The organism is Aquirufa beregesia, assembly GCF_011090385.1.
Taxonomy (GTDB): Bacteria; Bacteroidota; Bacteroidia; order Cytophagales; family Spirosomataceae; genus Aquirufa; species Aquirufa beregesia.
The window spans coordinates 115344-230686 of record NZ_SEWW01000002.1; the positions used below are offsets into that span (position 1 = coordinate 115344).

Here is a 115343-nt window from a genome sequence, read left to right on the forward strand (position 1 = left end):
TGGGAATTCATTCCTAAAAAATTGGAATTTAGAAGCGGTTATTTTTAGCTTATCCATTGGTTTAATGATCAGTAATTTTTCAAACATTCCTGATTGGTTAAGAGAGTCTCTATCAACGGAATTATTTGTTAAAATTGGATTGGTCTTATTAGGAACTAGTATCATTTTTGGAGATATTTTAAAGGCCGGATCATTGGGATTAATTCAAGCTCTTTTGGTGGTAGTTTCTGTGTGGTATTTTGCATTTTGGGTTTCTAAAAAAATGGGAATTGACGAGGAAATGGCCATTATTATCTCAAGTGCTGTTTCTATTTGTGGTGTTTCAGCCGCCATTGCTACAGCTGGTGCTATCAAAGGAGACTCCAAGAAACTTTCTTATGTTATTTCCATCGTTCTTATTACAGCCATTCCCATGATTATTTTTATGCCCATCATCGCGAAAGCTTTGGGATTGTCAGAAGCGGTAACGGGTGCTTGGTTAGGAGGAACCATCGATACCACAGGGGCGGTTATTGCTTCAGGTTCATTGATTGGAGAAGAGGCTTTGAAAATTAGTACCATTGTTAAATTTTCACAGAATGTTCTTTTAGGTTTAGCGGCATTCGGAATTTCGATCTATTGGACTTATACCAATAATCAGTCGGAAGTAGTTAAAGAATCTAAGCCAAGCTTAGGCATCATTTGGGAGCGTTTCCCTAAATTTGTGATTGGTTTTGTGGCAGCTTCTTTGTTATTTTCCTTTGTCATTTCTGGAGATATTATTTCAGAAGTAAAAGGTGGTTTGAAATCCCTTCAGGGACTGTGGTTTGCTTTAGCATTTACGAGCATTGGTTTAGAAACAAAGTTTGCAGATTTGTTTAGTAGCGAAGGCAAAAAACCTTTATATGCCTTCTTAATCGCCCAAGGATTTAATGTTGTTGTAACCTTGGGAATTGCTTATTTCCTGTTTAAATAAAATTGTTGGAACTGTTCAGGAAAGAGTTGAATTTCTTTGAATTTAATCGTTATTGACAAACTATGAAAATTTTACTTGGCATATGCTTTTTTTGGATTATTTGTTGGAGTTCTAGGGCACAGCAAAGCAAACCTGTTGAATTACATCAACAAATTGCCCGTTTGGATAGTGCGATGTTTCATGCGTATAATCAGCGAGATATGCCCACTTTTAAACAATTCTTTACATCCGATTTAGAGTGGTTTCAGGATAATGGTGGCCTGCTTCAATATGAAACGGTTATTTCTAATTTTCAAAATATATTTAACCGAGACTATGTATTAACTCGAAAATTAGTTCCAGGGACTTTAGAGGTTCATCCAATTAAAGATTATGGGGCTATTCATATTGGTCGACATACTTTTTCGCATGTTGAAAATGGGAAATTAGAAGTAGGAGAATTTAAGTTTTTAATGATTTGGAAAAATGATCAAGGGCATTGGAAAATATCGAGAGTGGTAAGCTATGATCATTAGGTAAAATTTTGCCAAAGCTTCTCATTGAGATATAAATGGGTATTTTTCAAAAAAATGCCCAGTAATTGATGCAAGCCTTGGCTTCCTGATTAATGGAAAATCCTAAACAAATAAGTTACCACATGAAAAGATCAGAATTTATTCAATCAACGGCATTATGGACAGCAGGCTCTGTAAGCTCTATTCATGCCATGGCATTTAATCAAAATCTGGTCAGCAATGACATGGATAAATTAGTGGATGCACAAGGGAATTATATCCTTCAAAACCTTCCTTATCAAGAAAGTTTTTTAGAGCCCTATATGGATGCTGAAACGGTTCATTTGCATTATACGTTTCATCATGGAGGCGCGGTTAAAGGTGCCAACAAAGACCTTCAAATGATTAAAAAGGCCCTGGATGAAAATAATTTAGAGACCGTTGATTTCTGGACTAAAAAGCTAACCCTGCATTTTTCTTCTCATATTTTGCATTCTATTTTTTGGACTAATCTGACCAATAAAAAGCTAAGTCCTACGGGAGATTTATTGAACAGAATCGAGAAATCATTTGGTAGTTTAGATCGTATGTTAGCTCTTTTAGCAGAAACTTCAAAAAATTTGGATGGAAATGGCTGGGGAATATTGGCCTACCAACCTTATTCAAACTCTCTAGTTGTTTTGCAATGCGAAAATCACGAAAAGTTGACACAGTGGGGTTGCATTCCTTTATTGGTGATTGATGTTTGGGAGCATGCCTATTATTTGAAATATAAAAACAAGCGAGCAGATTTTGTGGATACCATGTTCCAAATCATTAATTGGGATAATGTAGCCCAGCGTTTAAGTAATGCTTTGAAGTTAACTCAATAAGGATTCGAATGAATGTCAAAAGAGAGAATTTTGATTTAGTATTCTTTGTTTCCTTAAATTTTAATAAATAGCGTTTGAAATAATCCCATTATTTTTATAAATCTTAAAATCAATGATGAAATTCTCCAAGCCTTTCTTTTTAATTTTTGCTCTTTTTCTCATTTTCATTTCAAGAATAGAGTCCACTTATGCCCTCTCTAAACCTGTAGCTAAATCCAAAGTGATTCGTACGCTGATTGTTGATGGACAAAATAACCATGATCAATGGCCGAAAATCACGTTTATGATGAAGGATTTTTTAGAGCAATCTGGCAAATTTAAAGTGGATGTACAAAGGTCTCATTTCACTTGGAATGCGGCAGATTTGATTCCCAAATATATGTTGCCAGGTCTCGAAAATACCGTTTCATTGCCCAAACCCAAGGCCGATTCTAGTTTTCATCCCAAATTCTCAGACTATGATTTAGTGATATGTAATTTTGGTTGGAATGCCGCTCCTTGGCCAGCAGAAACTCAAGTTGATTTTGAGAAATTCATGAAAAAAGGGGGAGGTCTAGTAGTTATTCATGCCGCTGATAATTCCTTTCCTCAATGGCCCGCATACAATGAAATGATTGGTTTAGGAGGATGGGGCGATCGGACAGAGAAGGATGGACCTTATGTCTATTATGATTTGGAAGGGAAATTGGTCAAAGATACACAGGCAGGAAGAGCGGGTTCGCATGGACCGCAAAAGGAATATCAAATTACCCTTCGTAACGCCAATCACCCGATCACGAAAGACATGCCTTTAACTTGGATGCACAGCCAAGATGAAATGTATGATCGCTTACGTGGCCCAGCAGTCAATATGGAAATTTTAGGTACTGCTTTTTCTGCGAAAGAAAATAGAGGGACGGGTCGACATGAACCTATGTTGATTGTGACCCAATTTGGTAAAGGAAGGGTATTTCATACACCCATGGGCCATGCTGATTATTCGGTTTCTTGCGTAGGTTTTATCACTACTTTATTAAGAGGAGCGCAATGGGCTGCTACAGGGAAAGTTGATATCCCAATTCCAGCCGATTTTCCCAAAGCGGATGTTTCTTCTAAACGTGAATACACGAAATAAGCATTCAATGAAGCGAGTTCATTTCCTTTGCTTTTTGCTTTCTCTGAATATCAGTTTTGCCTATTCACAAGAAAGGTTTTCTCTTTATTCAGACAAAGCTCCAGGCTCAGAGTCTTGGGATTGGAAAGAGGCAGAAAGTAGCTCCAATGGTTTTAATACTCGATTGGTGTATAATGTGGTGGAGCCCAGTATTACAGCGTATTTCCCAGAGAAATCCAAAGCTAATGGGACATCCGTCATTGTAGCTCCAGGTGGAGCTTTTCATATATTATCCATCGATAGCGAAGGTATTGAGGTAGCTAAATGGTTGAATCAACGGGGAATTACAGCTTTTGTGTTAAAATACCGGGTTGTTCATATGTTAAGCAATGATCCAGTAAAAGAACTAAGTGCTAAGATGCAAGATTTTAACAAATTGGATGCAATCAATGCTCCTGTAGTGGAATTAGCCACCAAAGACGGATTAATGGCTATGGAATATGTTCGGCAACATGCCCCAACTTGGGGCTTGAATCCTCAAAAGATCGGATTTATGGGCTTTTCTGCGGGAGGCACGTTAACCATGTCGGTGTTACAAACAGCCACAGAAGCGAATCGTCCTAATTTTGTTGCCCCCATTTATTTATATAAAAAGGCCGTGTTAGGCACTCAAATTCCCAGTACTCGAATCCCCATTTTTATTGCAGCAGCCAGTGACGATAATCTAGGATTAGCGCCACATTCTGTCGAATTGTATTTGGAATGGCTGAAGGCTAAACAGCCTGCTGAATTGCACATGTATACAAAAGGGGGGCATGGTTTTGGTATGCGAAAAATGAATACACCTTCTGATCATTGGACGGTGGATTTCGAGCATTGGTTGCGTTTCCACCAATATATTCCTTAAGCCTTTTTCAAAGAAGATTTGCGAATGATGAGTTGCCCTTGGACCAACACATCTTCTTGTTGACTCACATGTTTCTTTGAAATAACATCAAAAAGTAAAGAAGCGGCTACTTCACCTACTTTTTGAGGGAATAAGTGAAAAACAGTCAAAGCGGGATCTACAATCTCAGCTAAATATTCATCGCCAAAACCAACAATCCCTATTTGTTTAGGTATTTCAATGCCAAGCTCTTTGGAATATTGAATGATTTCAACGGCATTTAAATAATGAATGGCAAAAATGGCGTCAGGTGGCTCGGGTAATTGTTGCCATGCATCCACACTCGCCAAAGCAAACTCTTTACTGAAATCTCCATGAACCATGTACTCTGATTTTACAGGCAATCCATGCTTTTCCAAAGCACTAATATATCCTTCTTTTCTTTTTTGACTGATCAATAATTCAGGCGGCCCGGCTAAAATAGCAATGCGTTGATATCCTTGTTGGATCAAATGCTCCACTAATTGATAAGCTCCTTCAAAATCCTCTTGTCTGATTTTAGGGGTTTCTACCTCGGTACAAATTCGATCAAAATGGACCATAGGTAAACCTTTTTCAAATAGATTTTTTATTTGGTTGAAACAGGTTGTTTCTTTGGAATGAGAAATTAAAAGACCATCGACATGGCTCGCTAAAAGCCCTTGAATATTGGTAACTTCTGTCTCATAAGATTCGTTGGATTGGCAAATCATGACACGATAACCATGCTCATTCGCAACTTCCTGAATTCCCGATAAGACACCCGCAAAAAAGGGTCTTTTAATATTAGGGATGACCACCCCAATCGTTTTGGTTTCTCCTCGCTGAAAACCTTTGGCAAATAAATTGGGATTATAGTCGAGTTCCAAGGCCAACTTTTGAATGGCGTCTCGGGTCTTTGGACTGATATCCGATTTATTGTTTAAAGCTCTTGAAACAGTAGCGATGGAAACACCCATGATATTCGCGATGTCCTTGATAGTGGTATGAACCTGTTTTTGTGGACTGGCTTTTTCAGGATGTTCTTGGGTAAAATGATAATCACATGTTTTGCAATGAAAACGAACTTTTCCTCGAATCATTCCTGCCTGAATGACGAAAGTTTGAGTGGAGCATTTAGGACAGGTTTCCAATTTTTTGGTAATAGGTTTAAATGGAACGTATAATATTTCAAAGAATTTCGACACCTATCGGTAACGTTTACGAAGACTTTATTTGAGATAAAACCCCTATATTAAGCTCAAATTAGGACATTTTCCTGATAAAAGCATATTTTATGTTTGAAAAATATATTAACAGGCTATCAGTATAATGATGCTATTATTGACTTTTTACGAGAAATAACCTCATAGAATCATGCTACATACCATGCGTTGGTTTGGGCCACATGACCCAGTTTCTTTAATGGATATTCGTCAGGCGGGATGCACAGGTGTAGTTACTGCTTTGCATCAAATAGCCGTGGGGGAAATTTGGTCAAAAGAAGCTATTCAAGAACGGATTGATATTATTGAGCAAGGAAATCATCAGTATACACCATTGCACTGGTCTGTAGTGGAGAGTTTACCTGTACATGAAGCTATCAAAAAAGCTTTACCCGAAAGAGAGCAATACATTGAGAACTATCGAAAATCCTTGAGGAATTTGGCAGCTAAAGGAATAAAAACAGTTTGTTATAATTTCATGCCCGTATTGGATTGGTCCAGAACTAAGCTCGATTTCGAGATGCCTGATGGGGCTAAGGCACTTCGTTTTGTATGGACAGATTTTGCTATTTTTGATTTGTTCATATTGAAAAGGCCAAAGGCCGCATCGGATTATTCAAAAGCAGTTCAAGAGCTTGCTCAATTGAAATTTGAAGTTATGTCTAATGCCGAAAAAGAAGAATTGCAAAATACCGTTTTATTGGGTTTACCAGGCTCTGAAGAGGCTTTTCATCTAGAAAATTTTCAAAGCTTATTAGACCAATACCAAGAGATTGGCCCTGATGCTTTACGCGAAAACTTGCATTATTTTATTCAGCAAGTGGCACCTGTAGCTCAGGAATTGGGAATTAATTTGTGCATTCATCCCGACGACCCTCCATTCCCATTATTGGGATTGCCGAGAGTGGTGAGTACAGAGAGCGACCTAGCCTCTTTGATGGAGGCTTCTCCAGTTCGAGCAAATGGCATTACCTTTTGTACAGGTTCATTGGGAGTTAGACCCGACAATAATTTGCCTTCTATGATCCGAAGATTTGCCGATCGGATTCATTTTGTTCATTTAAGAACGACCAAAAGAGAACAAGAAGATCCTCTGATTTTTCATGAAGCACCGCATTTGGCAGGAGATGTACCCATGTTTGAAGTCATTCTGGCCATTCAGGAAGAGGAAATAAGAAGAGGAGGGGAACAAATCCCCATGCGCCCAGATCATGGTCATCAAATGCTAGATGATTTACATAAAAAAACCTATCCTGGTTATTCGGCTATTGGTCGTTTGAGAGGCTTAGCAGAAATACGAGGCATGGAATTGGCCATTGCTCGAATGATATAACGAATTAATAGAAGATGGAGAACAAATTTTCATTGGCCGGTAAGGTGGCTTTAATTACAGGAGGAGGAACGGGTATCGGATATGATATGGCAAAATGTATGTTGGCCAGTGGAGCTAATGTCATCATAACGGGCAGAAGAGAAAGTGTCCTTCAAGAGGCAGTCCATAACCTTGGGGTAGGGGCATTTTATTTTGTTCATGATATGGCTGATGTCAATGCTACTCCTAGTTTAGTGGCTGATATCATCCAATCACATGGGAAAATTGATATCCTGGTGAATAATGCCGGAATCAACATGAAACGTCCAGCGGTAGATGTGTCAAACGATGATTTTGCTCAAATTATTCAAGTCAATTTAAATGCCGTGTTTGTGTTGAGTCGAGAAGTAGGCAAACATATGTTGGAAAGAAAATCGGGGTCCATCATCATGATTTCATCCATGGCGGCATATTATGGGATAGATCGAGTGGCAGCTTATGCTTCTTCAAAATCAGGCTTGTATGGTTTGGTTCGGGTATTGGCTTCAGAATGGTCAGCACATGGAGTACGTGTTAATGCCATTGCCCCAGGGTTTATTGAAACAGCGATGAGTAAAACGGCTATGAATTCAGACCCTGACCGTAAACATAAGGCCATGGATAGAACTCCCATGGGCTATTTTGGTAAGCCAGAAGACGTAGCATGGACGGCCGTATTTTTAGCCTCAGATGCTGCTGGATATATTACAGGTGTTTCAATTCCCGTAGATGGGGGCAATTCAATCGGATTCTAATGAAAGAAAAAGTAGGAAATTTTCGCTGGGTAGTGGTCGCCTTATTGTTTTTTGCTACAACCATCAATTACTTGGATAGACAAGTGATTGGATTACTAAAGCCAACCTTAGAAAAGGAGCTAAATTGGTCAGAAACGGATTACAGTTTTATTGTGATGTGCTTTACGGCCTCTTATGCCGTTGGCTTGCTATTTTTTGGAAAGATCATTGATCAAATCGGCTCTAAATTGGGCTATACGATTTCTATCATTATTTGGTCTATTGCTGCCATGTTTCATGCTTTGGCCAAAACGTCATTTGGCTTTGGAGCTGCAAGGGCAGTTTTAGGATTAGGAGAGGCAGGGAATTTTCCAGCGGCCATTAAATCCATAGCAGAATGGTTTCCCAAAAAAGAACGAGCCTTTGCTACAGGGATATTTAACTCTGGGGCTAATATTGGAGCGATGGTCGCACCGATTATGGTTCCTTGGTTATTGGGAGCCTATGGCTGGCAAGAAGCATTTATAATTACAGGAGCCATTGGCTTTATTTGGCTTATTTTTTGGTGGATTTTCTATGAAATACCTAGTAAAAAGAAAGGGGTTAGTCAGGCCGACTTAGACTATATCTTGGAAGATGACCATGTAGATAATACGCCTATTGCTTGGAAAAAATTGTTTACCATTCCACAAACCTGGGTGTTCATCGTTGGGAAGTTTTTTACGGATCCCATTTGGTGGTTTTTTCTTTTTTGGTTGCCGTCTTATTTCTCCTCTACATTCTCTTTAGATCTAAAAAAACCCAGTATACATTTAGCCGTTTTGTTCACTTGTACGTCGATTGGTAGTATTGGTGGAGGATATATTCCTGGTTGGTTAATGCGGAAAGGGTGGCCGGTTTACAAAGCCAGAAAAACAGCCATGTTATTCTTTGCCTTATTAGCCTTACCTATCATTTCGGCTCGTTGGGCCACGGACATCTGGCAAGCGGTTATATTAATAAGTATTGCTGCATCGGCACATCAGGCATGGTCGGCCAATATATTTACCTCGGTTTCGGATATGTTTCCTAAAAATGCGATTAGTTCAGTGGTAGGTATTGGGGGATTAGCGGGATCCTTGGGCGGGGTTATTTTTCCTTATTTTATTGGTATCATTTTAGACACGTATAAAGCCAATGATAATTTGTCTGGAGGATATAATTTGATCTTCCTGATTTGTGGATCAGCTTATTTATTGGCATGGTTACTCATTCATTTTATTTCGCCGAGAATGTCGCCAGTAGGGAAACCTAGTAAGGAATAATTAAAGTTTGCTGGCATTTTCGAGGGCATTAATGTCAATTTTCTCCATGTTCATGAACACGTTCATGAATGTGGAATTATTAGAATTACGCATCAATCGCCCCATATTTTCAGGAATGATTTGCCAAGAAACACCAAAGGGATCTTTGAGCCAGCCACACTTACTTGGGCTTCCTCCATCTCGGATAAAGCTATCCCAGTAGAAATCAATTTCTGCTTGATTTTGGCAAGTTATAACAAATGAAATGGCATCATTGAAGATGAATTGATGCATATATGAGCTTTCAAAAGCAATAAAGGTCTGACCCGCTAACAAAAATTGAGCATGTTGAATATTGCCCTCTTCATCGCCACTTCCTTTGACGTATCTATCCAATAAATTGATCTGAGAATGTGGGATTAAAGAGGTGTAATATTGAATGGCTTTTTCAGCCTTACCATTATTGTGTTGGGTAAATAATAGTGCTGGGATGATTTTATCGGGAAGTGTATCATGAATCATCAATTGCCAACTAATACCATTTGTATCTTCGCACCATCCGTATTGGCTACTCCAAGGATAGCTGTTCAATTCCATTAAAGTTTTACCCTCATTTGATAAGGCGTGCCATTTTTTCTCTAGCTCTTCTTTGGAATGAAAAATGAGAAAAAAGGAAATAGAAGGATTAAATGAAACATGTTTGGCTCCTCCTAAAAAGGTGAAATTTCGTCCATGTATTCGAACAGAACTGACCATGGGATTTTCAGATTGTACAACAAAATCCTCAAAAATCGATTGGTAAAATTCCCTTGCTTCTTGAGCAGTTTGTTTAAACCACAAACAAGTTTGAATAGAGCTTGTCATAAATCCCATGTTAATTGTTAGACACAGGAATTTTACGAAAATAATTTTAGAAACGCATCATTTTTAGAAGGCTATTCCTAATTGAACAGTCAAATTCGCGGAAACAGGTCGATCATTTCCGAATCGAATCGGAATGGGAACGGCTAGGTAATAATTGCTGAATTTATTTTTTTTAAGGACCTTATTAAAAACAGGGGTAAAGCCATAGCGTCCACTTGTCTCAAATGCCGCACGTCCTGCAAAAGTGTAGCCTTTCCCCAATCGATACAGGATACCAGGGTGAAAAGTAACATTATTCATTTTGTGACTCCCATTTTCACTTCGAATGGCAGGGATTACTTCAAATGAAAATCCCACCTTTTCTGTTTTCCAGATATTGAGGGCTATGGGAAATCCGACGGAATAAGAATTGCCAAAATTGCCTGAAGTGCTACCATCTGAAACCGTGATGATGGAATGAGCGATGCCCACATGACCTGCTAGCTTAGGGAATTGTTCTTGGGCCAATGTAGGGATTGAGAATAGTAGCATAGTGAAGTATAATACGTTCTTCATAACACAAAATATAAAGTCTATGGTTTATATAGATATATGTAAATATAGCAAATGAATTGGAATCAACCATGTTAAAAGCTTGATAATTGGTAATAATTAATATCCATGGGGATTTATTTTAAAGATGATGGATGCTAAAAATTATATGGGAGGATTGGTCTATACTTCTTAGATTATATTTGTATCTGTATTTATTGGAGTTAACTTGAAGACCTTTATATAAGAAAAATGCCTAATAAATTCGCCATTCTATTTTTACTACTTTGTAGTATCGTTTTTTCCGTAAAATCACAGGTTTCCCAAGTTACATTGTCAGGAGTTTTGAAAGATCAAGGAAATGGAAGTTCGATAGTTTATAGCAATGTCTTATTAAAGAAATCAAAGGATAGCAGCTTTGTTCAAGGAACCATCAGTGATGCAACTGGTAGATTTCGTATTAGTAATATAAAGCCTGGCAATTATTATTTACAGATAAGTATGGTGGGTTATCTGTTAAAAAAGCAAAATATATTTGTTGGGAGTTTAACTGAGTTTCTCGATGTCTCAACGATTGAACTAATTCCAAATCAACAGCAATTGCAGGAGGTAATCGTTACAGCAAAGCGCGACGAAATTGAAAACAAGCTAGATAAAAAGAGTTATACGCTGGAAAATAGTAGTTCGCAGGCTGGAGGATCTGTTTTGCAAGTGATGCAAAGTTTACCAGGAATTACAGTTCAAGATGGTAAACTGAATTTACGTGGAAGTTCACAGGTGGCAGTTTTAGTAGATGGTAAGCAAACTGCTCTTACGGGTTTTGGTGCTCAATCTGGGCTAGACAATATTCCTTCTTCGGCCATTGAAAAAATTGAAATTATCAATAATCCTTCTGCTAAGTATGATGCGAATGGAAATGCAGGTATCATCAATATTATATTTAAGAAAAGTAAGCAAGAAGGATTTAATGGGAAGATAGGATTGAGTGCAGGATTAGGAGCTTTAGGAATAAAAAAAGAGAATTTACCCAGTATTCGACCGCAGTTTCAAGCCACACCCAAACTAAATCCATCGCTTTCTCTTAATTATAGCAAGAAAAATGTGAACCTGTTTATGCAAGGAGACTTTAATTATACACCCACATTAAATAAAAATGAATTTGTAACAAGGACCTATGATTCAGGTGAAATAATTCAACAGCAAACGAAACGAAATAGGAGAACGACTATAGGAACTTTTATGGGAGGTCTTGACTGGAAAATGAATGAGCAAAATTCATTTAATTCATCCATTTTGTTTAGTAGTGAAAAAATATTGGATGATGGGGACGAACCATTTTTTAATCAAAATTTGACAGAGAGAAGGAGGTTATGGCAGTTTTTGGAGGATGAATTGAAAACAACAGTAACTGCCATGAATAATTTTCAGCATCGATTTGAGCAGCCTGGTCACGTCATCAATTTCAGCTTGAATTACACCTGGCATCAGGAAGATGAAAAGTATTTTTTTACCAATATTTATCCAAGTTATACAGGGTTGGATGCATTTAAATTAATGTCGGATGAACATGTTACGGATTTGAATGTTGATTATGTTAGGCCTTTGAAGTGGGGAAGAGTGGAGGCGGGTTTAAAGTATCGCTATCGTTTTATTCCTACGAGTATGCTATTTATTCCAGGATTAAATTCTCCACTCGATGTAACTGCGGGAGGTTGGGCTGATTATAAAGAAATTATTCCAGCCATTTATAGTAATTATATCCTTGAAAATGAGAAATATGAAGTGGAGGCAGGTTTGAGGATGGAGTACGTTACGGTCAAGTATGATATTGATCCTAAGCATAATACCTATAAAAGTGATGGCTATCAGTATGTACAACCTTTCCCCAATGTTCGTCTAGGATATAAACTTAATGAGAATAATAAATTATCTTTTTTCTTTAGTCGACGTGTGGATCGACCTGCGGAATTGGATATTCGTGTATTTCCGAAATACGATGATGCAGAAATTGTTAAGGTGGGAAATCCTGCCTTGAAACCGCAGTTTACTAATACGATGGAAATAGCGTATAAATCAAGTATTAATAGGGGATATTTGTATACGGCTATTTATCAACGATTAGCCGATGCAACTATAACCCGAATAGCAACGACCATTCCAGGCAATACCTTGATTTATCATATCATGCAGAATGCTGGAAAGAGTTCCAATTTGGGGCTTGAAATCGTTCTTTCTCAAGAACTATCGAAAGCTTTTTCCTTTAACCTTAATTTGAATGCGTATCAAAATCAGATAAATTCTTTTTCTGTATATAATCAATATCCTATTCCTACAACCTATACTTCTGGGCAAGATGAAATTTTTTCAGGAAGCGCTAAGTGGAACGGATTTTTTCATTTACCGAATCAATGGAATGTGCAATTTTCTGCTATTTATTTAGCACCTGACCTTATTCCACAAGGCAGAATTGGTCAGCGGTTTAGCTTTGATGTTGGAATTAAGAAAGCGCAAAAAAATGGAAAGGGAGAATATTTTATTAATGCTAGCGATCTATTCAATACCATGGTCATACATAAAGATATATTAGCCAAAGGTTTCCGTATGTTGTCTTCAGATTATTATGAAACGCAAGTTATTAGAGCTGGATATCAATGGAAATTTTAAGCTCATAATGAAACAAAAATAGCCGACTGATACATGTCAGTCGACTATTAAAAATTACCCCTTAATTATATTTTTATAGGCAGATTGAATAAAGATTCATAGTTAAAGTGCGCCATCTTGGCTAGCTCTTTTAACAGCATATTGTCCAATGGTTTTACCATGTTTTAAGCCCATGGTACAATCTAATCTCCAATGGATTAATCCATAAACTCGTGAATCAGAAGCTTGCTGGGCATAGGAATTAAATGTGCTGGCTTTTTGTGGAAAGAAGGCGGATAAAACCTCCGCGCCCGCTGCTGAAAAGGTAGAGTGCCCAGAGGTATAACTGGGAAAGTTGGGCAATCCTACAGAAGTTTTAAGGCCATATTGCTGTGGGCGGGGACTGTAATAATAATATTTGGTATCCCAGCATCCGATGCCCGCATCCATTTCGGCAGTTCCTAAATAGGCGAGCATTCTAGCCATGCGGACTTCACTGTACTTAGCTTCAAAACCTGCATTGGCTCCATAGCGATGCCAATGTCCTGGAGGAGTGTAAGTTCCAGGGCCATCTGCCCAGAAATTGGCAATGGCAGCTTGTTCTCGAGTTTGATTTTTATCAACCTCTACCAACTCTTCATAGTCTTTTTTGAACTCAGCAGAACCTTCAATATAAGGAATGGCAGGGCGAATAGCCTCCAAAGTAGCACGATCGAAGTTCCAGGTTTTTACATTTCCAAAAGTAGGAAGCATCGGTGGTCTTGCAGGGCTTTCTTGGCTTGTCCATACTTTCGTAAATCCTAAAGATTTGGAACGAGTAATCATATCTGATGTAGCTGCTTGATTGTTGGCTGCTCCCATACCATCAGCCTTGGCTTTTACCATTACCTTAGCTGCCACTCCGGCACCTAAACTTACACCGGCATTGATATCAGAACTTACGTTCATGCCAGCCCATAGTCGAGCGTTTTTACATTCTTCCAATTTAGATTTTAAAAACGGCCCTTCGCCAGGAAACATGGCCAATAAAATGACATAGCTAGCTTGTCCCACCACTGCATCTTCCGAAGGATAAGAAGGCAAATTGCTCATAGGTAATAAGGGTTTAATAGCTTTATCCACGTTACCTGGCGCCTGGCGGTTGTATTGGTATTTATATTTCCATGCACTGACTAATGCATCAAACTGCGCCACACTTAAATAGGCTAAGGCTCTTGATACATATGGAGGGTTGGCAAATGGGAATTTGGGGTCAGCTAAAGGATTCGTGGCATCTGGAACAGGGTATTTCCCTTCTGCATTAGCAGCCGGAGCAGAGTTATAGCGAGCGGATAATTCTCTGGCAATTTCATTCCATCTAAATACAGCGCCTGCTCCCCAATAAGCAACGATTTGCCTTTGTTCATTGGTTAAATTAGGTGCGACGATATTTTTAAGCGAATCGATTTCTTTTAGGTAAGTTGGGTCATTTGTCCCTACTGGAGCGGCAATGCTTACTTCAGTGGGTGAACTTAAAACAAAGGTCTTCCAAGAGCCTGCATTTTCATCGATATTGGCAGGTACATAAGGGGAAAGTAAAGCTTCAGATGCTGTGTTTTCACAGGATAGTAGAAAACTAAAGCACAGGAATGTAATAAAATAGTATATGTATTTTTTCATGATGTTCTAATGATTATTTAACCTTAAATAGGTACAATAAACCTACGGTTACGTTAGTACTTTGTCCAGCATTTTGTCCATCAAGGACGTAGGAAACTTTGGCACTTACTCCAAGCGATTTTGGCTGATATTTGGCATAGGCACCTACTGCCGTCATCGTCATGTCATTGGTAAGAAATGGCATAGAATTGCGACGAATATTGTCTCCGCCGACACAAGAAAAATGCTCTGCGAATACTTCCAACTGGTTTTCTTTTTTGATGTAACCCATTCGAAACATAGCGTCGAAGGCATTGGGGACTGCCACAGAACCTGAGTTTACCAGCTTTTCTCCATTCAAATAAGAGTCGCGATCTACGGTTACCTGACTTCTAACAATATAGGAACCTGTAGCACTGATGAATAAGTTGGAGGGTAAGTTATAGTGTAAGATGGCTCTGGCACTGAATGTTTTAGCTCCAATACCAATGGCCATGGGCATGAATTCAGTCACATAATTACTCATGGGAGTACTTATTCCGAGAGTCGCATGTCCATGCAATTGTTTGTAGTTAAATACTTGAGCTTTTAACCAAAGGCTGACATCTTGAAAGCCTTGTTGGCCCATCAAATTTCCTTGGCTAGCCTGGGTTTTTACATACGGAACCATCACTAGAGCATTTACTTTTTTGGTAATTCCATAGGCAATCATGGCTGATAAGGATTCTGTACTTAGCTTTCCTATATTAGGATTATCTCTTTTTAAGGAGTTTTCCCAATAATTCGTCCACGAAGAATTCCCATACATCAGGGCTCCACAGGCAATATTTTTATTCATGTAAATTTGATCATGTGGCATTTGTGCCATGATCGTATTCATGCTCAAAATAGAGATGAATACACACAGTAAAGTATGTTTCATTATGCTTAATTAATTTGAAATACAACAAACAGGAAAGAAGGGAATCTTTCAAGCTATTTTTCCAGAAATAATTAAGCTTGCCGGGGAGGAGAAAATAAGGCATCCTGGAAAGAGGATGTCTTTAACTTGGAATGTTGAAAGGGAGTGCTCTCATTAGGCCATTCTAAAATATAGAATATCCAAGCACTATTGGATTGACAATACTCTTTAACGAGTGTTTGAATTAATTTACTTTTAACAGGGGCTTTGTCAGGCTGATCACTTAAATGTTCATTGACTAAGTCAGCCAAATCCAAAAATTGATCACGGGCATTTTTATCATTAACTACGCGCGTATATAAGGTGTCATTTTCTATCTTTTGATCTACCATTTGATAGAAATCATCCCCTTGCTGTAATGCCCCTGAAGCTTCTTGAGGGATTTCCCGATTGCTGGGATAAGGTAAAGAAATAGGAATTTTTACCACATAAGAATCACTTTCTGAGTCGCTGTTTGCAAATTCAGTGCTTGAATCAGCCACATAACGTAATGCAAATCCACCTGCCTGATAGAGGAGAATAAACAATAGCAATATGGAGGCCAGTCTTTTCATTAATTCGCAAAAATAGCACAAATTAGCATAATTCCAATTATTTATATGGATTTTGTGTTATGTAACACCTTGCAGATCAAGTTTTTTCAAAAAATGGAAAGAAATCTGAAGCATATTTTTTTTATCACATTTATTTATCGTAATATTACGATTGATATGGGAGCAAGTAAGATTATTAATTATACCGAAGAGCAGATTTTAGTAGCAAAATATGCTAAGGCCTTATCGCATCCGGCTCGAATGGCTATTATGCAACTATTGTTGACGAAACAATCTTGCATTTGTGGTGATATTGTGGATGAGCTACCCATTTCTCAGTCGACCGTTTCTCAACATTTAAAAGAATTGAAAGAAGCGGGTTTGGTTAGAGGTCAAATAGATGGAGTATCGATTTGCTATTGTATCAATGAACCTGAGTGGGCTAAATTAACCGAATTGTTAGGTCATTTTTTTGAAAAACGGCACGTAAAAACAAGTAGTTGTTGTTAAATTTTTTTGTTTAAATCCATCGTAAAATTACGATTAATTAAAATCAACATACCATGAAAACAGAACAGGAATTAAAGGAAATTGTCAAGCAAAAATATGGCGAAATTGCCATGCAGGGAAAAGAAGAAAACATGGCTTCATGCTGTGGAGCTGGAGGATGCTCTACGGAGGTTTATAATATCATGTCGGAAGACTACACCACATTAGAAGGATATAATGCCGATGCGGATTTAGGTTTAGGATGTGGATTGCCTACACAATTTGCTAAAATGAAAAAGGGAGATGTGGTGGTAGATTTAGGTAGTGGAGCAGGAAATGATTGTTTCATTGCCCGCCATGAAGTAGGTGAAGCAGGCAAGGTGATTGGAGTAGACTTTACCCCACAAATGATAGAAAGAGCACGTATCAACGCGGAGATTAGAGGATTTAATAATGTTGAATTTCGACAAGGGGATATAGAAAACATGCCCATTTCAGCCAATGTAGCCGATGTCATTGTGAGTAATTGTGTATTGAATTTGGTGCCTAATAAAGCAGGGGTATTTCAAGATATATTTCGGGTATTAAAGCCAGGAGGCCATTTCAGCATTTCAGATGTAGTGCTTATTGGCGAGTTACCTTCAGGATTGCAGAAAGATGCGGAAATGTACGCAGGTTGTGTAGCAGGGGCCATTCAAAAAGAGGATTATATGCAATTAATTCAGATTAGTGGATTTGTGAATGTGCAAATTCAGAAAGAAAAGCCCATTGTTATTCCCAATGATATTTTGAGTCATTATTTGAGTGCTCAAGAGATCGAGGAATTTAAGTCTGGTAAAACAGGGATATTTTCGATTTCAGTGTATGCACAAAAGCCTAGTGAAGAAAATGCCTGTAAACCAGGTTCAGGTTGTTGCTAAATACGTATTATATGCAATCAAAGACACATATTTTAGTAGATTTGTGGGTCGAGTCTAGGACTCGATTCACCAAATTGTTGGATGGCATTACTGAGGCAGATTTACGAAAAAAGCTAGGGGAATCGCCGAATTCAGCTGGTTTTTTGATACGCCATATCGGGGATGTAGAATTGCTATTTGCTAAGAATGTGTTTGGAGATTCGTCGGTTAAAGTCGTGGCTAAAACGGTCATAGATCAAAAAGATTCTGGAGAATGGACTAATTTGGTTGAGCTAACTACCTATGTACAGGATTCCTTTGAAAAATTGTATTCCATCGTTTCTAAGCAAGGGGAAGAAGATTGGGAACAAATCATTACGACCAAAGAATTTGGAACGAAAACAAAATCTGAGGCATTTGGGAGAATTGTTTCGCATACGGCTTATCATGCAGGGCAGTTAGCCGTAGTTTTAAAATATGGTCAATTATAAATAATAGAATGATGGAGCAGGTTAAACTAGGTTTGCGAGAAAATTGGAAGCAGTTTGGTTTATTAGTGGTGATTAATGGGTTTGTTGGAGGAATGGTGGGCTTAGAGCGCTCCATTTTACCTCAAATTGCAGAGAAAGAATTTGCATTAGCAGCAAAAACGGCCATACTCTCATTCATCATTGTTTTCGGCATTGTCAAAGCCTTTTCTAACTATTTTGCCGGGAGTTTAGCTAATCGTTTTGGTCGGAAAAACCTGTTGGTTTTTGGTTGGATCATGGCCATACCGATACCATTTTTACTCATGTTTGCACCTAATTGGAATTGGGTAATTTTAGCCAATGTTTTTTTAGGGATTAATCAGGGCTTAGCGTGGAGCTCAACGGTAGTGATGAAGATCGATTTAGTGGGAGAGAAGCAGCGAGGACTAGCTATGGGAATTAATGAATCAGCGGGGTATTTGTCGGTGGCACTTTTTGCTTTTTTATCTGGATATATTGCTAATCAGTATGGGCTGCGACCTTATCCTTTTTATCTAGGAATAGTTTTGGTCATCTTGGGTTTATTGGGAAGTTATTTCTTCATAAAAGATACACGACAGCATGTGACACAAGAGGAGCAAACGAGTCGAATTCCACGATTGAAACAAATTTTCCAAGATACTACCTGGAAAAATCGAAATTTAGGGTCGGTTACTCAGGCAGGATTGATTAATAATTTAAACGATGGTATGATGTGGGGAATTTTTCCTATTCTGTTGGCGAGTAAGGATTTCGAATTAAAAGAAATAGGCATAATCACTGCTATATATCCAGCTGTTTGGGGTTTGGGGCAATTATTAACAGGTAAAATGTCGGACAAGTTTTGTAAAAAAGACATGTTATTTGTGGGAATGCTTTTGCAAGGAATCGCATTAATTCTTTTGATTTGGGCAGAAACGATAGGTCAATTTATGGGAATTTCCGCCTTATTGGGCTGGGGGACAGCGATGGTCTATCCTACATTTTTGGCTACTTTGGCGGAGAATACCCATCCTTTAGATCGGGCTAAAAGTATGGGAATCTTTAGGCTATGGAGAGATTTAGGGTATGCTATTGGAGCTTTGATGACAGGCATATTGGCCGACTACTTTGGGATACTTTCCGCGATTATTTTTATAGGAATTTTGACGTGTATGTCAGCACTACTTATTAAAATCCGAATGCGCTGTGGAGAAGGGGATTCAGTAAAAATTTGGGATTGGCTGATTGGGAAGAAAGCTACATCTACTTGCACAAACTCACATTCCATGGTTCAGTCGACGGAATGGATGATATCCTAAATTTTATCCTTTTAAAAAATGTTGCTTGATGTATTTACTGGTATAACCAACACGCTGGCTAATTTTTTCTATAGGAACTTGTTTGTATTTAAGATCTAATACAATTTCTTTTTTAATCTGTTTGATTAATTCCAAGGTGTTTTTGTCGTGTTTTTTTAATATCCGGTTTAGATGAACGCGTGAAATTCGGTAATGCTCAGCAATGCTTTCCACACTGATTAGGTGTTCATTTTTTAACATATCTTCCCGAATTCTTTCGGGAGTAATCTCCACTTTGGGTGTTTTGTAATTTTCGGGTATTCCTTGGTTTCGGTAGCGAATAAATACCATACTTCCTACGATGACCAGCAAGGTAAATCCCAGGGCAATTAGTAAGGATGTATCGACTTTGCCATCATCTATTATTTCTGGCTCCAAACTGGGTAAAATTTCATTGATGAGTTGGGGAAGATTAATGACATACAGGCCTTCTGTAGAGCCCGCAAATATTCTTTCGTTCCAGCTACTTAAAGCCCTTTTATTGAATTCTACATTTTCGATAATTTGAAAGACTTCTTTATTCTGCGTATAAAGAAATAGCCCTTCAAAGCTTGTGAACAGGATGTTGTTCCCAATAAATATGGATTGAATGATGTGTTTATGACGGAAAAGAAGGTGGCTTTTTTTCGTTTTTAAATCGAATTCATATAGGCCATCATTACAAGATAGAATGATTTGCTCTCCTTTGATGGTGATATCATAAATGGAAGATCCAATGTGGACAGATTCAATTTTTCGTTGAATCAAGTCATATACATATAATTTTCCATTGGCGTTTCCTAGTAAGAGCAGATTACCCAAATTTTCGATGTCATGAAACTGAGAACTATGCGTAATGATTTTGTTTACAGTATTTTTTTTAAGATTGATGGTTCCTATTGCCTCTGTTGATTGAAAATAAGTCAGTGCCCCAATTTTTATCAATTTTTTAAAATGTAAGATGTCTGTTTTCAAAGGTAGACGAATCCACTGATTGTTTATTAATTGATAAATGGGGTCAGAATTTAAATAATATTGATCGTCAATTTTATTGGTTTCTCCACTAGCGAAATGGGTTCCGGATATGGGTTTATTTGAAAACACTTCATTGGTAGAGTCTAGGAATATCCCAGCATAGGTGGCGATGATTCTGACATGATTGTCATTGTATATATGGCGTATCGACTTACCTCGATGTTGAATGGAATAGAATTTATGTATCCGATATTCTAGTAGAATTCCATTATAGCCTAGAAAATACGAATCACCAATAGTGGCTTCTGTCATATTATATTGGTCATAGCCTGGTAATAAATTGGCAATAGAACGATGGTTGATTTGATGACTTTCTGGGAACTGTAATGTACTAAATGTGCCGAATATATCTTGATTGTCGGTTTTGCTAATCCAAGTAAAGCGATCATTATCTTTTGGCGTGAATTTTAATTCATCAAAGCGGCCAGAATTGAATTTATATAAGTGATTATCTGTCCGGACGATAAGATTTCTTCCATCTCCGTCAATATTGACTATTTTCTCAGGTAGGGAGTACGTTTTAACAAAAACCGTGTCTTGTGCAAATGTGCACAGGCTCATCAATAGCCCACAAATGGTGAATAGTAGTCCTTCGCAAATTGGTTTAATGACGGCTTGCGTTTTTTGGATCATTTCTGGAAAAGATTCAGAATATTCTCTAAAAGTAACATTATTTTACTTTTTAGTAACAAATGTTCTTGATTTAGTACGCTAATTTAAAGAAAAATTTACGGCAATTATTTAATTTTGTAATTCAATTTGATTGCATGAAAATTCAATTTGGTTGAAAAATAGATTGCATAAAAAGTAGATTGATTGTTTGAAGGGATTTAATATCCGGTCTTTCATGAAAATTTGATTAATTATTAGAGAAATAAGTAGAACACGGGTTTTTAAAGTCTAGACTTAATTCAAGTCTAGACTTTTTTGTTTTTAATAGATCTTATCCCTCTATTCGGATTGATACACATGCACCTTGGAGTGCATCGTATATAAGCGAAATCCTTGACCCTTTGGCACAAGGATATTACTTGATTCATTATTCCCTATGATGGGATTTTGAGGGTATTTTGTCCAGTGGATAAGATCTTTAGAAACAGCTACATTACTTGACCATTCTCTCCAGTCTTTATAAGCTGTGGCATGATAATAACCATAATAGTAGCCTTGATGATAGATGACCTGATTCATGGCTACCCCATATAAGTCATAAGCCTCTGGGCCCATTTCTAATACGGGATGATCTTGCACATTGACCCAGTCGATGAGGTTAATGGATTTAGCTAGCCAAATGCCCAGGTCATCCCTTTCATAAAACAAATAATAGATGCCTTTCGCTACAATGACACAGGGTGTCCCAAAGGCTCCTTTATCGATTGGCTGGCCATTGGTTTTAGTAATCTTTAGATTTCCCAATTCTTTCCAGTCGGTTTTATTGGTTGAAATAAGTAGATGAGTCGTGTCTCCTTTACCTTCGGCAAACATGTAATAGCTTTTACCTTTTTTGAGAACGAATACATCTTCAATCCATTGCTTCGGATTGATGGGATTGGCAGGATGTTTTTTCCAGTGTAAGCCATCTGGTGAAGTGGCATATCCAAGATGCTTGATAGGGTCTCTTTTGGAATATCCTGTATACCACAGATGATAGCCATCTTTTTCTTTTAGTATGTAACCCCTTTCCCGAATTTGCTCATCCCAAGTTTGGGTGCCTGTGCCAGAAAAAATAGCTTCTTTGACCAAAGGTTTAAACTTGACTAAGGCATCAGGAAAGAGTGCTTGGCTTTGAGCAGAGAACGTGTAAAGGAGGACTATTAAATAGAATACTTTTTGAATGCCATGTTTCATAGTATGGACAGATTTAAAGATTGAATTGAGAATTCATTAGAGAAAGATGATAAATCAAAAAAAGTCACATGAATATCAGGTGACTTTTTTGCATTACACTTCATCAACAAACTAAATTCTTAAAATTAATACTCTCAAATTAGATAGATTCTTCTTAATTCACAATAGCTAATAGGAGAACATTGATTTCCTAACGATTATTTTTTATAAAAATTGTTAAATATGCTCTCAGATTAGTGCAAATGGCAAATTCTCATAAAAACCATTTACAGGTATGACCATTAATTCATAAAGAAGGCCTACTTTTTAAGTAGGCCTTCTTTTTACCATCCTGGATTTTGTACTAGTTTGGGGTTGGTAATTAAATCACCAGCAGGAATAGGATATAAATAGTGTTTGTTTTCCCATTTCCTTGGAATATTATTGAACCAAGTCAATTCTCCTGAGGAACCATTAGAAAGTAATTGAGGATTGGCTTTTCCACTGATTAATGGAGAGACTTCTACATAAGTTACACCCGATACTTTGGTAGGTAGTTTTTGGTAGAAAGCCACATCCAATTTGCCATCTTCATTTAAGTCCATAGGAGTATCCAAGCTGGGAACATACATGCCATTCCATTCCATTTGCATCAGTTCCCCTCTTCTCCATCTAACAATATCATCAAAACGGAAACCTTCTAAGCATAATTCGATACCTCTTTCTCTTCGAACTTCTAGAATAACGGGGTCAGTAATAGCTGGGAAATAAGTAGTTTGAAGGTAGGTGTCAATTACCTTAGGCAAGGTACTTGTTCCCCCCGTAATGCCGGCTCTTTTTCTTAGAAGCCCTATGCTTGCAGCCCAATCAGCATCTGTCAATGAACCTAATTCTGCTTTTGCTTCGGCATAATTCAGTAATACTTCAGCATATCGGATGATGGATACGGAGTTTATATTCAAATCGCGGGTATCATAATACATGTCATCCAATGCCCACTTAATCGGTTGATATCCTGTGAAAGTATAAGAGAATAATGGAGGAGCTGCTTCCACAACCCCATTGTTTAAGCGTTTGTAATCACCTGAGCGAATGGTTTGTTGTAAACGCTTATCTCTACCTTTCACTTCATCTTTAAATAACATGGTTTTATACGCTGGATTATTCGTAAAAGGAGTTCCATCAATATTCAAATAGGTATTGATGAATGATCGAATGAAGTTGGCCTTATCTCCGTAGGTTCCAGATGTCCAATACCAGTTACCATCATTTAAGTTGTTCAAAGCTAGGTCACATACAGCAGAAAGTATCACCTCAGTGGCCAATGGTGCAGGATTGATGAAAACTTGACGATATGATTTATCAACACCAGCCCCATCATATAATTTATAACCGGCTTCATCCATCACCACTTTGGCTGCCGCAGCGGCTTGCGTTAATAAGTTGGCAGAGCTAGAGCCCAAATTAAGGGTGGTTTGGTATTTTCTTAATGTACCTTCATATAGACAAACGCGTGATTTGAAAGCAAATGCTGCGTATTTTGTTACCAAACTACGGGTTCCTTCTGTTTTAGCTGTGATATTGGCACAAGCAAAATTTAAATCGGCAATGACAGAGTCCATGACCATCACGCGAGAGTCCCTACCTTTGTTTAGTAGCTCTGTATCTGACACATCCAATGGTTTATTGATCCATGGGACGTCTCCAAACCGTTTTACTTTTTCATAATAAAACCAAGCTCGAAAGAATCGAGCGATACCAATGTAGTTATTTCTAACGGCTAAAGGGACCTTAGGGTCGTTACAGTTTTTGATGAAATAATTGATATTTCTCAAATCAGACCAAGACCAGCCTGAACTCACCTCCGCACTAAAGTTACCTGGAGTGATGAAGGGTGGAGTGTCTTTTCTGGCGATGTAGTCCGACATGGCATCGGCACGATGTAAGTTTTTACCATTCATCATATTATAGAATGAATTGGTATATAGTATAAGGCCACTTTCACTACTGAAAATAGGGCCTTTGGTGGTCGTTGCCTCTGGAATTTCTTCCAAACTACATCCAAAAAATAAACTGGATGTGAAAAGTAGGCAGAAGATATAGTTAAGTTTCATGATCTTTTGTTAAAATTTTAAGGTTGTTTTACCTGCTGAGAATGTCATTTGTAAGTTGATTCTCGGCTCATTAAAATGTAATAGATAAACCTAGTGTTACACTTTTCATCAATGGATAGTTATAACCATCGCCTGAGTTTCCTCCTGGAGAGAACACTTGATCAGATGCTACGGCATTTTCAACATCTATATCACGAGTAATTTTAAATAGCGGGGAAGCTGTCCAAATGTTTTCGGCTGAAACATATACTCGAGCAGCAGAAGAACCAATTTTGGAAGCGATCTGACTCGGTAAATTATAACCAATTTGGATGTTTTTCAATCGGATATAACGCACATCCTGCATGTATTTAGTTTGAGGTGCGGATAAAGTTCCATTCGCATTACTAGCGATACGAGAAACATATCTTGGGAAGTAGGCATTAACATTATCTTCTTTCCAAATATTGCCTAGTTGACTTTTTGGTATATCTCCATAAGGTCTATTGTATTGTCCCCAGAATAAATTAGCCTCTCTACTAGGATACCAATTTTGCTGTCCTATACCTTGGAAAAATGCAGAGAAAAAGAAGTCTTTCCAATCAGCACCTAACATAATACCATAGGTATAACGTGGCGTAGAATTTCCAATGATGGACCTGTCTCCTGGATTACTTACACGGCTAGTACCCGGAGTAATTCTACCATCCCCATTGGAATCAACAAATTTAATGTCTCCAGGGAACCAAAGGCCACTGTTGGCGCTACGGAACAAATCTTGTTTAGCACTTTTGGCAACATCATCTGCTGAAGTAAAATATCCAGCTGTGGTATAGCCCCAAATTTCTCCCATCACCTGTCCTTCATAGTAGTCACTCAATAATTTTTGAGGATTATTGTATTTTTTTATGACTGCAGTATAATCAGATAGGGTCAAGCGAACATTGAATTTTAATGGACTAGAGGCCACATTGACTTGGTCATTATAGGATAGTAACATTTCCCAGCCTTTGGTTTCTAAGTCGGCATAGTTTCCTTTCGGGGCCGTTGCTCCAAATACAGCAGGTAAAGTTAAACCTACGGTAAACATATCTGTTGTCGTTCTAATATATGCGTCTGCATTAAAATGCAAGCGGTTATTTAACATAGATAAGTCAATTCCAATGTTTTTTGTGGTTGCTGTTTCCCAAGTTAAACCTTCTGGAATCACCGTAGGATTCGTAGTAAACTGTGGTCTTTGTCCGTTCAAAACTAAACCAGATTGAGCAATATTAAACTGTTCCAAATAAGCGTAGGAATTGATATTTCCATTACCCAAGGATCCATAAGATGCGCGAAGCTTTAAGTCGGTAATTAGTTTTTCTGGGACATTCCAAAATGCTTCTTTAGAGAGTCTCCATCCTAACGAATAAGAAGGGAAGAAAGCAAAGCGTTGATTACTTGGAAATTTAGATGAGCCATCATATCGAGCATTAACTTCCAATAAATATCGGTCTTTGAACGAGTAGTTTAAGCGAGAGAAACCTCCCATGATTTTCCAAACTTCCCATCCTCCACTAGTTACGATGGATTGACCTAATGCCAGGTTAATGTCATTGGCTCCCTCAAAAATTAATCCATTTCTTTGGGCGGATAATCTTTTGAATCTAGATTCTTCGTAGTTGTATCCGGCCATCACTTTTAAGTAGTGATCTTCATGAAAGGTATTTTCATATTCCGTATACAGGTTGGTTGTCATGTAGTTCGTTTCCCTATATACGTCATTGATAAAATTAGTGGTCGTTCCCACATACGAAATAACCCCTGGTTTTACGCTATATGGCACAGGTACAGCCTTGGTTCTATCATTATTGTCTGTGGTTTGAATGGTGACATCACCTTTAACGCGTAATTTGTTTTTGAAGAAATCAGCGGCAAAGCCAGTTGTATTTCTAAATACTCGCTTATCATTATCAATTCCATTTTTACCATAATAAAAATCACCAATACTATAAGCAGCAGAAAATGATATGGTGCCATCTGGATTCAACATTGGGGACATTGGGTGCCCTTCATCCGCAATATTTCTCCAAATACCACCACCTTCACCTACATTTAGTGGGTTGTGGTATTTCATGTTGGAGAATTGAGTGAAGTTGGTCACTTTTAACCACGGATACAGTTGAACACTTCCTTTTCCCGAGAAATTTAGCATTTGATAGTCGTCAGAATTGTATCTGAATAAACCATCCTGATCGAAATAGCGCCCAGTTAATAAGTAACTCGCTTTATCACTACTTCCTGAGATACTCAGATTATGTTCTTTAGATGTAGTTACCTTTTTATATAAATGACCATAGTAATCCGTGCTGCCATAATAGACATATTCCCCGGTTACTGGATCAATCTCGTAATCTGGTAGACCTCCTACTTCTTTTCTTCGTTTGAATTCATTCAGATAAGCCTGAGAGAATTTCATGGTTTTGTTGACATTCTGAGGAAAACTTCCCTGAAAGTTGACAAATGACTCGGCAAACATCGAGGCAAAAGTGTAGCCATCCGTAACTAGCTCAGGAACTGCAATTGGGTTTTTTATAGAATAATTGGAGGAATAGGTCACGGAGGTTTTTCCTTTGGTTGGATTTTTTGTCGTGATTAACACCACACCAAATACCCCCCTTGCTCCATAAATGGATGCCGAAGCGGCATCTTTCAATAAGGTTATTGTGGCGATATCATTGGGATTTAATAAGCTAGGATCTCCTTCCACGTTATCAATTAAGACCAAGGCATTTCCTCCTTGACCAATGGATGTAGTACCCCGAATATTAAAACTAGGTGCTTGATTAGGTTTACCATCACCCATCTTGATATTTAAATTGGGCATAACGCCTTGTAGACCTTGATTTAAATTGGTTAAAGGCCTGTTATCAAATACCTCACTACTGACTTGGTCCACCGCTCCGGTTAAGTTGGCCTTTTTCTGACTACCATAACCTACCACGACCACCTCCGTCAATAATTTGGTATCTACTTTTAATTTAACTGTAAGACTGGATTGATTCCCCACTTCTATTTCTTGGGGAATGTAGCCCACAAAGGAGAATGCTAAAATGGATTTTTCATTGTCAACATTGATTTTGAAATTACCATTGATGTCTGTGGTAGTTCCACGAGTACTACCTTTTTGAGTAACAGAAACTCCTGGTATAGGAGCCCCATTTTCTTCCGTAACTTTCCCTATGACTGATTTGTCAATTTGGGATGCGGCGCTCGCCCAAGTGGAGTGAACAGCTCCACAAAGCAGGGTAAAATAGAGAATGCACATTCTCAGGTATGAGACATGTTGTCTCATGGTCTGATTTTTTTTCATAGAGTATAATTGTTAGGTTGATTGGATACTTCCAGATTCTCCAGATAGGAGGATGGGAAGGGAGGTGTTCGTTTTTATAGTTGGTGTAATTATAGAAACCAAATTACAGAAAAATAGTAAAATACAAAGATTAACTTGGATAAATTTATTTTTAAGCATATAAATAAGGGAATTTTCCACAAAAGTGCCTCCCAGCTTTAAACTAAAGAGAAGGAACATATTAAGTATTGATGAAATCTCTATGTCTCGAGATTCTATTGTTTGCTGGATTTTTATTCATGTAGATTAAGTATTATTCCATACCAAACCCCGTAAATTCGTTTCAATAAATCACACAATCCATGTCAAATATTCAATTGATTATCGAAGAGCGGGCGGCCAATATTGGAAATTTTATGGTAGGCAGGTTGCTACCTTTTCGCCAAAAAAGGATGGTTGGACCTTTTTCATTTATTGATCACATGGGGCCCACCAAATTAAGCGAAAGGGAGAATTTAGATGTACTGGCTCATCCACATATTGGATTATCTACCTTAACATATTTGTTTGAAGGTAGTATCATGCATCGTGATACACTTGGTTCTGCCTTAGAAATTAAACCAGGGGAAGTAAATTGGATGACTGCCGGGAAAGGGATTGTCCATTCAGAAAAGACCCCTGAATATTTACGTCATTCCGATAAGGTATTGCATGGTTTGCAGATTTGGGTAGCATTGCCCAAAGAACTGGAACAAATGGAGCCCTCGTTTGTACATATTGGCCAAGAGGAATTACCCACCTGGAATGAGGGGGGCACTCAATTTACCTTGATTGCCGGAAAAGCATTTGGTAGAGAATCTGCCGTACCAGTGTATAGTCCTTTGTACATGATTGAAGTCAGGAGTCAGGAAAGAACGGAGCTTTCTATGGGGGATCAGCTCTTTGGAGAATCTGGAATATATATTTTGCAAGGAGCCATTGAAGAAGAAGGGAATTACTTTGGCCCCAAACAATTGTTGATTGCCCATGACCATAGCTTATGTACTTTTACGATGGAAGCCAATAGCATCATATATATTTTTGGAGGAGAACCATTTCCTGAGGAGCGCTTTATCAATTGGAATTTTGTTTCGAGTGATAAGGCCTTGATTGAAAAAGCGAAAGACGATTGGATAAATCAGCGTTTCGATAAAATAGCTGGAGAGGAAAATGAATTTGTTCCTTATCCAAGTTTTAAAAAATAAGTCACTATGGGAAAAATTACATCGCATGTAGGTCATGCACTTTATCAAGTAGACATTCAAAGTGATTCTGGGAATCAATTAGTAGCGGATGAACCTCAAGAGCTAGGAGGAGGCAATACGGGATTTTCCCCTGATGAGCTTTTGAGAGCGGCTTTAGCAGCTTGTACCACTGCCACTTTACGTATGTATGCCAATCGTAAGGGTTGGGACCTGCAAGGAGTACATTTGGAATTGGATTTTGTTTGGGATAAGGAACTCAGTAAAACCACGATTCGTCGGGAAATACACTTGATAGGAAATTTGGATGAGGCCCAAAGAGAAAGACTTTTGGGCATAGCCAACCTCTGTCCTATTCACAAAGTACTTAGTAACCCCATTGAAATCATTACAAGCTTAACATGAAATTATAGAACTTGGCCAAAAATCTGACCTTGGTTTTCCCAAACGATGTAGGCTTGTTGAGCATTGATGGCTTTCATGATCGGAAATTTACCATTACCCAAGGATTTTGGATCATCTGTTTTATTTGATTTCAGGAAAATTTGACCCATATGACTCCATGTAATCCACTGGCCTGAAGACAACATGACGGTGGAGGCGTTTTTCCCTGGCCCTACCAGCTTTTCTTCTCCCTGTATTCCGGAGGTATAGAGGTTCTCAGCCCTGCGCCAAACGCTAACAATTTCTCCATTGGGTGCTATATCTAGACTTCCACCATCCATAGGACAAGCATTTAAAACCCAAGTGCCCATTCCTAATTTCTGAGCTTGACCAAATGATTTTCCGCCATCTTGGGATTGAATCACATACATATCTCTAGCTCCTTGAAGCCAATTTCGAAACATGATAGCGATATGACCATCTTTCATCATGATATTAGGTTGGCAGCATTCACAGATACTAGATTCTGGTGATGCATACACCAATTGATTTTTTTGCCAAGTTTTGCCTCCATCGACCGAGGTGCTCGACATTAATTTATTTTTTTGATTGTTTCTTAAATCCAACCAAATGACCGTGAATTGATGTTTTTCGTTGGCCGCAATGGCGTTAAATCCTTCTTTGGCAATTTCTGGAATATCATTTACTCGATTTTTTACCCATACATTATTTCCCGATTTTCTAAATGCATAGATATTTCCAGATTTATCAACAGCGGTAATGATGGTTAGTTTATTGGAGCTAGCAATTCTGGGTCCTCGAGATGCTCCCAAATGTAATCCAACCAAGGAGTCAACAAGGCTAGGTTCAGAGAAATGCTTTCCCTGATCCAAGGAAAAGGAATAAAAGAGCTTATTTTTTTGGCCAAATACCAGCTCTATTTTACCTGATTTATCTAGGCAAATATCAGGTTGTTGGCCTTTGGTATTAAATAAGGATACTTGAGCCCAAGCCAATGGACTAATCAATAAGCAAAATAAGAATTTGAGCATCTTTTGTAGAGAGTAGAGTTTGACAAAGAAAACTCATTTACTGCAAAATTGCTAGTCATGAAAGAATCATTGATATTAATTTAATACTTTTAAACCTAGATAAATTATCAAGCTTAGCATAAATCATCAATCAACATGAGAAAAATTCATTTAGTGTTTGTCGGCCTACTATGTTCTATTTCAGCCATAGGTCAGTCGATTGATAAAATCATCAACATCAAAGAAGTGGAGCGTATCGAACGATATTTAGCTTCAGACGAATTGGCTGGTAGGAAACCTTTTACTCCGGGAATAGAGAAGGCTGCGCAATTTATTTCGGATGAATTTGCTAATGCCAAATTAAAAAAGTGGGGGAATTCAACGAGTTATTTACAGACTTTTCAGGTATATAAGCCTACGCTTAAGTCCATTCAGGCAAGTTTAAACGGGGAGGTTATTGATAGCAAAAAAGTCGTGCTCATTGGCAAGGAAACGAAAACCATCATCCAAGAAAATTCAGCTTATTCTCAAGCGACGATAGCGAAAGGGGAAAATTTCTTTCAATCGGCCTATCGTTTTATATCGGGTAAAACACCTACGGTGGTTTGGGTGGATGAGGATTTTGCGGCTTTGTTTGCTCGTTTGAGTAACCGCAATTTGTTACGAGAGAATCAAGTGAATGTGGCTTTTATTTTATCCAATAAGGCCGCTACACGTTTTAAAATTGAAGTGGAGAATGACATCACGCCCATGCCACTGAGTAATGTGGTGGGTATAATTCCAGGTAGGTCATTGGCGAATGAGTATGTCATTTTCTCTGGTCATTATGATCACTTGGGGGTGATGCCCAACCGAGCGGTGAAAGGAGATTCTATTTACAATGGGGCAAATGACGACGCTGCTGGAACCACGGGTATGATGATGTTGGCCAAGTATTTTAAGAAATGGAATAAAAATGAGCGGACATTGATCTTTGCTGCTTTCACGGCAGAGGAAAGCGGAGGCTTTGGGGCCACGTATTTTTCAGAACAGTTTGACCCAGCTGCGGTGAAAGCGATGGTCAATTTAGAGATGATAGGTACAGAAAGTAAGTGGGGCAAGAATAGCGCATATATTACTGGATTTGAAAAAACTGATATGGGAGCTATTTTGCAGAAAAATCTAGAAGGAACGGGTTTTACCTTCCATCCAGATCCATATACAGATCAAAACTTGTTCTATCGTTCAGATAATGCCACGTTGGCTAGATTAGGTGTGCCAGCACATACCATTTCTACTTCCAAAATGGACAATGAGCCTAATTACCACAAGCCCAGTGACCAAGTCGAGACCTTGGATTTGGAAAATATGACGGCCATTATTAAGTCCATTGCTTTAAGTGCACAAAGCATCATTTCTGGTAAAGATACCCCAAGCCGAGTAGATACTTCCCAATTGAAATAAACCAGAAGACTATATTCAGAATGAAAATTAATTATGTGAAGAATTATGCTGATTTGAGTGAAAAAGCGAGTGCGAGTATCATTCAATCAGTCAAAGAAAAATCCGATTTACTATTTTGTGCAGCCACTGGAGGATCCCCTACAGGCATGTATGCTCACATGCACCAGGCCCATGTCGCTCATCCATCCTTGTTTTCAGCCATGCGCACCATTAAAATGGATGAATGGGGAATCATTCCATCTGAGCATCCTGATTCCTGTGAAAGTTATTTGAAGAAACACTTATTGGGACCATTGGATATATCAGAAGATCGCTATTTCAGTTTTGATCCCAATTTGAAAGATTATCAGTCGGAATGTAATCGAGTGCAACAATATATTGAGCAAGAGGGCCCCATGGATATCTGTATTTTGGGATTGGGTAAAAATGGGCATATTGCTTTCAATGAACCAGGCGACTATTTGCAGGCTCCTTTTCACAAGGCTATTTTGGCAGAATCGACCATACAACATGATCCAACTTTATCCCAAGGAGCCGAGCCAGCTTTTGGCTTATGTGTAGGTATGGAAGGAATTTTACAGGCTAAAAAAATCATATTTCTGATTACAGGAAAAGGGAAACAGGAGGCGTATAAAACCATCATGGAGAAGAAAATCACGACGAACTGTCCAGCTACTTTTTTGTGGATGCACCCCAACGTAGAGTGTTATGTAGATCAAGAAGCCATTTAATACAGAATTAAGCCATCAATTCACCCAATGGGGTGAATCAACCTATTTAATAATTAAGAACAATGGAATTTTTACAAGCCATAGGAGATTGGATCGTTGGATTTTTTGGATTTGATGATCTGATGGAGTTTCTTCAGAACAAAGCTTTTGCCGATTTTTTAACTTATGATGGGATCAGAGTTTTGGTTAGACCTTTATTCCCCATCACCTTGGTGCTAGAACTAACCCGAGGTCTACTTTTCAAAAGCTTTGGTCTGAGTCACTATAAAATCCCCTTTTTTAGTTATGTGCTGAATGCCTTTATTGGTAAGTATTTATCGCTAGGAATGACAGTGATATGCATTGGATTTTTTGAACCCAAGGCACCCTTTCATGTTTCGTTTACGTGGTACTGGTTTATTTATGGTTACATCGTCTGGGAGTTTGCCCATTTTATTTACCATTATTTAGCTCATAAAGTTCGATTGTTTTGGTGTTTACATTCCACACACCATGCTCCTGAAAACATGAATTTAGCAGTTTCCTATGCCCACTTTTTCTTGGAGGGCCCTTATGCAGATATCATTCGTGCTAGCATTTGTATTTTGGCAGGACTTCCTCCAGCCATGCTTTTTGCTATCATGTTTATTGATGGCACTTGGGGTGCATTTATACATATAGGTGATCATTTAGTCAAAGATGCCCGCATGGGAAAATTGGGGAATTTTATGCTGAGTCCAGCACACCATCGGGTACATCATGCGCGAAATGTGCAGTATATGGATACCAATTTTTGTAATTTATTGAATATCTGGGATCGCGTGTTTAACACGTATCAACCAGAATTAGATGATGTGAAGGTGGAGTATGGAATTACTCGTGAGATGAAGCCGAATCATTTTTTAGATGCTTATTTTGGGGAGATTATAGCTTTAGCCAAGGATGTTTACCACGCTCCAGGCTTTAGCAACAAGCTATTGTATATTTTTATGCCTCCGGGCTGGAGCCATACAGGCCAGCATAAAACGGCCGCTGCCATGAAAAAAGAGGCGGGAATAGCGGAAGTCTAGTCTATATTAATGCTGTTTGGTTCGGAAAAATAAGGCAGGAATAGACATTAAAATATAGATGAGGTTGAAGCCAATGATGGCAAATTTTAGGCCTGCTAACCAACTTGTCAGGATATAAATGATGGAGGAATGCATGCCTGCCAGAGAAATGATCATTCCGGTATTTTCTGCCATGTCACAAAAGAAAGCCAATAGGGTAGCATTTTTCAGTAATAGGCCTATTTGCTGAACCAGTTTACTACGGTGTCTATGAGCGAAAATGGAAAGGGTGAGTTGGAAGAAATAGGTGTAAATGGGGATATATAAAAAGTCGATAGCTATATTCCAGCGAAGCGTTTGGATATCCCAGCTAGCCACGATTTTTTGAAATAAGTCATCTGTTTGGGCAAATTCCAGATGTACGATTCCCAAGGGAGTAAAGCTGTTTTTTAGCACGGATCCCTGCCATTGCATGAGGTAACTAAAGCCAAGCAATAGGGCAAAACTGACAATCCATTTTTGATTTAGTTTCATGGTAATATGGTGTTGAAAGAGCCCATGTAATTCATACATGGGCTCTTATCAGGTAGGTCTTATTTCAATGTTTCCCGAATCTGGATATTGGCTTGTCGGATTTTATCTTCCAACAGCTTAATCACCTTTCGGTCATAGGTCATCAACCCATTTACTTCAATTTCTACATCGGTGGTTTGGGTATATACTGCCGCCGAATAACCAAATGGGATAAGCTTTTTCAATTTTTCAGCTAAGTCCACATAAGCCTTAGTCGCTTCTTCACTTGTCTTATATTGTACATATCCCCAATTTCGATTCGCTTCCCACAGGTGTTGGTCTAAGGCTAAACCGATGCCTCCATATTCACCCAATACATTCACCCGTTTAGAATCAAATAGTCCCATCTTAGGATCTGGATAATTGTGCATATCCAACATGTCGCCTACATCATAGTGATTACCTCCACTGGCAGGATTGACCAAGCGGGAGGGATCATAGTTTTTTGTCCATTCCACCACTTCTGGGGTTTTAAATTGGCCCCAAGCTTCATTGAAAGGCACCCATACCACCACGCTTGGATTAGAGAAGGTTAAATCCATGATTTCTTTCCATTCTTTCATGAAGTTTTCTTCCGAAACTTTTGAGCGGATCAATTCTTTATCGTTGAAATAGTTTCTAGTCACCCATTTGGGGTCTTTATCACCACTAGGCATATCTTGCCAAACCAAAATACCCTCTCGATCACAGTGGGTATACCATCTGGCAGGCTCTACTTTTACGTGTTTGCGGATCATGTTATAGCCAAAATCCTTCGTTTTTTTAATGTCGAACAGCAGTGCTTCGTCGGTAGGTGCCGTATATAAGCCATCTGGCCACCATCCCTGATCCAAAGGCCCCAATTGAAACACATTTTTATTGTTTAATTGAAGTCGATGTATGCCATTGGCATCTATTTTGGTGGAAATTTTACGCATTCCGACATAGCTTTTCAATTTATCTTTGGGAAGGCCATTGCGAAGAATGGAAATTTCTAAGTCATATAAGAAAGGGGATTCGGGACTCCATAATTTGGCATTAGGGATGGCTACTAAAACATCCTGACCTATGGCAGCTTTGCCAGAAGAAATCACGTTTCCATTATCCAAAACTTTCACTTCAATGATATCGGAAGGAATAGTGCCTTCAGTCTTGGATTGAACGCTGATATTTCCTCCATCGATGTTAGGGACGGTTTTTAGTTGGCTAATGAAGGTAGATTCTACGGGTTCTAGCCAAACTGTTTGCCAAATTCCGGTTACAGGAGTATACCAAATGCTTCTTGGGTTATTCACTTGCTTACCACGTGGTTGAAAGCCTAGATCGCTTGGGTCCCAGACTTTAACCACCACTTTTTGTGCTTTATCTTTTTGTAAAAAGGCCGTTATATCAAAACTAAAAGGAGTATATCCTCCTTGGTGGCTACCTACTTTAATATCATTGACCCAAACATCGGCTTTCCAGTCTACGGCGCCAAAATGTAGGATGACATTTTTACTTTTCCAGGTAGAAGGAACCGTAAAAGTGCGGTGGTACCACAATTCTTTTTGATCACCAACTGTTTTTTGAACTCCAGATAAGCTGGATTCTACCGCAAAAGGCACAAGAATTTTGCCGTCAAATTGACTCGGTATATTACTGCCCTTATCTATAATGGCATAATCCCATAGTCCATTTAAGTTTTGCCATTGATCCCGGACCATTTGTGGTCTTGGGTATTCAGGTAGGGTATTGTTGGGGTCTACTTTTTCTGCCCAAGGACTTTTGATTTTGTTTCCTGCGGGTTTCCAGTTTTGAGCATCCACGGAGAAAAGCTGCATAGCCAAGACGGCTACAAAAAAAAGGTTTTTCATGTTAAGGTATCGATTTGAAAAACCTAAGTTATTAAAAAGCGTGAGTTCTTGGCTTTTTAGAGGAAAGATATTGATGGAATTAGGCCACTTTTTGTTGCTCTGACCACACCTTTGGAGTACAACCTTCGATTTCTTTAAATGCTTGAAAAAAGCTGTTTTTGGAGGTAAACCCCGCCTCTTTCATTAATCCTTCTAAGGAATAGCGTTTTTCTTTATCTTTTACGATAAGTTCTTTCACGTACTCAATGCGGTATTTATTCTTGATAGTTGGGAACGGGGTATTAAGAACCTTATTGAAACAAAAGGAAACATGATGCTGAGGAATATTCAATGTCACTACGATATCGCGAATGGAAAATCGAGGGTTCAAGTAAGGTTTGTCTATTTCAATATAATTTAAAATGATTTGAGATAGTTCATAGAAAGAATCATCTACTTCCAATTCTGTTTTCTCAAAGTTAGATTTTTTCTTTTTGGATTGAATGAGTTCAAGTTCTTCTACCGTTAACTGAGGAATACCATACAAGACCCTTGGGAAGAGTAAGATCAGCAAAGGCATGACAAACGCAAACATGATTAATATCCGGTAATAGGGCAAATATTCATTCAAATTACTGAAGTCGTGATCAGGGCTAAATAAAACAACAAAATTTGATGAAAGCAGAATGCTGGCTATAAACGCATTGAAGGCAACAAAAATGATGAGCCATTGGAACGTAATACGCCTTTGCATCTCATAAGAATCAGAAGAATCAGTTTCGTGCGTGCCATTTGATTTGATTAACAACAAGATCATCATCCAGGCATAATACACGTATAAAAAATTTCGGACAAAATCATGGACTAGGCTGGGTGTAAATACATGGATTTGGTTGGTGTAGAGCTCACCAGGCTGGTTAAGTATTTTGGTAACTAAGGCCAGTTTTTCATGGTATGGTTTTAGAAAATAAGGAATCAAACCCACCAACATGTATAAGCTTGGAATGAGGTGCCAAATATCTTTTCGGGTAAGCCCTTCTTGATCCGTTACGGTGTTACGGACATATATATATGCTGCTGGTCCAATCAGGAAAAACAAGGGTGAAAAATGCCCGTAAAGAATGGCTAATAGCCAAGGTAATTGACTATCATAAGTGAATAAATAGTACTTTAAGCTAATTACTCCGATTAAAAAGTAAAAAATGGACAAGAAAATGATGCCTCTATTCTTCTTTATATTGAAATATGCAATGATAATGGAAAATAGAAGGGATAAAAAGGGTAAGGTTAGGAACATTGATGCGGGTACTTTACTAAACTAGAAATTTTGTTTGCTTTTTTTGGATTCCTTCATAAAGACCTATTTCAATGAACCGATTAAGCGATAAATTGTTAATCGAAATGATGAATATCATGCAAAAAAAATGCTAGCTGTAAACGTGGTTATAAATTTAGAACGGTATTGTTTTTTTAATGCATTTAAGTTAGATAAGCTTCGTTAGAGCTTGATTTGTTTATCTTAATCCTTTGTCCTAAAATTCAAAATCTGTACCTAATTTATTAGCGGTTTTTAAAAAAGAAAAAATCATTTTTTTAAAAAATAGGTGTTATTTTTCTAAAGTAACCACCCTTAAGGGGCAAAATTTTAAAAAAATAGAAAGAGACCTAACCATTAATTCCATTGTTTCTTCAGATTAATTCAAGAGACGGGTGGAATTAATTTGTATAGAATTATTAAATTATACTAATAATTGAGTTTTAGTTGAAATTTTTATAAGATTTCTCCTACTTTTAGGCTCCTGTTTTAAAAAGCAGAATCTATGATTCGAAATATTTTAGAGCAGAGAGTGTTTATATGATTCATTTTTAGGAGTATATGAACGTAATGTTAAGATTAAAGACAGTAACAATTATAGAACACAGGAATGCAAAAAGCCTATCGTTATTAGCGATAGGCTTTTTTATGTTATCAAGGTCCGATTATTGTCCTTTTTGATATATTTCTAAAGCGTCTTTGTCGTCATATTGAATCATCTTTTGTACTAGTTGTTTTTTCAAATCGGCGATAATTTGCGCATTTTCTTTTTTATTGTAGATGTTGTGCAAATTTTTAGGGTCTTTTTTGATATCATATAATTCCCAGAAATCTTTGGGGCCATAAAAACGGACTAAGGTATATTGTGCCGTTCTTAATCCAAAGTGCGGATAGACATGATGTGGTTGTGGGTATTCATAGTAGTGGTAATAAGATTCATTCTTCCAGTTTTTGCCTTGTCCTTTTAAAACAGGTAGAAATGATTTGCCTTGAATTTCAGCAGGGACTTTCGTTTGAGCAATATCCAGCAGTGTAGGAGCCCAATCGACATTGGACACTACTTGACTTATTTTAGTACCTGGTTTGATAGTACCAGGATATCGAATTACAAAAGGTGTCTTTAAGGATTCTTCATAAATGAATCGTTTATCAAACCAACCATGCTCTCCCAAATAGAAGCCTTGGTCTGAAGTATAAACCACTACGGTATTCTTGGCTAATCCTGATTTATCTAGATAATCCAACAATTCACCAATGTTTCTGTCTAGGGAGTTTGCTGTAGAAAGATAGTCTTTCATGTAGCGCTGATATTTCCATTCGGCTAGGGCTTTTCCACTGAGTTTTTTCTCTTCAAACTCTTTACTGATTTTATTTTCATAGTATGCATAAAACGGAAGTCTTTGCTGAGGAGTAAAGCGATTGAAACTTCCTCCATCTCCATTTCCGTCATATTTACCGTGAATTTTTAAATCTTGACTTAGAATCATGGTTTTATCAATCGTCATGTCTTGATCTGCTGCCGCCAATCTACCTGCATAATTATCATAAAAAGTATCTGGTATAGGGAAAGTCACATCATCATAAGCACCTAAATCAGGAATGTCGGGTAACCAAGAGCGGTGGGTAGCTTTATGTCCAACCACCATGAAAAAGGGTTTATTGGGATTGCGCTGATCTAACCATTCTTTAGAAAGTTGAGTAATGACATTGGTGACATACCCTTCTCGGCGTGTGGTCTTATTCTGGCTATCTACAAAATCGGAATTATAATAACTACCATGCCCTGGAAGTATGTTCAAATAATCAAATCCATGAGGTAAGCTTCCTAAATGCATTTTCCCTACCCAGGCAGTCTGATAGCCATTTTTTTGTAATTCTTCTGGGAAAACAGCTTGTTCTATATCAAATTTCTTTTCGTTGAATTTGTAGCCATTTTTATGACTAAATTTTCCTGTTAATAAGGTGGCCCTACTTGGCCCACAGATGGAATTGGTTACGACATTATTATACAGGATAGCACCTTCTCTGGCAATGCGATCAATGCTGGGGGTCTTAGCCAATTTACTTCCATATGCACTGATGGCTTGTGAAGTATGATCATCCGAAATAATAAAAATGATGTTGGGTTTTTGTTTTGCTTGTCCCCAGCTATAAAAGCTAATCAGGAGTAGAATAAGTGATTTTTTCATAAGATTTGTTTCAATGCTAGCCGTGAGTTTTTATTTAATGGAATATCTCTTGATTGTATAACTTGTTATTTTACAGTTTTGTATAGATAAAATACTGATTTTTTTCATTTAATTTGATTTGCCTCCTGTTGCTTGGGGTCTCTTTTTGCTTCTTTTAATAACCAATTCTTATGAAAAAAATATACGCTTATTGCTTATTAGGCTTGTGTCTAAGTCTTTCTCAAGACAATTTGGCCAAACAGCCAGATAAATATGTGAATAAAAAATCAAATATGGAAAAGAAGGCTCCCAAAGATTGGAAGCTTGGAGTGGCTCTTTATACGTTTAATGGATTTTCATTTCCAGATCAATTAGCTAAAGCGGATAGTGCTGGATTGCATTTCATCGAAGGCTATACCTTTGGAAAGGCGGGTGCTGCCTTGAAGGATTCAGCTGTGATGAACTTGTCCAAGACAGGAGTTCGACAACTAAAACAAATGATCCAAGAAAAGGGGCTCAAGATGGAATCCATTTATTTGGTGGGAGGTAAAACCATCGATCGTTGGAAGAAGGAGTTTGATATAGCGAAAGAATTACAAGTTAATTATGTAACGGCAGAGCCTCCTGTTCATTTATGGGATGGGGTAGATAGTTTGGCTGGTATTTATAAGATAAAAGTGGCTATTCATAATCATTGGAAAGGAACCAGTGTTTATTGGACTCCCGATTCTTTACTAATTGCCATGAAAAACCATCCAAATTTTTATGCATGTCCAGATTTAGGTCATTATCCTAAAAGTGGCATAAATCCAGTGGATGCTCTGAAAAAATTACAAGGGCGCATTATAGCCATTCATCTAAAAGATATTGCTGAATACAATAATCCCAAACTCAGGGATGTACCTATTGGAACAGGAGTAGTGAATTTCCCCGAGGTTTTTGCAGAGTTAAAGCGACAAGGGTTTCAAGGAAATATTAACATTGAGCGGGATACCCAAGAAAAACCAAGTAATCTTTCTTCGGTCATTCGATCAGTACAATATTACAGAGAGCAGATAAGTCAACTGAAATAGGCTGTTATCAGTATAATTTACATAATCTGAATGAAACATCAGGGTAGTGAATGGTAGTGAATCCTGTTTTTTCATCCAAATTACATAAGCAATATTCCCCTATGAAAAGAAGAAAGCTTTTGCAGTCAATAGCCCTTTCGGCAGGTGCTATGGTTATCTTACCCAGCTGGGCACAAGGCTGGAGTCAAGAACGTATAATTACGACGCAAGTATTTAAGATTGAAGAAAAGGAAATGCTTCGTCTTATTGCAGGAACCTTCATTCCCGAAGGAACTTCCAAAGGAGCCAATGGAGTGGGCGTGGAACGCTTTCTCGATAAGCTTTTTAGTGATTGTTATACGGAAGGGGATCAACATAAAATTAAGACGGCTATCCAATCATTGTCTCTTCAGGCAGATTTAAACCACCACCTGTCATTTGGGGCTTGTAGCGCCGCTCAGCGAGAAGGACTTTTGTTGGATTTAGAGAAGTCGGCTGAGCATCTCTGGGCTTACACAACGTTAAGGGCTGAAACGATTCGAGGGTATACGACCTCTGAATATGTATTGACGGAGCATTACCATTATGTCATGGCACCAGGCTTTTACCACGGGTGTGAAAATGTATAATTTATGGCTAATTTGAATCTAAATATTGCCAAGAAAAATACCTATGATGTCATTGTCATAGGATCAGGCGCTAGTGGGGGCTGGGCTGCTAAGGAGTTTTGCGATCGAGGTTTAAAAACCTTGGTTTTGGAACGGGGCAGGCAGGTGAAGCATGTCGAAGATTATCCTACAGCCTCTAAAGCTCCTTGGGAATTTGAACATCGTGGAACCGTAAGCTTGGCTGACAAGCAAGGTTTTTCTGCTAGTGGTTTTATGCGGGAAGAAACGAAACATTGGGCATTGCCAGATGATGAACAGCCGGTGGTTTATGAAAAACCATTTCGCTGGACAAGGGGATATCACGTCGGAGGAAAGTCTTTATTGTGGGCTAGGCAAACCCAACGCTGGTCTGATTATGATTTTGAAGGACCTATTCGTGATGGTTTTGCAACGGATTGGCCAATTCGATATAAAGACATCGAACCTTGGTATGAGCATGTAGAGAAGTTTGCTGGAATAGCGGGCTTTAACGATAATTTGGCAGAGCTACCTAATAGCTTAGTGCAGCCTGGTTTCGAATTAAACTGTTTAGAACAACATTTTAAGGAAACTTTAACTAAAGTATATGGCAACCGATGGGTGATTTCCGGTCGATGTGCTCACTTAACAGATCCCCAAGAAATCCATTTTCAGCAGGGCCGTGGCCGTTGTTTAAGTCAACGCCAATGTAACAGAGGATGTAATTATGGAGGATATTTTAGTAGTAATGCCTCTACCTTGCCTTGGGCAGCTAAGACAGGAAATCTAACATTGCGGCCACATTCGGTGGTGCACTCCATCATCTACGATGAGAAAAAGAACAGAGCCATTGGGGTCAATGTGATTGATGCCAATAGCCATGAAATGATACCCTTTTATGCCAAGGTGATTTTTGTCAATGGGTCTACCATCAATACCACTGCGATTCTATTGAATTCCACATCGAGTCGGTTTCCAGCGGGCTTAGGTAATGACTCCGGTCTATTGGGGAAATTCATTGCATGGCATAATTATCGTGGGACGGCCAATGCCAGTTTTGATGGATTTAAAGACAAAAAGACGGCAGGAGGAAATCCAAGTAATGCCTATATCCCTAGATTCAGAAATGTACTACGTCAGGAAACGGATTTCTTGCGGGGCTATGCCGTAGGTGTTGGTGGAGGTAGAGGAGAATATTCCAAGCAAACGGGGATTGGGGATACTTTACGAGATAACTTATTGAATCGACAATTAGGTAATTGGAATATATCTGCTTGGATGATGGGGGAAACGGTTCCTACCGAGCAAAACCATATACGTCTGCATTCTGACTTGAAAGATAAATACGGGATACCGCAGATCATATTCTCCTGTGACTGGACTGAAAATGATGTTAAAATGGTCAAGGATTTTAGAGAACAAATGCAAGAAATGTTTGAAAAGGCGGGTTTCCAACAGATTAGAACAGCCGATTCTAAGTCGGCACCAGGGGCCGATATTCATGAAATGGGAGGCGTACGCATGGGTAAGAATCCTTCCCATTCTTTATTGAATGAATGGAATCAATTGCATGCTTGTAAAAATGTGTTTGTCACGGATGGAGCTTGTATGACATCTACAGGGACGCAAAATCCCACCTTAACGTTCATGGCATTAGCGGCCCGTGCGGCTAATCATGCTGTGGATGAATTGAAGAAAAAGAACTTATAAAACAAAATACACATGAAAACAAATCGATTGATGATTGCCCTTTTGGGGCTTTGCCTTAGTTTGGGAGCATATGCCCAGAAAGTATATACCTATCCCTTGGGAGTACAGGCTTACACATTTAGAAAGCAATTTCCTCAAGACCCACTTAAAACCTTGGATATCATTAAAGGCATGGGCTTTACTGAATTAGAGGGAGGAGGCGCCAAGGGGATGACATTACAGGAATTTAAGCAACAATGCGACACTAGGGGTATTTCCATTCCTTCTACTGGAGCTGATTTTGGTGAATTAGAGAAAGATCCCATGGCCGTAGTTCAAAAGGCTAAAATCTTAGGAGCTAAATTTGTTATGTGTGCTTGGATTCCTCATAAAGGGAATGATTTTACCTTAGAAGATGCTCAAAAAGCGGTGAATGTATTCAATAAAGCGGGGAAGGTTTTGAAAGAAAATGGATTGACCCTTTGCTACCATGACCATGGATATGAGTTTCATCCCTTTGAGAAAGGAACTTTATTGGATTACATCATTCAAAAGACGGATCCTGCCTATGTGTCTTTTGAAATGGATGTATTATGGACTTTACACGGTGGTGGAGAAAAAATGCCGGTCAAATTATTGAAGAAATATCCTGGCCGCTGGAAATTGATGCACGTAAAAGATTTGCGTAAAGGGGTTGTGGGGGATTTAACAGGGCATACGCCTGCTATCAATGATGTTCCTGTAGGAATGGGACAAGGTAACTGGAAAAAAATTATTCAATTAGGCAAAAAAGCGGGAGTTGAACATTGTTTCATTGAAGACGAAAGCGACAATGAATTGGTCAATGTGCCAATAAGTATTCAATACTTAAAAGCCTTATAATGTGAAGAGCCCCGAATCTCGGGGCTCTTTTTTTAGAAATCTTTTTCTCCGTATTCTGTTTTGGTGGATTTCGTTTTTTGACCTCGATCATTGATCCGGAAACCCAAACTTAGCTGTATGACTCGGTCCCATTTACGGTAATCTGTACTACTGTAAAAGTTGGGTGTTTGAGTGACAATGGTTTGAATATTAGAATTGAACACATTCAGACATTGTAGATTTAAGTTCGCCTTATTTCCCCAGAGGCTATATTTCAAACTGACATTGGAAAGTAGTAAATCAGAGTCAAAACCTTGGGTAGTTATGGATTTAGATAAATAAGTAAAATCCCAAACGAAACGAAGTTTTGGACTTATATCTAGACTGGTGTTTCCATTGATATTATAATTGAAACTACTTTGCTGGGTTTCTATTCCTCTAAAATTTCCCTGTACATCAAATTGATAGAGATTTCCTGAAAGGTAGATTTTCCAAATTTTATTTGGTCTGATTTCCGTCAAAAATTCAACACCTGTCGATTGTGAATTTCCGGCATTGGTATAGGTCCGCCCTAAAATGGTCCTACTATAAATTTCGTTCACCCGGAAGACTTTATCCTGTAAGAAGTTAACATAGACGGTAGCTGTAAATGAAATATTTCCAAATCCTTTACTTAGGCCAACTTCTAGAACATTGGCTATTTCTGGTAATAAATTGGGGTCACCTGTTTCTATGGTTTCGGCATGTCGGTGGTTTTTAAATGGCGACATTAACTTACTGGTTGGCCGTTCAATTCTTCGGCTGTAACCAATACGTAAGGTCTTTTCTCCATCTAATTTCCAAATTCCTTGCAAGGAAGGGAATAGGTAAACTTGATTAAGCGCATAGGTTTTTCCGGGTTCTCCCGCATGTGTTAGCGTCCGGTCCATCCATTCAGAACGTAATCCTAATGCGTATGAAAATTGCTTTTTCGTACCGTTTAATTGCACATAAGGGGCATGGATACTTTGGATTAATTCCATCTTGTCCGTGTAATTCGGATCGGAAACCCAAGTGCTAGTGCCGGCTGTATATCGCTCAAACAGGAAATCACCTTGGTGGTTGACATACCTCATATGATAGCCAAACTCAAGTTTTTTATTGGAACGAAGTGGAAGACTATAGTCCAGTTGAAATCTCCAGGCATTCAACGGACTAGTCTCTGTAGATCTTTCCCAAAGTAATAGTTTATTACTACCTTCATAGGTATCGTAATTGTTCAAAGGTCCCCCCAATTTAGAGAATTCATACAGAGCTAAGAGACTCAGCTTAGCCTGATTGGCATAGGTATGGGAATAGTCGATGTTGTATGTTTGAAATTTACCAGAACGAACAAACAAGTTTTGGTTAAAAAATTGCTTGTAGGGACCTTGAGAAGAATTGAATGTAGAAAATAAGTCACTTCCAGGTTGAGTACGGATAAAATCCTGGTAATGTAAGTTGGCGGTTCGGTCTGTTTGTTTTTCACCCATATAGGCTGACCAATTCCACTGATCCACCGAACTGGCTTGAAAGGTCCCTCCAGCGCGCAGAGAGTATTGAAAATCCATGTAATTTCGAACACCTTGCGAGGGCATGTAGGTTAGGGTATCTTGAAATTTAGTTCGAATTTCTCCCACTCGAAACCCATCGATGTCATATCTACGGTAATCTGCCGCAGCAAAAACACTCCATTTTTTGTCGGTAAATGTCCATTGAACATCGCTTCCAAATCGTAAAGGTAAAGTCCCTCCATTCATGATATTTCCAGACCAAGCTGTACCAATCCTCGTATTCTTTTTCGTGATGATATTGATCATTCCAGCTTTACCATCCGCATCGTATTTGGCAGAAGGGCTAGTAATGAGCTCGATGCTTTCAATGATATTGGCAGGTAATTGGGCTAAAATATCGGCAGGAGTTCTGGTAGAAGGTTTGCCGTCAACTAATAGAACAAATCCAGTACTTCCTCTTAATGCGATTTCTCCTTCGGTATTGACGGTTATAGCAGGTAAGCGTTGCATTAAATCCATCCCGGTACCATTGGCTGCATTTTGAAATTGCTTGGTCTGGAAAGTTTGCTTATCCATTTGCAAAGCTACTACCGCTTTTTCTCCTGTAACTATTACTTCACTAAGAGTTTGGTTGTCAGGGACTAAATAAATTTCATTGCTGCTAAATTGTTTGAACTCAGCTAAAGGAATAGCCTTCGTTTTATACGACAAGGCTTGAAATTTTATGTAAGCGATATTCATGGGGACTTCAGGAAAAACAAATTTTCCTAGGGTATCACTTAAGGTTCCTTTCCAAACAGTTGAATCTTTTTTCCACAAGCTGATATTCGCAAATTCGATTTTTTGGCGACTTTGTTGATCGATTAATTTCCCAGAAAGGGGATTTCCTTGGCTAACAACCATGGATAGGTTGGTGATAGTCAATAAAATGACCAACAAGTTTTTTTTCATGAGTAGGTAAGGGGTAATGGCAATTTAACTACCAAAAGATAGTGATTCTAGACTCAAATCATATCCTTTTATGGCAGTTTGGGGGCTAATAAAGGTAGTTGATCCAGATTTTAGGGCTAATAAAGGGAGAACCTGAATTTGGTCAGGAAAAAATATAAAAGGTTTGCCCCTACTAATTAAACATGTAAATTCGTTTCTAATGAATACAATTGGTTTACTATGAAATGGACAAATGAATTTGATTTTTTAAAAGGACCCCGTGCTCGATGGAAAGAGCTAATTTTTTCGATTGAAGTACTTTTTCAATACATCAAAGGATTTAGAAATCTCCACTTCATTGGGCCCTGTATTACCATTTTCGGCTCAGCACGTTTTGATTCAGAACATTCTTACTATCAAACTACTGAAAAGCTGGCCAGGGAACTTTCTAAATTGGGATTTGCGATCATGACTGGCGGAGGACCGGGCATTATGGAAGCGGCTAACAAGGGGGCAAGTCAGGTAGGAGGGGTATCCTTAGGCTGTAATATAGAATTACCTTTTGAACAACACGCCAATCCCTATTTAGATAAATTTGTGACCATTCGGTATTTCTCGGTAAGAAAGGAATTACTTCGTAAATACTCTTCGGGATTTGTGGTGATGCCCGGAGGATTAGGAACCTTGGATGAATTTTTTGAGGTTATTACCTTAATTCAAACCGGAAAAATCAATCACTTTCCCGTAGTCGTGATGGGTTTAGAATACCATGAAAAACTCATGGCTTATTTTGAGTCCTTAATCAAAGAGGAAACAGTAAGTCCTGGCGATTTTGATTATATCTTGTTTACGGATGATATCCAGATGGCCATAAACCACATTCAAACAAAATCAGAGAAACGGGTTCCATCTCGGCAAAATCCAAATCAGCCATTGTGGATTTTAGGGGAGAGAAGGATTTACAAAAAACGCTAATTCCCTAGAAGAAACCTTTCATTTATGGGTAATTGCTTGTTATAGTGGTATTTAATTAGTTGGTATACCTGACGAAGGTCATATTTATTTGGTGACTTTGGGTCGAACTTTGCGACAAACAACATTAGATTATGTCTAAAAAAATCGCACATTCATTTCATATTCCCGTGATGGGATTAGGCTTTACCATTGATACTCCTGTCAAAGTAGCTCATTTGGGAATTTCCTCCGTTATATCCATTATGGATGACCATCTGGTGGAGGAAATGAGAGAAGTTCATTCTAAAGCTAATGGCAGGGTGTTCATTCCTATATTGAAAACAGAAAATGATTATCGTGCGAAGCGCATTCAGGCGTATTTGAATTTAGTCAATGAACTGGTGAATGAGAAGATTGAGGCCATGCGCCTTCAATCGTGGGAAGAGGGAACAGATTTACATCGCTATTTTGAGTTATTACCTGAAACGTCTCCTTTGAAACAAGCCTATCAAACGTGGCTGTTGACGAAAGAAGAGTCTTTAGAAAATTACCTAAGAGAAAGCATTATTCCTGGTTCCATCGATGTGAATATCATGTCTAAAGTGAATAAAACCAATTATAGCAAAGAGGGGGAAGCTTTGGAAAAGGAGTATGCCGATGCTTTATCAGCCCTTCGGGGATATGCGCTGAGCGACTTAAAATCTTCTGTTATTTTTTCAGCGGGATATAATCCTTTGCTGTATAGTTATATCGAGCAGTTTGGCGACTTTTTTCCTAATGAGCAAGGAGAATTAAAGAAGCAAATCATCTTGAAAGTGAGTGATTTTAGAAGTGCTTTGACTCAAGGGAAACTGTTGGCCAAGAAAGGGCTTTGGATTTCTGAATTCCGAATAGAATCTGGGCTGAATTGTGGAGGTCATGCCTTTGCTACGGATGGCTTATTGTTGGGCCCCATTTTGGAAGAATTTAAGCGTAGTCGGGAGGAAATGAAGCAAGAGCTTTTTGACATGTGTCAAAAAGTATTGACGGAAAAAGAGGGAATCCGTTTTTCTGAATTACCTGAAATGCGGATAACGGTCCAGGGAGGAATAGGAACCAGTGAGGAGAATGAATTTTTATTGGATCATTATCAAACCCAAGGAACGGGATGGGGAAGTCCATTTTTGTTGGTTCCTGAGGCGACTAATGTCGACGAGGCTACTTTAGCTGCCTTGGCCACCGCAGAAGAGTCTGACTATTATATGAGCCATGCTTCGCCTTTGGGAGTGCCGTTTAATAATTTCAGAAAGAGTAGTTCAGAAAAGCAGCGCTTGGAAAGAATAGAAAAAGGAAAACCAGGTAGTCCATGTAATTTGGAGTATTTATCCACCAATACTGAATTCACAGAAAAGCCAATTTGTACGGCATCCCGCCAGTACCAACATGCTAAAATTAAGGAATTAGAAGCACAGAATTTGCCTAAAAATGAATTCCAAAAATTGTTTGATAAGATTACAGAAAAGGCTTGTTTATGTACTGGCTTAGGGACTTCTGTATTAAAAAATCATGGGATCAAACCAAAGCATCATTTGAATTCCATAGCCATTTGTCCTGGCCCGAATTTAGCCTATTTCTCAGGAGTCTATTCTTTAAAAGAAATGGTAGATCATATTTATGGTCGGATCAATATTTTAAATACTAAAAATCGCCCTAATTTGTTTGTCAAGGAACTAGGCTTGTATGTAGATTACCTTAAAAATGAATTGGCAGAAAGTATCGAAAACATGAATGTCAAACAAGAGCGATATTTGAAGACATTCAAACAAAACTTGTTGGCAGGTGTCGAGTACTACAAAGCGCTACAGGTTCCCAATTGGAATGATATGTTACCCGATTTGAAGCAATTGGAAAGCCGTATTGAGGCTTTAGTCATTCCTAGTTTGGAAAGAAATTTGGCCTAATCTGAGTCTTTTCTCTAGCTAAGGGCAGATTTCAATGTAGAGTTTTTGGGCAGGAGTTGGGCTATAGGCCAGGCATTGGGCACAGGTATTTTCTTTAGGCGGATTGATGATTTTGAAGGTAAAGCTGTCGCCCTCCTTGATGTTGGATGGAAAGGTACAAATACTGGCTAAGGCAAATACATGTTGGAAATTTTCCTCTGTGTTGGGATTTTTCCAATTAACGGCCACTTTTGAGGTGTCAATGTCTTTATTGACAGCTTCAATCACATAATTCATGCAGATTCCCTGCAGCACTAATTTCCCTTGGTAACACCTTGGGCTGATTTTTTCAGCACTTTTGCAGTGCATAAGAAGAGGAAGTAAGAGTAATATTCCGTACTTTTTCATTGTTTTTGTAGTTATTCACTATACGCTTCATGACTGAAATTTATTGTCACAGGCTAGACAATTGTTTTCAAATGTTCAAAGCTTGAAACTAGATTAAAGCTGGTAAATTTTTGAATGAATCATTATTTTCTATGGAATTAAAGAAAAAGGTACATCTGGTTTTAGGAAGTGGGGGGGCAAGAGGCTTTGCGCACATGGGGGTCATCGATGTGCTGGAAGAGCAAAATTATGAGATTATCAGTGTGACAGGCTGCTCCATGGGTGCCGTTGTGGGAGGTATTTATGCAGCAGGTTTTCATGAGGCCTATAAAAGCTGGGCTTTGGGATTAACGAAATCCAAGGTATTTAGCTTATTGGATTTTACCTTAGGTAAACATGGTTTTGTGAAAGGAGAACGAATTTTTGAAGTATTATCCCAGTTCATCAACGTCCCTCAGATAGAAGACTTTCGGATTCCATTTACAGCTGTTGCGGCTGATATGTATACCAAAAAAGAAGTCTGGTTCCAGTCTGGGGATTTGTATCGAGCGCTGCGAGCATCCATTGCTATTCCGGGCATATTTACGCCCGTCATAGATGGAGAGCATGTGTTGGTGGATGGAGGAGTGCTTAATCCTTTACCTTTGAATGTGGTGAACAAACAAGCTGGAGAAATGGTTATTGCGGTTGATTTAAATGGAGATGCTCCGTTTTTTGTTTTACCAGAAAAGATTGAATCGGAGGATTCAGAGCTTCTGAAAGGAATCAAAGAATGGCTCGCAAAAAATTGGATTAGTCCAGCTCCTAAGGATTTATCCACTTTGGCTAGTACGAAATCCCTGAGTGATATCTTGTTTTACTCTTATGAAATGACGCAGGATAAGGTGACTGAAATGATGGTAGATAAATACCAACCAGATATATTAATTGAAATACCTAAATCGATATCCTCTATTTTTGAATTTGATCGAGCCAAAGAATTGATTGCATTTGGTCGGAAGGCTTGCTTGAAGGCGATGGCTGATACAACAAAATCAACAAGTTAGTCATGAAAAGTAAGGTGTTTTTTCTGGGTTTTTTACTGAGTGTATGGCTTTGTTCGGCTTGTAAAAGAGAAGAACTTCCTCATTCTTCTTGCCTCAAAGGCAGGTTGGCCGTGAAGGGAATTTGTATGAATTATGTGATTGAGGTAATCGAAGGGCAAGTGGATAGTAGTCAGGTAGAAAAGCTATGGAAGAATCCGATGACGGGTAAAACGTATACTCAGGCTTTTGCTTTGAGGAGTATTTGTTCCTTTCCTGAAAACATGAAGGAGGGCGATGAATTTCACTTCAATATTGCTGCATTACCAGAAGATAAAATGTGCGCTCAATGTAAGGCATATAGCCCTGTACCTAGTAGGGGACTTTCCATTAAACTATGTGATTAAAGGTTTGCTTAGTTTAATCAGGCTAATTCTATCCCGAGAACCTGATTTAATTCTGTACGTAATAATCCGCTGCCTCCACCAAAATGTTCCACGATTTTTACGCTTGGATGAATTTGAGCTACTATCTGTGAAATTTCTTTTTCCTGATCTAAGCTCAAGCCGCTGCTGAAAAGCAATATGTCAAGAGGGCTTTTCAGGCATATAGATGGGATTTCTTCTAGCTGACAAGTACCCTGAGCAGAAAGCTCGGGGTACTTATTCACTAGTTTAATAAGCAATGCGACGATTGCTTCGTTTTTCCCTACGACTAAGACATTAAATATTTTCATGTTGAGCATAGGATAAAATAATGGCTAGGCTTTTACTAATTGGATTTCTCCAGCGATTTTAATTTCCTCACTGACTAAAACGCCACCTGTTTCTAAAGCTGCATTCCAGTTTAAACCGAAATCCGTACGGTTAATTTTCGTGTTGATGGTAAATCCAGCCTTTACATTTCCCCAAGGATCTTTGGCTACACCACCGAATTCCACATGAATTTTTACTGGTTTGGTAACGTCTTTGATGGTCAAATCACCTAATAGGTTAAACTCATCATCGCTAGATTTTTCGATGCCCGTAGAGCTAAAGCTGATGTTTTCAAATTTGTCTGTTTCAAAGAAATCAGCACTAGCCAAGTGAGCATCACGTTGTTCGTTTCCTGTGGTGATACTAGCTGCTTTGGCTGTGAAATTGATCTTTGCGTCAGCAAAAGATTCGTCAGAGCTTTCAGCATTTACATTGAAATCAGCAAATCCACCCGTCACGTTCGTGATCATTAAGTGCTTTACTTTAAATTGAATTTCTGAGTGAGTCGGGTCTAATGCCCATGTTAAATTTGCCATGTTTGTTGGTTGTTTACTATGTTAATTATTTATGAGTTAAATGTGCATAGGGACTTCCATGAGAAGAATTTTTGCATTTTCAGCTGTTGCTTTTACATCGAAGCCATCAAGCTCCCAAAGGCCTATTCCATCCCGACGATCCAAATCGATTCCATCGATGTTGAATTGTCCTTCCAGAACAAAGGCATAAACGCCATTTCCTGGTTTTTTTATTTGATAGTGAGCGCTTTTTCCTTCTTCAAAATGACCTAAGTGAAACCAAGCATCTTGATGTATCCATACACCTTCATCTTCTGGATTGGGGGATAGGATTTGCTGCAATTGATTTAGGCTATCCTTATGTTGCAAGGTGATTTGGTCATAACGAGGCGTCACGTTTTTCTTATTGGGGAATACCCAAATCTGAAGGAATTTAACGGCTTCATCTTTATGGTGATTATATTCACTGTGGTAAATACCTGTTCCGGCACTCATTACTTGAATATCTCCTTGGCGAATAACCGCTACGTTACCCATACTATCCTTGTGCTCTAAATCTCCTTCCAATGGAATACTGATGATTTCCATGTTATCGTGTGGATGCTGGCCAAAACCCATTCCACCTTTGACCATATCATCATTGAGTACTCTTAGTGCGCCAAAATGAATTCTTGTTGGATCATAATAATTGGCGAAACTAAACGTGTGAGAGCTAAGTAACCATCCATGATTGGCTTTGCCCCTCGAGTCTGCTTTGTGTAAGATGCTCTTTGTCATATTGTTTTGAATTAACAATACAAAGGTCTGAACAAATAGTTCCCAAAAACATAATGTAGATTAAGAAAGCAAATGGAGCTAATTCATTAGAAAATAGCCTTAATTGAAAATGAATCAACAATTAAATGGATCTAAGGTATTCGCTGCGCATCTTACTTAGGAATTCTGGTGTGACACCGATGTAGGCAGCTATCAGCTTTTGTGGGACATCGTTAATTAAAGTAGGAAAGGTTTGGCAAAAATTGGCATAGCGCTGCTTGGCACTTAAGCTGAGATTATCAATGAGTCTTTGTCGATAAGCTACTAGGGAGTTTTCTGTCAAAATCCGAAAATACCTTTCTAGTGCTGGGATTTTATCAAATAGCATCAATTGGTCTTTTCGACTAAGTAATACCACTTCGGAATCCATGATGGCTTGAACACTGAGATCACCGGGTTTTTGAGATATAAAACTGTACATGTCGGTAATCCACCAGTTGGCTGGGGCAAATTGCATGATATGTTCAAATCCATTTTCATCCAAAGAAAAGGATCTTAAACAGCCAGATATAACTAATGCGGCGTCTTTCGTGATTTCTCCTCGCTCAAATAAATATTCCTTTTTAGCAATTTTTACTTTTCTCCAGGTTTGGTTAATCAATTCACAATCCGCCTCACTTAGGGGAATGAGTTTTTTAATGTTGGCTAAAACTGGATTTTCCGACATGATGTTTAGAGAATCACCGTGTAGTCAATTTCCTGAAAATTGGCCACCGATGGTATCCATATGTTTTCGACAAAACGGACATGATCAGGATGATGGGTATAGGCTTCATATAAAGCATCTGTTTCAAACTGCATGATTAAGCCAAATTCATAGGAGTTTTTAGGACTAATTTCTCGAAGACACTCTAAGGATTGTACCCAAGGAATCTCCGCCAATTTTTTAGCTTCTGAAAAGAATAGATCACGCTGTTCTTGGCTAAGATCAGATTTGAATTGAAGAAAAACAGAATGGTAAATCATGGTTAAAAATTTATGTTCAAAGGTAGAAATATTTTGTTGAACTCAGATTTGAATCTTGAATAGATACTATTTTTTCCTTTATGCGCAGGGTCATACTTTATGGTTTTTTTTATCAGGAGCATAGGGTATTTAATTTTTTTTCGAAAAAATTGTATTATTTCTTTTTGCTCTTGTGTGTATAGCCAACCGTATAATAATCATTTATTCAATTTGCCTTGATTATCAAAAAGATACAATAGTTGGACCTCTAATTTTATAAGGATAGTTAAGGATGGTTGACTTTACTCAAATGAGTTAGTTGGGCCTAATAATATCATTGTTTCTGTAAATAGTTCTATTTGGGAAACAGGTATTATACAACCCTTTTACAACCAAACTCAAACCTCTTATTATGAAAAAACTATCATTACTAATTTTTTGTATGCTCCTGGTTTATCAAGGACTTGCTCAAAGTGTGCAAGTCCGAGGTAAGGTAAGCACTACCGGAGGAGTAGGAGTTCCTGGCACCTCGGTGTTAGAGAAAGGAACGAATAACGGTGCAGTAACCAACGCTAGCGGAGAATATTCCATTCGAGTAGCATCTAAAAACGCGGTTCTAAATTTTTCATCAGTAGGTTTATTACCTAAGTCGGAAGCAGTACAAGGGCGTACGGTGATCGATATTCTTTTGGAAGAAAATCAAAAAGAATTGACTGAAGTGGTGGTGGTTGGTTATGGTTCCCAAAGAAAACAAGACATCACTTCAGCCGTTTCAGTGATTGGCATGAAGGATATTGGGGAGCAGCCTGCTAGCAACATGAACCAATTATTACAGGGCCGTGCCTCTGGGGTTGTGGTGAAGCAAAAAGCGGGAACTCCTGGTGGAGCTTTTGAGGTGCGTGTTCGTGGTATAGGCTCTTTGGGAGCAGGTAGTGATCCATTGTATGTAATAGATGGATTTGTGGTGGGAACATCAGTGGGTTCTAATTTTAACCCCAACGATATCGAAAGTATTTCTGTGTTGAAAGATGCGGCTTCTACTGCCATCTATGGAGCAAGAGGTTCAAACGGGGTAGTTTTAATCACGACGAAAAATGCACAAGAAGGAAAAGTGAATGTGAATTTCTCCTTGGATTATGGAGTAAACAGTATTCCTGATTCGCGTCGGGTGAAAATGTTAAATGGTCAAGAGTTTGCTCAATTCAAGAAAGATGTCTTTATGGATGCCATTCGAATTTTGCAAAATAGAGAACCCTCTTTAGAAGAAGTTCCCATTGGATATCGTTATCCTGAGCAGACCAAATATTCTACCGATTGGTTTGGTGCCATCATCAACAAGAATTCGGCCTATCAGGATGCCAACTTGACCATTAGTTCGGGTAAAGGGCCAATCAAGTCGATGTTTTCTGTGGGTTACTATAAAGAAGATGGAACCATCATGAACACCGATTATGATCGTATCTCGATACGTTCCAATAACGGGGGTCAGGTGAATAAGTTTTTAACGGTGGGTTTGAATGTCAATGGAAGTTTGACTCGTCAAAATGTTGCTAATACTGACGGACGTAGTGCTTTGGTTGGTGGAGCCTTATTGATGGATCCTCGGGAACCGATTTACAATGCCGATGGAACGATGCGTCCTTATATTGGTGGTGTAGATGGAGCCTTTGGATTTCCTAACCCAGTATATTTATTGCAAAACGTTATTCGTAAACGAAATATTTCGGATGTGTTAGCCAATGCCTTTGCTGAGTTTACGATCCTGGATGGTTTGAAATTTAGAACTTCCGTTAATGGTAAAATGAATTTCAATCGATTTAAAGAATATGTTCCGTCGACAATTGGAGCATCAGTGGCTTCGGGTACTTCAGGAGCACCTCCGAGAATTGCTACGGCACGTGATATTTCAGAGCAATTACAAAACGTATCATTTGATGAATTGCTGACTTATTCTCCTAAAATTGGAGAAGAGCATAAATTAGATGCTATGGTTGGTTTTACTTCACAGAAAGAGCAAGTGTATGGAATTGATGGTTCAGCCAATACTTTTCCAGATGATTTGGTTCCTTATTTAGGAGCGGGGTCTATTCGTTCATCCAACTCCTATGAATATAGCTGGTCCTTATTAGCCTATTTTGCTCGTGTCAATTATGCTCTGAAAGACAAGTATTTATTCTCGGCTTCCTTCCGTAGAGAGGGTAGCTCACGTTTTGGAGACAACAATAAATACGGAGATTTCCCAGCGGCTTCAGTGGGTTGGAGAATTTCTGAAGAACCATTCATGAAGGACCTCAGCTTTATTAATGACATGAAACTTCGTGTCAGCTGGGGAGTAACAGGTAACAATAACATCGGTAACTATCCTAGCTTAGCTTTCGTAGGGGCCAATAACTACATCTTAGGAAATAGCTTCGCAGCAGGTAAGGTGATCAGTTCATTTGCTAACTCGTCATTGAAATGGGAGAAGTCGGATCAATTAGACATTGGTTTAGATTTAGCCACATTTAATAATAAGTTGACATTCACCTTTGAATATTATAAAAAGGTAACCAACGACATGCTATTGCCTGTTTCTATTCCAGCAGTATCTGGTTTTACTACGAGTTTGGATAACATTGGTCAGGTTCAAAATACGGGAGTTGAATTAAGTGCGGATTATCGTACCAGTTTTGGTCCAGTGAATTTCAGAACGAACATGAATGTGACCATGAATCAGAGTAAAATTTTGGCCATTAAGGGAGCCAATGATATGCTTTGGTATGGAGGTTTTTATGGCGGATACAATGTCATGAAAGTGGGTCGTCCTATTGGTATGATTTATGGCTACAGAAAAGAAGGTATCTTCAATACGCAGGCAGAAATTGATGCTTGGGCTAAGCAAGACGGGGTTATACCTGGAGGTATGAAGTTCAAAGACATGAATGGTGATGGCGTTATTTCTTATGATACGCAAGACATGACAGAGATTGGCAATCCTAACCCTGCCTTTACTTGGGCATGGACCATGGCTGCTGATTATCGCCAGTGGGATTTGAACGTATTATTTGTAGGGGCACAGGATTTCGACATCTACCGCAATATTGAAGCATCTACCATGAACATGGACGGTGTATTTAACGTGTTGGATAAAGCGAAAGATCGCTGGAGATCAGCTAGCAACCAGGGGACTAATCCAAACGATAAAAACTCACAAGGAGGAACGAGTTATTTTAAATGGTCTCGTGAAAGTAGTGAGCGTTATGTGTATGACGGAAGTTATGTTTGGTTAAAGGCCGTGACTTTAGGATATAAACTTCCTAAAATGAGTAATATATTCAGTGAGTCTAGAGTATTCTTTACTGCGAATAACTTATTCTTATTCACCAATTACCCAGGAAATAACCCAGATGCAGGTGTTAGAGGTGGTACGGAATTGAACAATGACGATGAGGCATATCCAGTTCCTAGAACAGTAGCTCTTGGTGTTAAATTAAACTTCTAATTCTACAGAAATGAAAAAAATAACAGCTTCAATATTATTATCCTTTTGCTTCATCCAGTTCTCTTGTCAAGAAGACTTTTTGAAGACAACAGACCCTACGAGGATTGGTCGAGATTTGTTCTATCAAAACGAAACTCAATTCAATCAAGCTTTGAGTGGAATATATGGCCAATTACAAACGATTACTAACTCAGCCTATATTCAACAGGAATTTATGTCAGACAACACCACGCTAGACTTCAATCCATTGGATCGAGGAGGCGCTGCTGGTTGGGAGGCATTTGAATTCTCTACCGTAAATCAGGGAAATGGTGAAATAAATGCACTTTGGAATAACCATTATGCCACGATGTACAACATCAATTATGCCTTGGAAAAACTAGCTGCATCGACCATCGATGCCACGGCTAAGTCGGCCATAGAAGGACAATTGAAATTTTTACGCGCTTACCACTATTTCAATTTGACTCGTTATTTTGGAGATGTGGTATTAGCCACCAAAACCTTGTCTAATCCCAATGAATCCTTTGATTTAGTACGTTCACCTCAAGCCGAGGTATACAAGCAAATCGAAACGGATTTGGCCGATGCAGTTAAGTTATTACCTGCCACTTATCCAGCTTCTGGAAGAGGCAAGGCGACTAAAGGTGCAGCAGTAGCTTTATTAGGTAAAGTATATTTAACGAGAAAGAACTATGCAGCTGCAGCTACTACCTTAAAGGATGTTTTAAGTCTAGGCTATTCTTTGAATGCGAACTACAAAGACAATTTTGATCCAGCGAAGAAAAATGGACCAGAGTCAATTTTTGAGGTTCAATACCAAGGGGGTAACGACTTAGGGGAGCAAAGTAACTTCGTGTACGTTTTTGCGCCACGCTTGTCTCAAGGAGCTGTAACAGGTTATGCCAACACCACTCCAAGTGGAAGAAATATTCCCACTCGTGATATGATCAATGCCTATGAGGCAGGGGATTTACGTAAGGATATTTCTTTGAAAACGGGTTATACCTTGAACGGTACATTTGTTGGAATTCCTTATGTGGCTAAATACCAATATCCGCACACCATCTCCGGCCGTTCAGATAATAACTGGCCAGTTTTACGTTATTCAGATGCTTTATTGATGTTAGCAGAGTCTATCAATGAATCAGCGGGTCCTACAGCTGAAGCTTTAGGCTATGTGAATGCCATCCGTAAAAGAGCGGGATTAGCAGATTTGGCAGGTTTATCCAAAGAAGGATTACGTGCAGCCATCATGCAAGAGCGTCGTGTGGAATTGGCCTTTGAAAATCAGCGCTGGTTTGATTTACAAAGAACCATGACGCCTGCGGAATTGACTACATTCATGAATGGCCATGGTGCTAGAGAAAAGGCGAATCCAACGGTAGCTCGTGGAGGAATTGCCTTTAATGCCTTGGATTATGTGTATTCTGATTTTGAATATTACTTACCCATTCCTGCCCCGCAGATTTTGATTAACAGTAAATTAACCCAGAACCCAGGGTATAATTAAGGGATTTTTTATTTAGATTAATCTTTGTAAAATTGCCGAGTGCACGGACTTGCTCTCCGTGCCTCGGTAATACAAAGAGAGAAACCTATTATAACAACTTTTCTGTGCAAACTAGTACTGAACTTATTACCTTTTTAGGTCGATTACACCCTTTAATTGTCCATTTTCCCCTAAGTTTATTATGGGTGGTATTCCTGCTGGAAGTAATTTCCTGGAGGCAGTCATCCCATCAATTCAAACCAGCCATTCATTTGATGTTATGGGTAGTCAGTATTTCTGCCCTATTGGCCGTAGCATTTGGATTGATTCTCTCCAATCAAGATGATTATACCGGAAGCACGGTAGTATGGCATCAATGGTCTGGAATCGCCACCTTGGTTTTAACCGCATTGGCTTTATTAGCTTTTAAAGCGGATGAAACGAAATCCTATCGGGCATTATTATTACTCTCTGTTTTTGGAGTCACTTTTGCTGGCCATTATGGAGCCATGTTGACTCATGGTGATGATTATTTAAGTTCTGCTTGGAACTCTGAAATAGCCAAGGATTCAACTTCCGTGGTGCCAAAAATTGACATCAAAAAATTACAAGGAGATATCAATGTAGATCAGAAAGAAGCATTGGCTATTGAGGCTAGAAGCATTTTGACCAAACATTGTACCAATTGTCATGGTACCAAAAAAGTAAAAGGTAAGCTCCGTTTAGACGAGCTGAAATATGTCCTAAAAGGAGGTGAAAATGGAGACGCTTTGATTATCGGCCATCCTGAAAAAAGCGATATCATTCATCGCATCAAATTACCTGCTAGTCATGATGACGCCATGCCCACTAAAGGTAAGCGCTTGACTAAAGCGGAAATTGAAGTGTTGGAAACATGGATTAAGCAAGGAGCCCCTTGGCCTAATTCTCCAAACACGACACGTCCTTTAGCCTTACCTGAAGAAAAGGAAAAGGATCTTGCTGTTGCCAACGACTTACCTACTGGACCTGTTCCAGCGGCCTTTCAAGAAGGAGAAAATGCCTTGGCTAGTCCAGCAGTCCAGCTATTGAATACGAATCAAGTAGATGAATTGAACATCAAAGTTCGAACCATCTTAGCCCATAATTGCTACAGCTGCCATAATGCCACCAAAACCAAAGGTAAGCTTCGCTTAGATAAGAAAGAACTCCTGTTTAAAGGGGGTGAAAGCGGGCCTATTTTAGTGGCAGGATACCCTGAAAAAAGTGATATTATTCATCGGGTGAAATTACCAGAAGGACATGATGATGCCATGCCAACTAAAGGCAAGCGCTTAACAAAAGAAGACATCGCTTTACTTGAATTTTGGATTAAACAAGGTGCTCCATGGCCAACGGGTCCGGAGAAAAGCTTGTACCGGGTAGCTACATTAGAGCCTCGTTTGCCGAATCTTCCATCGGCCAATGCTCAAGCCCAAAAGCCTATTGATTTATTTGTAGATCAATATTTTAAGAAAAATAAGATTGCTTGGAAAAAACCCGTCGATGACGCCACCTACATTCGTCGAGTTTATTTAGATGTCCAGGGTTTACTACCTAACCCACAAGCCATACAAAGCTTTATTTCGGATAAAAGAGCCAATAAAAGGGAACTTTTAGTTCAATCCTTGTTGAGCGACAACTCAGCTTATGCCCAGCATTGGTTTAGTTTCTGGAATGATGCTTTGAGAAATGATTATTCTGGAACTGGCTACATCACGGGTGGTCGCTTTGGCATATCAAAATGGCTGTATGGCTCTTTGAAAAATAATAAGTCGTATGATCAATTTGTTAAAGAATTAATTAATCCTAACAAGGAGTCAGAAGGTTTTATCAAAGGGATTAAATGGAGAGGAACGATTAATTCCAGTCAAAGCACCGAGATGCAAGCGGCGCAAAATGTGGCTCAAGTATTTCTTGGCTTAAACTTGAAATGTGCTTCTTGTCACGATAGCTTTATTAGTGATTGGAAATTGGATGATGCTTATGCCTTCGCCAATGTTTTTGCCGACCAAACCTTGGAGATTCATAAATGTGATCTACCTACTGGTCGCATGGCTGGCCGTGGCGTCTTGTATAATTCACTTGGTAAAATTAAAGAAACACCCATCACAGCCGATCGCTTGGTTCAGCTGGCCGATATATTAGTTCAAAAGAAAAATGGTCGCCTTTACCGTACTTTGGTCAACCGGGTTTGGGCACAATTGATGGGACGCGGTATTGTAGAACCTGTCGATGTGATGGACAATGAACCATGGAGTCAGGATTTATTGGATTATTTGGCCTATGATTTTGCCAATAATGGTTCAGATATGAAGCGTTTAATGTTTCAAATTCTCACCTCTAAAACTTATCAATTACCTACGGTAGGTTTCAAAGAAGTGTCCATGTTGACAGCTTCCAATTATGTTTTTAAAGGAATGACAAAACGTCGATTAACTGCCGAGCAATTTGCTGATGCGGTGAGTCAATCTTTCTTCCCATTGTATTCGGATTCTGCCTTGGCGGTCAAGATGTTGCCTGCTGATATCAAAAAGGATATTCCTTTTGCTCGGGCCGCTTTGGTTAAAAATGATCCGTTTTTAACGGCATTAGGCAGGCCAAACCGAGAGACAGTATCCACGAGTAGAACCTCTCAAGCCAATTTATTACAAGCATTGGAATTGACGAATGGAGTTAAATTCAATTATACCTTGAATACTGGAGCTAAGATTTGGGTAGCCAAATATAGCAGTAGTGATGCCTTGGTCAACGCTTTGTATCGTCAGGCTTTGGGAAGGAACCCAAGTTCTCGTGAGATGGAATTGGCCATTCGATACTTGGGTAAAAAACCGAGTATAGAAGGAGTTCAGGATTTTGTATGGGCTATCACCTTACTTCCTGAATTTCAATTAATTATCTAAGTTTTGAAACAGAATATCGTGTATTTTTGTATATGAAGACGAATTATAACAGAAGGGAATTTTTACAGAATACGAGCATGGCCACCTTGGCGGCTATGGGGATGAACTCGCCTATGGCTAGTTTGCTCGCAGGCTCTAATAATCCGATTGCCCAAAGGGCTGCTTCGGCAGATACCGTGATCCTGTTATGGATGGCAGGTGGCATGGCACATACTGAGACATTTGACCCGAAACGATATACGCCATATGAAAAAGGAATGGAAGGGAATCGAGTGCTAAGTACGTTCAAATCCGTGCCTACTAAATTGGATGGAATTCATTTTTCAGAGGGATTGGAAGGCATAGGTGGTGTGATGGATAAAGGAACATTAATACGTTCTTATGTGGCTGCTGACTTAGGGCATATCTTGCATACTCGGCATCAATACAATTGGCATACCTGTTATGAACCTCCACAAACGGTGGCTGCACCTCACATGGGTGCCTGGATTGCCAAAGAATTAGGCCCCAAAAATCCAGTTATTCCTGCTTTCATTGACATTGGTCAACGCTTTACTGTGGGGGAAGGAGAAGAGTTAAAAGCCTTTCACTCAGCAGGTTTTTTAGGAAATGAATTTGGCCCGTTTTTTATTCCAGATCCTAGCCAAGGTTTGGATAGTGTTCGCCCACCAGTAGGGATGAACATGAAGCGATTTGAAGGGAGAAATAAACTTTACAATGATTTAATAAGTAAAAGTCCGTTTGGGGATTTTGGTAGTGATTATCAGAAAGAATCCCTACGTCGTTCCATGGAGCAGGCTTATATTTTATTGAACTCTCCTGAGTCTAAAGCCTTTAATCTGAGTTCTGAGCCAAAAGAAAGCTATGATATTTATAATACGGGTCGCTTTGGACTAGGGTGTCTATTGGCTCGTCGATTGACCGAACAAGGAGCACGATTTATTTCAGTGACGACCGAATATGAACCATTCTTTGGTTTTGATACCCATGAAAATGGCCATACTCGTATGGTGGGTATGAAAAAGCAAATTGATGGTCCTGTGTCTCAATTGATTAAAGATTTGGATAAAACAGGTCATTTGGATAGAACTTTAGTGATCGTGGCCTCCGAGTTTAGTCGGGATATGATGGTCGAAGGCCGACCAGATCAAACGGTCAAGGAACAAGTCAACCAGCCAGAGATTCTAAACGACATGAAGTTTTATGGAATGCACCGCCACTTTACGGATGGATGCTCCATTCTCATGTTTGGAGGAGGCATCAAGCGTGGACATGTCTATGGCAAAACGGCAGATGAAAGACCTTGCAAAACCATTGAAAATCCAGTAAAAATTGCAGGGATACATCAAACCATGTATCATGCCTTAGGTATTAAGGCAGATACACAATATGAAATAGAGAAAAGACCTTTCTATACCACACCCGATGGGAAAGGTCAGGTGGTCAAAGATGTATTGATTGAAGCCTAATGAAAGGAATCCACGTTCTTTTAATCTATAGTTTGGTGCTTGGCTTGGCCATGGGCTTGGATTCTTGTTCATCGAATACTACTTCTCAAGCGAAGGAAGAACCGATCCCCGAATTGGTCAGTTATAATTTTGATATTCGTCCCATTTTATCGGATAAATGTTCCGCATGTCATGGACCAGATGCCAACAAACGAGAGGCTGGTTTACGATTAGATGATTCTGTGAGTGTGTTCAAAGCATTAAAAGAACATTCCAATGCCTATGCTTTAGTACCTGGGAAACCAGAGTTGTCGGAAGTGTTTTTACGTATCAGCACGGATGATACCACCAAAATGATGCCTCCCAAAGCCTCTCATTTGAAGTTATCTGCCCGAGAAATTGACCTCATTGAAAAGTGGATTAAGCAAGGGGCTAAGTATGAAAAGCACTGGGCTTTTGTAGCGCCCAAGAAACCGGCTCTTCCTGAAATAGACCAGCAAGATTGGGTAAAAAATGAGATCGATTATTTTGTGCTTCATAAAATGGAGCAGAAAGATTTAAGTCCAAACGAGGAGGCTGATAAAGAAAGATTATTGAAACGCGTGGCTTTAGACTTGAACGGCTTACCCCCAAGCTTGAGTCAAATGGATCGTTTTTTGGCAGACAAATCGCCCAAGGCCTACGAAAAAATGGTGGATGAGCTATTGAGGAATCCTAGTTATGGCGAGAAAATGGCCGTTTACTGGTTGGATTTGGCTCGTTATGCTGACTCACATGGTTATCAAGATGATGGTTACAGGACACAATGGCCTTGGCGTGATTGGGTCATACATGCTCTCAACAAAAACATGCCCTATAGTCAGTTCGTCACCTGGCAGCTAGCGGGAGATTTAGTGCCTACATCCACCCCAGCCCAAGCTAAAGAACAATTATTGGCCACGGGGTTTAACCGTAATCATAAAATTACGGAAGAAGGTGGGGTGATTCAGGAAGAATACCGGGTCAGTTATGTGGCTGATCGAAGTGATTTATTTGGCAAAGCATTTTTAGGGGTCACCATGGAATGTGCCCGTTGTCATGACCATAAATATGATCCCATTACCCAAAAAGATTATTACCAAACCTTCGCCTTTTTCAATAATGTAAAAGAGGTGGGAATAGAATCTGTGATTGGAGGCCCAGAAACATATGCCAAAAAGCCCTTGATGGAAATCAGCAATGAAGATGTTAAGGGAATCTTGAAGTTTATCAATAAACAAGATACATCGCGCTTGATTGTTTCTGTCATGAGTGATTTAGATACGGCACGTGTTAGTACGATCTTGAAACGAGGAAATTATGATGCACCCGGTGATGTGGTACAGCCAGCCATGCCCAGTGTCATTTTACCTTTTGCCAAAAACCTTCCCAAGAATAGATTAGGGCTTACCAAATGGCTTTTTGATCAAAAAAATCCCCTGACTTCCCGCGTATTTGTCAATCAGATGTGGCAAGAGTTTTTCGGAAAAGGGATTGTGAAAACAGCGGGGGACTTTGGTATGCAGGGGGAATTACCCACGAACCCCGCTTTACTGGATTGGCTAGCGGTCGACTTCATGGAGCACGGTTGGAATATCAAACGTTTGGTGAAACAAATGGTGATGTCGGCTACCTACCGCCAATCGGCCAAAATGAGTCCGGAGAAATTAGCTAAAGACCCTGAAAACACCTATTTATCTCGTTCTTCCCGCTCCCGAATCAATGCTGAATTTGTTCGAGATGTGGTCTTGTCGAGCAGTGGATTATTAGTGCCTATGATTGGCGGCCCCAGCGTGAAACCTTATCAACCTCCTGGATTATGGGAAGGGGCAACTTCAGGCCGTGGACTATTGTCGATGTATGTACAAGATCATGGAGCGAGTTTGTACCGGCGAGGAATGTATACTTTAATCAAAAGAACGGTTCCTCCTCCCACTATGAGCATTTTTGATGCGAGTAACCGCGATGTATGTGAGGTTAGAAGACTGAAAACGAATACACCTTTGCAGGCTTTGGTGATGATGAATGACCCTACAGTTCTGGAAGCTTCACGGGTATTGGCGGCTAAATTATTGCAAGAAAATAATCAGGTTTCGGATAAAATTAATAAAGCCTTTCGGATGATTGTTTGCAGGAAACCTACGGAGAAAGAGATGAGTATTTTGACTACGTACTATAGTAAAGAGTTGAAGAAAATCAATTTGAAACAAGCTAATAAATTGTTGGCTGTAGGGGAGTATCCTATTCCGAATCAGGTAGATAAACAGCTCTTAGCCGCATTAATGCGGGTGGTCAATACCATTTATAATTTAGAGGAAACCATTACTAGAACCTAAGCTGATGTTAGAAAAAGAAATACTAGAGCACGGGCTAAGTTTTAATCGGAGAAGATTTTTGTCGACGATGAGTTTAGGGCTAGGTAGTGTGGCCTTAGGATCTTTATTAGTTCCTAGTTTATTGAATGGTGGGGACCAAGATGGGGCTGATTTTACTCCTGGGATTCCTCATTTTGCACCCAAGGCGAAACGCGTTATATACCTATTTCAAAATGGTGCGCCATCTCAACTAGAGACTTTTGATTATAAGCCCAAACTCTGTGACATGATGGGCTTGGATCTTCCTGCCTCTGTTCGTGGTACGCAGCGTTTAACGGGAATGACAGCCAATCAGGCTACCTTTCCGCTGGCACCTTCCTTTACCAATTTTAAGCAATATGGCCAATCAGGGGCTTGGATTAGTGATATCATGCCTTATACCTCTAAGATTGTGGATGATATTTGCATCATTCGATCCATGTATACGGAGGCCATAAACCATGATCCTGCTTTAACATTTTTCCAGACGGGTTCCCAACAAGGGAATCGTCCTAGCATGGGTTCGTGGTTGAGCTATGGTTTAGGAAATGAGAATAAAAACTTACCTGATTTTACCGTTTTGCTTTCTCGTGGAATAGGAAATGGCCAGGGGGTGTATTCTAAATTATGGTCAAATGGCTTTTTAGATTCCATTCATCAAGGTGTTCAGTTTAGTAAAGGAGAGGATCCTGTTCTATACTTGAGAGATCCTGAGGGCATGGACCGCAAGGAAAGAAGAGAGATGCTAGATCATTTAGCTGAGCTGAATGATTTATCCTATCAGGAGTTCGGAGATCCTGAAATTTCAGCGAAGGTGAAGCAGTATGAAATGGCCTATCGCATGCAAACTGCTGTGCCAGAGGTGATGGATTTATCGAAAGAATCGGATGATATTATCAAATTGTACGGACCTGATTGTTTAGTACCAGGGACTTTTGCTGCCAACTGTCTATTGGCCAGAAAACTTTCTGAAAATGGCGTTCGATTTGTACAATTGTACCATCAGGGGTGGGATCAACATGGAAATCTACCTTTTGAGATTCAGAGTCAAGCAAAAGACACGGATCAAGCTTCGGCAGCTTTGATTACAGACTTAAAACAACGTGGATTATTGGATGAAACCTTAGTGATTTGGGGAGGGGAGTTTGGTCGTACTTGTTACAGTCAGGGGAAATTGACCATCGATAATTATGGTCGAGATCACCATCCACGCTGCTTTAGTATTTGGATGGCAGGAGGAGGAATCAAGCCTGGTATGGTATATGGAGAAACGGATGAATTAGGATACAATGTTCAGAAAAATCCAGTTCATGTGCATGATTTCCAAGCTACAGTTTTAAATCAGTTGGGTCTTGATCACGAAAAATTAGTGTATAAACATATGGGTAGAAGGTTCCGGTTGACTGACGTATCGGGGAAAGTGGTTCGAGATATCATTAGCTAAGCAGTTTAATTTATGAATAGTAAGCTTACGGGTATTTTAGAACAGATTTTATTAGCCTCTTTTTTCTTTGTGGGCTTTTTGTTGGTATTTGAAGGAGATTTGCAGATTCCTTTGGTTTTGCAGCCCCTCGGCCGACTGCATACGCTTTTATTACACTTTCCCATCGTCTTGCTTTTGTTGGCCATGTTCATGGAATTTTTCCGTTTTCATGGTTCCTTCCAAAAGAACAACACCTATTTACAATTTACCCAATGGCTCATATTGGCAGGAGCATTGAGTTCTGCGTTAACGGTGATTATGGGTATTTTTTTAGCCAAAGAACCGGGCTATGGAGGGGGAGATTTATTTTGGCACCGTTGGTTGGGTGTGGCTACTTACCTCTTAGCTTCCCTGATGTATTGGATTCGAAGCAAAGACTGGTACCAATCATCTCTATCCAAAATCACCTCAATTTCCATGTCGCTTTTGTTGATCCTGGTGGGTCACTTTGGTGGAAATTTAACCCATGGAGGAAATTTTGTGTTGGAACCATTGCTTAAAAATAAAGCAGTGCCCTTAGAAGAGGCCCTTGTTTTTCAGGATTTGATACAACCCATCTTAGAAAAAAAATGCGTGACCTGCCATAATCCAGATAAAATTAAAGGCGAACTATTATTGACAGATGCTAAGTCCATTGCTAAGGGAGGTAAAACGGGACCTTTGTATGTGGCAGGAAAATCCGAATTAAGTTTGTTAATTCAGCGTGCGCATTTGTCCATTGATGACAAAAAACACATGCCCCCGATTGGGAAGCCTCAATTGAGTGATGATGAGTTGCAATTACTAACTTGGTGGGTGAAGGAGAAAGCTTCTTTCACTAAGAAGGTGGTGGATTTAGCCTCCAATGATTCCTTGCGGATCTTATCTACCAAACTGCTGGCTTCCGCATCGGGTCCACAGGTGGAGGCCTATGACTTCCAAGAAGCAGATGAAAAAACAGTACAGAAGCTATCGAATGAGTATAGGACCATCATGCTTTTTGCCAAAGACTCACCAGCTTTATCGGTTAACTTCTTTAATAAGGCCCAATACAAAGCCCCTAAGCTGGAGGAATTAAAGGAGATTAAGGGACAAATAGTCTCTTTAAGTTTGGCTAAAATGCCGGTTCAAAATGCCGATTTGGCATTTGTGAAAGTCTTCGAACACCTGCATACCTTGAATTTGAATTTTACTGACGTGACGGAAGTGGGTCTGAAGGAATTGGCTGGGATGAAAGAATTGATGGTCTTGTCCCTTTCTGGAACTAAACTGAAAGCAGCAGGATTAGCTTCTGCCATGAAAGCAATACCGAACCTAAAAAAGGTCTACGTTTGGGATGCAGGATTAAGTAGAGAAGACATTCAGGTACTTCAAAAGCAATTACGGGGGATTCAAGTTGTAGGTGGTTTTCAGGATGACGGTAGCAATCCTTTAAAACTGAATCCGCCACAAGTGAAAAACCCATCGACTATTTTTGATGAGTATATTGTAGCTCAATTGGGACACCCCATTAAAGGAGTAGAAATAAGATATACCTTAGACGGGAGTGTTCCAGACAGTGCTAAATCGGCCATCTTTGCGGGAAATTTACGCTTGAATCAAAATACCTCCATTCGAACCAGAGCTTTTAAATCAGGCTGGATAGGTAGTGAGGAGGCAAGCTTTGATTTTTATCGGGGACATTTTAGGCCAGATAGTGCGGTATTACTAACACCCCTCAATCGGGTACACCAAGCCGCCGGAGCCAAAACATTTTTTGATGGTAGGTTAGGATCCTTTAACGCCAATAGCCCTGCTTGGGCCAATAACTGGGCAGGTGTTAGAAACAATGATTTGGTCTTAGTGACCATGTTTAAGCAAGCCATTTTGTTGTCATCTGTGGAGCTAAGAATCATGGTGGAAACTCAAACAGGTATTTTCCCTCCCGAATTAGTGGAAGTTTGGGGAGCTACAGTAGAAAACCAATGGAAACTCCTATCTAAGTTTAAGCCAGCCATTCCCAAGGAAAATTTCCCACATACGCTTCCATTGATTGGGGCAAAATTTAAAGCCTCTACCGTTAAATACATTAAAATCGTGGCTAAGCCGCTAGAGAAGATTCCAGGATGGCACCCAGCTAAAGATAAGCGTGCCTTATTTTTGGTCGACGAGATGTTTTTTAATTAGTAGCTACTATTTCATCCTGAGGAATTAGGGATTTTGTCGCTTTATGCTTGATTCTGAGTTGAATATAGTTTGTGGTTAAATTTCCCCTTTTATCTTTGTCGCCATGAAAAATGGCTTTTTAATTTTGGTATGTACCCTATTACTTAGTGTTACATCTTTTGCTCAGCAGTCAAGCCCTCCACCTGCACCTATTCCTGTAGAAGTGATGTTTGGAAATAATCGAATGAACTTCCAATTAATTCTTAATAAACCCATTGATGCCAAAGGGAAATTCTCTTTTTTTAATGTGACCAATGGGGCGGTAGATTACCATAATAAAAACGAAGAAACAGAAATTGTGGTAGTGAATTCCATTAATTACGACTTGGGGAATAATTTCAAAGCTAGTGCGGGAGCACAGTGGCATTTTAAACTTGGGTTAGTGCCCTTATTGGGAGTCCAGTATTTTAAAGCAAACCCTACCTGGTTGCTTTTGGTATCTCCTAATATCTGTTTTTTACCAACAACCAATATGGAAGTAGTGAGTTTGGTGGAATTTAAACCTTCCTTGAGCCCTAAAACAAGGCTTTACACCAGAGCACAAGTATTGTATAATCAAGTAGTGGATGGAGGAATTCATGCCCGAAGTGGATATACTTTCCGTGCAGGGATAAGCCGCCAGAAGTTTACGTATGGTATTGGTATGAACTTCGACTATTATGGACCGTTCAAAGCTGAAAAGTTGAATACTGGAGCCTTTGTTCGACTAAGCTTATAGCTTGATTTTGAGGAGTATAAGTGTATTTAACAAACAGTTTATGTACGCTAATTGGTATTGCTAAGGACTTCCCTTAACTTGCTAGTCTAAACCTCCTTTGAACCATGAAAAAGCTCTGTTTACTACTAAGCATTTGCTGCTTTTCCTTTCTTTCTTATTCCCAGCATATAGGCCCTACCGTTTCTTTACCTAACGGATGGAAATTAAGTCCAGCCGGGAAATCTTTTCCCTTGGGCGACTTACCACTTAATATGGTCATTAGTCATTCCAAAAAATGGGCGGCAGTGACCAATAACGGGCAAAGTAAGCACAGTGTTTACCTCATTGATTTGGCTAAACAACAAGTAGTGGATTCCATGACTGTGGCCAAAGCCTGGTATGGATTAGCCTTTAATTCAGATGATTCCCAATTGTTTGTTTCAGGAGGTCATGACAATAAAATACTTCGTTTGGGAGTATCTGGAGGGAAACTAAGTTTACTAGGGGATATCAAATTAGGAGATGCTTGGCCCAACCGCATTGCGCCATCGGGTTTAGCTTTTGATGATGTACGTCAAAGATTATATGTGGTGACGCGTGATAACCGAAGCTTATACATCATAGATGCTAAAAGCAATCAAGTGCTTAAGCAATTTGGCATGGATGGAGAAGCTTATATGTGTTTGTTGAGTCCTTCCAATAATGAACTGTATATTTCTTGTTGGGGATGCAATCAGGTTTTGGTATTTGATTTAAAGACCAATCTTTGGAAAAAATCTATTGAAGTAGGAGATAATCCTAATGAAATGGTGCTACATCCCAATGGTAGAACTTTGATGGTATGTAATGCCAATGACAATAGTGTTTCGGTGATTGATTTAAAAACTCAAAAAGTTGCAGAGACTTTGGATGTGGCCTTGTACCCTAATTCTCCAGCGGGATCTACCACCAATGGACTGGCCATTGATCCTAAAAGTAACTACTTGTACATCGCCAATGCGGATAATAATTGTTTGGCCGTTTTTGATGTCAATATACCTGGGAAAAGTCAGGCCAAAGGATTTATTCCAGTGGGTTGGTATCCTAGCAATGTCAAAGTAATCAACAATCAAATCTGGGTTATTAATGGCAAAGGAAATACTTCTATGGCCAACCCTTATGGCCCCAGACCTGTTCGAAAAGGAGAGGAGGTAAATTTACATGCAGGAGATTCCAATGCTCCAAAGGAAGTACAATACATTGGCTCTATGTTTAAAGGAACTATGAGTGTCATTCCTAGTCCTAAGCCTCAAGAATTGCCAGTTTATACTAAGGCGGCCTATCAAAACTCAGCCTATCAACCTGAAAAATCAGGGATGGCAGACAAGCAGGCTCCCGGTTTTCCTATTCCCATGAAGGCAGGGCAAGTTTCCCCAATCAAATACGTGTTTTATGTCATTAAAGAAAATAGAACCTATGATCAGGTTTTAGCGGATGTCAAAGGAGGAAATGTGGATACGACTTTATTGCTTTTTGGCAGAAAATATACTCCCAATCAACATGCCATTGCTGAGTCATTTGTGTTATTGGATAATTTTTACGTGGATGCCGAAGTGAGTGCAGATGGACACCATTGGACTATGGGTGCTTATGCCACGGATTACATGGAGAAAAGTTGGCCTACTAGCTATGGTGGTCGAGGAGGAGGAATTTATGGAGAGGCTGAGCGGAGTGTATCTCAAAATAAGAATGGATATATTTGGGATCAATGTAACCGTTATGGAGTGTCCTTTAGAACTTATGGGGAGTTTGTTTCCAATGGGAAAGCCAATATTCCCGTATTGAATAATCATTTTAATCCGACCTTTCCAAGTTATAATTTGTCCATTCAGGATACTACTCGCTTAGCCATTTGGAAGAAGGAATTTGAACAAATGGTCAAAGAGAACCGAGTTCCCAGATTTAATTCTTTACGTATGGGGAATGACCACACGGAAGGTTTACGAATTGGGAAACCGACACCCTATGCACACGTGGCCGACAATGATTTAGCCGTGGGCCAATTGATTGAAACATTAGCTAAAAGCCCAATTTGGAATGAAACGGCTGTGTTTATCTTAGAAGATGATGCCCAAAACGGAGCAGATCATGTGGATGCGCATAGGAGTACGGCTTATGTGGCAGGGGGATTTGTTAAACGGAATTTTGTGGATCATACCATGTACACCACCAGTTCTATGTTACGTACTATGGAACTGATTTTAGGTTTACCTCCTATGACACAGTATGATGCTGCAGCTATGCCTATGTGGAGAAGTTTTGATTCCGTGGCTAAGCCATTTGAGTTTAAAGCGATTATTCCACAAATCAATTTATTGGAGAAAAATGTAGCCCGCAATGAATGGCAAAGGCAATCCGAGCATTTTAATTTTGAAAAAGAAGATGCTAATAATGATGTAGCTTTTAATCGGGTATTGTGGCATGGATTAAAAGGAAATGTTCCATTCCCCGGGCCCAAGAGAGCAGCCTTTATCTTCCCTGTCAAGAAAAAGGATAAAGGGGATGATTGATTTTTGCCATACCGGAGGCTCTCGAAGCCACCGGTATACAGCTACCCTATGTCCCTAAGGTTCATGTTGTATTTTCAATTCCACTGAATGCGCTTCGCGTATAAACCAAGCTGTAGATAAAAGTGCTAGATTTTTAATGATGTATTGCCCTATCAAAGTAGGGGTAAAAATGAATTGCCAAGTATCATTGGGAAGAAAAACCGTAGGAAGGAAGGTGGTGATCAAGTGCAATATCAATGCGTAAAATGCCCAAGAAGTGAGGGCTGGAAATAACCAAACCAGACCTAAGGCACATTCTATAAATCCAAAATAGAAGGAGAAAGTATCTAAGCCGAGTGCTTGATGTAAGGTGGCTTCATACAGATGTTCTACCAACTTTTCCGCGGGAGAAATACCAGCTACTTTCAATGCCCCAAACCAGAAATAAATAATAAATAAGGAGATTCTACTGAACCAAATGATTGTCTTTCTTTCCATAACCTGAAGCCTTTGCTTCAAAACTAAGTGAAGGTGAAAGAATTAAAAATGATAATCATCAGCTATATGGTGGCTTCGAGAGCCTCAGCCACCATTACCGAATTTTGACACTCCGCTATTCGACATCTGTGATGTCGAATGGAAAATAAGAAGTTGAAATTTTGCAATCCAGGTAGTATATGTAGAATTAACTAGTTGTTCGACATCACAGATGTCGAACAGCAGAGTATTGCGGAGCGATAATAAAATTAATAAGGAGGCTGAGATTCTCGAAGCCACCAATATTAGGCCATATCCAAGGCTCTCAGTTGAAGTTTTCGGTTACCTCTAAACTCATTCACTTCCAGGTGATAGACTAACGAAATGGGTTTTTGTTGTAAATAAGCCTCCATCAAGCCTTCGTAAAAGTCAGCTCTTAGGTTAAAAGCAATGACCTCCATAGGTGGATTTTCAGGTTTATCTTGGACAAATAATTTCAGGTGAGCTTCCTTCATAATGGTGGGTGGAGCACTTTGAAAAAGTTGATTACTTTGAAAAAGCGGAATCATATTTCCTGGTCCAAAAGGAGAAAGACGAATCAATAATTTGTCGTGAAATGTTAGATTAAGCGCAGAAAGTGGAACTTCCATATCAATCAATAATTCTGCTTGAGGTGGATTTTCACTTAATCCTTTTTTGACTAGATCATCAAATCGCTGAATAAAAGCAGGTAAATCTTCAGGTTTTAAATGTAAACCTGCTGCATGGGTATGGCCGCCAAACTGAACCAACAAATCGGCACAAGATTCTAGAGCCGCATGGATATCAAAACCTTTGACAGAGCGTGCCGAACCAACTAAATGACCATTCGATTCAGTGAGAATGATGGTTGGACGATAATAGTGTTCTTGCATTTTACTTGCTACAATACCGACTACCCCTTTGTGCCAAGAAGGATGAAATAGTACCGTAGAAAAGGCAGTTGGTAAAAATGCATCTTCTTGGAATATTTCTAAGGCTTGTTGAACAATTTCTTTTTCTACTTCTTTCCGACTTTGATTTTGTTTCAAAACGGCTTCTGCTAATTGGCTGGCTTCTAGGGTGTCGGATGCTAGTAATAATTTAACGGCACCATGTGCATGGTCCATTCTACCTGCGGCATTGATGACAGGAGAAATGGAAAAAACGATATCTGTCACTTGAATAGGAGCCGTTCTTCCTGCATTTTGAAGTAGGTAGGCTAATCCAGGAGAAGGATTGTTACTTAGCTTCTCTAAACCAAAATAGGTAAATATTCGATTTTCTCCAGTGATTGGAACCATATCAGCGGCTATACTGCAAGCCAGTAAATCGATTCGTTCCCAAAGCGGCTCGGGCTCTAAAAAATTGGCTTCAATAAAGGCTTGTAAGAGTTTGAAACCTACTCCACAACCCGTCAATTCCTTGAAGGGATAGGAACAGTCTTTTCGTTTGGGATCTAAAACTGCCAAAGCATCGGGTAATTCATCTTCGGGTAAGTGATGGTCGCAGACAATAAAATCAATGCCCTGTTCATTACACCAAGCAACTCTTTCATGAGCTTTGATGCCACAGTCTAGCGAAATGATTAAGCTGTAATGATTGTCTTTGGCATATTGAACTCCAGCTTGAGAAACACCATAGCCCTCAGAGTATCGGTCGGGGATGTAATAGTCGCAATCGGCCCCAAGAATTTCACTTAAATAGCCATAAACCAGAGCCACGGAAGTGGTGCCATCCACATCATAATCACCATAAATCAATATTTTCTCACCAGTCTCCAAGGCTAGGCCAAGCCGTTCCACGGCTTTGTCCATATCTTTCATCAAAAAAGGATCATGGATGGAAGCTATTTCAGGGAGCATGAAAGCTTTGGCTTGTTCAAAGTTTTGTATTCCTCTTGATAAAAGTAATTGTAAGAAATATGGGTTTTTAACGGTACTTAATTCTTGAGAAAGCTGTTGTAATGCTTCTTTTTCAGGAGGAGGCAACAGCGTCCATTTCTTTTTAGGCAACATAGAGTGTCGGCGTATAGAGGTATAAAACAGGTATTAGTGTTTTTTATTATGGTTTAGAATGAAAGAATTGGAGGTATTTTATGGGTCATTCATTCAATGCATATTCAATCAATAAATCTCTATAAATATCCCCAGAATAAATAATTAAATAATTGATTATCAATTGTTTGATTTTAAAATGTAAAACTCTACCTTTTACATGCACTTCCCTGATTAGAGTTGACCGGTTTCTAATAATTTTTCATTGTTAAAAATAGTAAATCTTGGTCTTGAAAAAAACTTATTATTATTCCAACTTTCTTCAAAACTTACAGGACTTAATTTCCCATTATTATTATGTGGTCTTTTGTTATTATAATGATAAACTGCTTTATCAACACACTTTTTTAATTGTTCATAATTTTTAGGTTTCCAGTGGTCTAAGTATTCCTCTTTAATGGTTCTATTTATTCGTTCAGCATATGCATTATCTTGAGCAGAAATAGCCATAGAGATTTTACATTTATTAGCTTTTAATAACTCTATATAGGGCTTATAAATATATTGAGATCCTCTGTCAGAATGATGTATTTTGGGTGCTTTATTGTTTTTTAAAGCCATTTCCATTGCTTTAACATTTGCATCAGCTCTCATACTATTTGAAAGTTGATGTCCCACTATTTTTTTGGTATAAACATCAATGATAAAGACAGCGTAATAGAACTTCTCTTCCTGCTTCACATAAATATATGTGATATCAGATTGCCAAATAATTGACGGCGCCATTACTTCCATTCCTTTTATCAAATTCGAATAATGAACAGATGCAGGATAAGTTGTCCGCTGGTAATTCTTTTTTGTTTTCAATCTAAAACCTAAATCCATAAAGACATCGATAAATCGATCTCTGCCAATGAAATCAGGTTTTAGGGTATGATACATCTTTTCAACCCCACAACCAGGATGGTCCCTTCTTAACTCCTCAGCTTCAAGTAAAAGCAATTGAATAGATTGATCAAATGCTAATTGTCTCTTAGCATATTGATTTACAGCTTGCTTACTAATCCCAATTTCTTGATAAAGCTGATTTAAAGAAAATTTTATTTTTCCTTGATTGTTTCGAAACCAGTCGATTGTGAGGTGTTGAAGTTTTTTTTGATATCAACTTTTAATTCAAGCTTGGCAATATCAATCATCTTTTCAAGATAATCAATCTTAATTTGCTTCTGACCGACGGTCTGCTCTAATTGCTTAATTTTTAATTCTAGTTCTTTTAGTTTTGACATAGTGCTAACATGATGTTCTACAACTCTGTAGCCCTTTTGGTTAAAGGTAGAAAATTTATAAATCCAATTATAGATGGTTGGATTAGAAATCCTATATAATTTCTCTAACTGGCAAACACTAAATTTCCCAGACTCAAACATACTCACAATTTCTCGTTTAAATGCTTCCGAGTAACAACGAGTTTTCCTGATTTGATGTAAATTCGCTTTCATATATTTTGACTTTTGTGGTCAACATATATCAGGGACGTACAACATTCTACATTCTTAATTCTTCATTACTTAATGCGCCACCCCATCCCGCTTCACCACTTTCCAAGCAGTAAGGCACATGATTTTTAGGTCAAAGAAAAAGGATTGTTTTTGAAGGTATTCGGCATCGAATGCCACTTTTTGTTCATTGGGAATTTCATCTCGACCATTCACTTGGGCCCAACCGGTAAGGCCAGGAATCAAGGTATGAACAGATGCTTCGGTTCTGGCAGTATTTAGATCGGTCTGACTAGGTAGCGAGGGACGAGGACCTACAAAAGACATGTCGCCGTTCAGGATGCACCACAACTGGGGGATTTCATCTAAACTCGATTTTCTTAGGAAAGAACCAATGGGTGTAAGAAATTGATCAGGGTTGTTTAGTAAGTGAGTGGCCACCACGGGGGTATTGGTCAACATGGTTCTGAACTTGGGCATAGGGAAAGTGCCATTGTTTTTACCCATGCGGGTAGACCAATAAATAATAGGTCCAGGGGAGGTGAATTTTACCAAAAAAGCAATAAAAATGGCAGGGATTACAAGAATTAGGCCCAAAATAAGGGCTAAAAGTAAATCAAATAATCGCTTCATGGTTCAATTTTTGCTACAAATATAGGCAATTTGAAGCCTATGAGGGATTCCTTCTAAATAAAGTGCCACATAATAAATAATATTTTCCTGTTTACATGAAAAAGTTTATTTTTGTTACTCAATTTTGTATCAGTCTGCTTACCTAATATGTGAGTCAGGTAGGCGAAGCCGTAGTAATCCATCTCTTTTTTTTGCAATTAGATTCCATTTTTTCTGGTAAAATACGTGTCAAGCTATTGACCAAACTCCTGCTTAATCCAGCCAGTAAGGTTTACTTACGTGGTTTAGAGAGGGAGTTGGGTGTGAGTAGCAATACGGTACGTTTGGAATTAAATAAGCTGAATGAGATGCACCTGATCAAAGTTCAGGTAGATCCGGATAATACCAAGGTGAAGCATTATGCAGTAAATACGGCTCACCCAATGTTCAGTTCCTTAAGGGGAATTATCATGCAATTTGTGGGTTTGGATCAAATCATCGAACAGGTAATCGATAAATTGGGGAATGTAGAAAAGGTTTATTTGACAGGAGATTTGGCAGAAGGTAAAGATTCTCCATTTGTTGATTTGGTGTTGATAGGTGATGTGGACAAAGACTATTTATATCAATTAATACAGAAGGCCGAGGGGCTTATTCCTCAGAAAAAAATACGCGTAGCGGTTTATGCTAGCCAAGAACAACATAACTTCTTGGATAATTTTAATGGACCGTATTTTCATTTATTAAATTAGATTCAAATGCATTTAACAGATAAGAAAATAGCAGTTATTGGTTTGGGTTATGTGGGATTGCCATTAGCTGTCGAATTTGGAAAAATTTATTCCGTATTAGGCTTTGATATCAATGCGCAAAGAGTACAAGAACTTAGTAATGGGATTGACCGAACATTGGAATCTAATGAAGAGGAAATCAAATCGTCTGTTCATTTGAAATTTTCAAATAAGAAAGAAGATTTACGCCAATACAATGTATTTATCGTAACGGTTCCCACGCCCATCGATCAATTCAATGCACCCGATTTAAAGCCATTATTATTGGCTTCCGAAATGTTGGGAAGTATTTTAAAAAAGGGAGATATTGTGATTTATGAAAGTACGGTGTATCCAGGTTGTACCGAGGAAGATTGTGTCCCCGTATTAGAAAAATTTTCTGGATTGAAGTTTAACCAAGATTTTTATTGTGGTTATTCTCCAGAACGTATAAACCCAGGAGATAAAGTCAATACGCTGACAAAAATTATGAAAGTAACCTCTGGTTCAACTCCTGAGATTGCTGAAGTAGTAGATCAATTGTATAAAAGTGTTATCGTGGCGGGCACGCACAAGGCGCCTAGTTTAAAGGTGGCAGAAGCCAGTAAAGCCATAGAAAATGCCCAAAGGGATGTGAATATTTCATTCGTCAATGAATTGGCTTTGATATTTGATCGAATGGGAATAGACACGCAAGATGTGTTAGAGGCAGCTGGGACTAAATGGAATTTTCTTAAATATAAACCAGGTTTGGTGGGTGGACATTGCATCGGAGTAGATCCTTATTATTTGGCTCATAAAGCCGAATCATTGGGATATCATCCTCAAGTGATTCTTTCAGGACGGAGGGTGAATGATAACATGGGGATGTTTGTGGCCAATAAAGTGGTCAAACTCATGATACAAAAAGGAAGTGTCATCAAAGGAGCGAAGGCGCTGGTTTTGGGAATAACTTTTAAGGAAAACTGTCCAGATATTAGAAATTCAAAAGTGATTGACATCTATAAAGAACTAAAGCAATTCGGATTGGAAGTAGATGTATATGATCCACATGCGGATGCGCAGGAAGTAGAGAAGGAATATGGACTGAGAATTACTTCGGAATTAGGAAGTTATAATGCCATTGTGTTGGCCGTATCACATAATGAATTTTTAAATCTAGATTATCAAATGCTTAAAACGGATGCCAAAAGTGTCATTTTTGACATAAAATCCTTTTTAAACAGAGGATTAGTGGATTCGAGGTTGTAGTAAATAAATCCATAAGCAAGGGAATTCAAACTTGTGTTTTATAAAAAATTAAGCTTTGAAGGATAATTTTTCCAAAAACTACTTTAAAATCTACCTTTGGCAGTTTATTTCAATTGGGCTTAACTTCATTTCGATGTTTATTGTAATCCCCTATTTAACGTCCAATCCTACTATTTACGGAATTTATACAGTCTGTATATCCATTTCTTCTTTTCTTGTTTATGCTGACCTTGGATTTGTCAGTGCAGGTCAAAAGTATGCCTCGGAATATTTTGCTAAAGGAAATAGGGATGAAGAAATTCAAGTTATTGGGTTTACCAATTTCATTTTAGTATCTTTTTTGATCTTGTTGGCATTGGCTTTCTTTTATCTGAGCTTCAATCCCAACTTATTGATTAAAAAACTTGCGACGGGGAATGAATTAATAATAGCGTCTCAGTTATTATTCATTTTGGCCATTTTTACGCCAGTGACCATGTTGCAGAGATTATCACAGATGATTTTTGCTGTGAGATTGGAAGACTACATTGTTCAAAGAACTAATATCCTGGCAAATTTAGGGAAGATAATATCCGTGTTATATTTTTTTAGAGCGGATCATTATGACATTGTAGGATATTTTTTATTTACTCAAGTTTTAAATTTCCTAGCCATTTTGTCAGTATTAATTATAGCTAAAAAAAGATTTAAATATGATATCCTAAGGCTATTTTCCTCTATCAAGTATAATCCTGCTGTTTTTAATAAAACCAAAGGTTTGGCCCTCACAAGTTTGTTTTCTTTGGCCTCATGGATTTTGTATTATGAATTAGATCCAGCAGCTATTGGCAAATGGATAGGGGCAAAGGAGGTCGCTTTATTCGCCATTGGATTAACTATCATGTCCTTTTTTAGAAGTATACTCGGAACTATTTTTGGTCCATTTAGTGTCAGGTTTAACCATTTTATAGGAACAAAAGATCATGATGGATTAAAAGAACTTTGTTTCACCATCACTAAGGTTACAGCGCCGCTAATCATTTTGCCTATTGTTACTTTGATTTTGATGTCGCCTTCTTTGATCGTAAGCTGGGTAGGAATACAGTATACGGAATCCATCATTCCTGCCAAATTTTTAATCGCTTGCAATATATTTGCGTTTATCTCATATCCGGGTTCACTACTTTTAATGGCGCAAGAAAGGGTAAAATTAATGTACTTTGTCAATGCCCTACTTCCCATTATTTACTGGGGTGGAATTAGTTTAACTTATTCAACCTTTGGATTGAATTCATTTGCCTTCTTTAAATTCTTTGCTTTTAGTATGAATGCTTTAGTTTATGCTCTTGTACTCGTTAAATTTTTTAATTTGTCCTTGATTCAGTTCCTGGAAAATTATATTAAGCCCATCATTTTACCCATATTATTTTTGTTTTCTTCCTATTATTTATTTTCGGATTTTCTTCCCATGGAAAAGTCGAAACTGAATTTATTAGTAGTTGGGGCCTATTCTTCGTCCATGTTGATGATTTCATTTTTAGTATTATATTTTTCATCATCCAATTTCAAGGGTCAAATTTTAAATATGATATCCTTGGTAAAAAATACGTAACTAAAATAAGTAGTAGATTTTCAGTGTGTTATTGATCAATTTTAATAAAATTAATTACTATTATTAAATAAATACTTTTTATAATTAATCCTTGAAAAATTATGTTAAACAATAAGTCAATTTTAATTACTGGAGGTACAGGTTCATTCGGGAAAATGTTTACTAAAGTAATTCTCGAAAGATATCCACAAGTTAAAAGATTGGTAATCTATTCAAGGGACGAATTGAAACAATTTGAAATGGCCCAAGTGTTCTCTGGTAGTAAGTACCCTCAAATCAGGTATTTTATTGGCGATGTAAGAGATGGAGCTAGATTTAAACGCGCATGTGAAGGTATAGATATTATCATTCATGCAGCCGCCTTAAAGCAAGTACCTGCGGCTGAGTACAATCCTGATGAGTGCATTAAAACCAATATTGGTGGTGCGCAGAATGTTATTGATGCTGCTTTGTCTACGAATGTTCGTATTGTGGTAGCACTTTCTACAGATAAAGCCGCCGCCCCAATTAATTTATATGGAGCAACTAAATTAGTATCCGATAAATTGTTTATCGCTGCTAATAATATTCGAGGTCATCATGATATCCGATTTTCAGTGGTTCGTTATGGTAATGTAATGGGTTCTAGAGGCTCAGTTATTCCATTCTTTTTTGAAAGAGCGAAAGAGGGAGTATTGCCAATTACCCATAAGGAAATGACCCGATTTAACATTTCCCTAGAAGATGGTGTAGATATGGTCTTATGGGCTATTGAAAATGCCATAGGTGGAGAAATTTTTGTACCCAAAATCCCTTCCTATACCATAGAAACAGTGGCAAGAGCAATTGCTCCAAATGCAAAAATGGATGAGATTGGAATTAGACCTGGAGAAAAGTTACATGAAGAGATGATTACGGAAAGTGATTCGTATAATACCATTGAATTTGACAAGTATTATGCTATTCTCACTTCCAATGCCGACAAGAATATATACCTCAATCATTTCAAGGGTTGGGAGGTGGAAAAAGGATTTAAGTATAATTCAGAAACAAATACCGAGTGGGAAACAGTAGATTCCATGCGTTTAAAAATTAAAGAATTTGTTGATCCTAACTTTAAACCAGTAGAATGATACCAATACCCTATGGAAAACAGCAGATTACTGAAGAAGATATTCAATTAGTAGTTGATGTTTTAAAATCAGATTATTTAACTCAAGGCCCTAAAATTGTAGAATTTGAAAAGGCCATGGCATCTTATTTAGGCTGTCAATTTGCCGTAGCAGTGTCTAACGGAACCGCTGCATTACATCTTTCGGCTATGGCCTTGGGAGTAAAAAAGGGTCAAAAAGTAATTACCACTCCGATCACTTTTGCTGCCTCAGCCAATTGTATCCGCTATTGTGATGGAGAAGTTGTATTTGCCGATATTGATCCAGAAACCTATTTATTAGACATAAAGAGCGTCAGGAGCTTATTAGAGGCTTCACCCAAAGGGACATATCATGGAATTATACCCGTTGATTTTTCAGGTAGGGCTGTAGATTTAGAAGCTTTTAGAAAGTTAGCAGATGAATTTGATTGCTGGATCATTGAAGATGCATGCCATTCACCCGGTGGATATTTTATAGATTCAAAAGGAATTCAACAAAATTGTGGGAATGGAAATTTGGCAGAACTGTCTATTTTTTCTTTTCACCCGGTGAAACATATTGCTTGTGGAGAGGGGGGCATGATTACTACCAATGATGAAGCATTGTATCAAAAACTGTTACAATTAAGGACTCATGGTATTGTAAAAAATGAAGCTTTGTTTACCAATTCTATTGAATTAGCTGGGGGAGAATCATCTTATCCTAATTGGTATATGGAAATGCAAGAATTAGGGTATAATTATCGGCTTACCGATTTTCAAGCTGCTCTAGGTTTAGGACAATTATCTAGAGCTGAAAAAGGTCTAGAAATTAGGAGAAACATAGCCCAAAAATATACTCAGGCTTTTGAAAATATTCCTGAAATAAAGAGAAAATCAGGCAGTGTCATTGGTCATGCCTATCATCTCTATGTCATTGAAGTAGAGGAGAGACTGCATCTGTATAACTATTTAAAAGCAAATAATATATTCACGCAGATTCATTATTTCCCCACACATTTAATGCCGTATTATCAAAATTTGGGATGGGAAGTAGGAGATTGTCCCCATGCCGAAAATTATTATAAAAATTGTATTAGTCTTCCCATGTATCCATCATTGACAGATCAACAATTTGATTATGTAGTGGATACCGTTTTGCTGGGTTTAAAGACGAGTAAAAGGTAGCTGTGATGTCAAAATTGATTTTGGGAACAGTACAGTTTGGCCTAAATTATGGTATTAATAATGTAAATGGCCAAACAGCGGAAGAAGAAGCTTTCCAAATTTTGGATTTTGCCTATCAAAACGGAATTAAGCGATTAGATACAGCGGCGAACTATGGAAATGCTGAAGAAGTATTAGGTAAATATTTCACAAAGCACCCATCCAAAAAATTTGAAATCATTACCAAATTTAATTTGATAAATAGGACTTGTGAGGAATCATTAAAATCAAGTATTGATAAACTTCAAGTAGAGTCGGTCAATTCCATGATGTTTCATTCTTTTTCGGATTACCAAAAAAGTAAAAGCCAAATTCAAGAATTAAATAGAAACTGTAAAGGTAAATTGTTTAAAAATCTAGGCGTTTCTGTCTATACCAATGATCAATTGAAATCAGTCATTGAAGATCCAGAAATAGATTTAATTCAAGCCCCATTTAATCTATTAGATAATGAAAATTTACGTGGAGAGTTATTTTTGAAAATTAAAGAAGCGGGTAAAGAACTTCATACGAGATCCGTTTTTCTACAAGGTCTTTTCTTTAAGGACATCAACTTGTTTCCAGAAAAACTGAAATCCTTACTACCATCTATTCAATTACTTAAAGACCTTGCTAATAAGAATCATATTTCGTTAAATGATATGGCCATAGCCTATGTTTTCTCGAAAAAATATATCGATGGAGTATTGTTTGGGGTAGATAGTTTAGAGCAAATGAAACAAAATGTTATTAGCTCATCAACGGTACTTTCTGAAGAAACAATTCATCAAATAGATGCCATCAAAATTTCCAATGTTGATTTATTAAATCCTTCCTTGTGGTAAAAGAAAAAGTCATCATATTAACTCAAGCGAGAATAGGGAGTACAAGATTCCCAAGTAAAGTGTTAAAGAAAATTGGAGAGGAGAGCTTGCTTTCCATTCATCTGAAAAGACTAAAAAGGTCAGAGAACGCAGCAAAAATAATTGTTGCTACTACGTTTGAAGATGATTCGGACAAAATCGTAGATATTGCAATGCATGAAAATGTGGAATCAATTAAAGGCTCCACCGATGATGTCCTTGATCGCTTTTACCAAGCAGCCAAAAAAGAGAATCCAGACTTTGTTGTTCGCGTTACATCAGACTGCCCGTTGATTGATCATCAATTAATTGATCAGGTTATAGAAATGACCATTCAAAATGACCTTGATTATGGTTCCAATATTTTGGTGGAAGAATTTCCAGATGGACAGGATATTGAAGTAATCAAATGGTCTGCTCTCGAAAAAGCTTGGCAAGAAGCTAAACTTCCATCAGAACGAGAACACGTTACTCCTTACATCAGAAAAAACACCGATTTCAACGGCGGAACCTTATTCAAAGCAAAGAATTTTTCGGCAAATGCCAATTATAATCAGGTTAGAATGACAGTAGATGAGCCGTCAGATTTGGAGACCATCGCTATGTTGATTTCTAAATTAGGTATGGATCAAAGCTGGAAAACGTATGCAGATTATATAGTAGAAAACCCTGAAGTATTTGAAAACCAAAAAATTGTTCGAAATGAAGGATATAGTAAATCCTTACAAAAAGATGATAAATAATGGGGAAAGGACAAGAATTATATAAAAAAGCAAAAACACTCATTCCTGGTGGAACCATGTTGTTGTCTAAAAGACCTGAGATGTTCCTACCTGACAACTGGCCATCTTATTACAGTAAGGCAAAAGGTTGTAAGGTATGGGATCTTGATGGGAAGGAATACATCGACATGTGTATCATGGGTATTGGGACCAATACTTTAGGTTATGGTAATGATGAAGTGGATGCCGCGGTCATTCAAACGGTGACGAATGGGAACATGAGTACACTCAATTGTCCCGAAGAAGTTTGGTTAGCAGAAGAGTTAATACAAATGAACCCTTGGGCTCAAATGGTCAGATTTGCCAGAAGTGGTGGGGAAGCCAACGCCATAGCCATTCGTATTGCTCGTGCAGCTTCTGGAAAAGATAAGGTGGCAATTTGTGGATATCATGGTTGGCATGATTGGTATTTATCAACCAATCATAACCAAGGCGATGGCCTATCAGGCCATCTTTTGCCAGGTTTAGATCCTTCAGGAGTTCCTAAAAACCTGAAAGACACGGTTTTCCCTTTTCATTATAATAATATAGAGGAATTGGAAAACTTGATTAAAAATCAGGATATAGGTGTAATTAAAATGGAAGTTGTCAGAAATTTTGGGCCAGAGGATAATTTTCTTCAAAAAGTTCGTGACTTGGCCACAAAACATCATATCGTTTTGATTTTCGACGAATGTACTTCCGGATTTAGAGAGACCTATGGAGGGATATATAAAAAATATGGCGTTGAACCAGATGTAGCCATGTTTGGAAAAACGATAGGCAACGGCTACGCCTTAACAGCAGTGGTAGGTAAGAGAGAGGTGATGGAAGCTGCTCAAAAAACGTTTATTAGCAGTACATTTTGGACAGAAAGAATTGGACCAACGGCTGCCTTGAAAACCTTAGAAGTAATGAAGCGAATAAAATCGTGGGAAATCATTACAGAAAATGGGTTAATCATGCGGAGAGGTTGGAAAAAATTAGCTGAGAGCCATCAATTGAATATTTCAATCTCTGGAATTCCCTCACTTTCTACCTATTCATTTGCGGGAGAGGATGCATTAAAATATAAAACCTACCTCACTCAGGAAATGTTAAAAATGGGTTTTTTAGCTAGTACTAACTTTTATGCTTCTGTCGTACATGAAGAGGAGCATTTTGCATCCTATTTCCAAGCTTTGGATCAAGTATACCAAGTGATTTCTGAATGCGATAAAGGTCAAAAAAGGATCGATGATTTATTAGAAGGACCAGTTTGCCATTCGGGCTTTAAACGACTTAATTAATTTACATAGTTAAATAATTTTCAAATGAAAAGGTGTACCAAATGTTTACTCCCAGAAACACACGAATCAATTTCTTTTGATGAAATGGGTGTTTGTAGTATTTGCAGACAAGTAGAATTTAAAGAAGGAAAAATTGATTGGGAATCAAGGAAAAAAGACTTGTCTGAACTTATTGAAATGCACAGAGGCAAGTACGATTACGATTGTATAGTTCCTTTTAGTGGTGGAAAAGATAGTGTGTGGACATTATATTATTTAATGAAGGAGTTTAAAATCAAGCCTCTTGTAGTTCGTTTTGATCATGGTTTTCTAAGGCCAAACCTAAATGAAAATACCATCAATGTCTTGAGAAACCTAGGAGCTGATTTTATTTCATTTACTCCCAATTGGAAAGTTGTGCAAAAATTAATGTTGCAAAGCTTTTTAGAAAAAGGAGATTTCTGTTGGCATTGTCATACCGGAATTTTTTCCTACCCTATGCACATTGCTATTAAATTTAAAGTACCACTTATTTTTTGGGGTGAACCCTCCGCTGAATACACCTCGTATTACAGCTATGATCAACCTGAAGAAGTGGATGAAAAAAGATTTAATCGCTTTGTGAACCTTGGGATTACAGCTTTAGATATGGCGGTGAGGTTAGGTGGGGATCTGGATGAAAGAGACTTTAAACCATATACTTACCCTCCTTTGAAAGAATTAAGAGCACTAAATTATAAAAGTGTATGCCTTGGATCATATATTCCTTGGGATGTAAAGACTCAATCGAAAATCATTATGGATGAATTGGGTTGGAAAGGTGATTTGGTTGAAAATGTACCTCCTCAATACAATTACGAGAAGATAGAATGTCATATGCAGGGGGTAAGAGATTACATTAAATACATTAAGCGAGGATATACCCGACCTACAGCTTTAGCTTCCATCGACATTCGTCATGGAAGATTAGATAGAGAAGATGGGGTGAAAATGATAGATGAATTCGAAGGCAAGAAACCTGCTAGCTTAGAAATTTTTCTAGAAATGGTGGGACTTACCGAAGCAGAATTTTTTGAAATTGCCCAGAGCCATACCGTTTCGCCATGGAAATTGAATGTTTTTGAACAAGAAGCAGGTGCTAAATTGCCAGACTTCAACCAATGGACAAGAAATGGCAAAATGGATAGAGCAGAAGCAGATGTTCAAATTGAAAATTGGAGAAAGTCTCAATAGATGATTGGAATAGTTGATTATGGAATGGGCAACTTATTATCAGTATTCAATGCTTTTGAATACCTGGGAATAAGTGTCAAAATTTGCAGTGAACCAGAAGACTTAAGTCAGGTGGACCGAATTGTCTTACCAGGAGTAGGCGCCATCAATCAGTGCATTTTGAAATTAAATGAGAGTGGATTTACGGAAGCTCTCAATGAACAAGTCATTCAATTAGCAAAGCCTACACTAGGTATTTGTTTGGGAATGCAAGTGATGGCTAAGCAAAGTTTTGAAGGCGGAACCCATTCATGTCTCGGGTGGTTTGATGCTGACGTCATTCGTTTAAATCCTGGACAACCTAACCTTAAAGTACCCAATATAGGCTGGAATACCATTCAGTTTGACAAGCAGATACCCTTGTTTAAAGGATTACCAGAATTTTCTGATTTCTATTTTGTGCACTCCTACCAAGTGAAGGTTCATCATGAATCAGAAAGAGTGGCCACCTATCAACATGGGGAAACAGTCACTGCGGCCATCATGAAGGACAATATATTTGCTACTCAGTTTCACCCAGAAAAGAGTCAGGATTTAGGATTAACCATGTTAGAAAATTTTATAAACTGGAAACCCTGATGTCGAAGAAAAGATTGATACCCAAGTTGCAACTAGCTACCAGTAGGAATAATCCCAATAAATTAGTCGTAGTCATTACCAAACAATTTGGCGATAAAATCGAAATAGGGGACCCCGTGTCTCAATCAAAAATATTTCAAGATCAATCAGCCGATGAATTGATTTTTTTGAATATTGAAAGTAGAAAAAACAATGTCAAAACGCTGAGTGAAGTCATAGCTAAGGTCTCAGAAGAGATTTTTATGCCTATGACAGTGGGAGGAGGGGTAAGCTGTGATGAAGATTTTAGATTGTTATTATCCCATGGGGCAGATAAAATTTCCATCAATACCAAAGCCGTTGAAAGCCCAGAATTTATTACAGAAATGTCAAATAAATACGGCGCTCAATGTGTGGTGGTCAGTATAGATTACAAAAAAGAGGAGGATGGGACCTTTCAAGTATATACACAAGGCGGAACTCATGCTACAGGACTAGATCCCATTCAATGGGCCATCCAAGCAGAAATGCTGGGTGCTGGAGAATTACTCTTGACCTGCATTGACCATGATGGAATGAGAAATGGCCTTGAACTTCAAGTACCTAGTAGCCTGGTGCAACAAGTGAATATACCTATTATCTGTGGAGGGGGATGTGGTTTGGCTAAGCATTTTTCTGATGCATTCCTCCAAGCAAATGTAGAAGCGGTATGTGCAGGGTCATTTTTTGCACACCGTGATCAGAATCTTATTCAAACACGTTCTCAAATTTCAAATGCAGGAGTTGAGATTCGAATGCAAAATTGAAAAATATTGATTGTTGATGGACCGAGAGTATAGAGTGCTAAATAAACAAGTCTTTACTAAAGATCATTTCCAAATAGTCCCTATTCGAAATATGGATCAATTGGATATTATGAAGTGGAGGAATGAGCAAATTTATCATTTGCGACAAAATAAACCCCTCACGGAACTAGATCAGAGTCATTATTTTACTCGCACAATAGCCAATCTATTTAATCAAGAAAAGCCTAATCAAATTTTGTTTTCCTATGTAGAAAATGGAAAATGCCTAGGCTATGGCGGCTTAGTTCATATTAATTGGGTTGATAGAAACGCAGAAATTTCTTTCATCATGGATACCCAACTTGAAAAGGAGTATTTTTCACATCACTGGTTTACCTATTTGAGTTTGATTGAAGAAGTGGCATTTAAAGAATTACAATTGCATAAAATATATGTCTATGCATTTGACTTGAGACCGCATCTATATACTGTTTTAGAACATAATGGATTTATCAAAGAAGCGGAACTAAAGGAACACTGTTATTTCAATGATGCATATAAAAGTGTTATCATTCATTCAAAATGGAATAAGCTATGAGGTTGGGCTTATTAGTAAGTGGCGGTCTAGGAGAAGACATTCTTAAAAAAATCAGTGAAATCCATGAAATTGTGTTTGTCTTTACAGACAAACATTCCCTAGAAATCAGGGAATATGTAAACCAACATTCAATTCCGAATTTTATTGGAAATCCCAGAAATTCAAGAACAGCAGAATTTGTCAAAGACAAAAGTATTGATGTCTTAGTTTCGGTAAACTATTTGTATATTATTGATAGTCAGCTAATTGGCTTGCCAATTAAGTTGGCATTTAATATTCACGGATCTTTGTTACCTAAATATAGAGGCAGAACCCCCCATGTTTGGGCTATTATAAATAACGAATCTGAAACAGGAATCACAGCTCATGTGATCAATGAAGGTTGTGATACAGGACCTATTTTAGATCAAATGCTTGTTCGTATTGAACCTAATGACACAGGTAATATGGTCTTGGGAAAATATAAAAACTGTTATTTCCCCTTAGTGAAGGATGTTCTAGCCAAAATAGAATCTGGTTCATATGAATTGACCCAACAAGATGATTCATTGGCAACTTATTTTGGAAAAAGAACTCCAGAGGATGGACAGATCAATTGGAATTGGCAAAAGGAACGTATTCGAAATTGGGTAAGAGCACAAGCTTTTCCATATCCAGGGGCATTTTCATATATTCAAGGGCAGAAAATAATTATTGATGAGCTAGTTTTTGTTGAAAGAGGATTTCATAGTGAACAACCCAATGGACAAATTTTATCTGTTGATCCAATACTGGTAAAAACGCCGAATGGAGTTGTACAATTGAAACAAGTAAGATCTTTTGACCGAACTATCCACTTAGGGGACATTTTAAACTAATTAGTACATGAAAATAGGTTCTTTTGAAATTAATGCAGCATCGGGTGTTTTTATCATAGCAGAACTTTCAGCAAACCATAATGGTAGCCTTGAGGTCGCGATTGAAACCATTAGGGCAGCAAAACGTTCAGGTGCGGATGCAATTAAACTACAAACTTACACGGCAGATACATTGACCATTGATTGTGATCATGAGGATTTTGTGTTGCGTTCTAATTCCATTTGGGATGGTAGAACATATTATGATTTGTATCAAGAAGCTTATACCCCATGGGAATGGCATGAGGCTTTATTTAAAGCAGCTGATGAGGAAGGATTAATTTGTTTTTCTTCTCCATTTGATAAAACAGCGGTGGATTTTTTGGAAAATTTACAAACCCCAGCCTATAAAATAGCTTCCTTTGAAATAACCGATATTCCCTTGATTGAATATGTGGCGTCCAAACAAAAACCCGTCATTATTTCAACGGGTATTGCCACTGAAGAAGATATTTCATTGGCACTGGATGCTTGTTATCGTATGGGAAATAGAGATATTGCTTTACTTAAATGTACCTCTAGCTATCCCGCTCCCATTGAAGAAGCTAATTTAATCATGGTACAAGATTTAGCTAGTCGATTTAACGTTATTTCGGGATTATCAGATCATACTTTAGGTAGTACTGCACCAGTGGTAGCCACGGTATTTGGAGGTAAAATTATTGAAAAACACTTTATCTTGGACCGTTCTATTGGAGGGCCCGATGCTTCATTTTCTATGAACGAAGCAGAATTTGCGCAGATGGTTAAAGCTGTGCGGGAAGCCGAGAAAGCCATTGGTCAGGTGGATTATCATTTAACGGAAAAGCAAGCCAAAGGAAGAGATTTTAGTCGCTCCTTGTATGTGGTTGAAAATGTAAAAGAAGGCGAAGTATTTACTGAGAAAAACGTAAGAAGTATTAGACCTGGTTTTGGACTTCATCCAAAATATTATGTCAGTGTCTTAGGGCAAAAAGCCAATATGGATATTACTAGGGGTAGCAGGTTATTATTAAATATGTTAAAAAAATAGGCTAATAGGAATGGAAATTGCTGCTGAAATTGAAGAATATTTTGACAAATTATGGCCATTAAATAGGAGCATAACGGGTTTAGATTTTCGAAAGTCTCTCGAAATATTAGACAATATTATTCCAACCAATAAAATTTCTTTTAAAACAGGAGAGAAAGTACTTGATTGGACAATTCCATCAGAATGGAATGTTAAAGAGGCATATATTCTAACTCCAAGTGGAGAAAAGATTGCAGATTTTAAAACAAACAATCTTCATTTAATGGGGTACTCAATTCCAGTAAATGAACGAATAACTTTAGAGGAACTAAGGAATCATATTTTCACCTTACCCGCTCAGCCCGAAGCTATTCCATATGTAACATCTTATTACAAAAGGCAATGGGGATTTTGCCTTCCTCATTTACTTTACGAGAAACTAGAAGAAGGGGAATACACTGTAGTGATAGATTCAGAATTAATCGATGGTATACTTATTGATGGTGATGCGTTAATTCAGGGTAAGTCAGAAAAAGAGATATTTTTTTCAACATATTTATGCCATCCATCCATGGCAAATAATGAATTATCGGGCCCATTAGTTTTATCATTTTTATATAGAGAGTTAAAAAAACAAGAGGGTAATTTGAAATACTCTTATAGGTTTGCGATTCTACCTGAAACTATTGGAGCTGTTGCTTACTTATCTAAGTTTGGTAACTTAATGAAACAAAGGACAATTGCGGGATATCAAATTACTTGCATTGGCGATAAAGGAGAATTTACTTACAAACGCTCTCGTCAACATAATTCCATGGCAGACAGAGCTGCGGAACAATTTATGAAGGAAAATAATCAAAAAAAGATTATTGATTTTAATCCTGCTATTGGAAGTGATGAACGTCAATGGTGTTCACCCGGTTTCAACCTTCCAGTAGGGTCATTGATGAGAACTATGTATGCTGTTTATCCAGAATATCATACAAGTTTGGACAATAAATCACTCATGGATTTCCCAGGAATGCAAAAAGCTGTGGAAGCTTATTTAGATATCATTAATAATATTGAGCAAAATTATTTTTATAAAAGTAATGCTCCATATGGAGAACCTCAACTTGGACCACGTGGACTATTTCGGGCAATTTCTGATAAGGATAGACAAGAAGATGAGCTTGCGATGTGGTGGTTATTGAATTATGCAGATGGAGAACATGATTTATTAACTATTGCTAATTTATCAGGGTTCAAAATGTCAACTTTAATTCGTGTGGGAAGTAAAATAGAGGAATCTGGATTGTTTTCAAAATTAGATATATGATTAACAAGGAGGAGATTTGGGACTTATTCAAATCAATTTTTCCAATTTATCGGACATTATTAGGTAAAGGGTTTAATGATTCATTAGATGAAATATCCAAAACTATTCCCTTGACTAATATTTATGAAGTGGAAAGTGGTCAATCAAGCGGAAGTTGGAAAATACCTGATGAATGGATAATTCATACTGCTTGGATTGCTGATTTAGATGGAAATAAAATAATTGATTTTAAAGAAAATCAATTTCATATTTGGCAATACAGTATTTCCACAGACGAAATTATTTCTCACGAGGAATTAATTAAAAAAATTGCAATTGGAGATGATGACTGTATTCCACTGGTGGTTACTTATTATTCGAAAAGATGGGGTTTTTCTGTTAGTGCCAATCAATTTGAAAAATTAAATAGAGACCAATATAGGGTATATGTAGACTCCGAGTTTAGAGTAGGTAAATTACAGATTGGAGAAATATTTTTAAAAGGGAGATCTTCTAAAGAGGTTTTAATTGATGCGGTATTGAGTTGTAATAGTTTAGCTAATAATTTGTCTGGAGTTCTTGGAGCAGTTTTTATAGCTAAATTAATTTCTCAAACATCTAATCATTATTATTCCTATCGAATATTATTCTCGCCTGAAACGATTGGTCCTATATCTTTATTTCACCACTTCCCCTCATTATTTAAAAACGTTCAAGGAGGATTTAATCTCATCAATCTGGCAGATAAAAATGCTCTAAATTATAAAACAAGTAGGTATCCCACATTGATAGATGATACAGTTGAATATACATTAAAGCAATTCGATAAAGACACTACCATTTCTAAATATGATGTATTGACAGGCACTTGTGGAAATGAAAAAGCGTATAATTCTTTGGGAATTGAAGTGCCAGTAGGGGCATTAAGAAGAAGTATATTATGTTCTTATCCAGAATACGATACCTCTAAAGATGACTTTGGATTTATTGATAAAAATAAGTTTTTTGAATCATTAGACATTTTAACTCAGTTGATTCAAAATATCGAATTAAATCTATATTATAAACACACTTTTATTGGAGAACCTTTTTTGACGGGTTATGGTCTTTTCCCTAAAATTGAGAAAGACAGTGATCGTATACCTTATGATTATTTGATGGGTTTTACCAATGGAAAGCTCTCTTTATTGGATATCGTCAACCTAAGCAATCAACCACTTCAAAGTTTCTTTGAGCCTCTTAGATTAATGGTAGAGAAAGAACTATTAAAAGAAATTTAACATGATTTTTGGAAACATATCACATATAATTTTACTTGGAGGATCAAGATGTACGGCTGAATTAGCACTATACTTGAAGGATGCCACAAATTTTAAATATAATTTATTCACTAGTTCAAGGCAATTGGGGGATATCATATTTGCCAATGGCCAAACTTTTGAGGAATATTTAATTGAGAATGAGATTACTTATTTTGTTACCGATGATATTAATCAAAATGATGAATTCCTAAATTCCATTTCGAGAGAAAGCCTCGCTATTGGAATTGGAGAAGCCTGGAGTTTTAATCAAGAGGTAATAGCTCTTTTTGATGGCAGATTGATTGATTTAATGGGAATCCGATTGCCACAATACCGAGGAGGAGCGCATTATACCTGGCAAATTTTAAAAGGAAATAAGATAGGGGCTTGTAATCTTCAAGTAATCAATGAAGAAATGATTCAAGGGGTTTTTGACTCTGGAGAAATTATAAAATTCAAGGAATATCTTTTCCCGAATGAGGCAAGAATTCCCGATGATTATTTTTCATTTGCCACTTCCCAAGAAATACTTTTCATCAAGGAATTCATTGATGAAATTTCCGCTGGGCATCATTTCCAAACGTTCAAGTTACAAGAGAATTTCAGTATGTATTTCCCCAGATTACATACGTTGAAAAATGCGTTCATTCATTGGCAGTGGGATTCCTTGGATATTGAAAAATTTGTATGTGCTTTTGATGATCCCTACGCCGGAGTTAGTACCCAAATTCACGGAAAATTAGTGCGGGTGAAAAAAGCTAGATTGGAAAATAATGATGGACCATTTCATCCATTTCAATGTGGATTGATTTATAAAATTTACCAAGGGAATCTTTATATAGCTACCCGTCAAGGAACCATAATCATTTCTGAAGTCAATGATGAATTTGGCAATTCTGTCTTATCTGAATTAAGAACTGGTGACCGATTTTTTACTCCTCAAGACTGGATTGAAAATGGATTGAAAACTAAAATCGAATATTGATAATATGGAATCTTATCATCATTTTTTAGAAGGGTCTGGAATTTTTTTACGTGAAGTAAGACTTTCAGATGTCAATGAGAATTATTACCAATGGTTAAATGATCCAGAAATTAACCAATTTCTAGAAACCCGTTTTTTGCCACAATCCATTCATACTATTGAAGAGTTTGTTAGAAGCAAAGAAGGGAATTCCAATGAGCTACTTTTTGCGATTTGTGATAAAACATCTTCCAAGCATATAGGGAATATTAAAGTAGGCCCTATTAACTGGATTCATCGATATGCAGATATCAGTCTTTTAATTGGAGATAAAGCATTTTGGGGCAAAGGTGTAGCTACTGAAGCTATTCAATTGGTTTCCCATTTTAGTTTTAATGTTTTAAACTTACACAAATTGAAAGCCGGTTGCTACGAAAAGAATATAGGCTCCATGAAGGCTTTTGAAAAAGTCGGTTTTGAAAAAGAAGGATTATTGAAAAAATTATGGATGCTAAACGGAACCTTTCAAGACCAAGTTTTATTGGGGCTTTGTGCAGAAGATTTCCATCCATCAAAGTGATTAAAAAATTATTAAATAAGTAATGCAAAGTCAGGTTATATTTAGAGAAAACCCATCATTTGAAAAGCACTGGAATAATTTTCTCTCTAAGAATTCCCATGTGAGTGTTTTTTATTCTTTGAGATGGATGAAGTATCAGCAACTTTATTCCGAAGATAGATTTGTCAAGGACCTGAGTTTTATTTTACTAGCATCTGGCGAAAACCCCATAGCTATTTGTCCACTTTATCTAGAAACGTATCACGGTGTCAATCGATTTTCTTATAGGGGAGAATTTTTGGAAAGCCTTCGAACTCCTTTGATAGATCAGTCGGTCATAGAAATGCAAGGAAAAGCCGTAGAAAAGGAAGTCTTCGAAATCATTGATGGTTTGGCTAAGGAACATCAAGTGAAAAAAATCAATTTTATCATTGATCCGCTCTGTGCCATTTATCTAGAGGAAAATTTCAATTACCTTACTAGAAATGGTTACTTAGATGTCTCCATCTCTACCCAAATTATTGATTTGAAGAAAAGTAGAGAGTTATTGTGGATGGAACTAAGGAAGTCATACAAAGCACTAATCAATAAAGGGGAAAGGACCTATGAAGTGGTCATCATGGATGTAAACAATCCAGATTTCAATCTCCATGAAAATTACAGAAACCTTCATTTCAAGGCGGCTGGCAGGGTAACTCGTCCATTGGCTACATTCAATCAACAATTTGAAATGCTTCAAAATGACGAAGCGATGTTGCTTGGAATTAAGTATCAAGGGCAATTTGTCAGTTTCTCTTATTTTGTTCACTTGAATAAAACAGCTTATTATGCATCAGAAGCGGATGATCCAGAGGTGGCTGTTCCTTTAACTTATGGTCCACTAAGTCAATGGAAGGCCATGGAGTATTATAAAGCCAGAGGTTGGGATTATATGGAGCTGGATAACCAGCAGTTTGGTCCCCAGTTTTTTGATTCGCCCACAGATAAGGATTTATCTATATCCATGTTTAAAAGAGGCTTTGGGGGGGGAACATTTCCTCTATTTAGAGGGGTTCGATATCTTGATCAAGAGCTAATGAAAAGTGAAATTATGGATCAAGCTCAAGTTTTAATGAATGAATTAAGTCAACATGAATAAAGACAGTAATATGGTCCTGGTCACAGGATTGGCCAGAAGCGGAACTACCTTACTCTCCGAATGTTTAGATCATCATCCTAGCATTATGTGTATTGCAGATCCCATGAATGAGTTTTTCAAAGGATTCATGCGTTATGCTTATTTTCACGTGGAAAATGAGAAAAAAGACGTGGGATACCCAATCGATCATTTTTTCTTTTCAGGAAGTAAAGAGGTTAGTCGATTCATTGATGAAACCGATTTCAACCATCCCATTCCTCCTTATTTAAAAGAGGAAATATTAGCGCGTATAGCAATTCGAGATGGAGAGTATTGTCCTGAAATTATTGAGCCGCTTCAGTACTGTAAGGCTACGACATTTGATGGATTATTTCTCGAAATTTTGCAATTGTTATTTGATGCCTATGGACAAGAAGGGACAACTTGCTTTGGGGTTAAAACTGCTTGGTGCGAGCAACTGCTAAAACCCTTAGCTAGGACATTCCCCAATATGAAATTTGTTAATATTATACGTGATCCACGTGCCGTGATTGCGTCCAACTATCAAGCAGATGGTTCGCGCTTCCCCTTGTTTTTTAACATACGAGATTGGAGAAAATCGGTATATTATCATTGGAAGTTTGAAAATGAAGATGCCTTGATGAAGGATAGATTTGTGGGGGTGAAGTATGAAGACATTATTGCTGAACCAGAAAAAACACTTCGTAAAATTACGGACCTGCTAGGTGTTAGCTACAGCGCTGATATGATAAATAAAGGGTTTAAAAAACCCAATTCAAGCTATCAGGTAAGTGAAGAGTCGAATGGAATTATTTCTGGGTCAAAAGATAAATGGAAAAAAGTTTTACCTCCCGATACCATACTTCAAGCAGAAATATATTGTGGGGAAGAGATGAAAAAATTGGGATATAGCTTTACTCAGGTGAATCCACCGATAGACTATAATTCACTAGTGAATCTAAAGGATAATTTATTTGAGTCATTATCAGGATGGTGTCAAGATATAGTTTCCGATAAAGAAAATTATGAAGGCCTTTGGCATCAATATAATATCCATTTAGAGTCAATCCGTTTACTCTTATTGCGTGGGAATAATACCCAATATGATAAGAGTTTAGTGGCTGATTTTTTTTACCAGTATGAATATTTTATTTGGCTGCGACAGCAAGGCAAAGACTCAATTTAATAGGAAAGAATTAGCAAAATTAAATGTCAAATAAACGAGTATTAGTAACGACAGCGGATGAGGGAACATGGCCAAAAGATGAACCCATATTGTTTTTGGGAGAATGGTGTAGGCAATATCATCGAAAGGAAAGCTGGTCAATACTCGATGCCGAAGTGGTTTCTCCATATGGCCTAGAACCCAATCAAAAGTCCAAAGATCATCAGCTACTAATTAGGGTATACGCAGAATTACTGGATGAACTAAGCCATGAACTTAATAAGTTACACCAATGTAGTCATAGTCAACGATATTGGGATATTGTACTAGGGTATTGGCTTCAACGATTTGTAAGCGTATGTATTAACAGGTATCATGGTTTAATGCATGCTTTGGACCATGATGATATTAGTGAGGTTATTGTTTATGGGAATGATGAATATAAGTTGGCTACTTTAAATTCTTATGGATTTCAGCTAGCCTTGTACAATGATTTATGGAATCAGAATTTTTATAAAAGAATATTAGATTTTAAAGGGATCTCTCAACGAAGAAGGATGCCTGTGGAAGATGAGTCAATCAGCTTTCAAAAATCATCACCATTAGTTCAGGAAAAAGGGTTAAAAGTTTGGCTGAAAGGAGTTTGGAAGTCAGTTTTTCGTTTCTTCATACGAAATGATGATGCTTTTATTATCAATAGTTATTTGCCATTCGGAATGGCGGTCAAACTACAATTAAGTTTGGGTCAATTTCCAAGCTTTTGGGAGCAGCAAACAGTAGAGTCAAGCGAATTTGAAAATGATATAAGGAGTAAAATTTCCTTTAATCATTCGGATCATTCTGGTTTTGACTTATTCATTAGGCAAATTTTACCCGAGAGTATACCCACTTGTTATATTGAAGGTTTCAGCAAATTAGTTGATTTTACGGCCCAATTACCTTGGCCAAGCACTCCTAAATTTATTTTTACTTCAAACAATTTTGATACTGACGAGGTATTTAAAGTGTGGACAGCGCAGAAAGTAGAGCAGGGGATTAAGTACTACGTGGGTCAGCATGGGAATCTGTATGGAACGTGGATTTATCATACCCATCAAATCCCCGAATATTCTACCTCAGATAAATTTATATCCTGGGGTTGGGGAAATAGGACTTCTCACATTGTACCTGCTTTTGTGTTTAAAACGGCCAATCATCCAGTTAGAAAAAACTGTTCTGGTAAAGGAATATTGTTGATAGAAAGAACGATTTATAATCGATTGGCAACCTATGATAGACACCAAAATCAGGAGATTTACCAGCAAGAACAATTTAGATTCGTTAATGCACTTCTTCCTGATTTGAAAAATGATCTAAACATTCGACTGTCCTATTATACGCTAGGTTCCTGGAGTGATAAGCAAAGGTGGCTTGATTATGATCCTACTCTTCCTTATGATGCAGGGACGGCGCTCATTTGGGATTTAATTGATAAAAGTCGATTGGTGGTTCATTCTTATGATTCTACCGGTATTCTGGAAACACTTTCATTGAATATTCCTACCATTGCATTTTTTGATCAATTTTATTTTGATGAAATAAATGAAGAAGCTTTGCCTTATTATGAGCTCTTAGAATCTGTAGGAATATTATTTAGAACTGCCGATGCTGCAGCGAATCATATCAACCAGATTTGGGACAATTTGGAAGCGTGGTGGATGAGCACGGAATTACAAGAAGCAAAAAATAAATTTTGTCATCAATACGCCCGTAGGGTTGACAACCCCGTCGAATATTTGAAAAATATTCTGGAAAACTAAAAATATACTTTCAGTCACTTTCTCCTTATTCCTTTGAATAAAAATTTCCTATTAAAAATTTCTATTAAGGCGGCTATTGAAGCCGGGATTGAAATATTGAAAGTGTATCAAGGTGATTTCGTATTTGATACTAAAGCGGATTTGTCTCCTTTAACTCAGGCAGATTTAGTTTCTAATAAGGTGATAAACCAGTATTTGTTAGAAACAGGAATACCCATTATTAGTGAGGAAAACAAATTGGATTCTTTTGAGATCCGACAAAAGTGGTCAACTTGTTGGCTGGTGGACCCTTTGGATGGAACCAAGGAATTCATCAAGAGGAACGGTGAATTCACGGTCAACATAGCGCTGGTAGAAGATGGAATGCCCACTCTTGGAGTGGTTTTTGTGCCTTGTACTAGAGAGCTGTATTATGCGGATGTCCAAGCTGGATTGGCTATTAAACAAGTAATTGAAGAAGATTTTTCGATGCCCCAAGAGTTGTATCCAGAATCCTATTTGCTAAGCCTCAAGCCCTCTAACTTAGACTTAATTCGGGTGGTGGGAAGCAGGTCTCACATGAATGATGAAACAACTAGTTTTATTCATGAGCTGAAGAAATCATACGCTCAAGTGGAAGTGGTATCTAAAGGAAGTTCTTTGAAATTTTGTTTGGTCGCAGAGGGATTAGCTGATATATATCCGAGGTTTGGACCTACCATGGAATGGGATACTGCGGCGGGTCACGCTATTTGCAAGGCAATAGGATATCAGGTTATTGACAATAGCACAAAAGAGGAGCTTAGATATAATAAAGAGAACTTATTAAACAATTATTTCATCGTAGAGTAAATTATGAAGGATATTACACATTTACGCCATTTAAGTAAGTCCATTTCTTGGCGAGTAGTAGGTACAATAGATACCATTGTAGTCTCATTTATAATTACTGGGGAGCCTCTATTGGGATTGAAAATAGGGATATCGGAGCTGATTACCAAATTGTTATTATACTATGTGCATGAAAGGATATGGTTCAGAATCACCTTCAGAAATAGTAAGCTTAGGCATATGGTAAAATCCATTTCTTATCGATTTTTCGGATCTGTGGATACCTTTCTACTAGCTTGGCTTATTTCAGGTAATTCAGTTAGTGGTCTTAAAATTGGTTTGACAGAAGTAATTACGAAGATTATACTTTATTATATCCATGAAGAGGTTTGGCATAAATTTAAATTTGGATTACCCCAAAAACAAGAGACAAATGAAAAACAATAACCTAGAACACTTTTACAAAATCAATAGACAGGATAAGCATGTTTTAAACGGGCATTTATCTAAAGTAATTTGGTTTACAGGCTTATCTGGTTCAGGAAAATCAACCGTATCAGACCGGGTTCAACAGATTCTGCATGAATCAGGAGTACATACTTATATCTTAGATGGCGACAAAATCCGCACGGGGATAAACAAAGGACTTGGATTTAGTGAAGCAGACCGAGCAGAAAATTTAAGGAGAGTAGCCGAGATTGCGAAATTAATGGTTGATGCGGGTATGGTCGTTTTAGCAGCCTTTATTTCTCCTATGAAAAAAGACCGATTAATGATTCGTGATATTATTGGAGAGGAAGATTTTATTGAAGTTTTTGTCAATACGAGTCTTGAAATTTGTGAAGAAAGAGATATTAAAGGCTTATATAGAAAGGCAAGGAATGGGGAAATTTCAGAATTTACAGGAATCACAAGTCCATACGAAAATCCTGAAAACCCAGATGTAGAACTGAAAGATGGCAATAGTATTGAAGAATCAGTTTCTTTAGTTGTGGAGTATTTGAAAGGTAAAATTTAATTATTGTAAGCCATAATGAACATGGAAACAAAGAGACTATTTGAACTATAAGATGCAATTTAACTCATTCAGTTTTGCTTTATTTTTACCAATAGTTTTTCTATTGTATTGGTTCGGAACTAGAGGTAATTTGAAACTTCAAAATATCTTACTTTTAGTTTCAAGCTATTTTTTTTATGCTTGTTGGGATTGGAAATTCCTGTTTTTACTGATTTTCTCTACTTTGCTCGATTATTATACTGGAATAATGATACATCGGTCAGAAGAGCATAAAAAGAAGCTTTTTTGGCTTTGGTTGAGTATCATCGTTAATTTAGGTTTTCTTGGCGTTTTCAAGTATTATAATTTCTTCGCTTCTTCATTTGTCACTGCATTAGCCCAGATAGGCTTGAATGTCCATGTAGAAACTTTGAATATCATATTACCTGTTGGAATTTCATTTTATACATTTCACGGTTTATCCTATGTGATTGATATTTATAAAAATAAGATTAAGCCGGAGCGTAATTTTATTGACTATTCTTTATTTGTGAGCTTTTTCCCATTATTGGTAGCAGGTCCTATTGAAAGAGCAACTCACTTATTACCACAAATCATCAAAAAGCGAGAGTTTAACTATTTAAAAGCTGTTGATGGGTTGAAACAAATAGTGTGGGGCTTATTTAAAAAGATAGTCATTGCAGATAATTGTGCTGAATTTGCCAATGTTATTTTTAATAATTCTCAAGACTATTCAGGAAGTACTTTAGTATTAGGGGCTTTATTTTTTACATTTCAGATTTATTGTGACTTTTCAGGTTACTCAGATATTGCACTTGGAACTGCCCGTTTATTTGGAATAGAGCTTTTAAGAAACTTTGCTTTCCCTTATTTTTCAAGGGATATTGCAGAATTTTGGAGGCGGTGGCATATTTCATTATCCTCTTGGTTTAAGGATTACCTCTACTTTCCATTAGGAGGAAGTAAATCAGGGATGCTTATCAAAATTCGAAATACATTTATCATTTTTCTAGTTAGTGGATTCTGGCATGGAGCTAATTGGACATTTATAATTTGGGGATTTCTCAATGCTTTATATATCATGCCTTCTATCATTTTTAATACCCATAGGAATAACCTTGATATGGTGGCAAGTGGGAGAAGCTTGCCAAGCTTAAGAGAATCATTATCCATTGGAATTACTTTTAGTTTGACTGTTTTTGCATGGATTTTCTTTAGAGCTAATGATGTTAGTCATGCATTTAACTTTATTTCTGAAATATTTTCTAGTTCACTTGTAAGCATTCCTTATTTCCGAGGAATTGGTAAAGCGGCAATAATTGTCCCTATTATTTTCCTTTTTCTATTAGTAGAATGGATAGGAAGAGAAGGGCAATACGCCATTTCACATGTAGGTATTACCTGGAAAAGGCCATTTCGCTACTTTTTTTATTATGTACTATTATTTATGATTCTTTACTTTGGGAATTTTAATGAAAGTCAATTCATTTATTTCCAATTTTAATAATGAAGAACTTTATATTAAAGATCGTTTTATTTGCTACTCCATTTCTGGGGATTTTAGTCTTTGTCAATTACTTCGGAGATGCTGCCAGGTTATTTGCCAATGATTATGAGGAAAAAATGGCAAAGATCATTGGGACAGGGAAATATGTAACCAATTTTGGTAATTATGATGAAAGGTTATGCCAATTGGAATTGATTAGATTGAAATCAGTTCGTCCCCACACGGTTATCATTGGCTCTAGTAGAACCATGCTCTTCAATTCAAGGGATTTCCCAGAAAATACTTTATTTAATAATTCTGTGAGCGGGGCAAGTATGGAGGATATTGTTAGTATATATCAAATTTATAAAGAGTATAAAAAGCTTCCTGAAAAAATAATTATTGGTATCGATCCATGGACATTTAATGATTTAAGTGATCAAAATCGATGGATGTCCATTGCTTCTTATTATGATAGATTTAATCACGTAGAATCTCATGAGAGCAATGAATTAATGAAATACAAGGAGCTCTTTTCGTTCTCTTATTTTCAGAGTTCGCTTAAACTCATGCCCAAATTTTTAAAAGGCAATTTAGATCCTATTCCTACCACCAACTCGCATAATATTTCAGCCACTAAATTAACAGATGGAGGTTTGGTTTATGATCAATTGTTTAGAGAGTCTAGTGCTAAGGAAATTGATAATAGAATAGATGAATATATGGCAGGAGATATATTTAGTATTGAAAATTTTAAATCAATTTCTTCAAAAAATTGGTCAAATTTCAATAAACTAATTAGCGAATTGGAGCAAAAACGCATAGAAGTAGAATTTATTTTTATTCCTTATGCACCTAAGGTTTTTGAGCGGGTGAAAAATTACCCGATGGTCCTAAAAACAGAAGTTATGGTAAATGAATTTGCCCAATTGCATAAAATCAAAGTTCTAGGATCTTTTAATCCCAATAAATTAGGAATGGATAAATCATATTTTTATGATGGAATGCACTGTAAAGAAGAGGGTTTAAAAAAGATTATAGAAAGTAAAAATACGAATAAGTAAAACGGTTATATCCAAATTTGATAGCATCAAAAGAATCTAATAATCATAAGTCCCATTTTAATAAAAAATCATGAAAAATATAATTTCTGAATTATTCAGTAAAATCATCTATCATATCAAGCGAGGGATTCATGAAAGGTTTTTATTTAAAATCTCTTCCAGAGAATCGGTATTTACGGGTATTTATAAGTCCAATTATTGGGAAAATGAAGAGAGTGTTTCTGGGCTTGGTTCAACCATTCAACAAACAGAATTATTGCGATCAAAATTTCCTGAACTCATTAAAACCTATGATATAAAATCTGTTTTTGATGCCCCATGTGGAGATTTGAATTGGATGCAATTATTACTAGAATCAAATGATTTTGATTATATAGGAGGGGACATCGTTAAAGATATTGTAACCAATAATGCTGAAAAATTTGGACATCTTACTGCTCAATTTGTTCATTTTGATATCACTAAAGATCAATTTCCAAATTCAGATGTTTGGTTATGTAGGCATGTATTATTTCACCTTTCTAATAAAGATATTTACTTGGCATTAGAGAACTATTGTAAATCAAATGTCCGCTATATATTAACTACGAATTGCATTACAGGACCCGATCACATCAATCAAGATATCTTAACAGGTAATTACAGAGACTTAAACCTGAAATTAGCACCATTTAATTTTCCAGATTCTCCATTATGGGAGATTAATGATTATGTGGCACCAGCACCTCCTATGACGATTGCCCTTTGGAAATTGGAGGATATTCAAAAGATATTACCAGAGATTAAGAAAAATCTTAATTTATAGGTAAAAGGTAAGACCCTTATATGAAAATCGCTTTTTTTACTGAAAATTCATACAAAGGAGGATTGGACACGTTTTTAATCAATCTGTTTAATGCCTGGCCAGATGAACATGATGAATTAACGCTCCTGTGTAATCAGTCACATCCTGGTCTTAAAACCATTAAAAACCAAACTAAGAGGAATATATCCATTGAAGAATATACCTATTTTTATACTACTTCATTAGCCCTTGGTCAAAGTAAGCTACCGTTTAGCAAATGGAAAATCGTTAGAGCTTTTTTCGTAATGAGTTATCGATTATTGGCCTACATCATTTTATTACCTTGGTATATTTTGACTTTAGCTATTAAATTTAGGTATAGTAATTACGATCGACTGATGGTTGTGAATGGTGGATATCCCGCCAGTTTATTATGTCGATGTGCGGCCATAGCCTGGAGATTTTCGGGAAAAAAATCCAAAGTAATATTCAACTTTCATAATTATACTGTTCCGATAAAATGGTATCAAGCATTTTTTGAAAATGTCATAGACCGAGAAGTAGATAAGGCTTCTTCCTATTTCATTAGTGTTACGCAACATTGTCTTCAAAGTTTAAAGCTGAGGCCTACTTTCAACAAGGAACAAAAACTAAGGCATATTTACAATGGAATAGAGAACCCTAATCCACATCAATTTAAACCCAATTACCATCCAGAACATCCCTATTGTTTGATGTTGGCCACTTATGAACCAAGGAAGGGGCATTCGTTTTTGCTTCAAGCTTTTAAAAAAGTGTTAGAAAAACATCCAGATATCAAGTTAAAGGTTTTTGGGTATTCAGGAAAAAAACATGAAAAAGATCGAGTTATTACTGAAGTGAGACGTTTGGGATTGGAAAAAAACGTGGAACTTCATGAGTTTCATGAAGATAAAGTATCGTTACTTGCTCATGCGTCTTTGTTAGTGGTCCCTTCCCAATCGGAAGAATCATTTGGACTGACTATTATTGAAGCGATGGCGTTGGGAATACCGGTTGTCACTACCGATGTAGGAGGTATGCCAGAGGTTATGGAAGGAAGTGGAGCAGGAAAGGTATGTTTTGCTGGAAATTCTGATGAATTTGCAGACGCCATGATACTTATTTTACAGAATGCTAATATAGCAGCAGAAATGGGAGAAAAGGGGATGATTACTTTTGCTAATAAATATGATGCCAGTCTTATGGCTAAGGAGTATAATACTATCATTAAAGAAGAATAAATTATGGATCAGAGTCCAGGTGTTGAAAGCGAAAAGAATGTACACTTTGCAGGCAAATACTTTGAAGAAATCGAAGAAATTTCAGAGTCAGATAATTATTTTGTTCCTGTATTAAAAGATCTTGCCAAATGGGTTGATTTGAAGAATTCAACGGTCCTAGATGTAGGATGTGGAACAGGATTATTCATGAAACATCTATTGAATGAAGGTTGTACACAGTGTTATGGAGTAGATGGTCATACTGATTTTGCAGACCTTGCCATTAAAAGGGGATACAAAGAAGTAAAACAAATTGAAGATTTGAATGTCAACAAAATCCCTTTTAATGATGACACATTTGATGTAGTTGTATGTAAGGATGTTTTTGAACATTTATTGAATCCAACGCATACCGTCTCAGAAATAAAAAGAGTACTTAAGCCAGGAGGAGTTTTCTTACTACATGTACCTAACCATTTTCCATTAAGTGCGAGAATCAAATTCTTATTTACCAATGATATAGACACCTTTTCATTTTTTAAAAATGAAAGCAGGTGGACTTTCCCTCATATTCGATTTTATGAATTTAATGATACCTTGAACGTATTGGAGAAGTTGAATTTTTCTCTTGTCAAAGATTTAAGTTATCATTTTGGTTCTATCCCATTCTTATCGAGATTTGGATTTATGAAAGGTTTGGTGAAACGCTTAACCAACAAGTACCCAAATCAATTCGCTTGTGGATTTACATTACTTGTTCGTAAAGGGGGGGTATAATTTATGCTGTATTATTTAATTAAATGTTTATAAAATGAAAGTAGTTATTCTTTGTGGCGGTCAAGGAACTCGAATTCGAGATGTCGCCGATAATATTCCGAAGCCTATGATCCCCATTGGCAATTATCCCATATTGTGGCATATTATGAAATATTATTCCTTATTTGGACACAAAGAATTCATCATTTGTTTGGGTCACCAAGGGAAGGTCATTAAAGAGTATTTTTTAAATTATCAGATTAATACCTCAGACTTTACCCTTCAATTAGGAAACAAAGAGTCCATTCAATTTAAGAATAAGAGTCAAGAGAGTGATTGGGTAATAACTTTCGCAGAAACGGGAGATAAAGCCATGACAGGTTCTCGCATCCGGAAAATCAAGAAATACATTGGAGATGATTCTCAGTTTTTATTAACCTATGGAGATGGTTTAAGTGATGTGGATATAGATAAACTAATAGCCTATCATCAGTCCCATCATCGGATTTTAACCTTAACAGGAGTTCGACCAGCAGGGCGTTTCGGTGAAATTATGTGTACAGATGAAGGGGTTGTCTCTGAATTCAATGAAAAACCACAAGCTGCTGAGGGAAGAATCAATGGTGGTTTTTTTGTGTGTAATAAAGAATTGTTTGATTATTTGCCCGATAACGATGATCTAGTTTTTGAAAAAGAACCCATGATGCATTTGGTTAAGGATCAGCAACTGATGCAATTTAATCACAATGGTTTTTGGCAACCCATGGACACCTATCGGGAATTTGTCTTATTAAATGGTTTGTATGAAAATGACAATGCTCCATGGAAAAAATGGTAATGAAGGAATTTTATCAAGGTAAACGAGTTCTCCTAACAGGAGATACGGGATTTAAAGGCTCCTGGTTAGCCTTATGGTTACATTCCATGGGGGCTAATGTGTTGGGATATGCCTTGGCACCCACGTCAAAAGATGATCATTTTAATCTGTTGAACTTGTCAAAAGATATTGAACATATTGATGGCAATTTGTTAGATAACCAATTATTGAATGAGGTTTTTGAGCGGTTTCAACCCGAAATCGTATTTCATTTAGCCGCTCAAGCGCTGGTTCGCCTGTCTTATGATGACCCCAAAACGACTTTTGATACGAATGTATCTGGTTCCGTGAATGTTTTGGAAGCTGTTCGAAAGACAAAATCAGTTAAATCATTGATTTATGTAACCAGCGATAAATGTTATAAAAACAATGAATGGATTTGGGGATATCGAGAAAATGATGCTTTAGGGGGGCATGATCCCTATAGTGCTTCCAAAGCTGCTGCTGAGCTTGTTTTTTCATCCTATATTGATTCTTTTTTTAGTAAAAATGAAGCCATTGGGGTGGCTAGCGTACGAGCTGGTAACGTGATAGGAGGAGGCGATTGGGCTTTGGACAGAATAATTCCAGATTGTATCCGCTCTATTTCAAATAATGTCCCAATTGAAATAAGAAGTCCGAATTCAACTCGACCTTGGCAACATGTACTGGAACCACTTTCAGGGTATTTATTATTAGGCCAAAGGTTGTTTGAATCACCTAAGAAATTTAGCGGAGCGTGGAACTTTGGTCCCGAGTTTGGTTCAGTCAAAACAGTATTGCAATTAGTGGAATCATGTATTCAAGTATATGGTAGTGGAGAAGTAATGGTAGGAAAAACAGATGGTACTAAACATGAAGCAGGATTATTACATTTGAATTGTGAAAAAGCCAAACATGCATTAGAATGGCATCCTGTTTGGGGATTTGAGCAAACCGTTTTTCAGACCATCTCTTGGTATAAAGACTTTAAAAATGGGGCTAATCCAAGAGAAATATCAATGAATCATATACATAACTATTTAGCAGATAAAAAATGATTGAAGGCGTTAAAATTACTTCCAAAAGAGTTATTCCTGATGATCGAGGAAAGATCATGCATATCATGAAATCTTCCGATGAGCAGTTTTCGGCCTTTGGAGAAGTTTATTGTTCTACGGTTTACCCGGGAGTAGTAAAAGGATGGCATATGCACAAAAAAATGACATTAAATTATGTTGTTTTAAAAGGGAATATCAAGTTTGTCTTATACGATGATCGACCTGATTCTCCTACCTACCGAGAAATTCAGGAGTTTGTGATGGGAGAAAATCAATATGTGATGGTGACCGTTCCTCCTTTTGTTTGGAATGGATTTAAAGGTGTAGGATTAGAAGAAGCATTCGTCATCAATTTTACGGATATCCCACATGATGCAGAAGAGATTGTTAGAATGGATCCGCATGATAATGATTTAATCAATTACAATTGGTCATTAAAAGACAGATAAATACACATGAAAATTCTAATTACGGGGGCTAATGGTTATGTAGGCGCTAGGCTAGCTGCTTATTTTGCCAAGCAAGGGCATCAAGTAATTCCGCTTGTCCGAAAATTAGATAGGAATCATCTTGCTTGGGCATCTCACATGTTGGATGTCTTAAAAGGGGATATCAAGGAAGAGGAAACCATTCAACGCATTGCTAGTATAGAAGCGGATGTAATAATACATTTAGTATCATTGGATCATCGTCAATCAGAAGCAGACCCGAGTGTGGTGAATGAAGTAAATGTTTTGCCTACTTGGCGTTTATTGCATGCATGTATCCCCCATGGACTAAAGAAATTTATCTATTTTTCTACCGCACAAGTTTATGGAGGAAAAATGACAGGTGAAGTAAATGAAACCTATCCTATCAATACTGGAAATATTTATGGCTTGACGCATTTTCTAGGAGAAAATATTTGTCAACATTTTAATACTAATTCAAGCTGTAATGTCATCTCTGTTCGACTTTCTAACAGCTACGGAAGTCCAGTTTTCGAAGAAAATAATTGCTGGTGGCTCGCCATCAACGATTTATGTAGGTCCGCCTATTATCAGAAAGAAATTAGATTATTGTCTGATGGTTCACCCCAAAGAGATTTTATTCATGGCAACGATGTTTGTCAAGCACTGGATTTGTTGATTGGATCAGCTGACAAAATAAAGGATAACGTATACCATATTTCTTCAGGTAATACCATTTCTTTATTAGGCCTAGCTTGTAAAATACAAGCGGTGTATGAAAGTCGTTTTGGGATTAATTTGCCGATTTATACTATCCATGGATTAGTTGATTCGAAACAAGTACTTGATAATCATCCTCAATTCATGATAAGTAACCAAAAGCTTCAAGAACTAGGGTTTTTGCCTCAAATGACATTAGAGGAAGGTATTATGGAATTGTTTGACTATTTCGAGCAGCAATAATATGTTCTTTCGAATAGATTCGAGAAATGAATTTTATCTTAAACAGTTCGGCTCTGAAATAAGTATATGAATTTTTTCAAAAGAAATAACCCGACTCTTCAGGTTCGGAATTCCTATTTCGTCTTGTTTTTATTTATTTCTACTCTTTTATTTCAAACAACGGGGTTGAAATATATTTGGTCTTTACTAACCATTTCTACAGTTGTCAATTTTTCGATATTAATCAGTCTTCTTTTGATTTCATTTTATGTAATCCAAGGCACTTCATTTTCAGTAACAACTTGGAAACAGTATTTAATACCTGCTATCATGATTTTTGGGGGAATGGCGGCAAATATTATTTATTATTCTTTCCAAAATATTAAAATAATAACCCAACTAGGGAATACGCTGCCCTGGTTGTATTGCTTGTCTATTCCCTATTTTATCAAGAAGAAGGCCATCAATATCCAGCAACTATGGAAATGGTATTATTATTTTTTTGTAATGATTAACCTATTGAGCTTATTAGAATATTATTCCATTTATTTGGGAAATTTGAATTTCCAATTTTTAGAAACACCGTATGGGCCTTTTTTAGTCAATAAGTTTTCCTGGCTTTATATGATGCCGGATGGATTGCCCCATTTCCGATATTATGCTTGTTTTTATGAACCGGGGACCTTGGCTATGTATTTATTACCAGCTATTTCTTATGCCTTTTTTTATAAAAAATATGTTGGTCTTTTAATTTTATTGGGAGCAATGTATTTTACTTTTTCCTTAGGAGGAATGATTAGTTTATTTTTATTGGCACTTATCATTATTTTTATCAGTTTTGCCAGAAATAGCAAATTCTTAATAGTTTCGATATTCATTACGATTTTGATGGCTATTGTTGGCTGGTGGAATTTGAGGGACCAGTTCATCAGTGAGTATGAAGAAAAGGGTAATTCAAGTGAAGTGAGAGAACAAAGTTTTGTAAGGACTATTGAGAATATTCCTGTGATGTTATTGAAATATCCTTTCGGTATAGAACAGGCAGAAAATACCGTAGAACTTGAAAAAAAAGAAAACTTTATTCCTACTAATTTCATTGTTGGTTATTATGTTAATACAGGAGGTTTTTTAGCATTATTGGGTTATTTAATAGTTACATTTATGACGCTAATGATCTCAATTGGAGCAGTGCTGAAGGGTAATTTATTAAAGGAAGAAAAGGTCATTTACTCATCTTTGATTGTATTATTTCCATTTATTTTCCAAAGAACCACAATTTGGGAGAGTGGACTATTTGCCTTGATGTTCGTACCTTCTTTATTACATTACATGAATAAGTATAAGAGGATATTTTAACTGTTGGGATTCACTATTAATCATCAGTTCCCCTACACTAAATTTCATTTTATTATTAGGGAATAATTAGGTAAAATTCCAATCAAATTTCAACATAGTTTTATGCCCTTAATTAGTATCATCGTCACGACATACAATCGGGAATTATTAGTAAAAGAGACCATACTTTCCATCTTGGCTCAAAGTATAGTGGATTTTGAATTAATCATAGTAGACAACTTTTCTAATTATGATTTTTTTAAATTGATAGATTCGTTCAATGATACAAGAATCAAATCAATTCAAAATAATAATCATGGTATAATAGCGGCAAATAGAAATGTAGGAATACAAGCTGCCCAAGGAAAATACCTTGCTTTTTGTGATGATGATGATTTATGGGAGCCTAATAAATTAGAGTTGCAACTCCCGTTTTTGGAATCAAATTCAGCGGATTTAGTGTATTCTGGAACACTGTTGTTCAATGAGTCTGGCATGAATAAAATTCATTGTTATCAACCCGTGAAATCATTGGCTCAATTTTTTGGATATAATCCAGTTACTTTATCTAGTGTGATATTGAGAAATTCCAACGACATACTATTTGATGAAAACAAAGATTTTGCAGGGATAGAAGACTATACTTTGTGGGTAAATTTATGGATGCGAGGGTTTAAGTTTCATATGATTGAAAAACCTTTAGTAAAATTTAGAGTATCCGTTACCTCATTTAGCAGTGTATCTAGATCAAATAATGAATATAAAATTGTCAAGTTTAAAATGTCATTATTTGCAAGATTATTAAGTTGGAAAGAAAAACTAGCTTTACTGTTTTTTACGGGTTTCAGTATAGCTCGTTTCATCCTTTTGAAATTGTTAAACAGGTAATTCAATAAGAATCGAATTTTAATTAGAAATAACATTTTATGAAAATAAAAAGTAAAGTTTTGGTCACGGGGGCAGATGGTTTTATAGGAAGTCATTTAGTGGAATTATTGTTAAGTGAGGGATATCAAGTAAAAGCATTCGTGTATTATAATTCATTTAATAGCTGGGGATGGTTAGATACCTTACCTAAAGAAAAACTAGCTCAAATTGAAGTAATCGCAGGTGACATACGTGACCCGAATGGTGTCAGAGTGGCCATGCAAGGATGTGATGTAGTTTTTCATTTGGCAGCTTTGATTGCTATACCATTTAGCTATCATTCTCCGGATTCTTACATTGATACGAATATCAAAGGGACATTAAATGTAATTCAGGCAGCTAGAGATTTACAGGTTGAACGGATATTAGTCACTTCAACTTCAGAAGTATATGGAACGGCAAAATACATTCCGATTGATGAAAATCACCCGAGACAGCCTCAGTCTCCCTACTCAGCTTCTAAAATTGGAGCTGACTGCATTGCAGAGTCATTTTATAGAAGCTTTGATCTTCCTATAACGATTGTCAGACCATTTAATACCTATGGCCCAAGACAATCTGCTAGAGCTGTCATCCCAACCATAATAACCCAGTTATTAAACGGTGTAGAAGAAATACAATTAGGCGATCTAACACCCACTAGAGATTTATTATACGTTAAGGATACCGTTTCTGGGTTTCTAAAAATAAGTTTGTCAGAAAAGCTAATTGGTCATGATTGTAATATAGCTACACAATCTGAAATTTCTGTAGAGGAAATTGCGAATGAATTGATTTCACAAATTAACCCCAAAGCTAAAATTAAAGTTGACGAACAAAGATTACGACCAGAGAAATCAGAGGTCTTTAGGCTATATGGGTCAAATCAGAAAATCAAGGAAAATACAGATTGGACTTTAACCTATGACTTTAAAGAGGGAATAAAAGAGACGATTGACTGGTTCAAAAAACCTGAAAATTTGAGTAAGTACAAACACGATTTATATAATATTTAAATATGGGTAAAAGAGCTATCATACTTGCTGGAGGGAAAGGTACTAGGTTAAAACCATACACCATTTCTTTGCCAAAACCTCTTGTTCCTATTGGGGATGTTCCTATCCTTGAAATCATCATTAGGCAGTTAAAAAAGGCAGGATTTAATCATGTGACCTTGACTGTTAATCACATGGCTGATATAATCCAAGCTTATTTTGGTGATGGAAGTAAATGGGGAATCAAAATAGATTATTCATTGGAATTAAAACCCTTGAGTACTATGGGTCCTTTGACACTAATTCCAGATTTGCCAGAAGATTTTTTAGTGATGAATGGTGATATTTTGACGGATCTTAATTTTGAAGAATTCTATCATTCACATATTTCAAATAAATCCAATTTTACGATAGCGTCCTTCTTGAGGAAGGATAAGGTTGAATATGGTGTATTAATTCGAAATGAAAACTCTGAACTCATTCAATTTCAAGAGAAACCAGAAAATGATTATTTGGTCAGTATGGGGGTATACATGATGAGTAAAAAAAATGTAGATCTAATTCCAGTAGATACTTTTTTTGGGTTTGATCATTTAATGAATGTATTAATTGAAAAAAAACAGTATCCGAAAATTCATGAATTTAATGGGTATTGGTTAGATATAGGTAGACCTGCTGATTATGAAAAAGCAATTGAAGAACATTCAAAAATGGCTTTTTTATGATGAAGCGGATTTTGGTATCTGGTAGCTTAGGATTTATAGGAAAAAATTTATGTCAAGCATTGAGTAAAGGGAATAACCAAGTTTTTGAAATTCCTTCAAGTAATGAATTTGATTTATGTGATAATACAAAAGTTGAAGAGCTTCCTGAAGTAGATGTAATCATACATTTAGCAGCGAAAAGCTACATACCAGAATCGTTTAGTAATCCGCGTTTTTTTTATCAGAATAATGTAGTTTCTACATTAAATTTATTGGAGAAATCAAGGAAGGATAAAGCTAAGTTTATCTTACTGAGCACTTATGTTTATGGAAATCCACAATACTTGCCAATTGATGAAAATCATCAAAGAAATCCTTTAAATCCTTATACTCAATCGAAAGTAATATGTGAGGATCTTTGTCAAGCATATTCTAGGGATTTTGGATTGAATTCGATCATATTAAGGCCATATAATGTGTATGGACCAGGGCAGTTAAGCTCTTTTTTGATACCTTCTATTATAAACCAGTTAGAAAATGAAGAAATTTTTCTACAGGATTCTCGTCCAAAGCGGGATTATGTTTTTATTGATGATTTGGTGGAAGCCATATTATTATCAATAGAAGTAGAAAAAGAAGGCTGTAATGTGTATAATGTGGGTTCAGGTTCATCTTATTCTGTAAGTGAAATTGTCGATATGTTAGTACAAATTTCCAAATCAACAGCTAAAATACGTTTTGCCAATATTGAGCGAAAGGGGGAGGTTTTAAATACGGTTGCGGATATTAAAAAAGCAAGAATTGAATTGGGATGGAAACCCTTGGTGGATATTCAAGAAGGTTTAATGAGAACGTTTAATTCAGCCAAAAAATAATGAATGATATTGATAGGTCACAGAAACGTGAAAATGTGATTATTTTTTTAGGGAATGCGAGAGATTTTCACGCCATTGATTGGTATAGGATGATCAAGAAAATTTGTCTTAATAGGCAAGTTCTATTTGCAACTGATTTAATAGAATCTGAGGGGCATACAAAATTAGTGAATGAAGAGGACCATATACTTCACTTAGTTAATATTGATAAACTCTTATTAAATAGTCAAACGTCATTTGGTAATATTTGGAGAAATGTAATTAAGCTATTGTTTTTTCCACTCCAAGTATTGAAACTTAAAAGATTAGCTAAACAATACCCTAATGCCATCTTTCATGCTCATACGATGTATTATCTTTTTATTGGTTGGCTAGCCAATATTAACTATATAGGATCACCTCAGGGAGATGAAATTTTAATCCGACCTTTTCAATCTAAATTGTATCATTTTTTTTCTATTAAAGCACTTTTAGCCGCAGAGCATATCATTGTAGATTCAATGAATTTAAAAAATGGAATTAAGAAACTTTGCGGAAAAGAAGCTGATGTAATCCAATATGGGATAGATGTGGCAAGTATACAGCAAATCGTATCAAATAAATTTGATAGAGAGTTGATTGTTTCAATCAGGGCCTTATATCCATTATATAGAATTGAGGAAATTCTAGATGGCCGAGATCATAGTAAATTAAAATCACCCATGGTCATGTTTTATCCCTTTTGGGAACAACATTATAAAGAAATAATACTGGCTAAATTAAAACCAACAGATACTCATTTAGGGAGATTACCATCAAAGAATGACATATACCAGGTATTGTCTAAAAGCAAAATGGCAATTTCTATCCCTATGAGTGATTCATCCCCTAGAAGTGTATATGAATCCATCTTTTGTGGATGCTGTGTCGTAGTCACATATAACCCTTGGATAGAAAGTGTTGCATCATGTATGCGTGAAAGAATTTTTGTAGTTGATTTACATGATCAAGATTGGTTTGATAAGGCACTTGATTATTCGAATGAAATTGTAAAAAAACCGTACGAGCCTTCAAAAGAAGCCTTGGAATTATTTGACCAGGAATGTTCCATGAGATTAGTTGCCAAAAAATATTATAATTTTCAGGAATAGATGTGTGGTATATTAGCAATTAGCTCTTCTAAAAATGGACAGTTTGATCTGAATCCTGCCATCCAGGCCATTCATCATCGTGGACCTGATGACGATGGAATATTTATATCCCAAGATGGAGATGCTCATTTAGGTCAAGTTCGACTTTCCATTATCGATTTAAGTGCGGCAGGACATCAACCGATGCAAGATTCATCGGCAAGGTTTGTGATGACCTACAATGGCGAAGTGTATAATTTTTTAGAACTTAAAGCTTATTTAGAATCAACCTATGGATTGATAGCTTGGAA

102 protein-coding genes (2 of these 102 cut by a window edge) are annotated in these 115343 nt (G+C 37.6%); 75 read left to right on the forward strand and 27 right to left on the reverse strand.

Annotated elements, in window-relative coordinates:
• The 5 genes from EWU23_RS04405 to EWU23_RS04425 form a co-directional block, all read left to right on the forward strand.
• Nucleotides 1-955 carry the 3' portion of a YeiH family protein gene (locus EWU23_RS04405; protein ID WP_166229254.1) on the forward strand. 305 nt of this gene lie to the left of the window's left edge, so the window shows 955 of its 1260 coding nt (coding positions 306-1260); the start codon falls outside the window, past its left edge; the stop codon is at nucleotides 953-955.
• A gap of 62 nt (nucleotides 956-1017) precedes the next feature.
• A complete protein-coding gene (locus EWU23_RS04410; RefSeq protein ID WP_166229256.1) occupies nucleotides 1018-1470 on the forward strand; it encodes a nuclear transport factor 2 family protein in 453 nt (150 codons plus the stop codon).
• A 122-nt stretch (nucleotides 1471-1592) separates the two neighbouring features.
• A complete protein-coding gene (locus EWU23_RS04415) occupies nucleotides 1593-2321 on the forward strand; it encodes a superoxide dismutase (protein ID WP_166229258.1) in 729 nt (242 codons plus the stop codon).
• Nucleotides 2322-2436: 115 nt separating this feature from the next.
• The gene (locus EWU23_RS04420) at nucleotides 2437-3435 is read left to right on the forward strand and encodes a ThuA domain-containing protein (protein WP_205753093.1); all 999 of its coding nucleotides are present in this window, start codon (nucleotides 2437-2439) and stop codon (nucleotides 3433-3435) included.
• Between the two features lie 7 nt (nucleotides 3436-3442).
• Nucleotides 3443-4321 (forward strand): alpha/beta hydrolase, encoded by an 879-nt coding sequence (locus tag EWU23_RS04425; protein WP_166229262.1) that lies wholly within the window; start codon nucleotides 3443-3445, stop codon nucleotides 4319-4321.
• On the opposite strand, the gene EWU23_RS04430 is transcribed toward EWU23_RS04425, so the two are convergent.
• Complete coding sequence (locus tag EWU23_RS04430) at nucleotides 4318-5526, reverse strand: LacI family DNA-binding transcriptional regulator (RefSeq protein WP_317164291.1); 1209 nt, start codon at nucleotides 5524-5526, stop codon at nucleotides 4318-4320. The genes EWU23_RS04425 and EWU23_RS04430 overlap by 4 nt on opposite strands.
• Before the next feature lie 169 nt (nucleotides 5527-5695).
• Between EWU23_RS04430 and uxuA the strand changes: the two genes are divergently transcribed.
• Genes uxuA through EWU23_RS04445 form a run of 3 tightly spaced genes read left to right on the forward strand, consistent with a single transcriptional unit; the run spans nucleotide 5696 to nucleotide 8933 of the window.
• Entirely contained in the window at nucleotides 5696-6877 is a 1182-nt protein-coding gene (gene uxuA / locus EWU23_RS04435) for a mannonate dehydratase (RefSeq protein WP_166229264.1), read from the forward strand.
• A 14-nt stretch (nucleotides 6878-6891) separates the two neighbouring features.
• Complete coding sequence (locus EWU23_RS04440) at nucleotides 6892-7650, forward strand: SDR family NAD(P)-dependent oxidoreductase (protein ID WP_166229266.1); 759 nt, start codon at nucleotides 6892-6894, stop codon at nucleotides 7648-7650.
• A complete protein-coding gene (locus EWU23_RS04445; protein WP_166229268.1) occupies nucleotides 7650-8933 on the forward strand; it encodes an MFS transporter in 1284 nt (427 codons plus the stop codon). The genes EWU23_RS04440 and EWU23_RS04445 overlap by 1 nt, the downstream gene beginning before the upstream one ends.
• Here EWU23_RS04445 and EWU23_RS04450 read toward each other — a convergent pair whose 3' ends face one another.
• Together EWU23_RS04450 and EWU23_RS04455 are read right to left on the reverse strand one after the other, a co-directional pair.
• Nucleotides 8934-9776 (reverse strand): VOC family protein, encoded by an 843-nt coding sequence (locus tag EWU23_RS04450; RefSeq protein WP_166229270.1) that lies wholly within the window; start codon nucleotides 9774-9776, stop codon nucleotides 8934-8936.
• A 63-nt stretch (nucleotides 9777-9839) separates the two neighbouring features.
• Nucleotides 9840-10331, reverse strand: coding sequence for a hypothetical protein (locus EWU23_RS04455; protein WP_166229272.1), 492 nt, complete (start codon nucleotides 10329-10331; stop codon nucleotides 9840-9842).
• Nucleotides 10332-10559: 228 nt separating this feature from the next.
• On the opposite strand from EWU23_RS04455, the gene EWU23_RS04460 reads away from it, so the two are divergent.
• Nucleotides 10560-12971 carry a TonB-dependent receptor domain-containing protein gene (locus tag EWU23_RS04460; RefSeq protein WP_166229274.1) on the forward strand — a complete coding sequence of 804 codons (2412 nt, stop codon included), beginning with the start codon at nucleotides 10560-10562 and terminating at the stop codon, nucleotides 12969-12971.
• A gap of 102 nt (nucleotides 12972-13073) precedes the next feature.
• Here the strand turns inward: EWU23_RS04460 and EWU23_RS04465 are convergent, their stop codons facing one another.
• The 3 genes from EWU23_RS04465 to EWU23_RS04475 all read right to left on the reverse strand — a co-directional run bounded on the left by EWU23_RS04465 (nucleotide 13074) and on the right by EWU23_RS04475 (nucleotide 16103).
• On the reverse strand, nucleotides 13074-14609 hold the full coding sequence (locus EWU23_RS04465) for a phosphatase PAP2 family protein (RefSeq protein ID WP_166229276.1): 1536 nt from the start codon (nucleotides 14607-14609) through the stop codon (nucleotides 13074-13076).
• Between the two features lie 13 nt (nucleotides 14610-14622).
• Nucleotides 14623-15510 carry a hypothetical protein gene (locus tag EWU23_RS04470; RefSeq protein WP_166229278.1) on the reverse strand — a complete coding sequence of 296 codons (888 nt, stop codon included), beginning with the start codon at nucleotides 15508-15510 and terminating at the stop codon, nucleotides 14623-14625.
• A 71-nt stretch (nucleotides 15511-15581) separates the two neighbouring features.
• Complete coding sequence (locus tag EWU23_RS04475) at nucleotides 15582-16103, reverse strand: hypothetical protein (RefSeq protein WP_166229281.1); 522 nt, start codon at nucleotides 16101-16103, stop codon at nucleotides 15582-15584.
• A gap of 93 nt (nucleotides 16104-16196) precedes the next feature.
• Between EWU23_RS04475 and EWU23_RS04480 the strand changes: the two genes are divergently transcribed.
• The 4 genes from EWU23_RS04480 to EWU23_RS04495 are packed head-to-tail and all read left to right on the forward strand — an operon-like array spanning nucleotide 16197 to nucleotide 19280.
• Nucleotides 16197-16592, forward strand: coding sequence for an ArsR/SmtB family transcription factor (locus tag EWU23_RS04480; protein ID WP_394367299.1), 396 nt, complete (start codon nucleotides 16197-16199; stop codon nucleotides 16590-16592).
• A 53-nt stretch (nucleotides 16593-16645) separates the two neighbouring features.
• Nucleotides 16646-17491 (forward strand): arsenite methyltransferase, encoded by an 846-nt coding sequence (locus EWU23_RS04485; protein WP_166229283.1) that lies wholly within the window; start codon nucleotides 16646-16648, stop codon nucleotides 17489-17491.
• 11 nt (nucleotides 17492-17502) lie between these two features.
• Nucleotides 17503-17961 (forward strand): DinB family protein, encoded by a 459-nt coding sequence (locus EWU23_RS04490; protein ID WP_166229285.1) that lies wholly within the window; start codon nucleotides 17503-17505, stop codon nucleotides 17959-17961.
• Nucleotides 17962-17972: 11 nt separating this feature from the next.
• Nucleotides 17973-19280 (forward strand): MFS transporter, encoded by a 1308-nt coding sequence (locus tag EWU23_RS04495; RefSeq protein WP_166229799.1) that lies wholly within the window; start codon nucleotides 17973-17975, stop codon nucleotides 19278-19280.
• 3 nt (nucleotides 19281-19283) lie between these two features.
• Here the strand turns inward: EWU23_RS04495 and EWU23_RS04500 are convergent, their stop codons facing one another.
• From EWU23_RS04500 to EWU23_RS04515, 4 genes are all read right to left on the reverse strand, one after another.
• Nucleotides 19284-20966 carry a helix-turn-helix transcriptional regulator gene (locus tag EWU23_RS04500; protein ID WP_166229287.1) on the reverse strand — a complete coding sequence of 561 codons (1683 nt, stop codon included), beginning with the start codon at nucleotides 20964-20966 and terminating at the stop codon, nucleotides 19284-19286.
• Between the two features lie 318 nt (nucleotides 20967-21284).
• Nucleotides 21285-22181: a glycoside hydrolase family protein gene (locus EWU23_RS04505; protein ID WP_166229289.1), complete on the reverse strand. Its 897-nt coding sequence runs from the start codon at nucleotides 22179-22181 to the stop codon at nucleotides 21285-21287.
• Between the two features lie 323 nt (nucleotides 22182-22504).
• Nucleotides 22505-24274, reverse strand: a complete 1770-nt coding sequence (locus EWU23_RS04510; RefSeq protein WP_166229291.1) for a RagB/SusD family nutrient uptake outer membrane protein — start codon at nucleotides 24272-24274, stop codon at nucleotides 22505-22507.
• A gap of 70 nt (nucleotides 24275-24344) precedes the next feature.
• A complete protein-coding gene (locus tag EWU23_RS04515) occupies nucleotides 24345-27605 on the reverse strand; it encodes a SusC/RagA family TonB-linked outer membrane protein (RefSeq protein WP_166229293.1) in 3261 nt (1086 codons plus the stop codon).
• Between the two features lie 341 nt (nucleotides 27606-27946).
• On the opposite strand from EWU23_RS04515, the gene EWU23_RS04520 reads away from it, so the two are divergent.
• Nucleotides 27947-28828, forward strand: a complete 882-nt coding sequence (locus EWU23_RS04520; RefSeq protein WP_166229295.1) for a pirin family protein — start codon at nucleotides 27947-27949, stop codon at nucleotides 28826-28828.
• Between the two features lie 6 nt (nucleotides 28829-28834).
• Nucleotides 28835-29230, forward strand: a complete 396-nt coding sequence (locus tag EWU23_RS04525) for an OsmC family protein (RefSeq protein ID WP_166229298.1) — start codon at nucleotides 28835-28837, stop codon at nucleotides 29228-29230.
• A 2-nt stretch (nucleotides 29231-29232) separates the two neighbouring features.
• On the opposite strand, the gene EWU23_RS04530 is transcribed toward EWU23_RS04525, so the two are convergent.
• Complete coding sequence (locus tag EWU23_RS04530; RefSeq protein WP_166229300.1) at nucleotides 29233-30261, reverse strand: sialidase family protein; 1029 nt, start codon at nucleotides 30259-30261, stop codon at nucleotides 29233-29235.
• Between the two features lie 135 nt (nucleotides 30262-30396).
• Between EWU23_RS04530 and EWU23_RS04535 the strand changes: the two genes are divergently transcribed.
• The 3 genes from EWU23_RS04535 to EWU23_RS04545 all read left to right on the forward strand — a co-directional run bounded on the left by EWU23_RS04535 (nucleotide 30397) and on the right by EWU23_RS04545 (nucleotide 33463).
• Nucleotides 30397-31683: a M28 family peptidase gene (locus EWU23_RS04535; RefSeq protein WP_166229302.1), complete on the forward strand. Its 1287-nt coding sequence runs from the start codon at nucleotides 30397-30399 to the stop codon at nucleotides 31681-31683.
• Between the two features lie 20 nt (nucleotides 31684-31703).
• On the forward strand, nucleotides 31704-32414 hold the full coding sequence (locus EWU23_RS04540) for a 6-phosphogluconolactonase (RefSeq protein ID WP_166229304.1): 711 nt from the start codon (nucleotides 31704-31706) through the stop codon (nucleotides 32412-32414).
• A 62-nt stretch (nucleotides 32415-32476) separates the two neighbouring features.
• Nucleotides 32477-33463: a sterol desaturase family protein gene (locus EWU23_RS04545; protein WP_166229306.1), complete on the forward strand. Its 987-nt coding sequence runs from the start codon at nucleotides 32477-32479 to the stop codon at nucleotides 33461-33463.
• 6 nt (nucleotides 33464-33469) lie between these two features.
• Here EWU23_RS04545 and EWU23_RS04550 read toward each other — a convergent pair whose 3' ends face one another.
• The 4 genes from EWU23_RS04550 to EWU23_RS04565 all read right to left on the reverse strand — a co-directional run bounded on the left by EWU23_RS04550 (nucleotide 33470) and on the right by EWU23_RS04565 (nucleotide 39330).
• Nucleotides 33470-33976 (reverse strand): hypothetical protein, encoded by a 507-nt coding sequence (locus EWU23_RS04550; protein ID WP_166229308.1) that lies wholly within the window; start codon nucleotides 33974-33976, stop codon nucleotides 33470-33472.
• A gap of 59 nt (nucleotides 33977-34035) precedes the next feature.
• The gene (locus EWU23_RS04555) at nucleotides 34036-35847 is read right to left on the reverse strand and encodes a glycoside hydrolase family 2 protein (RefSeq protein WP_166229310.1); all 1812 of its coding nucleotides are present in this window, start codon (nucleotides 35845-35847) and stop codon (nucleotides 34036-34038) included.
• Nucleotides 35848-35926: 79 nt separating this feature from the next.
• On the reverse strand, nucleotides 35927-37123 hold the full coding sequence (locus tag EWU23_RS04560; RefSeq protein ID WP_166229312.1) for an AraC family transcriptional regulator: 1197 nt from the start codon (nucleotides 37121-37123) through the stop codon (nucleotides 35927-35929).
• A 683-nt stretch (nucleotides 37124-37806) separates the two neighbouring features.
• The gene (locus EWU23_RS04565) at nucleotides 37807-39330 is read right to left on the reverse strand and encodes a sulfatase family protein (protein ID WP_166229314.1); all 1524 of its coding nucleotides are present in this window, start codon (nucleotides 39328-39330) and stop codon (nucleotides 37807-37809) included.
• 170 nt (nucleotides 39331-39500) lie between these two features.
• Between EWU23_RS04565 and EWU23_RS04570 the strand changes: the two genes are divergently transcribed.
• From EWU23_RS04570 to EWU23_RS04585, 4 genes are all read left to right on the forward strand, one after another.
• A complete protein-coding gene (locus EWU23_RS04570) occupies nucleotides 39501-40382 on the forward strand; it encodes a sugar phosphate isomerase/epimerase family protein (RefSeq protein WP_166229316.1) in 882 nt (293 codons plus the stop codon).
• Between the two features lie 101 nt (nucleotides 40383-40483).
• Nucleotides 40484-40990: a gluconate 2-dehydrogenase subunit 3 family protein gene (locus tag EWU23_RS04575; RefSeq protein ID WP_166229318.1), complete on the forward strand. Its 507-nt coding sequence runs from the start codon at nucleotides 40484-40486 to the stop codon at nucleotides 40988-40990.
• Nucleotides 40991-40993: 3 nt separating this feature from the next.
• On the forward strand, nucleotides 40994-42697 hold the full coding sequence (locus tag EWU23_RS04580; RefSeq protein ID WP_166229321.1) for a GMC oxidoreductase: 1704 nt from the start codon (nucleotides 40994-40996) through the stop codon (nucleotides 42695-42697).
• A 12-nt stretch (nucleotides 42698-42709) separates the two neighbouring features.
• The gene (locus tag EWU23_RS04585) at nucleotides 42710-43558 is read left to right on the forward strand and encodes a sugar phosphate isomerase/epimerase family protein (RefSeq protein WP_166229323.1); all 849 of its coding nucleotides are present in this window, start codon (nucleotides 42710-42712) and stop codon (nucleotides 43556-43558) included.
• Nucleotides 43559-43590: 32 nt separating this feature from the next.
• Here EWU23_RS04585 and EWU23_RS04590 read toward each other — a convergent pair whose 3' ends face one another.
• On the reverse strand, nucleotides 43591-46020 hold the full coding sequence (locus EWU23_RS04590) for a TonB-dependent receptor domain-containing protein (protein WP_166229325.1): 2430 nt from the start codon (nucleotides 46018-46020) through the stop codon (nucleotides 43591-43593).
• 219 nt (nucleotides 46021-46239) lie between these two features.
• On the opposite strand from EWU23_RS04590, the gene EWU23_RS04595 reads away from it, so the two are divergent.
• Both EWU23_RS04595 and EWU23_RS04600 read left to right on the forward strand, forming a co-directional pair.
• Nucleotides 46240-46974, forward strand: a complete 735-nt coding sequence (locus tag EWU23_RS04595; RefSeq protein WP_166229327.1) for an LOG family protein — start codon at nucleotides 46240-46242, stop codon at nucleotides 46972-46974.
• Between the two features lie 131 nt (nucleotides 46975-47105).
• A complete protein-coding gene (locus EWU23_RS04600) occupies nucleotides 47106-48893 on the forward strand; it encodes a hypothetical protein (RefSeq protein WP_166229329.1) in 1788 nt (595 codons plus the stop codon).
• Between the two features lie 18 nt (nucleotides 48894-48911).
• Here the strand turns inward: EWU23_RS04600 and EWU23_RS04605 are convergent, their stop codons facing one another.
• Nucleotides 48912-49280 carry a hypothetical protein gene (locus EWU23_RS04605; RefSeq protein WP_166229331.1) on the reverse strand — a complete coding sequence of 123 codons (369 nt, stop codon included), beginning with the start codon at nucleotides 49278-49280 and terminating at the stop codon, nucleotides 48912-48914.
• Between the two features lie 131 nt (nucleotides 49281-49411).
• Here EWU23_RS04605 and EWU23_RS04610 point away from each other — a divergent pair, with 131 nt between their 5' ends.
• Nucleotides 49412-50305: a patatin-like phospholipase family protein gene (locus EWU23_RS04610; protein ID WP_166229333.1), complete on the forward strand. Its 894-nt coding sequence runs from the start codon at nucleotides 49412-49414 to the stop codon at nucleotides 50303-50305.
• Nucleotides 50306-50307: 2 nt separating this feature from the next.
• Nucleotides 50308-50688 (forward strand): hypothetical protein, encoded by a 381-nt coding sequence (locus EWU23_RS04615; protein WP_166229335.1) that lies wholly within the window; start codon nucleotides 50308-50310, stop codon nucleotides 50686-50688.
• A gap of 17 nt (nucleotides 50689-50705) precedes the next feature.
• Here EWU23_RS04615 and EWU23_RS04620 read toward each other — a convergent pair whose 3' ends face one another.
• From EWU23_RS04620 to EWU23_RS04640, 5 genes are all read right to left on the reverse strand, one after another.
• Nucleotides 50706-51017: a hypothetical protein gene (locus EWU23_RS04620; RefSeq protein ID WP_166229337.1), complete on the reverse strand. Its 312-nt coding sequence runs from the start codon at nucleotides 51015-51017 to the stop codon at nucleotides 50706-50708.
• A gap of 24 nt (nucleotides 51018-51041) precedes the next feature.
• Nucleotides 51042-51572, reverse strand: a complete 531-nt coding sequence (locus EWU23_RS04625) for a YceI family protein (protein WP_166229339.1) — start codon at nucleotides 51570-51572, stop codon at nucleotides 51042-51044.
• 36 nt (nucleotides 51573-51608) lie between these two features.
• Nucleotides 51609-52328, reverse strand: coding sequence for a pirin family protein (locus tag EWU23_RS04630; protein WP_166229341.1), 720 nt, complete (start codon nucleotides 52326-52328; stop codon nucleotides 51609-51611).
• A 121-nt stretch (nucleotides 52329-52449) separates the two neighbouring features.
• Nucleotides 52450-53034, reverse strand: coding sequence for a Crp/Fnr family transcriptional regulator (locus EWU23_RS04635; RefSeq protein ID WP_166229343.1), 585 nt, complete (start codon nucleotides 53032-53034; stop codon nucleotides 52450-52452).
• A 5-nt stretch (nucleotides 53035-53039) separates the two neighbouring features.
• Nucleotides 53040-53333, reverse strand: coding sequence for a Dabb family protein (locus EWU23_RS04640; RefSeq protein WP_166229345.1), 294 nt, complete (start codon nucleotides 53331-53333; stop codon nucleotides 53040-53042).
• 391 nt (nucleotides 53334-53724) lie between these two features.
• Between EWU23_RS04640 and EWU23_RS04645 the strand changes: the two genes are divergently transcribed.
• The 9 genes from EWU23_RS04645 (at nucleotide 53725) to EWU23_RS04685 (ending at nucleotide 71939) form a co-directional block, all read left to right on the forward strand.
• A complete protein-coding gene (locus EWU23_RS04645; RefSeq protein WP_166229347.1) occupies nucleotides 53725-56793 on the forward strand; it encodes a SusC/RagA family TonB-linked outer membrane protein in 3069 nt (1022 codons plus the stop codon).
• A gap of 10 nt (nucleotides 56794-56803) precedes the next feature.
• Nucleotides 56804-58306 carry a RagB/SusD family nutrient uptake outer membrane protein gene (locus EWU23_RS04650; protein WP_166229349.1) on the forward strand — a complete coding sequence of 501 codons (1503 nt, stop codon included), beginning with the start codon at nucleotides 56804-56806 and terminating at the stop codon, nucleotides 58304-58306.
• A 104-nt stretch (nucleotides 58307-58410) separates the two neighbouring features.
• The gene (locus tag EWU23_RS04655) at nucleotides 58411-61206 is read left to right on the forward strand and encodes a DUF1549 domain-containing protein (RefSeq protein WP_166229351.1); all 2796 of its coding nucleotides are present in this window, start codon (nucleotides 58411-58413) and stop codon (nucleotides 61204-61206) included.
• Between the two features lie 32 nt (nucleotides 61207-61238).
• Nucleotides 61239-62675, forward strand: coding sequence for a DUF1501 domain-containing protein (locus EWU23_RS04660; RefSeq protein ID WP_166229353.1), 1437 nt, complete (start codon nucleotides 61239-61241; stop codon nucleotides 62673-62675).
• Nucleotides 62675-65008 carry a PSD1 and planctomycete cytochrome C domain-containing protein gene (locus EWU23_RS04665; RefSeq protein WP_166229355.1) on the forward strand — a complete coding sequence of 778 codons (2334 nt, stop codon included), beginning with the start codon at nucleotides 62675-62677 and terminating at the stop codon, nucleotides 65006-65008. Before EWU23_RS04660 ends, EWU23_RS04665 begins: the two co-directional genes overlap by 1 nt.
• A 4-nt stretch (nucleotides 65009-65012) precedes the next feature.
• Nucleotides 65013-66470, forward strand: coding sequence for a DUF1501 domain-containing protein (locus EWU23_RS04670; protein ID WP_166229357.1), 1458 nt, complete (start codon nucleotides 65013-65015; stop codon nucleotides 66468-66470).
• A 12-nt stretch (nucleotides 66471-66482) separates the two neighbouring features.
• On the forward strand, nucleotides 66483-68654 hold the full coding sequence (locus tag EWU23_RS04675; protein ID WP_166229359.1) for a DUF2231 domain-containing protein: 2172 nt from the start codon (nucleotides 66483-66485) through the stop codon (nucleotides 68652-68654).
• 103 nt (nucleotides 68655-68757) lie between these two features.
• Nucleotides 68758-69411: a hypothetical protein gene (locus EWU23_RS04680; RefSeq protein ID WP_166229361.1), complete on the forward strand. Its 654-nt coding sequence runs from the start codon at nucleotides 68758-68760 to the stop codon at nucleotides 69409-69411.
• Between the two features lie 104 nt (nucleotides 69412-69515).
• Nucleotides 69516-71939: a bifunctional YncE family protein/alkaline phosphatase family protein gene (locus EWU23_RS04685; RefSeq protein WP_166229363.1), complete on the forward strand. Its 2424-nt coding sequence runs from the start codon at nucleotides 69516-69518 to the stop codon at nucleotides 71937-71939.
• A gap of 54 nt (nucleotides 71940-71993) precedes the next feature.
• Here the strand turns inward: EWU23_RS04685 and EWU23_RS04690 are convergent, their stop codons facing one another.
• The 5 genes from EWU23_RS04690 to EWU23_RS04710 all read right to left on the reverse strand — a co-directional run bounded on the left by EWU23_RS04690 (nucleotide 71994) and on the right by EWU23_RS04710 (nucleotide 76539).
• Entirely contained in the window at nucleotides 71994-72416 is a 423-nt protein-coding gene (locus tag EWU23_RS04690) for a hypothetical protein (protein WP_166229365.1), read from the reverse strand.
• Nucleotides 72417-72700: 284 nt separating this feature from the next.
• A complete protein-coding gene (gene recJ / locus EWU23_RS04695) occupies nucleotides 72701-74431 on the reverse strand; it encodes a single-stranded-DNA-specific exonuclease RecJ (RefSeq protein WP_235942148.1) in 1731 nt (576 codons plus the stop codon).
• A 213-nt stretch (nucleotides 74432-74644) separates the two neighbouring features.
• A complete protein-coding gene (locus tag EWU23_RS04700) occupies nucleotides 74645-75544 on the reverse strand; it encodes an IS3 family transposase (protein ID WP_166229803.1) in 900 nt (299 codons plus the stop codon).
• Entirely contained in the window at nucleotides 75511-75909 is a 399-nt protein-coding gene (locus tag EWU23_RS04705) for a transposase (RefSeq protein ID WP_166229367.1), read from the reverse strand. Before EWU23_RS04705 ends, EWU23_RS04700 begins: the two co-directional genes overlap by 34 nt.
• A 69-nt stretch (nucleotides 75910-75978) precedes the next feature.
• A complete protein-coding gene (locus EWU23_RS04710) occupies nucleotides 75979-76539 on the reverse strand; it encodes a sugar transferase (RefSeq protein WP_166229369.1) in 561 nt (186 codons plus the stop codon).
• Nucleotides 76540-76688: 149 nt separating this feature from the next.
• On the opposite strand from EWU23_RS04710, the gene EWU23_RS04715 reads away from it, so the two are divergent.
• The 40 genes from EWU23_RS04715 to asnB form a co-directional block, all read left to right on the forward strand.
• Nucleotides 76689-77270, forward strand: coding sequence for an ArsR family transcriptional regulator (locus EWU23_RS04715; RefSeq protein ID WP_166229371.1), 582 nt, complete (start codon nucleotides 76689-76691; stop codon nucleotides 77268-77270).
• A 6-nt stretch (nucleotides 77271-77276) separates the two neighbouring features.
• On the forward strand, nucleotides 77277-78539 hold the full coding sequence (locus EWU23_RS04720; RefSeq protein WP_166229373.1) for a nucleotide sugar dehydrogenase: 1263 nt from the start codon (nucleotides 77277-77279) through the stop codon (nucleotides 78537-78539).
• Between the two features lie 133 nt (nucleotides 78540-78672).
• Nucleotides 78673-80130, forward strand: coding sequence for a lipopolysaccharide biosynthesis protein (locus EWU23_RS04725; RefSeq protein ID WP_166229375.1), 1458 nt, complete (start codon nucleotides 78673-78675; stop codon nucleotides 80128-80130).
• Between the two features lie 101 nt (nucleotides 80131-80231).
• Complete coding sequence (gene pseB / locus EWU23_RS04730) at nucleotides 80232-81242, forward strand: UDP-N-acetylglucosamine 4,6-dehydratase (inverting) (RefSeq protein ID WP_166229377.1); 1011 nt, start codon at nucleotides 80232-80234, stop codon at nucleotides 81240-81242.
• The gene (gene pseC / locus EWU23_RS04735) at nucleotides 81239-82429 is read left to right on the forward strand and encodes a UDP-4-amino-4,6-dideoxy-N-acetyl-beta-L-altrosamine transaminase (protein WP_166229379.1); all 1191 of its coding nucleotides are present in this window, start codon (nucleotides 81239-81241) and stop codon (nucleotides 82427-82429) included. The genes pseB and pseC overlap by 4 nt, the downstream gene beginning before the upstream one ends.
• Nucleotides 82430-82434: 5 nt before the next feature.
• Nucleotides 82435-83292 (forward strand): aldo/keto reductase, encoded by an 858-nt coding sequence (locus tag EWU23_RS04740; RefSeq protein WP_166229381.1) that lies wholly within the window; start codon nucleotides 82435-82437, stop codon nucleotides 83290-83292.
• Nucleotides 83286-84053 carry a cytidylyltransferase domain-containing protein gene (locus EWU23_RS13960; RefSeq protein ID WP_205753081.1) on the forward strand — a complete coding sequence of 256 codons (768 nt, stop codon included), beginning with the start codon at nucleotides 83286-83288 and terminating at the stop codon, nucleotides 84051-84053. The genes EWU23_RS04740 and EWU23_RS13960 overlap by 7 nt, the downstream gene beginning before the upstream one ends.
• Entirely contained in the window at nucleotides 84053-85360 is a 1308-nt protein-coding gene (locus EWU23_RS13965; RefSeq protein ID WP_205753082.1) for an aminotransferase class III-fold pyridoxal phosphate-dependent enzyme, read from the forward strand. Before EWU23_RS13960 ends, EWU23_RS13965 begins: the two co-directional genes overlap by 1 nt.
• A 24-nt stretch (nucleotides 85361-85384) precedes the next feature.
• Nucleotides 85385-86572 (forward strand): N-acetyl sugar amidotransferase, encoded by a 1188-nt coding sequence (locus EWU23_RS04750; RefSeq protein WP_166229383.1) that lies wholly within the window; start codon nucleotides 85385-85387, stop codon nucleotides 86570-86572.
• A complete protein-coding gene (hisH, locus tag EWU23_RS04755; protein ID WP_166229385.1) occupies nucleotides 86573-87190 on the forward strand; it encodes an imidazole glycerol phosphate synthase subunit HisH in 618 nt (205 codons plus the stop codon).
• A complete protein-coding gene (gene hisF, locus EWU23_RS04760) occupies nucleotides 87190-87975 on the forward strand; it encodes an imidazole glycerol phosphate synthase subunit HisF (protein ID WP_166229387.1) in 786 nt (261 codons plus the stop codon). The genes hisH and hisF overlap by 1 nt, the downstream gene beginning before the upstream one ends.
• Before the next feature lie 16 nt (nucleotides 87976-87991).
• Nucleotides 87992-88552, forward strand: a complete 561-nt coding sequence (locus EWU23_RS04765) for a GNAT family N-acetyltransferase (RefSeq protein WP_166229389.1) — start codon at nucleotides 87992-87994, stop codon at nucleotides 88550-88552.
• Nucleotides 88549-89409 (forward strand): methionyl-tRNA formyltransferase, encoded by an 861-nt coding sequence (locus tag EWU23_RS04770; RefSeq protein WP_166229391.1) that lies wholly within the window; start codon nucleotides 88549-88551, stop codon nucleotides 89407-89409. The genes EWU23_RS04765 and EWU23_RS04770 overlap by 4 nt, the downstream gene beginning before the upstream one ends.
• Before the next feature lie 7 nt (nucleotides 89410-89416).
• Entirely contained in the window at nucleotides 89417-90460 is a 1044-nt protein-coding gene (gene pseI / locus EWU23_RS04775) for a pseudaminic acid synthase (RefSeq protein ID WP_166229393.1), read from the forward strand.
• A 10-nt stretch (nucleotides 90461-90470) separates the two neighbouring features.
• Nucleotides 90471-91757 (forward strand): DUF4910 domain-containing protein, encoded by a 1287-nt coding sequence (locus EWU23_RS04780; RefSeq protein WP_166229395.1) that lies wholly within the window; start codon nucleotides 90471-90473, stop codon nucleotides 91755-91757.
• Nucleotides 91754-93016, forward strand: a complete 1263-nt coding sequence (locus EWU23_RS04785) for a DUF4910 domain-containing protein (RefSeq protein ID WP_166229397.1) — start codon at nucleotides 91754-91756, stop codon at nucleotides 93014-93016. Before EWU23_RS04780 ends, EWU23_RS04785 begins: the two co-directional genes overlap by 4 nt.
• 1 nt (nucleotide 93017) lies before the next feature.
• A complete protein-coding gene (locus tag EWU23_RS04790) occupies nucleotides 93018-94022 on the forward strand; it encodes a hypothetical protein (protein WP_166229399.1) in 1005 nt (334 codons plus the stop codon).
• 4 nt (nucleotides 94023-94026) lie between these two features.
• Nucleotides 94027-94581 carry a GNAT family N-acetyltransferase gene (locus EWU23_RS04795; RefSeq protein WP_166229401.1) on the forward strand — a complete coding sequence of 185 codons (555 nt, stop codon included), beginning with the start codon at nucleotides 94027-94029 and terminating at the stop codon, nucleotides 94579-94581.
• Nucleotides 94582-94603: 22 nt separating this feature from the next.
• Nucleotides 94604-95698: a hypothetical protein gene (locus tag EWU23_RS04800; protein ID WP_166229403.1), complete on the forward strand. Its 1095-nt coding sequence runs from the start codon at nucleotides 94604-94606 to the stop codon at nucleotides 95696-95698.
• Nucleotides 95691-96884 carry a sulfotransferase family protein gene (locus EWU23_RS04805; protein ID WP_166229405.1) on the forward strand — a complete coding sequence of 398 codons (1194 nt, stop codon included), beginning with the start codon at nucleotides 95691-95693 and terminating at the stop codon, nucleotides 96882-96884. Before EWU23_RS04800 ends, EWU23_RS04805 begins: the two co-directional genes overlap by 8 nt.
• Nucleotides 96885-96907: 23 nt before the next feature.
• Entirely contained in the window at nucleotides 96908-98662 is a 1755-nt protein-coding gene (locus tag EWU23_RS04810; protein WP_166229407.1) for an LIC12162 family transferase, read from the forward strand.
• A 33-nt stretch (nucleotides 98663-98695) separates the two neighbouring features.
• Nucleotides 98696-99493: a 3'(2'),5'-bisphosphate nucleotidase CysQ gene (cysQ, locus tag EWU23_RS04815; protein WP_166229409.1), complete on the forward strand. Its 798-nt coding sequence runs from the start codon at nucleotides 98696-98698 to the stop codon at nucleotides 99491-99493.
• 3 nt (nucleotides 99494-99496) lie between these two features.
• The gene (locus tag EWU23_RS04820; RefSeq protein ID WP_166229411.1) at nucleotides 99497-99919 is read left to right on the forward strand and encodes a DUF2061 domain-containing protein; all 423 of its coding nucleotides are present in this window, start codon (nucleotides 99497-99499) and stop codon (nucleotides 99917-99919) included.
• On the forward strand, nucleotides 99906-100490 hold the full coding sequence (gene cysC, locus EWU23_RS04825) for an adenylyl-sulfate kinase (RefSeq protein ID WP_166229413.1): 585 nt from the start codon (nucleotides 99906-99908) through the stop codon (nucleotides 100488-100490). The genes EWU23_RS04820 and cysC overlap by 14 nt, the downstream gene beginning before the upstream one ends.
• A gap of 409 nt (nucleotides 100491-100899) precedes the next feature.
• Entirely contained in the window at nucleotides 100900-101994 is a 1095-nt protein-coding gene (locus tag EWU23_RS04830; protein WP_317164292.1) for an MBOAT family O-acyltransferase, read from the forward strand.
• Nucleotides 101995-101996: 2 nt separating this feature from the next.
• A complete protein-coding gene (locus EWU23_RS04835) occupies nucleotides 101997-103040 on the forward strand; it encodes a hypothetical protein (RefSeq protein WP_166229417.1) in 1044 nt (347 codons plus the stop codon).
• Nucleotides 103041-103110: 70 nt separating this feature from the next.
• On the forward strand, nucleotides 103111-103845 hold the full coding sequence (locus EWU23_RS04840; protein WP_166229419.1) for a class I SAM-dependent methyltransferase: 735 nt from the start codon (nucleotides 103111-103113) through the stop codon (nucleotides 103843-103845).
• A gap of 20 nt (nucleotides 103846-103865) precedes the next feature.
• The gene (locus EWU23_RS04845) at nucleotides 103866-105086 is read left to right on the forward strand and encodes a glycosyltransferase family 4 protein (RefSeq protein ID WP_166229421.1); all 1221 of its coding nucleotides are present in this window, start codon (nucleotides 103866-103868) and stop codon (nucleotides 105084-105086) included.
• Between the two features lie 3 nt (nucleotides 105087-105089).
• Nucleotides 105090-105842, forward strand: a complete 753-nt coding sequence (locus EWU23_RS04850; RefSeq protein WP_166229423.1) for a class I SAM-dependent methyltransferase — start codon at nucleotides 105090-105092, stop codon at nucleotides 105840-105842.
• Nucleotides 105843-105876: 34 nt separating this feature from the next.
• Nucleotides 105877-106659 (forward strand): glucose-1-phosphate cytidylyltransferase, encoded by a 783-nt coding sequence (gene rfbF / locus EWU23_RS04855; RefSeq protein ID WP_166229425.1) that lies wholly within the window; start codon nucleotides 105877-105879, stop codon nucleotides 106657-106659.
• A complete protein-coding gene (gene rfbG, locus EWU23_RS04860; protein ID WP_166229427.1) occupies nucleotides 106644-107717 on the forward strand; it encodes a CDP-glucose 4,6-dehydratase in 1074 nt (357 codons plus the stop codon). Before rfbF ends, rfbG begins: the two co-directional genes overlap by 16 nt.
• Nucleotides 107714-108166 carry a dTDP-4-dehydrorhamnose 3,5-epimerase family protein gene (locus EWU23_RS04865; RefSeq protein ID WP_166229429.1) on the forward strand — a complete coding sequence of 151 codons (453 nt, stop codon included), beginning with the start codon at nucleotides 107714-107716 and terminating at the stop codon, nucleotides 108164-108166. Before rfbG ends, EWU23_RS04865 begins: the two co-directional genes overlap by 4 nt.
• A gap of 6 nt (nucleotides 108167-108172) precedes the next feature.
• On the forward strand, nucleotides 108173-109129 hold the full coding sequence (locus EWU23_RS04870) for an NAD-dependent epimerase/dehydratase family protein (protein ID WP_166229431.1): 957 nt from the start codon (nucleotides 108173-108175) through the stop codon (nucleotides 109127-109129).
• 66 nt (nucleotides 109130-109195) lie between these two features.
• Nucleotides 109196-110464: a hypothetical protein gene (locus tag EWU23_RS04875; protein ID WP_166229433.1), complete on the forward strand. Its 1269-nt coding sequence runs from the start codon at nucleotides 109196-109198 to the stop codon at nucleotides 110462-110464.
• A gap of 102 nt (nucleotides 110465-110566) precedes the next feature.
• Nucleotides 110567-111331 (forward strand): glycosyltransferase family 2 protein, encoded by a 765-nt coding sequence (locus EWU23_RS04880; protein ID WP_166229435.1) that lies wholly within the window; start codon nucleotides 110567-110569, stop codon nucleotides 111329-111331.
• 38 nt (nucleotides 111332-111369) lie between these two features.
• Nucleotides 111370-112365, forward strand: coding sequence for an NAD-dependent 4,6-dehydratase LegB (locus tag EWU23_RS04885; RefSeq protein WP_166229437.1), 996 nt, complete (start codon nucleotides 111370-111372; stop codon nucleotides 112363-112365).
• A 2-nt stretch (nucleotides 112366-112367) separates the two neighbouring features.
• Nucleotides 112368-113069 carry a sugar phosphate nucleotidyltransferase gene (locus tag EWU23_RS04890; protein WP_166229439.1) on the forward strand — a complete coding sequence of 234 codons (702 nt, stop codon included), beginning with the start codon at nucleotides 112368-112370 and terminating at the stop codon, nucleotides 113067-113069.
• Nucleotides 113066-113923, forward strand: a complete 858-nt coding sequence (locus EWU23_RS04895; RefSeq protein ID WP_166229441.1) for an NAD-dependent epimerase/dehydratase family protein — start codon at nucleotides 113066-113068, stop codon at nucleotides 113921-113923. The genes EWU23_RS04890 and EWU23_RS04895 overlap by 4 nt, the downstream gene beginning before the upstream one ends.
• Entirely contained in the window at nucleotides 113923-115053 is a 1131-nt protein-coding gene (locus EWU23_RS04900; protein WP_166229443.1) for a glycosyltransferase, read from the forward strand. Before EWU23_RS04895 ends, EWU23_RS04900 begins: the two co-directional genes overlap by 1 nt.
• Nucleotides 115054-115343, forward strand: partial view of an asparagine synthase (glutamine-hydrolyzing) gene (gene asnB / locus EWU23_RS04905; protein WP_166229445.1) — the beginning only. Its footprint extends 1597 nt past the window's final position; the window shows 290 of its 1887 coding nt (coding positions 1-290); the start codon lies at nucleotides 115054-115056; its stop codon lies beyond the right edge, outside the window.

Coding starts and splice junctions, on each gene's coding strand:
- EWU23_RS04670 (WP_166229357.1), top strand. CDS start 65,013: ATGTTAGAAAAAGAAATACTAGAGCACGGGCTAAGTTTTAATCGGAGA.
- EWU23_RS04680 (WP_166229361.1), top strand. CDS start 68,758: ATGAAAAATGGCTTTTTAATTTTGGTATGTACCCTATTACTTAGTGTT.
- EWU23_RS04490 (WP_166229285.1), top strand. CDS start 17,503: ATGCAATCAAAGACACATATTTTAGTAGATTTGTGGGTCGAGTCTAGG.
- EWU23_RS04650 (WP_166229349.1), top strand. CDS start 56,804: ATGAAAAAAATAACAGCTTCAATATTATTATCCTTTTGCTTCATCCAG.
- rfbF (WP_166229425.1), top strand. CDS start 105,877: ATGAAAGTAGTTATTCTTTGTGGCGGTCAAGGAACTCGAATTCGAGAT.
- EWU23_RS04450 (WP_166229270.1), bottom strand. CDS start 9,776: ATGACAAGCTCTATTCAAACTTGTTTGTGGTTTAAACAAACTGCTCAA.
- EWU23_RS04820 (WP_166229411.1), top strand. CDS start 99,497: ATGAAGGATATTACACATTTACGCCATTTAAGTAAGTCCATTTCTTGG.
- EWU23_RS04470 (WP_166229278.1), bottom strand. CDS start 15,510: ATGAAACATACTTTACTGTGTGTATTCATCTCTATTTTGAGCATGAAT.
- EWU23_RS04750 (WP_166229383.1), top strand. CDS start 85,385: ATGAAAAGGTGTACCAAATGTTTACTCCCAGAAACACACGAATCAATT.
- EWU23_RS04625 (WP_166229339.1), bottom strand. CDS start 51,572: ATGGCAAATTTAACATGGGCATTAGACCCGACTCACTCAGAAATTCAA.
- EWU23_RS04880 (WP_166229435.1), top strand. CDS start 110,567: ATGCCCTTAATTAGTATCATCGTCACGACATACAATCGGGAATTATTA.
- EWU23_RS04630 (WP_166229341.1), bottom strand. CDS start 52,328: ATGACAAAGAGCATCTTACACAAAGCAGACTCGAGGGGCAAAGCCAAT.
- EWU23_RS04580 (WP_166229321.1), top strand. CDS start 40,994: ATGGCTAATTTGAATCTAAATATTGCCAAGAAAAATACCTATGATGTC.
- EWU23_RS04425 (WP_166229262.1), top strand. CDS start 3,443: ATGAAGCGAGTTCATTTCCTTTGCTTTTTGCTTTCTCTGAATATCAGT.
- EWU23_RS04415 (WP_166229258.1), top strand. CDS start 1,593: ATGAAAAGATCAGAATTTATTCAATCAACGGCATTATGGACAGCAGGC.
- EWU23_RS04705 (WP_166229367.1), bottom strand. CDS start 75,909: ATGAAAGCGAATTTACATCAAATCAGGAAAACTCGTTGTTACTCGGAA.
- EWU23_RS04570 (WP_166229316.1), top strand. CDS start 39,501: ATGAAAAAAATATACGCTTATTGCTTATTAGGCTTGTGTCTAAGTCTT.
- EWU23_RS04600 (WP_166229329.1), top strand. CDS start 47,106: ATGTCTAAAAAAATCGCACATTCATTTCATATTCCCGTGATGGGATTA.
- EWU23_RS04780 (WP_166229395.1), top strand. CDS start 90,471: ATGGAAATTGCTGCTGAAATTGAAGAATATTTTGACAAATTATGGCCA.
- EWU23_RS04740 (WP_166229381.1), top strand. CDS start 82,435: ATGTCAAAATTGATTTTGGGAACAGTACAGTTTGGCCTAAATTATGGT.
- EWU23_RS04810 (WP_166229407.1), top strand. CDS start 96,908: ATGTCAAATAAACGAGTATTAGTAACGACAGCGGATGAGGGAACATGG.
- EWU23_RS04535 (WP_166229302.1), top strand. CDS start 30,397: ATGAGAAAAATTCATTTAGTGTTTGTCGGCCTACTATGTTCTATTTCA.
- EWU23_RS04465 (WP_166229276.1), bottom strand. CDS start 14,609: ATGAAAAAATACATATACTATTTTATTACATTCCTGTGCTTTAGTTTT.
- pseI (WP_166229393.1), top strand. CDS start 89,417: ATGAAAATAGGTTCTTTTGAAATTAATGCAGCATCGGGTGTTTTTATC.
- EWU23_RS04875 (WP_166229433.1), top strand. CDS start 109,196: ATGAATTTTTTCAAAAGAAATAACCCGACTCTTCAGGTTCGGAATTCC.
- EWU23_RS04445 (WP_166229268.1), top strand. CDS start 7,650: ATGAAAGAAAAAGTAGGAAATTTTCGCTGGGTAGTGGTCGCCTTATTG.
- EWU23_RS04645 (WP_166229347.1), top strand. CDS start 53,725: ATGAAAAAACTATCATTACTAATTTTTTGTATGCTCCTGGTTTATCAA.
- EWU23_RS04545 (WP_166229306.1), top strand. CDS start 32,477: ATGGAATTTTTACAAGCCATAGGAGATTGGATCGTTGGATTTTTTGGA.
- EWU23_RS04620 (WP_166229337.1), bottom strand. CDS start 51,017: ATGAAAATATTTAATGTCTTAGTCGTAGGGAAAAACGAAGCAATCGTC.
- cysC (WP_166229413.1), top strand. CDS start 99,906: ATGAAAAACAATAACCTAGAACACTTTTACAAAATCAATAGACAGGAT.
- EWU23_RS04520 (WP_166229295.1), top strand. CDS start 27,947: ATGTCAAATATTCAATTGATTATCGAAGAGCGGGCGGCCAATATTGGA.
- EWU23_RS04495 (WP_166229799.1), top strand. CDS start 17,973: ATGGAGCAGGTTAAACTAGGTTTGCGAGAAAATTGGAAGCAGTTTGGT.
- EWU23_RS04610 (WP_166229333.1), top strand. CDS start 49,412: ATGGAATTAAAGAAAAAGGTACATCTGGTTTTAGGAAGTGGGGGGGCA.
- EWU23_RS04455 (WP_166229272.1), bottom strand. CDS start 10,331: ATGAAGAACGTATTATACTTCACTATGCTACTATTCTCAATCCCTACA.
- EWU23_RS04660 (WP_166229353.1), top strand. CDS start 61,239: ATGAAGACGAATTATAACAGAAGGGAATTTTTACAGAATACGAGCATG.
- EWU23_RS04565 (WP_166229314.1), bottom strand. CDS start 39,330: ATGAAAAAATCACTTATTCTACTCCTGATTAGCTTTTATAGCTGGGGA.
- EWU23_RS04480 (WP_394367299.1), top strand. CDS start 16,197: ATGGAAAGAAATCTGAAGCATATTTTTTTTATCACATTTATTTATCGT.
- EWU23_RS04460 (WP_166229274.1), top strand. CDS start 10,560: ATGCCTAATAAATTCGCCATTCTATTTTTACTACTTTGTAGTATCGTT.
- EWU23_RS04575 (WP_166229318.1), top strand. CDS start 40,484: ATGAAAAGAAGAAAGCTTTTGCAGTCAATAGCCCTTTCGGCAGGTGCT.
- pseB (WP_166229377.1), top strand. CDS start 80,232: ATGTTAAACAATAAGTCAATTTTAATTACTGGAGGTACAGGTTCATTC.
- EWU23_RS04785 (WP_166229397.1), top strand. CDS start 91,754: ATGATTAACAAGGAGGAGATTTGGGACTTATTCAAATCAATTTTTCCA.
- EWU23_RS04790 (WP_166229399.1), top strand. CDS start 93,018: ATGATTTTTGGAAACATATCACATATAATTTTACTTGGAGGATCAAGA.
- EWU23_RS04605 (WP_166229331.1), bottom strand. CDS start 49,280: ATGAAAAAGTACGGAATATTACTCTTACTTCCTCTTCTTATGCACTGC.
- EWU23_RS04540 (WP_166229304.1), top strand. CDS start 31,704: ATGAAAATTAATTATGTGAAGAATTATGCTGATTTGAGTGAAAAAGCG.
- EWU23_RS04885 (WP_166229437.1), top strand. CDS start 111,370: ATGAAAATAAAAAGTAAAGTTTTGGTCACGGGGGCAGATGGTTTTATA.
- EWU23_RS04500 (WP_166229287.1), bottom strand. CDS start 20,966: ATGATCCAAAAAACGCAAGCCGTCATTAAACCAATTTGCGAAGGACTA.
- EWU23_RS04795 (WP_166229401.1), top strand. CDS start 94,027: ATGGAATCTTATCATCATTTTTTAGAAGGGTCTGGAATTTTTTTACGT.
- recJ (WP_235942148.1), bottom strand. CDS start 74,431: ATGTTGCCTAAAAAGAAATGGACGCTGTTGCCTCCTCCTGAAAAAGAA.
- EWU23_RS04590 (WP_166229325.1), bottom strand. CDS start 46,020: ATGAAAAAAAACTTGTTGGTCATTTTATTGACTATCACCAACCTATCC.
- EWU23_RS04710 (WP_166229369.1), bottom strand. CDS start 76,539: ATGAAGCGATTATTTGATTTACTTTTAGCCCTTATTTTGGGCCTAATT.
- EWU23_RS04475 (WP_166229281.1), bottom strand. CDS start 16,103: ATGAAAAGACTGGCCTCCATATTGCTATTGTTTATTCTCCTCTATCAG.
- pseC (WP_166229379.1), top strand. CDS start 81,239: ATGATACCAATACCCTATGGAAAACAGCAGATTACTGAAGAAGATATT.
- EWU23_RS13965 (WP_205753082.1), top strand. CDS start 84,053: ATGGGGAAAGGACAAGAATTATATAAAAAAGCAAAAACACTCATTCCT.
- EWU23_RS04615 (WP_166229335.1), top strand. CDS start 50,308: ATGAAAAGTAAGGTGTTTTTTCTGGGTTTTTTACTGAGTGTATGGCTT.
- EWU23_RS04440 (WP_166229266.1), top strand. CDS start 6,892: ATGGAGAACAAATTTTCATTGGCCGGTAAGGTGGCTTTAATTACAGGA.
- EWU23_RS04635 (WP_166229343.1), bottom strand. CDS start 53,034: ATGTCGGAAAATCCAGTTTTAGCCAACATTAAAAAACTCATTCCCCTA.
- EWU23_RS04770 (WP_166229391.1), top strand. CDS start 88,549: ATGAGGTTGGGCTTATTAGTAAGTGGCGGTCTAGGAGAAGACATTCTT.
- EWU23_RS04485 (WP_166229283.1), top strand. CDS start 16,646: ATGAAAACAGAACAGGAATTAAAGGAAATTGTCAAGCAAAAATATGGC.
- EWU23_RS04725 (WP_166229375.1), top strand. CDS start 78,673: ATGTTTATTGTAATCCCCTATTTAACGTCCAATCCTACTATTTACGGA.
- EWU23_RS04765 (WP_166229389.1), top strand. CDS start 87,992: ATGGACCGAGAGTATAGAGTGCTAAATAAACAAGTCTTTACTAAAGAT.
- EWU23_RS04530 (WP_166229300.1), bottom strand. CDS start 30,261: ATGCTCAAATTCTTATTTTGCTTATTGATTAGTCCATTGGCTTGGGCT.
- EWU23_RS04890 (WP_166229439.1), top strand. CDS start 112,368: ATGGGTAAAAGAGCTATCATACTTGCTGGAGGGAAAGGTACTAGGTTA.
- EWU23_RS04510 (WP_166229291.1), bottom strand. CDS start 24,274: ATGAAACTTAACTATATCTTCTGCCTACTTTTCACATCCAGTTTATTT.
- EWU23_RS04585 (WP_166229323.1), top strand. CDS start 42,710: ATGAAAACAAATCGATTGATGATTGCCCTTTTGGGGCTTTGCCTTAGT.
- EWU23_RS04720 (WP_166229373.1), top strand. CDS start 77,277: ATGCATTTAACAGATAAGAAAATAGCAGTTATTGGTTTGGGTTATGTG.
- EWU23_RS04555 (WP_166229310.1), bottom strand. CDS start 35,847: ATGAAAAACCTTTTTTTTGTAGCCGTCTTGGCTATGCAGCTTTTCTCC.
- EWU23_RS04850 (WP_166229423.1), top strand. CDS start 105,090: ATGGATCAGAGTCCAGGTGTTGAAAGCGAAAAGAATGTACACTTTGCA.
- rfbG (WP_166229427.1), top strand. CDS start 106,644: ATGGAAAAAATGGTAATGAAGGAATTTTATCAAGGTAAACGAGTTCTC.
- EWU23_RS04525 (WP_166229298.1), top strand. CDS start 28,835: ATGGGAAAAATTACATCGCATGTAGGTCATGCACTTTATCAAGTAGAC.
- EWU23_RS04845 (WP_166229421.1), top strand. CDS start 103,866: ATGAAAATCGCTTTTTTTACTGAAAATTCATACAAAGGAGGATTGGAC.
- EWU23_RS04640 (WP_166229345.1), bottom strand. CDS start 53,333: ATGATTTACCATTCTGTTTTTCTTCAATTCAAATCTGATCTTAGCCAA.
- EWU23_RS04865 (WP_166229429.1), top strand. CDS start 107,714: ATGATTGAAGGCGTTAAAATTACTTCCAAAAGAGTTATTCCTGATGAT.
- EWU23_RS04410 (WP_166229256.1), top strand. CDS start 1,018: ATGAAAATTTTACTTGGCATATGCTTTTTTTGGATTATTTGTTGGAGT.
- EWU23_RS04685 (WP_166229363.1), top strand. CDS start 69,516: ATGAAAAAGCTCTGTTTACTACTAAGCATTTGCTGCTTTTCCTTTCTT.
- EWU23_RS04420 (WP_205753093.1), top strand. CDS start 2,437: ATGAAATTCTCCAAGCCTTTCTTTTTAATTTTTGCTCTTTTTCTCATT.
- EWU23_RS04560 (WP_166229312.1), bottom strand. CDS start 37,123: ATGTTCCTAACCTTACCCTTTTTATCCCTTCTATTTTCCATTATCATT.
- uxuA (WP_166229264.1), top strand. CDS start 5,696: ATGCTACATACCATGCGTTGGTTTGGGCCACATGACCCAGTTTCTTTA.
- EWU23_RS04835 (WP_166229417.1), top strand. CDS start 101,997: ATGAAGAACTTTATATTAAAGATCGTTTTATTTGCTACTCCATTTCTG.
- EWU23_RS04900 (WP_166229443.1), top strand. CDS start 113,923: ATGAATGATATTGATAGGTCACAGAAACGTGAAAATGTGATTATTTTT.
- EWU23_RS04595 (WP_166229327.1), top strand. CDS start 46,240: ATGAAATGGACAAATGAATTTGATTTTTTAAAAGGACCCCGTGCTCGA.
- EWU23_RS04515 (WP_166229293.1), bottom strand. CDS start 27,605: ATGAAAAAAAATCAGACCATGAGACAACATGTCTCATACCTGAGAATG.
- EWU23_RS04895 (WP_166229441.1), top strand. CDS start 113,066: ATGATGAAGCGGATTTTGGTATCTGGTAGCTTAGGATTTATAGGAAAA.
- hisH (WP_166229385.1), top strand. CDS start 86,573: ATGATTGGAATAGTTGATTATGGAATGGGCAACTTATTATCAGTATTC.
- EWU23_RS04840 (WP_166229419.1), top strand. CDS start 103,111: ATGAAAAATATAATTTCTGAATTATTCAGTAAAATCATCTATCATATC.
- EWU23_RS04550 (WP_166229308.1), bottom strand. CDS start 33,976: ATGAAACTAAATCAAAAATGGATTGTCAGTTTTGCCCTATTGCTTGGC.
- EWU23_RS04870 (WP_166229431.1), top strand. CDS start 108,173: ATGAAAATTCTAATTACGGGGGCTAATGGTTATGTAGGCGCTAGGCTA.
- EWU23_RS04800 (WP_166229403.1), top strand. CDS start 94,604: ATGCAAAGTCAGGTTATATTTAGAGAAAACCCATCATTTGAAAAGCAC.
- EWU23_RS04505 (WP_166229289.1), bottom strand. CDS start 22,181: ATGAAACATGGCATTCAAAAAGTATTCTATTTAATAGTCCTCCTTTAC.
- EWU23_RS04690 (WP_166229365.1), bottom strand. CDS start 72,416: ATGGAAAGAAAGACAATCATTTGGTTCAGTAGAATCTCCTTATTTATT.
- hisF (WP_166229387.1), top strand. CDS start 87,190: ATGTCGAAGAAAAGATTGATACCCAAGTTGCAACTAGCTACCAGTAGG.
- EWU23_RS04665 (WP_166229355.1), top strand. CDS start 62,675: ATGAAAGGAATCCACGTTCTTTTAATCTATAGTTTGGTGCTTGGCTTG.
- EWU23_RS04675 (WP_166229359.1), top strand. CDS start 66,483: ATGAATAGTAAGCTTACGGGTATTTTAGAACAGATTTTATTAGCCTCT.
- EWU23_RS04805 (WP_166229405.1), top strand. CDS start 95,691: ATGAATAAAGACAGTAATATGGTCCTGGTCACAGGATTGGCCAGAAGC.